The 115,343-nt window shown below is 68.3% G+C and carries 95 protein-coding genes and 2 tRNA genes (1 of these 97 running past the window's edge); 62 read left to right on the top strand and 35 right to left on the bottom strand.

Annotated elements, in window-relative coordinates:
• The 8 genes from VGJ96_04020 to VGJ96_03985 form a co-directional block, all read left to right on the top strand.
• Positions 1-293, top strand: the 3' portion of a protein-coding gene (locus tag VGJ96_04020) for a spore maturation protein (GenBank protein ID HEY3286270.1). The gene continues 241 nt to the left of window position 1, outside the view; 293 of the gene's 534 nt are visible here — the last part of the coding sequence; its start codon lies beyond the left edge, outside the window; the stop codon is at positions 291-293.
• Between the two features lie 6 nt (positions 294-299).
• Positions 300-1,244 (top strand): LD-carboxypeptidase, encoded by a 945-nt coding sequence (locus tag VGJ96_04015; protein HEY3286269.1) that lies wholly within the window; start codon positions 300-302, stop codon positions 1,242-1,244.
• A 170-nt stretch (positions 1,245-1,414) separates the two neighbouring features.
• Positions 1,415-2,095, top strand: a complete 681-nt coding sequence (folE, locus tag VGJ96_04010; GenBank protein HEY3286268.1) for a GTP cyclohydrolase I — start codon at positions 1,415-1,417, stop codon at positions 2,093-2,095.
• Positions 2,092-3,270, top strand: a complete 1,179-nt coding sequence (locus VGJ96_04005; GenBank protein ID HEY3286267.1) for an FAD/NAD(P)-binding oxidoreductase — start codon at positions 2,092-2,094, stop codon at positions 3,268-3,270. The genes folE and VGJ96_04005 overlap by 4 nt, the downstream gene beginning before the upstream one ends.
• Positions 3,271-3,350: 80 nt before the next feature.
• The gene (locus VGJ96_04000; GenBank protein ID HEY3286266.1) at positions 3,351-4,535 is read left to right on the top strand and encodes a hypothetical protein; all 1,185 of its coding nucleotides are present in this window, start codon (positions 3,351-3,353) and stop codon (positions 4,533-4,535) included.
• Positions 4,536-4,613: 78 nt separating this feature from the next.
• Positions 4,614-6,737 (top strand): M3 family metallopeptidase, encoded by a 2,124-nt coding sequence (locus VGJ96_03995; protein ID HEY3286265.1) that lies wholly within the window; start codon positions 4,614-4,616, stop codon positions 6,735-6,737.
• Positions 6,738-6,882: 145 nt separating this feature from the next.
• The gene (locus VGJ96_03990; protein ID HEY3286264.1) at positions 6,883-7,992 is read left to right on the top strand and encodes an NAD-dependent epimerase/dehydratase family protein; all 1,110 of its coding nucleotides are present in this window, start codon (positions 6,883-6,885) and stop codon (positions 7,990-7,992) included.
• A complete protein-coding gene (locus VGJ96_03985) occupies positions 7,992-8,474 on the top strand; it encodes a GNAT family N-acetyltransferase (protein ID HEY3286263.1) in 483 nt (160 codons plus the stop codon). The genes VGJ96_03990 and VGJ96_03985 overlap by 1 nt, the downstream gene beginning before the upstream one ends.
• A gap of 111 nt (positions 8,475-8,585) precedes the next feature.
• Here the strand turns inward: VGJ96_03985 and VGJ96_03980 are convergent, their stop codons facing one another.
• Together VGJ96_03980 and VGJ96_03975 are read right to left on the bottom strand one after the other, a co-directional pair.
• Positions 8,586-9,725, bottom strand: coding sequence for a type III PLP-dependent enzyme (locus VGJ96_03980; GenBank protein HEY3286262.1), 1,140 nt, complete (start codon positions 9,723-9,725; stop codon positions 8,586-8,588).
• Positions 9,722-11,179: a saccharopine dehydrogenase C-terminal domain-containing protein gene (locus VGJ96_03975; GenBank protein ID HEY3286261.1), complete on the bottom strand. Its 1,458-nt coding sequence runs from the start codon at positions 11,177-11,179 to the stop codon at positions 9,722-9,724. Before VGJ96_03975 ends, VGJ96_03980 begins: the two co-directional genes overlap by 4 nt.
• A gap of 215 nt (positions 11,180-11,394) precedes the next feature.
• Here VGJ96_03975 and VGJ96_03970 point away from each other — a divergent pair, with 215 nt between their 5' ends.
• A complete protein-coding gene (locus VGJ96_03970) occupies positions 11,395-11,844 on the top strand; it encodes an SET domain-containing protein (GenBank protein HEY3286260.1) in 450 nt (149 codons plus the stop codon).
• Between the two features lie 12 nt (positions 11,845-11,856).
• On the opposite strand, the gene VGJ96_03965 is transcribed toward VGJ96_03970, so the two are convergent.
• Positions 11,857-12,336 (bottom strand): PaaI family thioesterase, encoded by a 480-nt coding sequence (locus VGJ96_03965; protein ID HEY3286259.1) that lies wholly within the window; start codon positions 12,334-12,336, stop codon positions 11,857-11,859.
• A gap of 142 nt (positions 12,337-12,478) precedes the next feature.
• Between VGJ96_03965 and VGJ96_03960 the strand changes: the two genes are divergently transcribed.
• From VGJ96_03960 to VGJ96_03950, 3 genes are all read left to right on the top strand, one after another.
• A complete protein-coding gene (locus tag VGJ96_03960) occupies positions 12,479-12,907 on the top strand; it encodes an OsmC family protein (protein ID HEY3286258.1) in 429 nt (142 codons plus the stop codon).
• A gap of 203 nt (positions 12,908-13,110) precedes the next feature.
• Positions 13,111-13,323: a cold-shock protein gene (locus VGJ96_03955; GenBank protein ID HEY3286257.1), complete on the top strand. Its 213-nt coding sequence runs from the start codon at positions 13,111-13,113 to the stop codon at positions 13,321-13,323.
• 135 nt (positions 13,324-13,458) lie between these two features.
• Positions 13,459-14,169 carry a hypothetical protein gene (locus tag VGJ96_03950; protein HEY3286256.1) on the top strand — a complete coding sequence of 237 codons (711 nt, stop codon included), beginning with the start codon at positions 13,459-13,461 and terminating at the stop codon, positions 14,167-14,169.
• Here VGJ96_03950 and VGJ96_03945 read toward each other — a convergent pair.
• Complete coding sequence (locus VGJ96_03945) at positions 14,141-15,784, bottom strand: tetratricopeptide repeat protein (protein HEY3286255.1); 1,644 nt, start codon at positions 15,782-15,784, stop codon at positions 14,141-14,143. The two genes, VGJ96_03950 and VGJ96_03945, sit on opposite strands and share 29 nt — an antisense overlap.
• 141 nt (positions 15,785-15,925) lie before the next feature.
• Here VGJ96_03945 and VGJ96_03940 point away from each other — a divergent pair, with 141 nt between their 5' ends.
• The 7 genes from VGJ96_03940 (at position 15,926) to VGJ96_03910 (ending at position 21,544) form a co-directional block, all read left to right on the top strand.
• Positions 15,926-16,453 carry a DinB family protein gene (locus VGJ96_03940; protein ID HEY3286254.1) on the top strand — a complete coding sequence of 176 codons (528 nt, stop codon included), beginning with the start codon at positions 15,926-15,928 and terminating at the stop codon, positions 16,451-16,453.
• Entirely contained in the window at positions 16,453-17,445 is a 993-nt protein-coding gene (locus tag VGJ96_03935; protein ID HEY3286253.1) for a putative sulfate exporter family transporter, read from the top strand. The genes VGJ96_03940 and VGJ96_03935 overlap by 1 nt, the downstream gene beginning before the upstream one ends.
• Positions 17,446-17,537: 92 nt before the next feature.
• Positions 17,538-18,500 (top strand): c-type cytochrome, encoded by a 963-nt coding sequence (locus tag VGJ96_03930; GenBank protein HEY3286252.1) that lies wholly within the window; start codon positions 17,538-17,540, stop codon positions 18,498-18,500.
• Entirely contained in the window at positions 18,497-19,792 is a 1,296-nt protein-coding gene (gene soxC, locus VGJ96_03925; GenBank protein ID HEY3286251.1) for a sulfite dehydrogenase, read from the top strand. Before VGJ96_03930 ends, soxC begins: the two co-directional genes overlap by 4 nt.
• Entirely contained in the window at positions 19,792-20,409 is a 618-nt protein-coding gene (locus VGJ96_03920; GenBank protein ID HEY3286250.1) for a c-type cytochrome, read from the top strand. The genes soxC and VGJ96_03920 overlap by 1 nt, the downstream gene beginning before the upstream one ends.
• A gap of 56 nt (positions 20,410-20,465) precedes the next feature.
• Positions 20,466-21,005, top strand: a complete 540-nt coding sequence (locus tag VGJ96_03915) for a YeeE/YedE thiosulfate transporter family protein (GenBank protein HEY3286249.1) — start codon at positions 20,466-20,468, stop codon at positions 21,003-21,005.
• A complete protein-coding gene (locus VGJ96_03910) occupies positions 21,002-21,544 on the top strand; it encodes a YeeE/YedE thiosulfate transporter family protein (GenBank protein HEY3286248.1) in 543 nt (180 codons plus the stop codon). The genes VGJ96_03915 and VGJ96_03910 overlap by 4 nt, the downstream gene beginning before the upstream one ends.
• Positions 21,545-21,642: 98 nt before the next feature.
• Here the strand turns inward: VGJ96_03910 and VGJ96_03905 are convergent, their stop codons facing one another.
• Together VGJ96_03905 and VGJ96_03900 are read right to left on the bottom strand one after the other, a co-directional pair.
• The gene (locus tag VGJ96_03905; GenBank protein ID HEY3286247.1) at positions 21,643-22,965 is read right to left on the bottom strand and encodes an outer membrane protein transport protein; all 1,323 of its coding nucleotides are present in this window, start codon (positions 22,963-22,965) and stop codon (positions 21,643-21,645) included.
• Positions 22,966-23,032: 67 nt separating this feature from the next.
• Positions 23,033-23,971, bottom strand: coding sequence for a hypothetical protein (locus tag VGJ96_03900; protein ID HEY3286246.1), 939 nt, complete (start codon positions 23,969-23,971; stop codon positions 23,033-23,035).
• 109 nt (positions 23,972-24,080) lie between these two features.
• Between VGJ96_03900 and VGJ96_03895 the strand changes: the two genes are divergently transcribed.
• The 6 genes from VGJ96_03895 (at position 24,081) to VGJ96_03870 (ending at position 30,777) form a co-directional block, all read left to right on the top strand.
• Positions 24,081-24,428: a metalloregulator ArsR/SmtB family transcription factor gene (locus VGJ96_03895; protein ID HEY3286245.1), complete on the top strand. Its 348-nt coding sequence runs from the start codon at positions 24,081-24,083 to the stop codon at positions 24,426-24,428.
• 255 nt (positions 24,429-24,683) lie between these two features.
• Positions 24,684-26,036, top strand: coding sequence for a TolC family protein (locus tag VGJ96_03890; GenBank protein HEY3286244.1), 1,353 nt, complete (start codon positions 24,684-24,686; stop codon positions 26,034-26,036).
• A 10-nt stretch (positions 26,037-26,046) separates the two neighbouring features.
• Positions 26,047-27,075: an efflux RND transporter periplasmic adaptor subunit gene (locus tag VGJ96_03885; GenBank protein HEY3286243.1), complete on the top strand. Its 1,029-nt coding sequence runs from the start codon at positions 26,047-26,049 to the stop codon at positions 27,073-27,075.
• A 2-nt stretch (positions 27,076-27,077) separates the two neighbouring features.
• On the top strand, positions 27,078-30,251 hold the full coding sequence (locus tag VGJ96_03880; GenBank protein ID HEY3286242.1) for an efflux RND transporter permease subunit: 3,174 nt from the start codon (positions 27,078-27,080) through the stop codon (positions 30,249-30,251).
• On the top strand, positions 30,251-30,541 hold the full coding sequence (locus VGJ96_03875; GenBank protein HEY3286241.1) for a hypothetical protein: 291 nt from the start codon (positions 30,251-30,253) through the stop codon (positions 30,539-30,541). Before VGJ96_03880 ends, VGJ96_03875 begins: the two co-directional genes overlap by 1 nt.
• A 32-nt stretch (positions 30,542-30,573) precedes the next feature.
• Positions 30,574-30,777 (top strand): DUF2892 domain-containing protein, encoded by a 204-nt coding sequence (locus tag VGJ96_03870; protein HEY3286240.1) that lies wholly within the window; start codon positions 30,574-30,576, stop codon positions 30,775-30,777.
• Between the two features lie 180 nt (positions 30,778-30,957).
• Here VGJ96_03870 and VGJ96_03865 read toward each other — a convergent pair whose 3' ends face one another.
• The 3 genes from VGJ96_03865 to VGJ96_03855 are packed head-to-tail and all read right to left on the bottom strand — an operon-like array spanning position 30,958 to position 34,635.
• Positions 30,958-31,929: an SDR family oxidoreductase gene (locus VGJ96_03865; protein ID HEY3286239.1), complete on the bottom strand. Its 972-nt coding sequence runs from the start codon at positions 31,927-31,929 to the stop codon at positions 30,958-30,960.
• 40 nt (positions 31,930-31,969) lie between these two features.
• Positions 31,970-32,884: a bile acid:sodium symporter family protein gene (locus tag VGJ96_03860; protein ID HEY3286238.1), complete on the bottom strand. Its 915-nt coding sequence runs from the start codon at positions 32,882-32,884 to the stop codon at positions 31,970-31,972.
• Positions 32,881-34,635: a thiamine pyrophosphate-binding protein gene (locus tag VGJ96_03855; protein ID HEY3286237.1), complete on the bottom strand. Its 1,755-nt coding sequence runs from the start codon at positions 34,633-34,635 to the stop codon at positions 32,881-32,883. The genes VGJ96_03860 and VGJ96_03855 overlap by 4 nt, the downstream gene beginning before the upstream one ends.
• A gap of 199 nt (positions 34,636-34,834) precedes the next feature.
• Between VGJ96_03855 and yedA the strand changes: the two genes are divergently transcribed.
• The 6 genes from yedA to VGJ96_03825 all read left to right on the top strand — a co-directional run bounded on the left by yedA (position 34,835) and on the right by VGJ96_03825 (position 41,657).
• Positions 34,835-35,761 (top strand): drug/metabolite exporter YedA, encoded by a 927-nt coding sequence (yedA, locus tag VGJ96_03850; GenBank protein HEY3286236.1) that lies wholly within the window; start codon positions 34,835-34,837, stop codon positions 35,759-35,761.
• A 52-nt stretch (positions 35,762-35,813) separates the two neighbouring features.
• Complete coding sequence (locus VGJ96_03845; GenBank protein HEY3286235.1) at positions 35,814-36,989, top strand: sugar phosphate nucleotidyltransferase; 1,176 nt, start codon at positions 35,814-35,816, stop codon at positions 36,987-36,989.
• Positions 36,990-37,086: 97 nt separating this feature from the next.
• Entirely contained in the window at positions 37,087-39,225 is a 2,139-nt protein-coding gene (locus tag VGJ96_03840; GenBank protein ID HEY3286234.1) for a TonB-dependent receptor, read from the top strand.
• Positions 39,226-39,390: 165 nt separating this feature from the next.
• Positions 39,391-39,777, top strand: coding sequence for a Co2+/Mg2+ efflux protein ApaG (gene apaG, locus VGJ96_03835; protein ID HEY3286233.1), 387 nt, complete (start codon positions 39,391-39,393; stop codon positions 39,775-39,777).
• Between the two features lie 99 nt (positions 39,778-39,876).
• Positions 39,877-40,653 (top strand): ABC transporter permease, encoded by a 777-nt coding sequence (locus tag VGJ96_03830; GenBank protein ID HEY3286232.1) that lies wholly within the window; start codon positions 39,877-39,879, stop codon positions 40,651-40,653.
• Positions 40,650-41,657, top strand: a complete 1,008-nt coding sequence (locus VGJ96_03825; GenBank protein HEY3286231.1) for an MlaD family protein — start codon at positions 40,650-40,652, stop codon at positions 41,655-41,657. The genes VGJ96_03830 and VGJ96_03825 overlap by 4 nt, the downstream gene beginning before the upstream one ends.
• A gap of 163 nt (positions 41,658-41,820) precedes the next feature.
• Here the strand turns inward: VGJ96_03825 and VGJ96_03820 are convergent, their stop codons facing one another.
• A complete protein-coding gene (locus tag VGJ96_03820) occupies positions 41,821-43,776 on the bottom strand; it encodes a multiheme c-type cytochrome (GenBank protein ID HEY3286230.1) in 1,956 nt (651 codons plus the stop codon).
• A gap of 322 nt (positions 43,777-44,098) precedes the next feature.
• Here VGJ96_03820 and VGJ96_03815 point away from each other — a divergent pair, with 322 nt between their 5' ends.
• From VGJ96_03815 to VGJ96_03785, 7 genes are all read left to right on the top strand, one after another.
• Entirely contained in the window at positions 44,099-46,255 is a 2,157-nt protein-coding gene (locus VGJ96_03815; GenBank protein ID HEY3286229.1) for a molybdopterin-dependent oxidoreductase, read from the top strand.
• Positions 46,248-46,787, top strand: a complete 540-nt coding sequence (locus VGJ96_03810) for a 4Fe-4S dicluster domain-containing protein (protein ID HEY3286228.1) — start codon at positions 46,248-46,250, stop codon at positions 46,785-46,787. Before VGJ96_03815 ends, VGJ96_03810 begins: the two co-directional genes overlap by 8 nt.
• Positions 46,788-46,795: 8 nt before the next feature.
• Positions 46,796-47,728 (top strand): NrfD/PsrC family molybdoenzyme membrane anchor subunit, encoded by a 933-nt coding sequence (gene nrfD / locus VGJ96_03805; protein ID HEY3286227.1) that lies wholly within the window; start codon positions 46,796-46,798, stop codon positions 47,726-47,728.
• Positions 47,729-47,754: 26 nt separating this feature from the next.
• A complete protein-coding gene (locus VGJ96_03800; GenBank protein ID HEY3286226.1) occupies positions 47,755-48,276 on the top strand; it encodes a YeeE/YedE thiosulfate transporter family protein in 522 nt (173 codons plus the stop codon).
• Positions 48,273-48,872 (top strand): YeeE/YedE thiosulfate transporter family protein, encoded by a 600-nt coding sequence (locus tag VGJ96_03795; GenBank protein HEY3286225.1) that lies wholly within the window; start codon positions 48,273-48,275, stop codon positions 48,870-48,872. The genes VGJ96_03800 and VGJ96_03795 overlap by 4 nt, the downstream gene beginning before the upstream one ends.
• A 2-nt stretch (positions 48,873-48,874) precedes the next feature.
• Positions 48,875-49,531: a rhodanese-like domain-containing protein gene (locus tag VGJ96_03790; protein ID HEY3286224.1), complete on the top strand. Its 657-nt coding sequence runs from the start codon at positions 48,875-48,877 to the stop codon at positions 49,529-49,531.
• A gap of 459 nt (positions 49,532-49,990) precedes the next feature.
• Positions 49,991-52,543: an Ig-like domain-containing protein gene (locus VGJ96_03785; protein ID HEY3286223.1), complete on the top strand. Its 2,553-nt coding sequence runs from the start codon at positions 49,991-49,993 to the stop codon at positions 52,541-52,543.
• A gap of 154 nt (positions 52,544-52,697) precedes the next feature.
• Here the strand turns inward: VGJ96_03785 and VGJ96_03780 are convergent, their stop codons facing one another.
• Both VGJ96_03780 and VGJ96_03775 read right to left on the bottom strand, forming a co-directional pair.
• Entirely contained in the window at positions 52,698-55,241 is a 2,544-nt protein-coding gene (locus tag VGJ96_03780) for an FtsX-like permease family protein (protein HEY3286222.1), read from the bottom strand.
• A gap of 5 nt (positions 55,242-55,246) precedes the next feature.
• Positions 55,247-56,038, bottom strand: coding sequence for an ABC transporter ATP-binding protein (locus tag VGJ96_03775; protein HEY3286221.1), 792 nt, complete (start codon positions 56,036-56,038; stop codon positions 55,247-55,249).
• Between VGJ96_03775 and VGJ96_03770 the strand changes: the two genes are divergently transcribed.
• Positions 56,037-56,759, top strand: coding sequence for an arylesterase (locus tag VGJ96_03770; protein HEY3286220.1), 723 nt, complete (start codon positions 56,037-56,039; stop codon positions 56,757-56,759). The two genes, VGJ96_03775 and VGJ96_03770, sit on opposite strands and share 2 nt — an antisense overlap.
• A 148-nt stretch (positions 56,760-56,907) precedes the next feature.
• On the opposite strand, the gene VGJ96_03765 is transcribed toward VGJ96_03770, so the two are convergent.
• The gene (locus VGJ96_03765; GenBank protein HEY3286219.1) at positions 56,908-58,110 is read right to left on the bottom strand and encodes a metallophosphoesterase; all 1,203 of its coding nucleotides are present in this window, start codon (positions 58,108-58,110) and stop codon (positions 56,908-56,910) included.
• A gap of 190 nt (positions 58,111-58,300) precedes the next feature.
• On the opposite strand from VGJ96_03765, the gene VGJ96_03760 reads away from it, so the two are divergent.
• Together VGJ96_03760 and VGJ96_03755 are read left to right on the top strand one after the other, a co-directional pair.
• Positions 58,301-60,475, top strand: coding sequence for a prolyl oligopeptidase family serine peptidase (locus tag VGJ96_03760; GenBank protein ID HEY3286218.1), 2,175 nt, complete (start codon positions 58,301-58,303; stop codon positions 60,473-60,475).
• 175 nt (positions 60,476-60,650) lie between these two features.
• On the top strand, positions 60,651-61,052 hold the full coding sequence (locus VGJ96_03755) for a hemerythrin family protein (GenBank protein HEY3286217.1): 402 nt from the start codon (positions 60,651-60,653) through the stop codon (positions 61,050-61,052).
• A 70-nt stretch (positions 61,053-61,122) separates the two neighbouring features.
• Here the strand turns inward: VGJ96_03755 and VGJ96_03750 are convergent, their stop codons facing one another.
• Positions 61,123-61,704, bottom strand: coding sequence for a hypothetical protein (locus tag VGJ96_03750; protein ID HEY3286216.1), 582 nt, complete (start codon positions 61,702-61,704; stop codon positions 61,123-61,125).
• A 163-nt stretch (positions 61,705-61,867) separates the two neighbouring features.
• Here VGJ96_03750 and VGJ96_03745 point away from each other — a divergent pair, with 163 nt between their 5' ends.
• The 3 genes from VGJ96_03745 (at position 61,868) to VGJ96_03735 (ending at position 64,819) form a co-directional block, all read left to right on the top strand.
• Positions 61,868-62,083 carry a zinc ribbon domain-containing protein gene (locus VGJ96_03745; GenBank protein HEY3286215.1) on the top strand — a complete coding sequence of 72 codons (216 nt, stop codon included), beginning with the start codon at positions 61,868-61,870 and terminating at the stop codon, positions 62,081-62,083.
• A 102-nt stretch (positions 62,084-62,185) separates the two neighbouring features.
• Entirely contained in the window at positions 62,186-62,542 is a 357-nt protein-coding gene (locus VGJ96_03740) for a hypothetical protein (protein ID HEY3286214.1), read from the top strand.
• A 21-nt stretch (positions 62,543-62,563) separates the two neighbouring features.
• Positions 62,564-64,819, top strand: a complete 2,256-nt coding sequence (locus tag VGJ96_03735; GenBank protein HEY3286213.1) for a serine/threonine-protein kinase — start codon at positions 62,564-62,566, stop codon at positions 64,817-64,819.
• A 10-nt stretch (positions 64,820-64,829) separates the two neighbouring features.
• On the opposite strand, the gene VGJ96_03730 is transcribed toward VGJ96_03735, so the two are convergent.
• The 3 genes from VGJ96_03730 to VGJ96_03720 form a co-directional block, all read right to left on the bottom strand.
• The gene (locus tag VGJ96_03730; protein HEY3286212.1) at positions 64,830-67,583 is read right to left on the bottom strand and encodes a DUF5916 domain-containing protein; all 2,754 of its coding nucleotides are present in this window, start codon (positions 67,581-67,583) and stop codon (positions 64,830-64,832) included.
• 304 nt (positions 67,584-67,887) lie between these two features.
• Positions 67,888-68,079: a hypothetical protein gene (locus tag VGJ96_03725; protein HEY3286211.1), complete on the bottom strand. Its 192-nt coding sequence runs from the start codon at positions 68,077-68,079 to the stop codon at positions 67,888-67,890.
• 225 nt (positions 68,080-68,304) lie between these two features.
• Positions 68,305-68,377 (bottom strand) — tRNA-Gln (locus VGJ96_03720).
• Between the two features lie 232 nt (positions 68,378-68,609).
• Between VGJ96_03720 and VGJ96_03715 the strand changes: the two genes are divergently transcribed.
• Both VGJ96_03715 and VGJ96_03710 read left to right on the top strand, forming a co-directional pair.
• Entirely contained in the window at positions 68,610-70,082 is a 1,473-nt protein-coding gene (locus tag VGJ96_03715; protein HEY3286210.1) for an aminotransferase class V-fold PLP-dependent enzyme, read from the top strand.
• A gap of 67 nt (positions 70,083-70,149) precedes the next feature.
• Positions 70,150-70,677 carry a putative metal-dependent hydrolase gene (locus tag VGJ96_03710; protein ID HEY3286209.1) on the top strand — a complete coding sequence of 176 codons (528 nt, stop codon included), beginning with the start codon at positions 70,150-70,152 and terminating at the stop codon, positions 70,675-70,677.
• Between the two features lie 49 nt (positions 70,678-70,726).
• Here VGJ96_03710 and VGJ96_03705 read toward each other — a convergent pair whose 3' ends face one another.
• The 5 genes from VGJ96_03705 to VGJ96_03685 form a co-directional block, all read right to left on the bottom strand.
• Positions 70,727-71,839 (bottom strand): glycosyltransferase family 4 protein, encoded by a 1,113-nt coding sequence (locus VGJ96_03705; protein HEY3286208.1) that lies wholly within the window; start codon positions 71,837-71,839, stop codon positions 70,727-70,729.
• Positions 71,836-72,549 carry a polysaccharide deacetylase family protein gene (locus VGJ96_03700; GenBank protein HEY3286207.1) on the bottom strand — a complete coding sequence of 238 codons (714 nt, stop codon included), beginning with the start codon at positions 72,547-72,549 and terminating at the stop codon, positions 71,836-71,838. Before VGJ96_03700 ends, VGJ96_03705 begins: the two co-directional genes overlap by 4 nt.
• Positions 72,550-72,809: 260 nt before the next feature.
• Positions 72,810-72,882, bottom strand: a tRNA-Ala gene (locus VGJ96_03695).
• Between the two features lie 166 nt (positions 72,883-73,048).
• On the bottom strand, positions 73,049-73,381 hold the full coding sequence (locus tag VGJ96_03690; protein HEY3286206.1) for a hypothetical protein: 333 nt from the start codon (positions 73,379-73,381) through the stop codon (positions 73,049-73,051).
• Positions 73,382-73,396: 15 nt separating this feature from the next.
• Positions 73,397-74,383: an ISNCY family transposase gene (locus tag VGJ96_03685; GenBank protein HEY3286205.1), complete on the bottom strand. Its 987-nt coding sequence runs from the start codon at positions 74,381-74,383 to the stop codon at positions 73,397-73,399.
• A 268-nt stretch (positions 74,384-74,651) separates the two neighbouring features.
• Here VGJ96_03685 and VGJ96_03680 point away from each other — a divergent pair, with 268 nt between their 5' ends.
• The 3 genes from VGJ96_03680 to rnz all read left to right on the top strand — a co-directional run bounded on the left by VGJ96_03680 (position 74,652) and on the right by rnz (position 78,261).
• A complete protein-coding gene (locus VGJ96_03680) occupies positions 74,652-76,091 on the top strand; it encodes a deoxyribodipyrimidine photo-lyase (GenBank protein HEY3286204.1) in 1,440 nt (479 codons plus the stop codon).
• A gap of 173 nt (positions 76,092-76,264) precedes the next feature.
• Positions 76,265-77,230 (top strand): threonine/serine dehydratase, encoded by a 966-nt coding sequence (locus tag VGJ96_03675; GenBank protein HEY3286203.1) that lies wholly within the window; start codon positions 76,265-76,267, stop codon positions 77,228-77,230.
• Positions 77,231-77,325: 95 nt separating this feature from the next.
• Positions 77,326-78,261: a ribonuclease Z gene (gene rnz, locus VGJ96_03670; protein HEY3286202.1), complete on the top strand. Its 936-nt coding sequence runs from the start codon at positions 77,326-77,328 to the stop codon at positions 78,259-78,261.
• Between the two features lie 37 nt (positions 78,262-78,298).
• Here rnz and VGJ96_03665 read toward each other — a convergent pair whose 3' ends face one another.
• A complete protein-coding gene (locus VGJ96_03665) occupies positions 78,299-78,739 on the bottom strand; it encodes a DUF2203 domain-containing protein (GenBank protein ID HEY3286201.1) in 441 nt (146 codons plus the stop codon).
• A complete protein-coding gene (locus VGJ96_03660) occupies positions 78,736-79,944 on the bottom strand; it encodes a hypothetical protein (protein ID HEY3286200.1) in 1,209 nt (402 codons plus the stop codon). The genes VGJ96_03665 and VGJ96_03660 overlap by 4 nt, the downstream gene beginning before the upstream one ends.
• A 62-nt stretch (positions 79,945-80,006) precedes the next feature.
• On the opposite strand from VGJ96_03660, the gene VGJ96_03655 reads away from it, so the two are divergent.
• Positions 80,007-81,164: a putative glycoside hydrolase gene (locus tag VGJ96_03655; GenBank protein ID HEY3286199.1), complete on the top strand. Its 1,158-nt coding sequence runs from the start codon at positions 80,007-80,009 to the stop codon at positions 81,162-81,164.
• 68 nt (positions 81,165-81,232) lie between these two features.
• On the opposite strand, the gene VGJ96_03650 is transcribed toward VGJ96_03655, so the two are convergent.
• The 3 genes from VGJ96_03650 to VGJ96_03640 all read right to left on the bottom strand — a co-directional run bounded on the left by VGJ96_03650 (position 81,233) and on the right by VGJ96_03640 (position 86,353).
• Positions 81,233-82,504 (bottom strand): cysteine desulfurase-like protein, encoded by a 1,272-nt coding sequence (locus VGJ96_03650; GenBank protein ID HEY3286198.1) that lies wholly within the window; start codon positions 82,502-82,504, stop codon positions 81,233-81,235.
• Complete coding sequence (locus VGJ96_03645; GenBank protein HEY3286197.1) at positions 82,501-83,394, bottom strand: NAD(P)-dependent oxidoreductase; 894 nt, start codon at positions 83,392-83,394, stop codon at positions 82,501-82,503. Before VGJ96_03645 ends, VGJ96_03650 begins: the two co-directional genes overlap by 4 nt.
• 406 nt (positions 83,395-83,800) lie before the next feature.
• Positions 83,801-86,353, bottom strand: coding sequence for a DUF5916 domain-containing protein (locus VGJ96_03640; GenBank protein ID HEY3286196.1), 2,553 nt, complete (start codon positions 86,351-86,353; stop codon positions 83,801-83,803).
• A gap of 161 nt (positions 86,354-86,514) precedes the next feature.
• On the opposite strand from VGJ96_03640, the gene mgtE reads away from it, so the two are divergent.
• From mgtE to VGJ96_03625, 3 genes are read left to right on the top strand one after another with little or no spacing between them, the layout of a single operon-like run.
• A complete protein-coding gene (mgtE, locus tag VGJ96_03635; protein ID HEY3286195.1) occupies positions 86,515-87,963 on the top strand; it encodes a magnesium transporter in 1,449 nt (482 codons plus the stop codon).
• Between the two features lies 1 nt (position 87,964).
• Positions 87,965-88,852, top strand: coding sequence for a DMT family transporter (locus VGJ96_03630; GenBank protein HEY3286194.1), 888 nt, complete (start codon positions 87,965-87,967; stop codon positions 88,850-88,852).
• The gene (locus tag VGJ96_03625) at positions 88,849-89,754 is read left to right on the top strand and encodes a DMT family transporter (protein HEY3286193.1); all 906 of its coding nucleotides are present in this window, start codon (positions 88,849-88,851) and stop codon (positions 89,752-89,754) included. The genes VGJ96_03630 and VGJ96_03625 overlap by 4 nt, the downstream gene beginning before the upstream one ends.
• On the opposite strand, the gene VGJ96_03620 is transcribed toward VGJ96_03625, so the two are convergent.
• The gene (locus VGJ96_03620) at positions 89,732-90,451 is read right to left on the bottom strand and encodes an SURF1 family protein (protein ID HEY3286192.1); all 720 of its coding nucleotides are present in this window, start codon (positions 90,449-90,451) and stop codon (positions 89,732-89,734) included. The two genes, VGJ96_03625 and VGJ96_03620, sit on opposite strands and share 23 nt — an antisense overlap.
• Before the next feature lie 252 nt (positions 90,452-90,703).
• Between VGJ96_03620 and VGJ96_03615 the strand changes: the two genes are divergently transcribed.
• Complete coding sequence (locus VGJ96_03615; protein ID HEY3286191.1) at positions 90,704-93,487, top strand: hypothetical protein; 2,784 nt, start codon at positions 90,704-90,706, stop codon at positions 93,485-93,487.
• A gap of 169 nt (positions 93,488-93,656) precedes the next feature.
• The gene (locus VGJ96_03610) at positions 93,657-100,835 is read left to right on the top strand and encodes an Ig-like domain-containing protein (GenBank protein HEY3286190.1); all 7,179 of its coding nucleotides are present in this window, start codon (positions 93,657-93,659) and stop codon (positions 100,833-100,835) included.
• A gap of 600 nt (positions 100,836-101,435) precedes the next feature.
• Here the strand turns inward: VGJ96_03610 and VGJ96_03605 are convergent.
• Positions 101,436-102,245, bottom strand: a complete 810-nt coding sequence (locus tag VGJ96_03605; protein ID HEY3286189.1) for a DUF72 domain-containing protein — start codon at positions 102,243-102,245, stop codon at positions 101,436-101,438.
• A 37-nt stretch (positions 102,246-102,282) separates the two neighbouring features.
• Positions 102,283-103,068, bottom strand: a complete 786-nt coding sequence (locus tag VGJ96_03600) for a hypothetical protein (protein HEY3286188.1) — start codon at positions 103,066-103,068, stop codon at positions 102,283-102,285.
• Between the two features lie 232 nt (positions 103,069-103,300).
• On the opposite strand from VGJ96_03600, the gene VGJ96_03595 reads away from it, so the two are divergent.
• The 6 genes from VGJ96_03595 (at position 103,301) to VGJ96_03570 (ending at position 107,861) form a co-directional block, all read left to right on the top strand.
• On the top strand, positions 103,301-103,906 hold the full coding sequence (locus VGJ96_03595; protein ID HEY3286187.1) for a YdeI/OmpD-associated family protein: 606 nt from the start codon (positions 103,301-103,303) through the stop codon (positions 103,904-103,906).
• Between the two features lie 90 nt (positions 103,907-103,996).
• On the top strand, positions 103,997-104,869 hold the full coding sequence (locus VGJ96_03590; protein ID HEY3286186.1) for an SPFH domain-containing protein: 873 nt from the start codon (positions 103,997-103,999) through the stop codon (positions 104,867-104,869).
• 97 nt (positions 104,870-104,966) lie between these two features.
• Positions 104,967-105,167, top strand: coding sequence for a hypothetical protein (locus VGJ96_03585; protein ID HEY3286185.1), 201 nt, complete (start codon positions 104,967-104,969; stop codon positions 105,165-105,167).
• Between the two features lie 2 nt (positions 105,168-105,169).
• Positions 105,170-105,439, top strand: a complete 270-nt coding sequence (locus VGJ96_03580; protein HEY3286184.1) for a hypothetical protein — start codon at positions 105,170-105,172, stop codon at positions 105,437-105,439.
• Entirely contained in the window at positions 105,439-107,334 is a 1,896-nt protein-coding gene (locus VGJ96_03575) for an alpha/beta fold hydrolase (protein HEY3286183.1), read from the top strand. Before VGJ96_03580 ends, VGJ96_03575 begins: the two co-directional genes overlap by 1 nt.
• 32 nt (positions 107,335-107,366) lie before the next feature.
• Entirely contained in the window at positions 107,367-107,861 is a 495-nt protein-coding gene (locus VGJ96_03570) for a hypothetical protein (GenBank protein ID HEY3286182.1), read from the top strand.
• 66 nt (positions 107,862-107,927) lie between these two features.
• Here VGJ96_03570 and VGJ96_03565 read toward each other — a convergent pair whose 3' ends face one another.
• The 5 genes from VGJ96_03565 to VGJ96_03545 all read right to left on the bottom strand — a co-directional run bounded on the left by VGJ96_03565 (position 107,928) and on the right by VGJ96_03545 (position 112,162).
• Positions 107,928-108,752 carry a site-specific DNA-methyltransferase gene (locus VGJ96_03565; protein ID HEY3286181.1) on the bottom strand — a complete coding sequence of 275 codons (825 nt, stop codon included), beginning with the start codon at positions 108,750-108,752 and terminating at the stop codon, positions 107,928-107,930.
• Between the two features lie 166 nt (positions 108,753-108,918).
• The gene (locus tag VGJ96_03560; protein ID HEY3286180.1) at positions 108,919-109,473 is read right to left on the bottom strand and encodes a YceI family protein; all 555 of its coding nucleotides are present in this window, start codon (positions 109,471-109,473) and stop codon (positions 108,919-108,921) included.
• 162 nt (positions 109,474-109,635) lie between these two features.
• Positions 109,636-110,361 carry a metal-dependent transcriptional regulator gene (locus VGJ96_03555; GenBank protein HEY3286179.1) on the bottom strand — a complete coding sequence of 242 codons (726 nt, stop codon included), beginning with the start codon at positions 110,359-110,361 and terminating at the stop codon, positions 109,636-109,638.
• A complete protein-coding gene (locus VGJ96_03550; GenBank protein HEY3286178.1) occupies positions 110,358-110,837 on the bottom strand; it encodes a universal stress protein in 480 nt (159 codons plus the stop codon). Before VGJ96_03550 ends, VGJ96_03555 begins: the two co-directional genes overlap by 4 nt.
• On the bottom strand, positions 110,798-112,162 hold the full coding sequence (locus VGJ96_03545) for an Nramp family divalent metal transporter (protein HEY3286177.1): 1,365 nt from the start codon (positions 112,160-112,162) through the stop codon (positions 110,798-110,800). The genes VGJ96_03550 and VGJ96_03545 overlap by 40 nt, the downstream gene beginning before the upstream one ends.
• Before the next feature lie 134 nt (positions 112,163-112,296).
• On the opposite strand from VGJ96_03545, the gene VGJ96_03540 reads away from it, so the two are divergent.
• Complete coding sequence (locus VGJ96_03540; protein ID HEY3286176.1) at positions 112,297-115,287, top strand: prolyl oligopeptidase family serine peptidase; 2,991 nt, start codon at positions 112,297-112,299, stop codon at positions 115,285-115,287.
• The last annotated feature ends 56 nt before the right edge of the window (positions 115,288-115,343 follow it).

Below are 115,343 nucleotides of genomic sequence, written 5' to 3'. Positions count from 1 at the left end.
TCGGTTGGACGGGATTCCCGCCCGAAGCGCTCCCCTCGTCGCTGATGCGCTCGCTCTCGGGGTCGGCCGCGTTCGCGATGAGCTCGGAGATCTTCAAGGTCTACGGCCCGGACTCCTTCATCGGCCGGCTGGTCAGCGTGATCCAGGGAAGCACCGAAACGACGTTCTACATCATGGCGGTCTACTTTGGCGCCGTCGCCGTGCGCAAGACCCGGTACACGCTCGCGGCCAGCCTCATCACGGACTTCTCGGGCATCGCCGCGGCCTACGGCATCTGCCGCCTGCTGTTCTAGGCGATCATGACCACGCCGCTGAAGGTTTCTCGTCGCCTCACCGTCGGAGATCACGTGGCGCTGGTCTCTCCGGCGTCGCCGGTGAGGAGCGCGCGCGTTCTGGCACTCGGCCGCAAGCGGCTGGAGCAGTTTGGGCTCCGGGTGAAGACCGGGCGATACGCGCTGTCGGAACACGGGTATCTCGCCGGGACCGACCGTGAGCGCGTGCACGACCTCGAGGCCGCTTTTCGTGATCCAGAGATCAAGGCGATCATCTGTACACGTGGAGGCTACGGCGTCGCGCGGCTTCTGCCGTCGTTCGATCTCGACCTGGCGCGACGTCACCCCAAGCCGCTCGTCGGCTTTTCCGACATCACCGCGTTGCACCTCGCCTTGCAGAAGGCGGGCGTCGTCTCGTTCTGGGGCCCCATGCCTTGCTCGTCCCTCGGATGGAGTCCCTTCTCCGCGCGTTCACTTCAGCGCGCGCTGATGTCCGAGGTTCCGGCCGGACGCGTCCCGTTTGCACCGGGACGCCGGCCGATAACGTTGCGACGCGGAATCGCGCAGGGGCGCATCACCGGCGGCACGCTCAGCCTGCTGACGTCGAGTTTGGGGACTCCATATGAAGTCGAGACGCGAGGACGAGTCGTCTTCATAGAAGACGTTGACGAAGAGCCCTTCAAGGTGGACCGCATGCTGACCCAGCTGACCGCGGCGGGAAAGCTGACGGATGCGGCGGGCGTGGCGCTGGGGATCTTCACGGGGACCGACAAGCGCAATTGCCCCGGCCGGCTCAGCCTGACGATGCGCGAGGTCTTTGCCGATCACCTGCTCCCGCTCAAGGTGCCGGCTCTTCGCAATGTCGCGGTGGGACATGTTCCCGATCAGGTGACGTTGCCGTACGGCGTTGCGGCCCGGATGGATGCCGGCGCGGGAACCGTCACGTTGCTAGAGGCGGGCGTTCGGGCGTAGCGGCCGAAGCGGCTGTCATACTCATCGCCGGATCGCACGTGCGCGCCGGGCGCGCACCACCGCCGTGCGGGCCTTTCCGCGGAGAGGGGCATGAAACACTTGACAACACTTGGAGTATTAGGCAATATTGTCATTGACATATTGTACTAATAACCAGCTGGAGGCCCCCCGTGCCCGTCCCGCTCGTCGCGCTCGCCCCGTCGTTGCCGCCGCACGCTGAACTGCCGGCCCCTCGCACGGCGCTCCACCTGGCCGATGACGATCGGCTCGCCCGGACCGCGTCCGCCTTTCGCGCCTTTCTCGCGTCGCTCGACCTCGACCTCGACGACCCGAATCTCGTCGGGACCGACTTTCGCGTGGCGCGCGCCTACCGCGAACTCTTCGCCGGCCTGGCCCCCGGCGCGGAGCCGACGCTCAGCACGTTCCCGAACAGCGAGGGCTACGCGGATATCGTCTCCGTGGTCGGCATCCCGTTCTTCTCGCTGTGCGCGCACCACTTTCTCCCCTTCTTCGGCACGGCGCACGTGGGGTACATCCCGGGCCGCGAGCTGCTGGGGTTGTCGAAGTTCGCGCGGGTCGTCGACTACTACGCGCGGCGCCCGCAGCTGCAGGAGCGCCTGACACAGCAGATCACCGAGCTGCTCGACGCGCGTCTGGAGCCGGCCGGGGTGATCGTGGTGATCGAGGCTCGCCATCTCTGCATGGAGATGCGAGGGATCGGGGCCCCCGGCGTCACGACACGGACGGTGGCGACACGCGGCGCATTGCTCGACGCAACCCTGCGCAACCGGTTTCTCGCCGAGGTGCGCGACGCCGGTTTCACCGCTCAGGCACGGGGTGGTGCATCATGACGCACTACAGTCATCTCCTGGTCGGCGGCGGCATGACCGCGGATGCCGCGGCACGCGGCATTCGTGAAATCGACGCAAATGCCACCATTGGCCTGATCGGCGCCGAGTCGCATCCCCCGTACAGTCGGCCGCCGCTCTCGAAGGGGCTCTGGAAGGACACGGCGCTCGCATCCATATGGAGCGATACGGCCGCCGCCGGGGTCGCGCTGCATCTCGGCCGCCGCGTGACCGCGCTGGATCCCGAAGCCCGGCAGGTCACGGACGACGTGGGCGCGGTCTACACCTACGACAAGCTCTTGCTCGCGACCGGCGGCACGCCGCGCCGATTGTCGTCCGATCCGGACGACGTGATCTACTTCCGCACCTACGACGACTACGCGCGACTGCGCGCCATGTCTGCCGTGCGCCGCAAGGTCATCGTCATCGGCGGGGGCTTCATTGGCAGCGAGATCGCCGCCGCGCTGCGGATGCAGGAGCACGAGGTGACCATGCTCATGCCGGAAGAAGGCATCGGTAGTCGGGTCTTTCCCGCCGATCTCTCGCGTCATCTCGTCGACTACTTTGGTGAGCGGGGCATCGCCGTGCTCACCGGTCGCGGGGTGGCCAGCGTGCGGCGCAACGACGCGCAGACAATCGTGACGACCACGACCGGCGATGCGCTCGCGGCCGATGCGGTGGTTGCGGGCCTTGGCCTCACGCCAAACGTCGAGTTGGCGGAGCGGGCAGGGCTCGAAGTGGCGAACGGCATCGTGGTGGACGAGTTCCTGCGCACGCGACGCCCCGACATCTACGCCGCCGGCGACGTGGCCAACTTCTACAGCCCGGCGCTCGACACCCGCCGGCGTGTCGAGCACGAGGACAACGCCGTCTCGATGGGTCGGCAGGCCGGGCGGAACATGGCCGGCGACGCGGTCGCGTGTCACCACCTGCCGTTCTTCTACTCCGACCTCTTCGAGCTCGGCTACGAGGCGGTCGGCGACCTTGATGCGCGACTGCAGACCGTCGCCGACTGGAAGGTGCCGTTTCGCGAGGGGGTGATCTACTACCTCCGCGACGGCCGCGTACGCGGCGTGCTGCTCTGGAACGTCTGGGGCCAGCTCGACGCGGCACGGCGCCTCATCGCCGATTCCGGACCGATCACGGCCTCCGCGCTCATCGGACGCCTGCCCGAGTAAGTGCTTCGCGTCTGACTTCCTTCTTCCCCTTCTGGAGTAGCCCCCCCCCAATGCTGCCCTCCATCTCCCGTATTCCCCGGATGGCGTGGTTCACGCTCACCGGCACCGCCCTCGTGGCAATCCTCGCGACTTCCTGCTCGCGTGAAAGCACGCCGACCAGTCTCTCCGCCGCGTCAGTGGACGCGGGGAAACAGATCTTCCGCTTCGAGACCTTCGGCGATGAGACCTTCTGGACCGACACGCTGCGCATGCACGAAGTTGTCCAGACCGTCCCACCGACGACGGCGCTTGCCGTCGGGCTCAAGGTGGATGCCGACACGCTCCCACCGGCCGTGTTGCAGGCGCTGCAGGCCGGGCAGGTGGACCTGTCGAGCCCCGCGACCACGGTGACCCTGCTGAAGCTCGGGGCCGTGGTCGGCATTCGGGCCACGGTGGACGCGCAGAATCACATCACGCGACTCGGCATCACGTGCGCCCTCTGTCACTCCACGGTGGACGACCGCATTGCCAAGGGCGTTGGATCGCGACGCGACGGTTACCCGAATCTCGACTTGAACCCCGGGGCGATCATCGCGCTCTCGCCGGCGCTCACCGCGGCCCAGAAGGCCGTCTACAACTCGTGGGGGCCCGGCCGGTTTGATCCGCGCATCAACATGGATGGCCTGAACGGCCCGGTGGTCATTCCGCCGGCGTACGGACTGCGCGGCGTGCACAGCATCACCTTCACCGGTGACGGCCAGGACATCGCCTACTGGAACCGCTACGTGGGGGTGACGCAGATGCACGGCCACGGCTCGTTCGTCGAGGCGCGCACGCACGTGAACATCCAGAACGGGCCTGATATGATCTCGGCGCTGCTCCCCGCGCTGCAGGAGTATCAGCTCAGCCTGGCGGCGCCCAAGCCGTCGGCTGGCAGCTATGACGTGGCCGCCGCCGCGCGCGGCGCGGTGGTGTTCAGTGGCGCCGGGCAGTGCGCGAGCTGCCACGCCGGCACGCTCTTCACCGACGCCAACAGTCGTCTGCACTCACCGGCGGAGGTCGTCAGCGAACCGGAGCCGAATGGCGCGCCGAGCGCCGCCGCTCGCAGTGCGACGCGGATGTACCGCACCACGCCGCTGCGCGCGCTGCAATTGCACGCGCCGTACTTCCATAACGGCATTGCGCCAACGCTCGAGGCCGTGGTGGAGCTCTACAACAGTCGTCGCAACCTTGGGCTCACGGCATCGCAGAAGTCCGACCTCGTGCAGTACCTGCGGTCGCTGTGACGGCTGTCGCCAGGGGGCGCCGGATCGTATTCTCAGGGAGACGGCCCCCGGTCCCTTTCCGCTCACCGGGTCTCCCCAATGTTCTCCGTCCGCCGTTTCGCGATCCCCCTTGGGATTGCCGTTCTCGCCTGCAGCGAAGTCGTCACCGCGCAGCTGCCGGGCACCAATCCATTCGCCACGCCGAGTCCGCTGCTGTACCAGGCGCCGGACTTCACGCGCATTCGCAACACCGACTTCCAGCCGGCCATCGAAGAGGGGATGCGCCAGCAACTGGCCGAAGTGGCCGCCATCATTCACGCGCCGGGCACGCCGACCTTCGCGAACACCATCCTGCCGTTCGAGCGCTCCGGGCAGTTGCTGTCGCGCGTGCAGCGCGTCGTCGGCGCGCTCACGTCGTCCAACACCAACGACACGCTGCAGGCCATCCAGCGCGCGCTCGCGCCGAAGCTCGCGGCGCACCGCGATGCGATCAACCTCAACGACACGCTCTTCCTGCGCATCAAGAGCCTCTACGATCGCCGCGCGAGCCTCGGTCTCGACTCGCTGCAGCGCCTTGTCGTGGAGCGCTACTACCGCGACTTCGTGCGCGCCGGGGCCCTGCTGTCCGACGCCGACAAGACGCGGCTGCGCGCGCTCAATCGCGAGCAGGCGTCGCTCACCAACGAGTTCGGCCGTCGGTTGCTGGCCGCCACGCGCGCCGGCGGCGTCATCGTGGATGACGTGAGGCAGCTGGCCGGCCTGAGCGCCGGCGAGGTCGCGGCAGCAGCGGGCGCCGCCCAGGCCCGCGGCCTCTCGGGGCGCTGGCTCCTGCCGCTGCAGAACACCACGCAGCAGCCCGCGCAGTCCTCACTGCAGAACCGCGCGCTGCGACAGCGGCTCTTTGAAGCGTCCACCATGCGGGCCGCGCGCGGCGACAGCAACGACACGCGCCAGGTCATCCTGCGTCTCGCCCAGCTCCGTCCCGAGCGGGCGCAGCTGCTCGGGTATCCGTCCCTCGCTGCCTACGGCCTCGACGAGACCATGGCGAAGACGCCCGAGAACGCGCTCCGCCTGCTGACCCAGCTCGTGACGCCGGCGACCGCGAAGGCGCGGGGCGAGGCCACGGCCATGCAGCAGCTCGTGGACAGGCAGGGCGGTGGCTTCAAGCTTGAGCCGTGGGACTGGCAGTTCTACGCCGAGCAGGTGCGGGCCGAGCAGTACGCATTGGACGAGGAGCAGATCAAGCCGTACTTCGAAATGGACCGCGTGCTGCGCGACGGCGTCTTCTACGCGGCGCAGCAGCTGTACGGGCTGACGTTCAAGGAACGGAAGGACATTCCGGTCTACCATCCCGACGTGCGCGTCTTCGAGGTCTTCGACGCCGACTCGTCGCTCGGCCTGTTCTACGCCGACTACTACAAGCGCGACAACAAGAATGGCGGCGCCTGGTCGTCCGGCTTCGTCAGCCGCTCGGCGCTGCTCGGCACGCGGCCGGTGGTGATCAACAACTGCAACTTCACCAAGCCGGCCGCCGGCCAGCCGGCGCTGCTGACGTGGGACAACGTGACCACGATGTATCACGAGTTCGGTCACGCCCTGAGCAGCTTCATGAACGCCGCGCCGTATCCACGGCTCGCGGGGAACATGCCGCGGGACTTCACGGAAGTCCCGTCGCAATTCAATGAACATTGGGCGCTGCACCCCGAGGTGTTCGCGCACTACGCGCGGCACTACCAGACCGGCGCACCGATGCCGGCGGCGCTCGAGGCCAAGATCCGGCGCACGACAACGTTCGATCAGGGTTTCGCGACCACGGAATACCTGGGCGCGGCGCTGCTCGACATGGCGTGGCACACCTTGTCGGTGAACGACCACCCGACGGACGTCGACGCGTTCGAGGCGCAGGCGCTCAAGCGCTTCGGGGTTGACCTGCCGCTCGTGCCGCCGCGGTACAAGACCAACTACTTCTCGCATATCTGGGGCGGCGGCTACTCGGCGGGCTACTATGCCTACATCTGGAGCGAAGTGATCGACGCCGACGCGTACGCCTGGTTCCTCGAGCACGGCGGGATGACGAGGGCCAACGGCCAGCGCTTCCGCGACCTCATCCTGTCGCGCGGCGGGACGGGCGACATGGCGACGATCTATCGCGAGTTCCGCGGGCGTGATCCGGTGATTGGTCCGCTGCTGTCCAACCGGGGTCTCACGGGCGGCGAGCGCTAGCGCCACCTCGTCGCCGGGTCGGCGCGACCTCCGGCCCCGCCGCGGCTTCGTGCCGTGGCGGGACCAGGATTATTATGGGAGGTGCGTCCTGTCGCCGCCGCTCACGTCCGCATCGATTCGCTGCATCGTCTGTGAGGTCTTCATCGTGCAAAGTCGCCGAACATTCCTGGTCTCGTCCGCCGTTGCCGGCGGCGCGGTGTTGAGCGGCTTCCGGCCCTTCGCCGCGCCGGTCGAACAGATCCCGAGCGGCGCGGCCGAGCCGCTCGACCTGCTCATCCTCGGCGGGACCAACTTCATCGGACCGTTCCTCGTGCGTCACGCGGTGGCCCGCGGACATCGCGTCACCATCTTCACGCGGGGCCGTCGCCAGGCCGACCTGCCGGAATCCGTTGAGCGCCTCGTGGGCGATCGCAACGGGCAGTTGCAGGCGCTCGAGGGAAAACGCTGGGACGCCGTGATTGACGACTCCGGCACCGTCGCCGACTGGGTGCGGCAGTCCACCGAATTGCTCGCGTCATCGGCGGGGCGGTACCTTTTCGTCTCGTCCACGGGCGTCTACTATCCGTATCTCCGTCGCGGACTCGGGGAGTCGGACCCCGTGCATTACGACCTCGTGGACCCGAAGGATGGTGACGAGGCCTTCGGCGTGATGAAGGCGCAGGGCGAGCGCCATGTGGTGCAGGCCTTCGGTGATCGCGGACTGGTGGTCCGCCCGACGTACATCGTCGGCCCTGGTGACTCGAGCGACCGCTTTCCGTACTGGCCGGTGCGCCTTGCGCGCGGCGGCGAGGTGCTCGCGCCCGGCCGGGTCGATGATCCGGCGCAGTGCATCGACGTGCGCGATCTCGCCGAGTTCATGGTGCGACTCCTGGAGCAGCGGCGTTCGGGCGTGTACAACGCGGTGGGTCCGCGACAGCCGATGACCGCTCGGGAGTTCTACGCCGCGGCGGCGGCGGCATTGAAGGCCGACGTGACGTTCACGTATGTGGACGACTACGACTTCCTGCGGGCCCACAAGATTGAAGAGGCGATCCCGTGGGCGATGCTCAGCGGCAACAACGACGGCATGATGAGCATCCAGAACGCGCGCGCCGTGGCGGCCGGCCTCACCTTCCGGCCGCTCGCCGATACGGTGCGCGACACCCTGGCGTGGTGGCCGACGGTGCCGGAGGCGCGGCGCGCCAAGCCGCGCTTCACCATTGCGCCCGAGCTGGAGGCCGCGGCGCTGGCCGACTGGCACGCGCGCGGCCGGTGATGGCCCCTCGCCCGCCGGCCGTGTCCATCGGGGCAATGGGTGTCGATGACGTCGACGCCGTCGTCGCCCTGATGCGCTCCGTCATCGAGCCGCTCGCGTACTACAATGCGCGCGCCCGCAGCGCCGAGTTGTCGAGGTACACGGCAGCCGGCCTTCGTGCGCTCGTCACGGATGATGCGCAGGCCGTGCTGGTGGCGCGCGATGGCGCTGAGCTCGTCGGCTTCTGCGTGAGCCGGTATGACGACGGCACCATCTGGCTTTCGTGGTTCGGCACTGCCGCCGGTGCCCGTCACCGCGGCGTCGGTCGCGCACTGCTCGCCGCGCTCGCCAAAACACTCCCGTCGCGGAATGCGCACAAGATCTGGTGCGATTCGCGCGTGGACAACATCGAGTCCAGATCGGTCCTCGAGCGCGCGGGCTTCCGTCGCATCGCGACGCTCACGAACCATTGGTTCGGGCAGGATTACTATCTGTGGGAGTAGTACCCCGGCTGAGGAAGCGAAAGCGGTCCCGGCGCCGTTGCGCCGGGACCGCTTGTATGCTGTGTGATGCGATCCGCCATCCGCCATCAGCCATCAGCCATCACGGAGCCCCTACTCGTTTACATGCACCACCTTGGCCGGTGAAAACCCGTTGAACGTCGTCGCCGACGCCCACGTGTACGCGCCAATCATCTCGCTGTAGACCAGGTCGTCCCGGTCGAGCTCCGGCAGGGGATCGGCCATCGAGATCACGTCGAGCGCGTCGCAGGTGGGGCCGAAGACCGCGGACAGCTTCGTCCGCCCGCGCTTGAACGACTTCACCGGATACTTGCAGTGGTCGAAGATCTGTCCGGAGTACGTGTGGTACACACCGTCGTCCAGATAGTACGACGGCTTCCCCTCGCGCACCGACTTGCCGATGATCTTGGACACCGAGTAGCCGGCCGTGGCCACGAAGAACCGCCCCGGCTCGGCCAAAATCTCGATGTGCTTCGGAAAGAGCCGGTTGATCTCGGAGTTGATGATGCGCGCCAGTTCCTTGAACGGGCGCACCGTCGAATCGTAGGGTGCCGGGAAGCCGCCGCCGATGTCCACCAGGTTCATCTTGGTGTACCCGCGTGACTGCGCTTCCGCGTAGATGTCGGCCGTGAGGTTGAGCGCCTCGACGTAGTTCTCGAAGTTCGTCGTCTGGCTCCCGACGTGGAAGCTGACGCCCTCGACCACCAGCCCCTGACGGTCGGCCTCGAGAATCAGGTCCACCGCCTCGCTGGGCGGCGCGCCGAACTTCGAGGAGAGTTCCACCATCGCGCCGGTGTTGGACACCTTCAGGCGCAGCACGAGCCCGGCCCGCGGCGCGTGCAGCCTGACCTTCTCGATCTCGTCGACGTTGTCGAAGGTGACCAGCGGCTTGTACTGGTCGAGTTCGCGGAGCGTCTCGACGGGCTTGATGGGATTGGCGTAGATGATCTTGTCCCAGATCCACTGCTGGCGCTCGCGCGCCGGCATCCCCTTGATGTTGTCGTACACGAGGTCGAACTCGGGCATCGAGGCCACGTCGAAGCTCGATCCCTCGTCGAACAGCGTGCGCACGATCGCCGGGTCGGCGCCGGCCTTCACCGCAAAGTACGGCTGCACGCGCGGCATGTACCGCCGGAACGACCGGAAGTTCTTCCGCAGCTCGTCATGGTCGATGACGAGCAGCGGCGTGCCGTGCTCCTCGGCCAGCTTCTTCAGCCGGGCTTTCGAGATCATTCGCCGTCCTTGACGAGGAAGTTCTTGAACTGCCAGGGATCCTTCAGGTCGAACTGCGGCTTGGCGAAGCCCGGAAACGGATTCCGGTAGTTCTTGAGCGGCGTCCAGTCGGACGGCGTCGAGATGAACTTGCCGAGGTACGGCTTGGAGATGTCGAGGATGAACTCGTGCGGCAGGTCGTCCGGCACGACGACGCCCATCTCGGGGTTCTCGATCATCCACGCGGTGGCGGCGATGACGGAGATGGCGACCTGCATCGTGGTGGCGTTCTGGTGCGGCACCAGGCGGCGCGATTCCTCGATGCTCAGGTCGCTCCCCGTCCACCAGGAGTTGTACGGATGCCCCATCAGCAGCGCGCCGAGGATGTCGGCGCCGCTGGTGATCTCATCGTTCATGATGCGCTGGTTGTCGTTGAGCTTGTAGTCGTAGCCGCGCATCTCGTTGAGCGACGCAATGGCCGCGTCGCTCGGGCAGTAGGCGTAGTGCACCGTCGGCCGGTAGACCGCCTTGCCCTTCTCCCAGACCGTGAGGTGATCGGAGATGGTGAACGCCTCGCCGTGGCGGACGACCATGCCGCGAATGGTGTAGTTCGGCACCCACGTGCGCACCCACGTCTCCATGCCCATCCGCGCGAGGCAGATCTGGTTCCTCGGGCCTTCCTTGTGCTTGAAGGCGAACGGCGGCAGCCACTTCTCGTGCGTCCCCCAGCCCATCTCCGCGGTCGTCTGTCCCTCTTCGCGGAAGCCCTCGATGCTCCACGTGTTGACGAACTCGTCCACCTGCTTGGGCTTGTTGCTGATCTGCGTGTCGCGCTCGGAGCAATGGATCACCTTCACGCCCAGCTGGTGCGCGAGGTGATTGAAGGCTTGCGTCTGCGCGAGCTCGGCGATCAGTTCGGCCTTCCGCGGCTTGAACTTCTTGTCGGCGAGCGACGCGGCGGCGATGTCGAGGAGCCCCTGCTTGGTGAAGTGCGAGATGAGGCCCGGGTTCGCGCCATGCTCGAGCACCGCCGTGGGGCCCTTCGTCTTCCACTGCGCCATCAGGCGGCGGACGTTCATGTGCCGCCAGTAGAGCGTCCTGGTCGTCGGGTGCGCCTTCGGGCCGGAGGCGTACGGATCCCACAGCTCGGTGGACGTGTTGACGTACAGCACGCCGTGGCGATGGCACCAGTCGAGGATCTCGCAGGCGTCGATGTTCCAGGCGAGGTCGATCACCACATCGCCGACGCCGACATACTTCCCGAGGAGCGCGCCCATGTTCTGTTCGGTCACGCGGTCGCGGACCCAGTGGACCCCCTTCGCGATGAACTTCTTCAGCTTCTCCGACCGGTCCTCGAAATCCATCACGGTGACGTTCTCGGGCGCCACCTTGAGGGTCTTGAAGAGGATGGGCAGCGCGCATTCGGCAACAGCGCCATAGCCGACGAAGAGGATCTTGTTCTTGAATCGGGTCATTTCTGGTCTCTCGGAGGAAACGCCAACGGCCGGGCCGCGGGAGCAGAGAAAAATGCGCGCGTCGCGCGCAAATTCAATTGAATCGAGGCGAAGCATTTATGCCAGCGAACGCGCGTGGCGGGCGCCGCGGATTGCCGGATGCGCGCGGCGCGCTTCGCGTGCAATATCCCTCGATGCTCGCTGGCGCTTGACCCGCCTACCTCGGAGAAGAGCTCATGAAGCCGCGCGCACCGCATGACGGCGTCTATGCCCGCATCGGGCCCTCGCGCATCCACGGCGTGGGCGCACGGGCGATCCGCGACATTCCGGCGGGGACGCTGGTCTTCCGCGGCGAAGACGAACGCGTGGCCTGGCTGTCGCGCGCCGCGGTGCGGCGCATGCCGACGGCAATTCGCGCGCTTTACGAGGACTTCGGCATGGTCGCCGGCTCGAAGATCGGTGTGCCGCCCAATCTGAACCGGCTCTCGGTGGGGTGGTACGTGAACCACGCCGACCGGCCGAACGTCGAGGCGGGTGACGACGGCCGCTTTCGCGCGCTGCGCCGCATCCGGGCCGGCGAGGAGCTGACGGCCGACTACCGGACGTTCGTGGACGAGGCGCTGCCGTTCCGGCCCCGGCGCGAGCGCCCGGCCCGCAAGTCGGGCGGGCGAAAGCGCCCGGCCTGACCGTCGCGCGGCTCAGCCGCGCGCCATCGCATCCGGAATGCGGACGGCGATCACGCGGCCGGTGACGGTGGTGGCGCCCGCCACCGTGACGGCCACGTCCACCACCGACTTGCGCGCGCTGGTCTCCACCACGCGTGCCCGCAGTTCGAGCGGCGGACCGTGGGGCGTCGGCGCCACGTACTCCACGCGCAGCGAGGCCGTGACGAAACGCGGCGCCGGCGCCTCTCCCACCGCCCGGCCCGCGTCGCGCTCGGCCAGCGCCGCCGCCGTGCCGATGGCATGGCAGTCGATGAGCGACGCGAGCAGGCCCCCGTACACGAAGCCCGACACGCCCGTGTGCTCCGGGCGCGGCGTGAACACGACGACGCCCTCGTCGCCCTCGAGCAGCGTGCGCACGTGCAGGCCGTGCGCATTGAGGCGGCCGCAGCCGTAACAGACGGCGTAGGCGTCGGGATAGTGATCCTGGATGGCGGGGCGGGCGGCGTCGGTCATCGGGGAGTCCGTGGAGGAGGGCGCACGAGGCGAGCGCTGGGGTCAGCGGACACCGCTGTGCGGGATTGCCCTATTATATGCACATATAAGAATATTATACTTCTCTGCGGCGGTTCATCAGATCTCAACGCAGGGAGTCTACATGTCGGCCCCACGACAACGCGACCCGATCGTCGTCACCCACGAAGGCGGCGTGCAGTTTGCGGCCCAGGTGCGCGCCCATCGCCTGCTCGTCGACCAGCCCGAGCGGGGCGGCGGCGCGGATGCAGGCCCGTCACCCATCGAGTTACTCGGTGTCTCGCTCGGCACGTGCGTGGCGCTGTACGTCCAGCAGTTCTGTCATTCCCGCGGCCTCTCGCACGAGGGAATGCGCGTCGAGGTCCAGCAGCGGGGTGCGCAGAATCCCAACCGCATCGGCGAGTTCGCGGTGCGCGTGGTGCTTCCCGCCGGCCTTCCCGCCGAACACGTGGAGATGCTCGAACGGGTGGCGCGCAGCTGCCCGGCGCACAATACGCTCGTCCACGGGGCCGAGGTGGCCATTCAGATCGACATTGGGGTCCCGGCGGCCTAACCGGAAGATTCTTGGGAAATCCACCCTTTTGGCCGGGAACGTGTTATAATGAAGGGCGGGGTAGCGGCGCATAGGGCGCCGCCGCCTGCGCACTGATCAGGGGCCTCGCTCTTGCGACGGCCCCTTTTTCATTGATCAGGGTTGCGGACGAACGGCATGGCCCGGACTCCGACGACAAACATTACCAGTACCAGGAGTTCGAAATGCGTATGCAAGGCGCCGTGAAGTGGTTCAACGATGAGAAGGGCTTTGGCTTCATCACGCCGGACGGCGGGGCCAAGGACTGCTTCGTGCACCACTCGGCCATCCAGGCGTCAGGCTTCAAGTCGCTCCGCGACGGCGAGCGCGTCGAGTTCGACGTCGTGCAGGGCCAGAAGGGCCCGGCCGCCGAGAACGTCGTCAAGCTCGAAGCGTAACCAGCGAGCGGAAGGGAAGGGCCGGCGTCCCGCGAGGGAACGCCGGCCCTTCTTCCTTGTACAATCGGCCATCCGCCCTCTGCCGTCGGCGATCAGCCGGCCGTAGCTTGATCCATCCCCCCAAAGGAGCCCCCCATGATCCGCCCCCCGCGCATCTCGACCGTTGTTGCAGTCCTCGCATTCGCCAGCATCGCCGGATCCGCCCGTGCCCAGGGCGCCGAAGTCACCCGCACCGTTGAAGGTGGCGGCATCACCGTGAAGGGCTGGGCGGGTGCCGTGGACGCGAACGAAGCGAAGAACGGCATGACCATTGCCAACGCTCGGTTCGTCGCCGAGGGCAAGGGCTTCCATGTGACGACCGGTCCCTCGGCGACGTACTGGAACCCCGCCAACACCGCGAGCGGCAACTACACGGTGAAGGCGACTTTCACGGAACCCAAGTACCAGAACCTGAACGACCACCCGCATCCGTACGGCATCGCCATCGGCGGCAACGACCTGGGCACCGACAAGGCGACCCTGCTCTACTGCACCGCGTACGGCAACGGCACGTTCATCGTGCGTGGGTTCGGCCCGGCCCCGTTCCGGCTGGGCGGCCGCGGCGCCACGGCGCACGACGCCGTGCACAAGGCAACGGCCAAGGGTGAACCCGTGACGCAGGAGATCGCGGTCTCGGTGAAGGACGGCAAGGTGTCGTGCGCCATCAACGGCACCGTCGTGGCCAGCTTCGACAAGGCGGAGACGGTGGGCGAGGGCAAGCTCAAGTCGCTCGACGGCGTCGCCGGCCTGCGTTTCGGGCACAATACCGAGGTGGTCGTCAGCGGCTTCGAGGTGAAGAAGAACTAGCCGCCGCGCGGCGCCGGGCCTCGGCCAGCGCCGCTTCCGTTTCAGCCACGCCTGGTTTCAGGCGCAGCGCCGCTTCGAAGTGCGCCACGGCTTCCGTGGCGCCGTCGGGGCGGCGCAGTGCTTCAGTCCCCAGCAGGAACTCGGCGTTCGCCACGAGCGGCCTGTTGTTCGGCTCGAGTCGAATGGCCGCCTGTAGGTGCGGCACCGCCTCGCGGCCTCGACCTGCACGCTGCAGCGCAACGCCCAGGCTGTAGTGCGCCCGCGCATGATCTGGCTTGAGCGCGAGGGCCAGCTGAAAGTGCGCGATCGCTTCCTCCAGCCCGCCCGGAGTTCGGGACATCAGTCGGCCAAGGTTGTGGTGCGCCATCCAGCTCGATGGATTCCGCGCGAGCGTGGCGCGGTAGAGAGTCTCGGCGTCGCGATAGTCACCGGCCTGGCGCCACGTGAGCACGGCCAGCGACAGGATCAGCACTCCGGGAACAACCAGCGTCGCACCAGCGGCCGCCCAGCGCATTCCGGTCCGCGCGCCGGCGGCGACCCGATCGCCCGCCCACGCCAGCCCTGCGGCAGCCAGCAACGCCAGCGGGATGCTCGCGTGGTACTGGAAATGGTCGGCGACATACGCATAGCGGAACGGATAGACGCTCAGGAAACCCAGCACCGGAAAGAGCACGCCGGCGAAGATCAGGAATGCGGCAAGCGGCGCGCGGGTATGTCGACGCACGGTCCACAGCACCGCGGCGACCGCGGCGATTGCCGCGGGATAGGCGTACGCGACCGCGTCGCGCGCATCGATCGTCCAGCGCGGGTAGGTGAAGACCAGCGACGCGGGCCACACGAAGGTCGCGAGGTAGTGCCAGAGCGCGCGTCCGGCGAGCAGGGTGCGTTGCAGCGGCGAGAGCATAAACTCGGTCCCCTCGGCGCCGATCACGTGCCGCTCGATCCAGGCGGTGGTGAGCCCGGCCGCGATGCCGGCGACGAGCCACGGGAGCAGCGGGGCGACGTCGCGACGCCACGCGATGTGGCCGCGCTTCCACCAGACGATGACGAGCAACGCGCAGGGGAGCGTGGCCACCGTCGTCTTGCTCCCCAGGGCCAACAGGAAGAGCCCGGACCCCACCAGCCAGTCGCGCCGCGCCCGCGAGGCATCGAACCGCAGCCAGGCGAGGGCCGCCATCAGCGCGAGAACCAGCGACAGCGTGTTTTTCTGCTCGGAAATCCACGCCACCGACTCCACGTTCACCGGGTGCAGGGCGAAGACAAAGGCGCCGAGCCAGGCGCCCCGTACCTCGAGCCGCTGTCCGAGCACGGCGACGAGAATGGCCGCGATCGCGTGGAGCCCCGCGTTCATCAGGTGATAACCGGTCACGCTGTCGCCCCACAGGCGATGCTCGAGCCAGAAGGCGCTGTGCAACACGGGGTAGTACTGCTGCGTGACGCCCGGCTCCAGCCAGATGCGAAGCAGTCCGTCCCATCCCTGCAGCGCGCCCAGCGTGATATGTGCGCTGTCGTCCCACACGAGCCCGCCGCCGAGCGCCGGCGCATACGCGGCGAACACCGCTACCAACAGCAGCAGCGCGAAGGCGATCTCGCGGCGTTCGGCGGACTTGTCCATCAGGCGGTGAAGGAGGGCATCGCGGCAGGTGAATTCGTGGTCAGCGTGAAGATAAGGTGCATGGCGCTCCCTTGTTCTGCCCAGCGGCGCGGGCGATCTTCACCGCCTGTGATGGTTTGCCCCCCAAACCCGAGGTGCTCCATGCGTCGTACCTTCCTTACGCTCGCGCTCGCATTCGCTGCTCCCCTGCATGCCCAGGGGCTGATGGCCGATTTCCATGCCGACGTCCGCCAGGTGCAGCAGAAGCTGATCGCGCTGGCCAAGGCCATGCCCGAGAACACCTACAGCTGGCATCCCAACGGTGCCCGCTCGGTTGGCGAGCTGTTCATGCATGTCGCCGAGGACAACTACTTCATTCCGGTGGCGATGGGCAAGCCCGCGCCGGCTTCCACGGGGATCACCGAGGACTACAAGTCCACGGCCGCCTACACGGGCAAGCAGCGCACGAAGGAGCAGATCATCGCCGAACTCGAGGCGTCGTTCACGCACCTGCATGAGGCGATGGGGCTGACCACCGACGAGAACCGACTGGAGAAACTGAAGGTCTTTGGGCAGGAGTTCACGCGGCAGCGGCTGATGATCCTCACGGTGACGCACCTGCACGAGCACCTGGGCCAGGCCATCGCCTACGCGCGCTCCAACAACGTCGTGCCCCCCTGGAGCAAGTAGTGATCCGTCGGGTGGCGCCCGGGCTGCTACTGGCCCTGGTCGTGTCGGCCCTCGCATGGCTCGGCGAGCAGCTGCTCGTCGCGGCCGCCGGACGCGCGGTGCTCGAGGCGATCGTTCTCGCCATCCTGATCGGTGCCGCGGTGCGCGCGCTCTTTGTGCGCGCGCCCGCGAGGTACGAGCGGGGCGCGGCCGTCGCCAGCGGCCTGCTGCTGGAATGCTCCATCGTGCTGCTCGGCGCGGGCTCCGACCTGCGGGCGCTCGTCGCCGCGGGGCCCGCCATCCTGGCCGGCGTGGTGGTGATTGTTGGCGTCACGCTGGTGGCGGGGCTGTACATCGGGCAGTGGTTCGGCCTGCCGCGCACGCACGCCCTGCTGGTGGCCGTGGGCAATGCCATCTGCGGCAACTCGGCCATCAGCGCGGCGGCGCCGGTGGTGGGCGCGCGGCGCGACGAGGTGGCCTCCGCCATCGCGTTCACCGCGGTGCTGGGGGTGTGTGTCATCGTCGGACTTCCACTGATCATCCCCGTCCTGCACCTCAGCGACACACAGTACGGTGTGGTGGCGGGGCTCACGGTGTATGCGGTGCCACAGGTCATTGCCGCCGCCTTCCCCGTGAGCGTAGCCGCGGGGCAGGCGGCCACGCTGGTCAAGCTGACGCGCGTCCTGCTCCTCGGGCCCGTGGTGATGCTGCTCTCACTCACCGAACATCATGCCGCGCACATCCGATGGTGGCGGGCCGTTCCGTGGTACATCATCGGATTCGGCATCGCCTCCGCCCTGCGGACCACGGACGTGATCCCGGCGAGCACCGGCGACCTGGTCCGTGAAGCGGCGCGCGCCCTCACGGTGGTGGCCATGGCGGGGCTCGGACTCGCCGTGGACCTGCAGGCCGTACGCCGGGTCGGACCGCGCGTCGCGTCCACGGTGCTGGTCTCGCTGGTGCTGATGCTCACGATGAGCCTGGTGCTCGTGCGGCTATTGGCTGTCGCCTAGGCCGCACCGCATATTCCAAATAGTTGCACCGGCCCGTCGGGAATATTACTGTATTGGCGCACAGGAAACCCTTACCGTTGGAGTCTCCCTCGATGCTACGCATCAGCAGGCGAACGGGTCTTCTTCTCGTCGGAGTCGTGATGTTCGGCAGCGGGTGCGGCGGCAAGGACGCCAAGCCCGCCAAGGCCGTCAGCTTCAGTGAAGAGGCCTGGCACCCGAAGCTCGAGGCAGACATTCCCAACGACTCGCTCGGCGCGTCCATCAAGCGCGGGCTCTACCTGCTGCGCTTCACGCCCGAGTCGCTGCCAAGGTACGCGACGTCGTCGCTGCGCTGCACCAGCTGCCACCAGGTCGACGGCCTCAAGAAGACCTCCGCGCCGCTCACCGGGGCGCACGCGCGTTTTCCCAAGTACATGCCGCGCTCCGGCGCCGTCATCTCGCTCGCCGATCGCGTGAACTACTGCTTTACGCGTTCGCTCGCCGGCAACGCGATCCCGGTGGGGAGTCGCGAGATGGTGGACATTCTCGCGTACCTCGCCTTCATCTCCTACGACGTGCCGGTCGGGACGAAGATCGCCGGCACGGACGGCATCATCTCGATGAAGGACACGCTGGTGGGCGACGTGGCGCGGGGCGAGCAGCTCTTCACGGCGAAGACCTGCATCACCTGCCATGGACCAGAGGGGAAGGGGAACGGCCCCATCCCCGCGCTGTGGGGCGCGACGTCGTACTCGATTGGCGCCTCGATGGCGCGCGAGGAGCGCGCCGCCTCGTTCATCATGCACAACATGCCGCAGACGGCGCCGGGGACGCTGAACGCGCAGGAGGCGTTCGATCTCGCGGCCTTCATCAACTCGCATCCGCGCCCGGATTCGCCGGGCAAGGAAGGGGACTGGCCGATGGGCGGCGCCCCGGCGGACGTCCCCTACGACACCAAGGGCCACACGGCGCACCGGCCGCCGCCGTCGTTGGTCCCGCGCCTGAACGTCGTCGGCTCGCTCGTGCCGAACCCCCCGCGCCTTGGTGCGGCCGCGGAGCTGAAGGGAGCCAAATGAACGACCGTCCTGACCGCGTCACCCCTGACACCCCGAGGGCGGCCGAGGAAGTGCTCTCGCGCCGCGACCTCATCGCTGGCGCGGCCGGCGTGGTCGCCGTGGCCGCCGGACTGCCTTTGGCAGCCGGCGGCCAGGGCGCCGCAGGCGCGCCTGCGGCGCCCGCCGCGCCGGTGGTGCCCGCCGACCCCACCAAGCTGCAGGGCGCACCCACCTCGCCGGTCGGTTCGCGTTCGCCCTTCTACAAACCGTCCCGCACGCCCTTCGGCGAGACCGTCGGCAACTCGCTCTCGCCGCTGCAGGACCTCACCGGCACCATCACGCCGGCGGACCTGCACTTCGAGCGTCATCACGCGGGCATTCCGCTCATCGACCCGGCCCGGCACACGCTGCTCATTCACGGGCTCGTCGCGACCCCGCTGATGCTCACCGTGGACGAGGTGAAGCGTTTCCCGCAGGTGACGCGCACCTACTTCATCGAGTGCTCGGGCAACGGACGCGCGGCGTACCGCGAGCCGAAGCCCGACATGACGCCGCAGAAAGTGGGCGGCTTGGTGAGCACCACCGAGTGGACGGGCGTTCCCCTCAAGATCCTGCTCGACGAAGCGGGCGCGAAACCCGAAGCGAGCTGGTTCCTGGCCGAGGGGGGCGACGCCTGCCTGATGGCGCGCAGCATCCCCACGTCCAAGGCCATGGATGACGCGATGGTGGTCTGGGCGCAGAACGGAGAGCCGCTGCGGCCCGAGCAGGGATTCCCGCTGCGCCTGCTCCTCCCCGGCTGGGAGGGGAACACGAGCGTGAAGTGGCTGCGCCGGCTCGAACTCGGCACGCGGGCGTGGGCGACACGCTGGGAGACGAGCAAGTACACCGACCCGCTCCCCGACGGGAAAGCGCGCCAGTACAGCTTCGACATGGACGCCAAGTCCATCATCACGTCGCCCGCGCACCCGAAGGTGCTCACCAAGGGATGGTGGCCGGTGACCGGGCTCGCGTGGACGGGGCGCGGCCGGATCACGCGCGTCGAAGTGAGCACGGACAACGGCAAGACCTGGCACGATGCCGAACTCTCGGCGACGAGCGGCGTCAAGGCGCCCGTGCGCTTCACACACGTGTGGGAGTGGGACGGGAGGGAGGCCGTGCTGCTCAGCCGCGCCACCGATGAGACGGGGTATGTGCAGCCGACGCGCGCGGCGCTGATCAAGGTGCGCGGCATCGGCACCGATTTCCACTTCAACCCGATCGTCGGGTGGAAAGTGGCGGCGAACGGCGCAGTGACCTTCCACGGGGAGACATGATGCGTCGCCCCCTCATGCTCGGCCTCGTGCTGGCGACGGCAGGCTGCTACGGCACGTGCTCCAGTTCCGACAAGCCGGCGACCACGGCAACGGCCGGCGGCTTCTCGGGCATTCCGGCCAGGCACTACGGTCTCGGCCGTGCGGCGACTCCAGCCGAAGTGGCGGCGTTGAACGTGGACGTCGCTCCCGACGGTGCCGGACTGCCGACTGGCTCGGGCTCCGTCGCGCAGGGCGCCGACCTGTTCCAGAAGAAGTGCGCGATGTGCCATGGCCCCAAGGGGCAGGGGATGCCACCGGCGTTCCCGCTGCTCATCAGCCGCGACCCCAAGGCCGAAGGCTTCAAGTTCGCAAGCGATTTCAAGCTGCCGCATTCCATCGGCAACTACTGGCCGGAAGCGACGACGGTCTTTGATTATGTTCGCCGCGCCATGCCGCTGCTGCAGCCTGGATCGCTGACGAACAACGAGGTCTATTCGTTGACGGCCTTCCTGCTGGCGGCGAATGAAGTAATTCCAATGAGTGCCACGCTTGATTCGGCCTCGTTGGTGCAGGTGAAGATGCCGTATCGTGACCGGTTCGTTCCCGACGACCGGCGCGGCGGCAAGGAAGTGAAGTAGCAGGAGGCCGGCGGCGACGGCCGCCGGCCTGGTCACCCCCCAGAAGGAGAAACCCGATGGCACATCCCGCAACGCAGGCCCCCCCGGGCGGCGCCGGATCGTCCAAGCTTCCCGCATGGGCGAAGCTCGGCGCGATCTTTGGCGTCGTCAGTGCGCTGAGCATTCTCACCTGGGGACCGATCGGCGTCTCCGGCACCTATCCTCGCTTCATCGGCGCGATCTTCCGTCGCCTCACGCCCGACCTGGCGCACGCCAACCCGTATCTCGAGAAGATGGGCTCGCTCATCAAGCCCGAGACCTTCCTCGTCATCGGCCTCCTGATCGGCGGGTTCCTCGCCGCCAAGCTCGCGGGCGATCACGCCGCGCCGGCCGAGTATCCGCACCCCGGCGAGACCACCAAGGGGAAGCGCTATCGTGACGCCTTCATCGGCGGATTCCTGATCGTCTTCGGCGCCCGCATCGCGGGCGGCTGCACGAGCGGGCACATCATCTCCGGCATCACGCAACTCTCCGTCAGCGGGATGATTTTTGCCGCCGGCGTCTTCGCCGCCGGCATTCTCACCGCCAAGCTGATGCACCGGGGGGCCCAGTCATGACGCCAATCATTTATGCCCTGATCGTCGGCGTGGCGATGGGCGCGCTCATCCAGCGCGTGCGGGCGTCGAGCCCGGCCATGATTGCCGCGAACCTGCGTCTCGAGAATCTCTCGGTCATCAAGTTCATGGCGACGACCATCGCCATCGGCGCCATGCTGTCGTTCGTCCTCGCCGCCGTGCTCGGCCCGGGCGTGATGCACTTCGACGTGAAGCCGACGTATGTCATCGGCGTGCTGATCGGCGGCCTGGTCTTTGGCGTCGGCTTCGGCATCGGCGGCTACTGCCCCGGCACGTGCGTGGTGGGAGCCGGTGAGGGGCGGCGCGACGCGCTCTTCGCGCTGCTCGGCGGTGTCGTCGGCGCGTTCTTCTTTACGATCCTCTTCTCGTCGATCATCGCGCCGATGAACAAGCTGATGGACTACGGCAAGCTCACCCTCGACCAGCTCCTGGGGCTGCCGGCCGTCGGCGTCGCGCTCGGCCTCGGAGCGATCTTCCTCGGCATCGTGTACATGCTGCCGACGGAATTGAAGAAGCGCTGAGTCCCGGCGCGCGATGCACAGCGACCCCGGCGGATGATTCCGCCGGGGTCGCTGGCTTTGGACCGTCACCGGTGCGGTGACGGCGCCGCGTGAGGTGACTACTTCTTGGTCGGCGTGAAGGTGAAGCCGACGAGAATCGACTTCTCCGACATCGTGTTCTTCACGCTCGTCCCGGGAATGGCGGTGGGGCGCTGCATCGGCCCCTCGATCGAGTTCTCGAGCGCGGCGTACCCCGCCACGTTGACCTCGATGCCGGGGCGGACCTTGAAGCCCATGCCCGCCGAGATGTTGTGCTGCACCACGGCCGGCGCCGGCAGGTTGAACATCGAATTCTCGTCGGGAATCGGGTTGCCCGAATAGTTGTACCCGCCGCGCAGCGTCACCTTGTCGTTCGCCGCGAACTGCGCGCCCAGCGCCACGACCAGGATGTTGTCCCAGCCAAAGCCCTTGACGGAGAAGTCCTGGTTGTAGCCCACCTTGTCGAAGCCCTTGGTGTTCTTGTACGTGTAGTACTTCACGTCGGCGGCGGTCTGCAGCCGGGCGGTGGGCTGCCAGCCGAGCCCCGCGCCATAGATGGCGGGCGCGTCCATCCGGAACTTGAAGGTGCGCGCCGTGCCGAAGGACGGCAGGTTCGGATTGGCGACGACCGACTGGTATTCGAAATCCTGGAACATCTGCGCGGACGTGTACGCGAGTCCGACGGCCAGCTTCTCGCTCACCTGATACTGCAGGCCGGCCTGCACGCCAAATCCAAAGGCGCCGTCACCCGAGGCGGCGCTCGGATAGTAGGCGCGATCGTCGGCGGTGCGCGGCGTCCCGTCCGGACCGGGATCCGCGTCGGGCGCGGCGGTCGGCATCGGCGTGACGGCGAGACTGGCCCAGTCCACGTTCACCGCGAAGCCGAGGCGGAGCTTCGGCGACGGGTTCCACGCGACGGCGGGGACGATCTTCATCAGGCCGAAGTTCGAGTAGACGTGGCCGAAACCGTTCGGCGCAGGCATCAGGATGGGGTTCGTCATGTCGGCGGGATAGTTGACGCCGAAGCCGCCGATGCCGAGGCCGGCGAGTCCAACCACCACGCCGCTGTGCAACTTCGTCGAGAACCCGAAGGCCGGGATCGGGGTGAACTCGCTGGCACTGGTGGTCGTGCCATGCATCGGTCCGTAGGCCGAGGTGACGGTGCGCTCGGGTTTCATCAGCTCGAAACCCATCTCGAGGTTGGTGCCATCAAACGACGCCAATCCAGCCGGATTGACGAAGAACGCGCCGAGCAGGCTCGCGTTGGATGCAACCGCGGCGCCGCCGAGCGCCGAGTTGACGGCGCCGACGCCGTGCAGGAAATGTCCGTCGGTGGCGCGCGCCGTGGCGGGCACGGCGGCCACGGCGGCGAGGGTGAGTGAGACGAGGCTGCGGTATTTCATTCGTACGGATCCTCGAGGAGATGAAACCGCCGACTGCGTCGGCGGCGGTGGGTGGAGCAACAGGGTGTCAGGGTGCGGCGCCATAACGGGCGAGGGCCGCGCGAATGCCCGCCTGCAGGGCAGGGTCGGGGGGAAAAGCCGCGTCAAACGGGCCGTCCCGGCTGGCGAGCGAAAGCCAGTGGGTCCGATACGCGCCGGCTTCGGACGGCGCCACGCGATCGAGCAGCTCGGCGCCGCAGCGCACCGCGGCGACGCTGGTGCGGTGCGCCGCGTCGTCCCCCGAAGTCACGCGCCGCCGAAACGCCGCCGATGCCTCGGCGACGCGCGAGACGAGCGGGAAGCAGAGTTCGCGGACCGCGGCGTAGAGCGGTCCGTTCTCAGCGTCCCGGGCTGCGCCGACGGCGGCAAGATTGTCGGTGCGATCGGCGGCGACGCCGGCGAAGATCCGCCCTTCGGGGCCGAGCGGTGGCAGGATCCAGAGCATTCCCGCATCGAGGCGCTCGTCGTGCAGGAAGGGGGCGAGCGGTCCGGCGAGCCGCCGATCCCAATAGGCCTGCATCGCGGCGAGCGTGGCGGGGGCGATGGCGGGCGGCGACGTGCGCCGCAGCAGTGCGGCGAGTTCACGCAGCACGGCGCGATCGGCGGGATTGGGCAGCGTCTGGCGCAGGGCCCCGACGAGGAATTGCGCGCGGGGCGTGGAGGGCGGGGCGTCGCCGGCGGCGTCGGTCAGCGCATCGGCCAGCGCGCCTCGCGAGGCCGAGGGATAGTAGAGCGGAACGAAGTGCAGGATGTCATGGCGGTCGCCGTGCGCGAGGGAGCGCCCGAGCGCGGTCCGGCCGGGCTGCGCACTCTTCGTGAAGGCGAAGGCGCCGCGGCCGTCCGCACCGAGCGAGTCGAGGACGGCAAACCATGCGGCGGCGGCGGGCGGCGAGACGACGCGCCACTGCGCGCCGGCGACCGCGGGAAGCGCCAGGGCGAGGCCGGCGGCCCAGCGTCGGGGCTTCATCGTAAGGCGATATATTGCTATATTGGAAGTCACGCATATAAACTTGTGCCTCCCGTTGCCCGCCGCGAGAGCATTTCCCCGACCCGTATTCATACTTACCTTTATGGGCATGACACCTCGTGGACGGACCAAGCGCGAACCGACGCCCGAGCTGCTCTCGCTGATCGCGGAGCGCTTTCGGGCGCTGGCGGAGCCGACGCGGCTCGCCATCCTGCATGCGCTCGAAGGGAAGGAGCGCACGGTCACGGAGCTGGTGGAGATGACCGGGCTGGGGCAGGGCAACCTGAGCAAGCATCTGCAGCAGCTGTACGCCTGCGGGTACGTCAGCCGACGGCGGGACGGGCTCTTTGTCCATTACCAACTGGCGGACAAGGACGTGCTGACGCTGTGCGAGATCATGTGCAACCGGATCGAGCACGACCTGGAGACGTCCAAGAAGGTCGTCGCCTCCCGATAGCTCGGCGTGGGTCGATGGCGCCGGGTCCCCGCGGGGGACCCGGCGTTTTGCGCGTCCGTGCCCCATCCGTGCGATCCGCGGCAAGGCCGTTGTCGCGGGGCTCGCGCCTGAATCGCCGTCGCGGCGTTCGCCTCGCGCGCGGCCCCTTGTGGGCTTGCATTCTACTGTATAACTAATTAGTTATATAGCAGATTAGTTGCCGCGGCCGCGCGCCAGCGCCGGCCGCCCGTCCTGAACCCCTCGACATCCTCTCATATGCTCCGACGGTTGCTCCTCATGACCGCCTTCGCCGGCGTTGTGCCCGCCGTCGCGCAGGGTCCGGTGGCCGCCCCCCGGCTGCGGCTCGCCGACGCCCTCCGGCGCGCCGATGCCGCGGCGTACGCCAACCGCGGCGCCCGCGCCGCGGCCGACGCGCAGCGCGCGGCGGCCAATGGCGCACGACGCGGCGTGCTCCCCTCGGTGGGGGCGGACGCCTCGCTGCTCCGCACCACCGACCCGATCAACGCCTTCGGATTCTCGCTCAAGCAGCGCGGCGTCTCGATGGCGAGCTTCAGTCCCGCCACCCTCAACAACCCGTCCGCCATCTCGAACTACGCGGCGGGACTCACGCTGCAGCAGCCGCTCGTCAACAGCGATGCGTGGGCCGGCCTGCGGGCGGCTCGCGCCGCCGCCGCGGCCACCGACGCGCAGGCCGACTGGGCGCGTCTGACCACGCGGCAGAACGTCGTGCAGGCCTACTACGGCGCCGTGGTGGCGCGTGAGATGGAAGTCACGATGCTGGCGGCCGAACGCGCGGCGCGTGAACACGTGCGCGCGGCCGAATTGGCCGCCGCGAATGGCGTCGTCACGAAATCCGATGCGCTGCTGGCGCGGGTGCGTGCCGGCGAAATCGAGGCGCAACGGCTCGAGGCGCAGTCGCGCGCCCGCCTGGCGCGCGCGCAACTCGCGGTCCTGCTGGGCGCCCCCGGCGACACGGCGTTCGTGCTCCCCGACTCGCTGCCGCTGGCGGCTGAGCATGCGCCGGCAACGGCGGACGTCACGGCGCGCGCCGACGTGCACGCGGCCGGGCTGGCTCGCCAGGCCGCGAAGTTCGACCGCATGCGCGCCGGCGCCTCGATGCTCCCGCGCCTGAACGGATTTGCGCGTTACGAATGGAACTCGCCCGCACGGATAGCGGCGGGCAGGCCGATGTGGACGGTGGGCGCGATGCTCAGCTGGTCGCCCTTTGGCGGCGGCGGAGAGCTCGCCGACCTGCAAGGAGCCGCCGCGCGCCTGCGTGGCGCCGAGGTGCAGGCGGAGGGCGCCCGGGCCGCCGCCGCGCTGGAGCGGCAGGACGCCGACGAATCGTGGCAGGTGGCCGCGGCGCGCGCCGCCATCGCCGATACCGCCGTGCGCCAGTCCGATGAAGCGCTGCGCATCGTGCGACGCAAGTACGAGGGCGGTATTGCCGCCATCAGCGAACTGCTCGACGCCAGCGCCGCCAACACGCAGGCCAAGCTCATGCGCTCCGACGCCCGATTCCGACTCATCGCCGCGGCCGCCGCGCGGCTGAAGGCGTGGGGCGGCGATCCGGCCGACCTCGCCTCCCTTGATACCGACAACCGCTGAGATGACTCCCATGCACAATACACTGCTGATTCGGGCCGGCGTCATTCCGGCCATCCTCATCCTCGCCGCCGCCTGCGGTGGCAACGAGAAGGCCGCCGACGCGCCCACCGCCGCGGCGACGGGTCCGACGGTTGCCGTCGTCGACACCCTGCTTCCGTCAGTCTTCGAGGCCTCCGGCCCGGCGCTGCCCATTGCCGAAGCCACGCTGAGCACCAAGCTGATGGGAGCGGTGACCGCCGTCCTCGTCACGGAAGGGGCGCGCGTGTCGGCGGGCGCGCCGCTGGTGCGGCTCGATGCCACGGACCTTGACGCCAAGTCAAGGCAGGCTGCCGCGGGCATTTCCGCCGCGGAAGCGGCCCATCGCGAGGCGCTGGCCCAGGCTACGCGCATCCGCGCGCTGTACGCCGACAGCGCGGCGCCCCGGGCGCAGCTCGACGCCGTCGAGGCGGGGCTGGCCCGCGCCGCCGCCGGGCTCGACGCCGCGCGCGCCGGCGCGACCGAACTGAATGCGGTGCGCGCCTACGGCGTGCTGCGCGCGCCCTTCGCCGGCGTGGTCACGCATCGCTTCGTCGATGCCGGCGACTTCGCCGCGCCCGGGGCGCCGCTCGTGACGGTGCAGGACGCGTCGCGGCTTCGCATCACCGCGGCGGTGCCCGCCGCGATGGCCAGGCGGGTGAAGGCCGGAATGAAGATCGCCGCGACGATCGAGGGACAGGCGGTGCCGGCCGTCGTCGAGGGCGTCGTGCCGTCGGCGGCGACGATGTATACCATCAACGCGATCGTCCAGAACGCCAAGGGCGAGTTGCCGGCGGGCGGCGCCGCGACCATCGCCGTGCCGGCCAGCAGCACCGAGCGCGTGTTGCTCGTGCCGCAGTCAGCCATCGTGCGCGAGGGCGACCTCACTGGGGTGCGCGTGGTGCGCGATGGCCGCGCCGAACTGCGCTGGGTGCGCCTGGGCGACGTGCGCGGCGACCGTGTCGTCGTCCGCACCGGACTGCAGGCCGGTGAGCGCGTTGCGCTCGCCGGCGGGGAGCGCTGACCGTGGGTATCGCCGGACGCGTCGCCCGCGCCTTCCTCACGTCCAAGCTCACGCCGCTCGTCACCCTGGCCTCGCTGGCCGTGGGGGCGATCGGCCTGGTGGCGACGCCGCGTGAGGAAGAGCCCCAGATCTCGGTGCCGATGATCGACGTGATCGTCGCCATGCCCGGCGCCGGCCCGAAGGAAGTGGAGAATCACCTGGCGCGTCCGCTCGAGCGCCGCATGTGGGAGCTGCCGGGCGTCGACCACGTCTACGCGATGAGCGGCGACGGCTACGCCGTGGTGACCGTGCGGTTCAAGGTGGGCGAGGACCAGGAACGCTCGGTCGTGCGGGTGCACGCCAAGCTGCAGTCGGACATGGACCTCATGCCGGCGGGCGTCATGCCGCCGCTGGTGAAGCCGCACGCCATCGACGACGTGCCGATCGTCGCGCTCACGCTGCACGGCACGGGGACCGACATCAACGCCCTGCGGCAGATCGCGCTGCACCTCGAGGACGAGATCCGCACGGTCAGCGACGTGGCGGCCACGTCGGTGATCGGCGGCCAGCCGCGCGAGATCACCGTGACGATGGACGCGGCGCGCCTCGCGGCTGCGGGCATCACCCCCGGTGAGGTGGCCATCGCGCTGCAAGGCGCCAATGCCCGCCTGCAAGCCGGTGAATACGCCACCGGCGATGCGGTGGTGCGCGTCGGCGTGGGCGCGGGTCTGGCGTCCGCGGCCGACGTCGGGCGCGTGGTGGTCACCACGCGCAGCGGCGCCCCGGTGTACGTCGCGTCGGTCGCGACGGTCGCCGAAGGCTTCGGTGAGCCCACCAACTACGTCGCGCACCTCGCCGCCGGCAAGGAGGCCGAGTCGGCCGTCACCATCCAGGTGGCCAAGCGGCACGGCGCCAACGCGACGCGCGTGGCGGACGAGGCGCTGCACCGCGTGGAGGCGGCGCGCGCGCGCCTGCTCCCGGACGGCGTGTCGTACGAGGTCACCCGCAACTACGGCGAGACCGCGTCAGAGAAGGCCTCCGAGCTGATCCTGCACCTGCTCATCGCCACGCTGTCGGTGACGCTGCTGATCGGGATCTTCCTCGGCTGGCGCGAGGCGCTGGTGGTGCTCGTGGCGGTGCCGGTGACGCTCGCCCTCACGCTCTTCGCGTACTACGCGCTCGGTTACACGCTGAATCGCATCACGCTGTTCGCCCTGATCTTCTCCATCGGCATTCTCGTCGATGACGCGATCGTGGTGGTGGAGAACATCTATCGCCACCTGCAGATGGGGCGCGTGGGGGCGGAGGACGCAGCGGTGGAGGGCGTGGACGAGGTCGGCAACCCGACAATTCTCGCGACCTTCACGGTGATCGCGGCCATTCTCCCGATGGCGTTCGTCTCGGGACTGATGGGACCGTACATGCGCCCCATCCCGGTTGGCGCGTCGGTGGCGATGCTGGCGTCGCTGGGTGTCGCCTTCATCGTGACGCCGTGGCTCGCGCTCCGCCTCCTGCGCGGACACGTGAAGCCGCTGGCGGCGCCGGTGGAAGGGCGCGAGCACGAGCCGGAGGAGAAGACGAAGTTTGCGAGGTTCTACGCGGGGATCATGGAGCCGCTGATGAACGATCGCACGCGCCGGCTGCGCTTCTATGCAGGCATCGGCGTGCTGCTCCTTGGTTCGGTGGCGCTGCTCGGCGTGAAGCTGGTGCAGGTGAAGATGCTTCCCTTCGACAACAAGTCGGAGTTCCAGGTGGTGCTCGACTTCCCCGAGGGGACGGCGCTGGAGACGTCGCAGGCCGCCGCGCGGCAGATTGCCGAGTACCTGCGGCGGGTGCCCGAGGTGACGCACACGCAGGTCTACGCCGGCACCGCGGCGCCCTTCAATTTCAACGGGCTCGTTCGCCACTACTTCATGCGGCGTGGCGCGAACGTGGCCGACCTGCAGGTGAACCTCAAGCCCAAGGGCGACCGGTCGCGGCAGAGCCACGAGATCGCGGTGGCCGTGCGCCCCGCGGTGGACTCCATTGCCAGGATGTACGGCGCGCGCGCCAAGGTCGCGGAGATTCCGCCCGGACCGCCCGTGCTCTCCACGCTGGTCGCCGAGATCTACGCCCCCACCGATTCCCTCCGTGTTGCCGCCGCCGAGCAGGTGAAGGCGATCATGGAGACGACGCCGGGCGTGGTGGACGTGGACTGGAGCATCGACGCGCCGGGGCCGGAGCGCCGGTTCCGCGTGGACCGCGTGCGGGCCGCGCAGGACGGGGCGAGCGTCGAGCAGATTGCGCGAACCGTCGTGCTGGCGCTCAATGGCATGCCGGTGACGGGCGCGGAGGCGGAGCAGGCGCGGGAGGGCGTGGCGATCACGCCGCGGCTTGCCGCACGCGACCGTTCGTCGGAGGCGGCCCTGCTGGCGATGCCGGTCGCGACCGCCTTCGGCCCGCGTCCGCTGGCCCGCTATGTGTCCGTCGACTCGCTCACCATCGAGAGCACGCGGATGCGCCGCAACCTGCGGCCGGTGGTCTATGTGACCGGCGACGTCGCCGGCTCGGTGGAGGCGCCGGTCTACGCAATTCTCGCGATGAACGGGCGCATCGACTCGCTGTGGGTGCAGGGAGCAAGGATCCACCGCTACAACTCCACGCAGCCCGATCGCCTGGACGAGGTGGCGCTGAAGTGGGATGGCGAGTGGCAGGTGACCATCGAGGTCTTCCGCGACCTCGGCCTGGCCTTCGCCATCGTGCTCGTGCTCATCTATGTGCTGGTGGTCGGCTGGTTCCAGTCGTTCACCATTCCGCTGGTGATCATGGCGCCCATTCCGCTGACGCTCATCGGTATCCTGCCGGGTCACGCGCTCACGGGGGCGTTCTTCACCGCGACGTCGATGATCGGCATGATCGCGCTGGCCGGCATCATCGTGCGCAACTCGATCCTGCTCGTGGACTTCATCCAGCTGGCGCAGGACCGCGGACGCCCGCTGCGCGAGGCGGTGCTCGAGGCCGGCGCGGTGCGCTTCCGTCCCATCGCGCTCACGGCCGCCGCCGTGGTGGTCGGCGGGATCGTGATGGTGCTCGACCCGATCTTCCAGGGGCTCGCCGTGGCGCTGATCAGCGGCGCGATCGTCGCAACCCTGCTCACCATGGTGGTCGTGCCGCTCCTCTACTGGGAGTTGCAGCGCACGGCCGGAGGGAATGACTGATGAAGATGCTCTGGATCATCTACGCCGGGCCACGCGCTGCACGCGTCATGGATGCCTTGCTCGCGCACGGGGCGACGGGCTACACCGAATTCCCAAGGGCGCACGGCACCGGCACGCACGGCCGCATCGAGGGTACCCGCGCCTGGCCGGGTGAGGAAACGGTCATCACGTCCGTGATCGCCGCCGATCGCGCCAGCCGGGTGACCGACGGCCTCGTCGCCCTGCAATCCGAACTCGGAGTGGGGGAGCGGCTGCATTTCGCCGTCCTGCCCGTTGAATCCTTCCGCTGACCCCGCACCCTGCACCCTGAACCCTACTTTCCATGTGCCCTGACAAGATCATTCGTCGCTTCGCCGGCGTCTTCATTCTGGCGAGCATCGCGTTGGCGATGCTGGTCGACGCGCGTTTCTACTGGTTCACCGCCTTCGTCGGTGTGAACCTCCTGCAGTCGAGCTTCTCCAACTTCTGCCCGCTCGAGAGGATCCTCGGTTACGTTGGCGTAGCCGGGTGCAAGCGGGCGGGCTAGCGGGTGAGGGGGATGGGGACTGCCACTTCTTTCCACGGATGACACGGAGTTGCACGGATGAACACGGATTCCTGATTGGGGGGAACCCCAGGAATGATCCGTGTTCATTCGTGTCCAACCCGTGCAATCCGTGGCAAGGCAGTTGCAGTAAGTCGTGCGCTCGAACCAAAGTCGCGGCGATCAGCCCCGAGCGTGTCGGCTCTGGGCCCACGCCTCAAACGCCTCGCGCGAAGTGAGGCGCGGCGCGAAACCGAAGACCGCCTTCAATCGCGCGTTGTCGAGCACGGGGCGGTAGCGCAGGAAATCCACCTGCTCGGGACCGTATCGCGTGAGTCCGAGCGGGCGCAGCACGGCGAGCGCGCCTTGCAGCAGCCAGGCGGGCAGTCGCACGACCGGCTTGCCGAGCGCCTGGGCGATGTCATCCACGGTCATCACGCCGTCGCCCGCCACGTTGAAGGTCCCGGTGACCTGCGAATCGACGGCGCGCCCGAGCAGCGCCACGAGGTCGGCGTCGTGGATGAACACGAACGGCGACGCGGCGCCGCGAATCGCCAGCAGCCGCGGTTTCTCGAACAGCGCCGTGATCTGGTTGTTTACCGAGGCACCGAGGATCGTGCCGACGCGGAAGACGATCTGCTGCAGCGCCGGGTGTTCCGTGCGCGCCCGTGCGAGCATCTCCTCGACCAGACGCTTGTGCCAGCTGTACGCGAAGGTTTCGTTGCCCCGCAGGGGATGCTCCTCGGTGAGCCAGGCGGGGTTGTCGGCGTGATAGCCGTAGGCGGCGCCGCTCGACGTCACGATGAGCCGCGCGACGCCGGCGGCGATGGACGCCTCGAGCACGCGCTCCGTCCCCTCCACGTCCACGCTGTACTCGAAGGCCCGCGTGCTGGCGCGTTCCGGCGTGACGATGGACGCGAGGTGAACCACGCAAGTGATGCGGTGCGCGCGCAACTCGGCGGCCAGTCCCGTCTCGCGGACGTCGTGGTGCACGAAGAGCGCGCCGCTCGGGAGGGACAGCGGCTCGCGCACGTCGGTGCCGACCACCGCGCCAAGCCGTCCGTTGACGACACGGTCCGCGAGCGCGTCGAGGAGCAGTCGGCCGACGTATCCCGACGACCCGGTAATCAGCACGCGTGCTGACGCGGGCGTCATGCGCCCACCAGGCTCGTGCGAAGGACGATGGCGGCGTTGCTCACGCGACCGTAACCGCCGCCGGCGGCCGGCGGCTCCAATACGTGGCGAGACTGAGCCCCGCCACGACGTGCCAGATCCCCCACCACGCGGCGACGATGGCCGCGCCGCCAAGTCCCCCGAAAAAGGTGAAGACGAGAATTAGGCCCAGTCCGGAGTTCTGGATGCCGACCTCGAACGACACCGCCCGTCGGTCGCGCACCGGCAGGCCAAATGCCGCGGCCGTCCAGTACCCCGTCGTCAACGCCAACGCGTTGTGTACGAGCACCGCGAGGACCACGCGCCCGACGTACTTCACGAAGTACTGCCAGTTGGCTGCCAGGGCGAGCACCAGGAAGGTGACGAAGATGCCGATGGACAGCCGCTTCATCGGGCGCCGCACACGGTCCGCGAAGGCGGGCCATCGGCGCTGGACGTACATCCCCGCGGCGAGCGGCAAGCCGAGTAGCAGGAAGATCGTGACGAACATCTCCACCGGATCCACCGCCACCGCGCGCAGGATCACACGCGTCGGCGGGTACATCGAGCCCCAGAAGCGGAGCACCAGCGGCGTGAAGAACACCGCGAGCACCGTCGATGTGGAACTGATGCTCACCGAGAGTGCGGTGTTGCCGCGCGCGAGGTGCACCAGGAAGTTCGAGATGTTGCCCGCCGGGCAGCTCGCCACGAGCATCATGCCCAGCGCCACGCTCGGCGGCGGCTTGATGGCGAGCACGAGCAGGAACGTGAACGCCGGGAAGACGAGGTAGTGCCCCGCGAGCCCGATCAGCACCGGGCGCGGCCGGTCGAGCACGCGCCGGAAGTCCTCGGCCCGCAGGTCGAGCGCCACGCCGAACATCACGATCCCGAGGATCGCGTTGAGGACGTGCAGCGTGGTGGGGCTGAAGTTCAGCCGGACGGCGTCGATGCCGCTCATCTCCCCTTGGGTTCCTGGTGCATCGCCTTGAAGTGCACCAGCCCCGGCGCCCACATGTGGGCCACGGGGTCAACGTCCACGTGGATGACCGAGGGTCCGCTGACGGTCAGCGCACGGGTGATCGCGTGCGACAGGTTCTCCGGGTCGGCGACGCGCTCGGCGTGCGCGCCCATTGCCTGCGCGATGCGCGAGAAATCCATCTCGCCGAGGTCCGTCCAGAGGTTCTCGTCGGGCGCGAGCCGCTTGCGCAGCAGCATCTTGAGCGGGCGCAGCGCGAACGACTGGTTGATCTTCACCATCCCCCACTGGCGATCGCAGAGCACCAGCAAGATGATGCGCAGCTTGTGCCGCACCGCGGTCTCGATTTCCTGCGGATGCATGCCGGCCGCGCCATCGCCGATGACGCAGACCGTGGGCACGTCGGGCGCGGCGACCGCCGCGCCGATGGCCTGGCCCATGCCGGCGCCGAGCATTCCCATCTTGAACGTGGAAAGCAGCCGGCCTGGCGCGCGCACCGCGTGATAGAACATCGCCCAGACGGCCGTGTTGCCGCCGTCGGCGATGAACGGCGACTCGGCGGGGAAGTGCCGGCCGCACGCCGCGCCCACGTGCGCCGGATGCACCGGCGACGACGCGTTCGCCAGCGGTTGATCGAGCTTGGCCTGGTAGCGCGCCATTAGCGTGTGGTATTTCTTCAGGCGCTCACGGCGAGCGGCGGGGCGGATCTCGCTGCGGCGCGACGCGAGGCGCACCCGCAGCGCGTCGAGGAACAGGCCGACGTCGGCGTTGATGCCCACGGCCACCGGCTTGTTCGCGCCGATGGCACGGTCGTCGATGTCCACCTGCACCGTGGGCTGCTCGGCCGGGGCGCGCCAGTACGGCGGCTTCCCCCACCAGTCGGTCTCGCCGACGCGTGACCCGAGGATGAGCGCGGCGTCGGCATCGCATCGCACGATCGAGTTCAGCTTCACGTGCGTCATCGGGATGGCGAATGGCGAAGACTCGCGCATGACGCCGCGTGCCGACCAGCTCGTCGTCACGGGTGCCTCGAGCAGGTCGGCCACCGCCTGCAGGGCATCGAACGCGCGGGCGTGCAGCACACCGCTCCCCGCATGGATCACCGGCATCTCGGCCTTGAGCAGCACGTCGGCGGCGGCCTCCACCTGCGCCGGGTCCACGCCCTGCGGGGCCGTGCGACGGTACGCGGAGGGCGCGAGGATGGGCGGACTCGCCGCCACCTTGCCGTTCATCAGGTTCTCGGGGACGTCGAGGTGCACGACCCCCGGGCGGCCGTCCCAGCAGGCGCGGAGCGCGGCCCGCGTGAGCTCGGGAAGGCGATCGAACGACGGGACGGCGCGGCTCCACTTGGCAAACGCGCCGATGACTGCTTCCTGGTCAAACCCCTGATAGGTGCCGGTGCGCAGCGGATACATGGCGCCGGTGCGGCGCGCGCTCGTGATGCAGAGCACGCGATTGCCCTCCGCTTCTTCCACCACGAGTCCGGGCAGCACGTTGGCCACGCCCGGGCCGTTGCTGGCCATGCAGACGCCGAGCTTGCCGGTGAGTCGCGCGTACGCGGCAGCGGCGTGCGCTCCGCTCGCTTCGTGTCGCGGCGTGATCAGCCGGATACCCACGCATTTGAGCGCCGAGTAGAAGCCGAAATACGTGCCGTCGATGATTCCGAATACGACCTCGACACCCTCAGCCTTCAGGGTGCGGGCGAGGAACTCGCCGCCGGTGGTCTCGCTCATAGTGGCTGGGTGCTGGTGGGGTGCACGGGCACGGGCACGGTGTGGTGCAGGGAAACGGAACCGCACCTCCAGCGGCAGAATCTACGCCCGGTGCTCGCGGCGTCCACCTCATGCGCTCCGACACCCCGTCACGCCTTGCGGAGACGGGGCGAAATCCGCGAGGTTCACCCGTACACGTCCCATACGGGAGTCACGGTTGGTGGATCACCTGGCGGTGCCGTCGCGCGCGAAGCTGCTGGTCGCCTTTGCGGCGGTCTATTTCATCTGGGGGTCCACGTACCTCTTCATCCGCTTCGCCATCGAGACGGTGCCGCCGTTTCTCGTGGGAGGCACGCGCTTCATCCTGGCCGGGACGGTCATGTACGCCTGGCTGCGGATGCGCGGGGCGGCGCGTCCGACGCGCGCGGAGTGGCGCTCGGCGTTCATCATTGGCCCGCTGCTGATGACCGGCGGCAACGGAGGCATCGTCTGGTCGGAACAGTTCGTGGCGTCCGGCGTCGTCGCCTTGCTCGTCGCCCTGGTCCCGCTCTGGATGCTGCTGCTGGGCTGGCTGCGCGGCGGGTCGCGCCCGTCCGTGCGCGAGTGGCTGGGCGTCACGATCGGCTTGCTCGGCGTTGCCATGCTCGTGTCCACCGACGGCAATCCGACGAGCGGCGGCATCGGTCCGCTGGCTGCCCTTGTGCTCATCTGTTCGACGCTCAGCTGGTCGGTCGGCTCGCTGATCGCGCGCGACGCCCCATTGCCCGCCTCGCCGCTGCTCGCCAGCGCAATGGAAATGCTGGCCGGTGGCGTCGGCATGCTGCTCATCGCCCTCGTGCGCGGCGAGTTCCAGCAGCTGGCGGTCAGCGACGTGTCGTGGCGGTCGGGACTATCGATCGGCTATCTCGCGCTCTTCGGCTCCATCATCGCCTTCTCCGCCTACAAGTGGCTGTTGAATCGCGCCTCACCCGCGGCGGTGGGGACGTATGCCTTCGTGAATCCCGTCGTGGCGGTCGCCCTCGGCTGGATCTTCGCGTCGGAGCCGCTCGGGACGCGCACGGTGGCGGCAATGGTGGTCATCGTCGGGGCGGTGGTCATGATCTCCCTGCGGCCGCGGCACCAGTTGCTGGCGGACCCCGCCGAGTAGGGCCGGCGGGGTGAGGGGCGCGCGAGACGTGCGACGCGTATCTTAGCGGTCGATGATTGAGCACGGTTCTCATGGCGCGTCCGGTGGCGCGGGCACGGCGGCGACGGTTCACCCGTCGGTGTCGCCGTCGCATCTGGAGTTGCCCGAGACGGACGCCCCGCTGTGGGCCATCATATTCGCCGGCGGCATCGGTTCGCGATTCTGGCCGCTGAGCACGCCGTCGCGACCCAAGCCGCTGCTCTGTCTGGTGAGCGACCAGCCGCTGCTGGTGGACACGGTGCATCGTCTGGCACCGCTCATTCCCGCCGACCGCGTGCTGGTGCTCACCAGCCGTGACATCGCACCGACCATCCGCGCCGCCCTCGCGACGGTCCCCGAGATGAACATCCTGGTGGAGCCGCGCCCGCTGGGGACGGCGGCCGCCCTGGCGTGGGGGGCGCAGGAAGTGGCGCGCCGGGCCGGACCGCAGACGCTCTGCTGCGCCATTCACGCCGATCTCGCGGTGGGCTTTCCCGAGGAATTCCGGCGGGTGCTGCGGCGCGCCGGCGCCGTGGCCGAGCGCGAGGACGCGCTCGTCGCGGTGGGCGTGCGCCCAACGCGCGTCGAGCCGGCGTTCGGCTACATTCGCCCCGGTGACCCGGTGGATGCGCAGCACGCCCTGGCCGATGGCGGCGTGCAGGAGGTGGCCGCATTCGTCGAGAAGCCGAGCGAAATGGAAGCGGTGGCCCAGATCGCCGCGGGCGCGCTCTGGCATGCGGGAATTCTCGTGGGCACGGCGGCCGGTTTCCTGTCGCAGCTCGAGGCGAAGACGGTCGAACTGCGCGACGGATTCGACGCGTTGCGCGCCGGAAACCTGCCGGCCTTCGTGGGCAGCATTCGCTCGGTGGATATCGAGCGCGGGCTGCTGGAACGCGGACCGCGCCTGCTCGTGATCCCGGGGGACTTCGAGTGGGACGATGTCGGCACGTGGGCGTCGCTGCGTCGCGCGCGCTCGCTCGACGATAATGGCAACGGGGTCGTCGGGACGGCACACTTCGTGGACGCGGACTCCAACATCGTGCACAGCGAGTCCGGAACCGTGGTGCTCTACGGCGTGTCCAAGATGCTCGTCGTGACGCTCCCCGGGCTCACCTTCGTCACGCCGCTCGACCGCGCGACCGACCTGAAGCCGCTGCTCGACACCCTCCCGGGCTCGATGCGCATCAGTCCGACCGGAGAGGGCGGGTAGGGTCAACGTTTCGGTGGCACCGGCGGTAGAATTGTAGCGCCGGACCGCGCGCCGACGCGCTACCGCCTCTCCCCTCCAGCACGCAGGGTCGCACATCATGAGACTCACTCGCCTCTCGGCCTTCGCCCTGTCGGCCGTCACGGCGTTTCCCCTGGCAGCGCAGGATGCTCCGGCCAAGGACTCCTCGTCCAGCCTGCCCACGGTGACCGTCACCGCGAGCCGATACGCGCGGTCGCTGTTCGACACGCCGTTGACGGTCTCGCGGGTGATCGCCGACCAGTGGCGCGGCGGGAGCGGGCTCGGTCTCGACCAGGCGCTGGCGCTCGTGCCGGGCGTGCTTGCGCAGTCGCGTTCGGGGACCAGCGACATCCGGCTCGTGATTCGCGGCTTCGGTGCGCGCGGCGCCGGCGACCGCTCGAACGCAGGAACGTCGCGCGGCGTGCGCGTGCTGCTCGACGGCATTCCGGAGACGGAACCGGACGGCCGCACGTCGTTCGACGGCATCGACCTCGCCGCGACGACGTCCATCGATGTCATTCGCTCCAACGCATCCGCTGTCTACGGCAATGCGGCGGGCGGTGTGGTCAGCGTCTCGACGGTGCCGGAGTTCGACCATCCGTACCAGCGCGCCGAGGCCGCGGCCGGCGGCTTTGGACTCCGGCGCGCCGCCCTGGCCGGCGGCGTCCCCTTTGGGCCGGCGCGCATGCACTGGAGCGCGACGCAGTCCGACTTCGACGGCTGGAGGGCCAACTCCGGGAGCACGCGTTCATTGCTGAACGCCGGGCTCGTGACGCCCCTCGGCGACGCCACGCGGCTGGGCGTCGCCCTCTATGTGACGCACGATCAGTTCTTCATTCCCGGTCCGCTGACGCAGGCGCAGGCGGATGCCGACCCGTCGCAGGCCAACGCGACGTATCGGTCGCGGCACGAACGTCGCGACAATCGCGTCGGCCGCATCGGCTTTACGCTCGAGCACAAGTTGTCGGCGACGCGGGACATCAGCACGATGTTTTTCGTGCAGCCCAAGTTCCTGCATCGCAGCGAACGCGGGACGTTCCGCGATTTCAGCCGGCTGCACCTGGGCGGCAGCGCGCTGTACCATGCGCGCACAGCATTCACCGCGGCGGTGAAGGGGACTTTCTCGGCCGGCCTCGACCTGGCCGGCCAGGACGGCTCGATCCAGTTCTACGGCCTGACGGCCGCGGGGACGCGCGCCACGGACCTGCGCGACAACAAGCGCGAAGGCGCGACGAATCTCGGGCTCTTCCTGACGGAGGATCTCGCCATCGGCGAGAAGTTCGGCCTGTCGCTTGGCGCACGGTACGATGACATCACCTACGACTACAAGAGCAACATCACCCCCCGCCTGAACGACGCGAAGTCGTTCAGGCGCATCACGCCGAAGTTCGGGGTGAATTATCGGACCTCCGCGACGCAGAGCATCTACGCGAGCATCGGCGGCGGGATCGAGGCGCCGGCGGGCAACGAGACCGACCCAGCGAGCACCTTCGGGCAGGACACCGTCACCGCGCTCAATCTGCTGCTCGACGCCATCCATTCGACGACGTACGAGGTGGGGACGCGGCAGTTCGTCTTCCGGAGCAAGGGCGTGCTGCGTGAGCTGACGTATGATCTCGCGGGGTATTTCACGACCGTGCGCAACGAGATCGTGCCGTATCGCGGCGGGCGCTTCTACTTCACCGCCGGTCGCGTGCACCGCATGGGCGCGGAATTGGGGGTGAACGCGCACCTCGCGCATGGCTGGCAGTTGGCGGGCGCGCTGACGACCTCGAACAACACGTACGAGGCGTACGTGGTGGATTCGGTGCACTACGGCAAGCCCGGACGGTTTGCGGACTATTCGGACAACGAGGTCGTCGGCGTGCCGAAGCTCACCGTCAACGGCAGCGCGTCGTGGGCGCCCGAGCGCGCGCACGGGCTGCGCCTGCAGCTGGGCGTCCAGCAGACGGGCCGCTACTTCGCCGATGACGCGAACCGCATCACCGTCCCCGGATCGACGATCCTCAGCGCGGGACTCCATACCGATCGCGTGATCGAGCTGGCCCGCGGCCTTGGCGTGCGCGGGTCGGTGAGCGTCCAGAACCTGACCGACCAGCGCTACCTCGCGTCGGCGTTTCTGAATCCCGACGTGGTTGGCGGGGTCCCCGTGGCGTTCGAGCCGGGGTTGCCGCGACAGGTGATTGTGACGCTGTCGATCGTAAGGGCGAGGCCGTAGGCGATTGAGGATCGGGAATCCGGATTACGATTGAGGATCGCGACGGCGGACAATGATTCGCGACGGGAGCGTCCATTCACCGTGCGATCGCCAGTCGAAATCCTTCATCGGAATCCGGGTTCCCATTCCGGATTCCATATCCTCGATCAGCAGTAGATTAGGACCGTGCCGCCCTTCTTCTATAAGCTGACCAACGGCTTCCGCATCACGGTGCGGCCGGCCTTTCTCGCCGATCAGTCGGCGCCGGAGCAGCGGCAGTTTGTCTTTGCCTACTTCGTGCGCATCGAGAACGTGGGCACGCGCGCGGCGCAGCTGCTCTCCCGCCGGTGGCGCATTCACGACGACGCGGACGGCGACACCGAGGTCGTGGGCGATGGCGTCGTGGGCGAGCAGCCGCTCATGGTGCCCGGCGGCGTGCACGAGTACCAGAGCTTCTGCGTCCTCAAGGGGCGCAGCGGCTTCATGGAAGGCGAGTACTTCTTTGCGGCGGCGGACGGCGAGCGCTTCGCCTGCGAGATTCCGCGCTTCACGCTGGCCGCGGACAACCCGTAGCCCGACGGCGGCGGACCGGCCCCCGGTAATGCGCGCGCCGACGACGCGTGAAGGGAGATCCCTCTAACGAGCCCCGTCCGCGCGCCATAGACTGCACGTATGATCGAGTTCGTCGGCCGGTCCGTCCGCGAGGCGCTCGAGGGTCTCGGCAGTGCGGGGCGCATGGGCGTTGAGGCGGTCCGCGCGGCGCGCGACGTGCGCACCTGGGGACCGCTCACGACCGACCAGATGCGCAAGCTGGGCGTCGGGTCCATTCCCATCGGCATGCTGATTGCCGCCTTCACCGGGATCGTGCTGGCCTTGCTCGCGAGCTACAGCTTCACGAACTCCGTGCCGCGGTATCTCGTCGGCACGCTGGTGCAGAAGACGGTGATGATGGAACTGGCCCCGGTGCTCACGGGGCTGGCGCTTGCCGGACGCGTGGGCGCCAATATCGCCGCCGAGATCGGCACGATGCGGGTGACCGAGCAGATCGATGCGCTCGAGACGCTCGCGTATGATCCAATCGCGTACCTCGTGGTGCCGCGCCTGCTCGCCGGACTCCTGATGTTTCCGGTGGTCGTCGGCGTGGCGATGATGGTCGGGCTGTTCGCGGGATGGGTGGCGTCGATGGGGCTGCTCGACCTGTCGTCGGAGCAGTTCCTGAAGGGCGCGCGCCTCTTCTTCGACGACTTCGACGTGCGCTACGGCCTGGTGAAGGCCGCAAGCTTCGGCCTCGCCGTCACGGCGGTGGGCTGCGCCTGCGGCCTCGAGACACGCGGCGGCGCGGAGGGCGTGGGCGCGGCCGCCACGCGCGCCGTGGTCACGTCGGCCGTGCTCATTCTCGTGCTCGATGCGTTCTGGGCGGTCGTCTGGCTGCTGGGGAGGGCGGTATGAAGCAACGATCGAACGACTTTATGCTGGGCGCCGTGATCCTGGGCGCCATCGCGCTGGTGATCGGCGTCTCGCTCTTCCTGCGCGAGGCCGACATCGGCACCAGGCGCAACCGTGTCGTGGCGCGGTTCAGCGATGTCGGCCAGGTGCAGGTCGGCAATGCCGTGGTCATTCGCGGCGTGAAGAGCGGCAAGGTGGAGGCCATCGAGCTCGACGAATACGGCTGGGTGCAGGTGCGGCTCTCCCTCAACGGCGATGTCCAGCTGCCACGCGATCCGGTGGTCCTGCTCGGCGCATCCTCGCTGTTTGGAGAGTGGCAGGCCACGGTGCTGGAGCGCGGTGCGGTGCCGAACAACCGGGACGTTGCCGCGGCGATCACCGCGGCATCGGGGCAGAAGGGAACGCTCGCGGGCGCGGTGCTCCCCGACGTCGCCCAGCTGACCACCGTCGCGGGCGGCATTGCCGGCGACGTGGCCTCCGTGGCCCAGCGCTTCCAGGTGGCGTTCAACGACAGCGCGGCCCGCGAGCTGCGCGCGTCCATCCGGAGCGTCTCGCTGCTCTCGGCCGACCTGGCGCGCACCGTGCGCGTCCAGTCGAGGCACCTCGACACCGTATCGGTGGACGTGCGCGCCGGCGCGGCCGACCTGTCCCGGGCGGCGGAGTCGTTTCTGGCGGTGGTGTCACGCCTCGACACCGCGACTTCGGCGGGTCAGGTGCGCCACATCGTCAGCGAGAGCGAGAAGGCGGCGGCGCAGGTGCGCGAGGCCAGCGCGCGCCTGAATCAGATCACGCAGTCGCTCGAGCGCACCGAGAGCCACCTGCGCGGCGTGATGGCGCGGGCCGACTCGGTCCTGCTGAAGGTGGACCGCGGGCAGGGCACGCTCGGTCTCCTCGTCAACGACCCGCGCCTGTACCAGAACACCGACTCGCTGCTGCGGGAACTGCGCGCGCTGCTGGCCGATGTGCAGAAGCAGCCGAAGCGGTACTTCGGGGTGAAGATCTTCTGACCCACGACGATGGAGGATTTGGAATTCGGAACGCGATTCAGGAATTCGATTCAAGATTGTGACGGGCGATTGACCGCGGGATCACCGCCAATCGCCAATCGCAATCGGAATTCGCAATCCTGAATCCCATACCGAATTCCAGATCCTCAATCGTCTCTCTCTCTCAGAACGTCGGCCCCACGCACCGCTTCGTCTTCCGCGCGGCCGTCGCCGCGAAGTCGACGATCGCGCGTTGCATCACCGCCGACGATCCGGCGTGGCAGGTCAGGCACGCCCCCGCGGTCAGGATGCGGCGCTGCTCCTCGATGGTGAACGGGCGCACGTCGTCGCGCGTGGAGACCATGCCACGGCGTGCCTGCAGGAATCCGGTCCACGCATCGGCGGGAAGTCCGTCGTGCGGAGACGGCGCGAGCTCCGGCGTGAAGCTCCAGCGTCCCACCCCGCCGGCGATGGCGTAGCGCAGCGTGCCGCGCCCGAAGCCAAGCGCCACCGGATCGGTGTGGCAGGAGGTGCAGGACCGGGCGGCCCGGCTCGTCGTGTGCGCCGCCGTGCGTGCGTAGAGCCGCCGAAAGACACGCGCGGGCGATGCCGTCGTGAATTGACTGCGGTCGAGTTCGAGGATCATTCCCGGAATGAAGGTGTCGACCACGCCGTGCGGATGCGCGTCATCGGCGGCGTCGGCGCGGACGCCCAGCGTGGGCGGCGTCGCTTCGAATGGCCCCGAGGACTCGTTCCATCCGCCGCGCACGTCCCGCTGGTCGACGTGGTCGAATGCGTCCGCCGACTTGTCGTACGCCGTGTGACAGGTCGCGCAACGGGGCGCCCACGCTGAATGGCACGCGCTGCAGGTGAGCCGGGCGTGTCCGCCGCCCTGCGTGCACACCGCCAATGGCGGCCGCAGCGGCGCCCACGCGCCGTCGCGCTTGTGCCGCAAGCGCAGGCCGGCGTCAGGCGCCACGACGACATTGGAGAGAACTGCCCCGGAGGCGGTGACGGCCAGTCGCTGACCGGAGGGAAGCGTCCAACGGCGCAGCGCGAGCAGCGCACTGGTTTCAGCGTCGGCGTGTGTCGACGGAATTGAGGCAGGCCGCGCCGTGTGGCAGTCCTCGCAGCGGATCTGCGCCTGCTCGCGCGCATGCGTGACGACCTTGGCGGCTCCCATCACCTCGCCCGGCGTGTGGCAGTCGATGCAGTCCATGCCCCGCGCCTGGTGCGCGTCGGGCGTGACGCGCGTGAAATACCGTCCGTCCTCCAGCCGGCGATATCGCCGCTGCGGCGCGCGCGCGTCGGCGTCCAGCGCGGCGTCCGACGGCGCGTCGCGCAGTTCATTCCACCCCTCGTAGTTCGTCGAGATCCGTCCCGACCGGCTGTGGCAGCCGAAACAGTGGTCGTTGCCGACCGCAATGGAGAACGACGGATGGCGACGGGGAATCCCCGTCCGCGCGGCCGGCGCCGTCGCCCGATACGTCGCCAGTTCTCGGGTGGCGGCCGAGTCGTACATGAGGTGGCACGCGTTGCATCCGCCGCCCCGCGTGTCCTCGCCAATGGCGCCCCACTCCGTCTTCGGCTGGTCGAGGTGGCACGAGGCGCAAAGCTGGCGCAGATGCGTGTCGGCCGGACCCGCTCCCAGCGCGGCCGCGTGGGGCGGTACGGTCGACGCGGGAGCGGGGTCGCCGAAGACCCGGCGATCGATTTCAATGACCCCCGCCATCGTCGCCATGATCGACCGTTCGACGCGAGAGGCCAGGGCGGGGTGGCAGGCCGACTGCGCGCAGGTGCGGGGCGCGTCGGCGAGATTCCCCGGCACGCGGATCATCCCCGCGTGCGCCGCGCGCGCGTCCATCGCCCGCACGTCGCCGCCGTGGCAGGCGGCACAGCCGATGCGTTCGGGACGGTGCGCCTCGTCGAGTCCGGTGATCCCCGCATGGCAGACGAGACAGGCCTCGCGGCGCCCGAGGATGAGCGGTGGTTCCACGGCGGACGGCCCCGGTCCTCGGTCGACACCGGCGGCGTCCGGCATGCGCCCGTTGCGCCGCGCCACGAGCGCGAGCGCGAGCGCGGCAGCACCCACGACCGTGGCGAGCATCAGCCGGGTGGCGATCGTCGGCCGGACGGTCATCGGGCGGGCGGGCGAGGCGGCACGGACATGGAGGCAATATGGCGGTCGATCGTCGGCCGTCGTCAGGTATTCTGGCCGGAAAACAGATTCTGTAAAGCACCATATCCTCATTTACGCATATTTTCCGGTTTTTCCCGACAGGTTTGAAATACTTGCCTGACCGACCAACGAACCCGGATCGCTTAGGCTAGGGCTGTAAACGAGGCGACGCCCGGGCAGTTGGGCGTGAAAGCCAGGCCCGCGGGCCGGGCGTCGCCCTATGGTTGAGGCGAGCATGGGCGCGTTCTCACGACGAAAATTCCTGAAGATCTCTGCGGCGACCGTGACGGTGGCTACCGGCGCGGCCGCCTTCGCCAAGGGACCGACGGCACCGGCCAAGCCGGCGCCGCGGGCCACCAAGGGCGTGCGGCAAGTGCCGACCTTCTGCGACATCTGCTTCTGGAAATGCGGCGCGATCGCATCGGTGCGCGATGGCGTCCTCTGGAAGGTCGAGGGGAACCCGGAGGATCCGCTGAGCCGCGGCCGGCTCTGCCCGCGCGGCACCGGCGGCGTGGGCGCGCACTTCGATCCGGACCGGCTCAAGCGCCCCCTCATTCGTCGCCACGACCGCGGCCGGGAGGAGTGGGCCGAGGTCTCGTGGGACGAGGCCTTCGCGTACATCGCCACGAAGATGCACGCCATCAAGGCCACCCACGGCCCGGAGGCCGTGGCGATGTTCGCCCACGGCATCGGCGGCAACTTCCTCAAGCACACCCTCAAGGCGTACGGCACGCCGAACTTCGCCGCGCCGTCCTTTGCGCAGTGCCGCGGTCCGCGCGACGTCGGCTTCCGCCTCACCTACGGCGAGGATGTGGGATCGCCGGAACGCACGGATATCAAGAACGCCGAGTGCCTGGTGCTCATCGGCAGCCACCTCGGCGAGAACATGCACAACTCGCAGGTGCAGGAGTTCGCCGACGCCGTCGGCAACGGCGCCTCGGTGATCGTCGTCGACCCGCGGTTCTCCATCGCGGCGGGCAAGGCCAAGCACTACCTCCCGATCAAGCCCGGCACCGACCTCGCCCTGCTCCTCGCGTGGATGCACGTCATCGTCACGGAGGAGCTGTACGACAAGGCGTACGTCGCCGCGAATGGCTTCGGCTTCGACCAGTTCGCCGCGACGCTCGGCACGTACACGCCCGAGTGGGCGTACCCCGAGACCGGCATCACGCCCGAGGTGATCCGCGCGACTGCCCGCGAGATGGCGCGGTACAAGCGCACCCTGGTGCACCCCGGGCGACACGCCACCTGGTACGGCGACGATGCGCAGCGCAGCCGCGCCATCGCGCTGCTCAACGCCCTGCTGGGCAGCTGGGGCCGCGAGGGCGGGTTCTATACGCCCGTCAGCATGGATGTCCCCGGGTATCCCTATCCCCCGTATCCGAAGCCGGCCAGGCCGAAAGTCGACAACCCGGACAATCGGTATCCGTTTGCCCACGAGGCCATCACCACCGGCATTCGCGAGGCGACGATCACCGGCAAGCCGTACCCGATCAAGGGGTGGTTCGTCTACGCCACCAACCTGATCCAGGCCCTGCCGAACGAAGCCGAGACCATCAAGGCCATCCAGAACCTCGACCTGCTCGTGGTCGTGGACGTGATACCCAGCGAAATCGCCGGGTGGGCCGACGTCGTGCTCCCGGAGTCGGTCTACCTCGAGCGCTACGACGATCTCAATGTTGAGTGGTTCCGCGAGCCCTTCGTCGCCATCCGCCAGCCGGTGGTGGACGCTCCTGACGACCAGAAACCCAACTGGTGGATGGCGAAGAAGCTCGCTGAAACGCTGGGCCTCGCGCACTACTATCCGTGGAAGGACATCGAGGAGTATCTCGACCAGCGGCTGACCAACGCCGGCCTGAGCTTTGCCGAATTGAAGTCGCGCGGCATCATCCGCGGGGCGCCGCAGCCCATCTTCACCAGTGAAGGGGCGCCGCTGAAGTTCGAGACGCCGTCGGGGAAGATCGAGTTCTACTCGCTCCAGCTCGAAAAGGCCGGCTTCGATCCCGTGCCGGTCTATCACCGTCCCGCCGACGCGCCGCCGGGGGCCTTCCGCCTCCTCTTCGGCCGGGCGCCGGTGCACTCGTTCAGCCGCACGCAGTCCAACCGGATTCTCGCCGACATGATGGACGAGAACGAGGTCTGGCTGAACGCCGACGTGGCGCGGCGCCTCGAGCTTAAATCGGGCGACTACGTGCGCCTGAAGAACCAGGACGGCGTCATCAGCAACCGTGTGCGCGTGAAGGCCACCGAGCGCATTCGTCCCGACTGCGTCTACATGGTGCACGGCTTCGGCCACACCGCCCGCGGCCTCAAGCATGCCTACCAGAAGGGGGCAAGCGACTCGCAACTCGTCACCCGGTACGTCACCGACCCGTTGATGGGCGGGACGGGCATGCACGTCAACTTCGTCACCCTCGAGCCGGAGGCGATCCATGGCTAGGTTCGGCATGGTCATCGACACCGTCCGGTGCGTCGGCTGCATGGACTGCGTGGTCGCCTGCAAGACCGAGAACGACGTTCCCGAGGGATTCAACCGCGACTGGATTGCGTACGACGTCACGGGGACCTTCCCGACGTTGCACATGGAGATCCGCTCGGAGCGCTGCAATCACTGCGACAACCCGCCGTGCGTCTCCTGCTGTCCGACCGGGGCGAGCCACGTGCACGACGTGGGGGGCGTGGTGCTGGTCGACGCGGACAAGTGCATCGGGTGCAAGGGATGCGTTGCGTCGTGTCCGTACGGTGCGCGCTTCATCCACCCCGACGGCTACGCCGACAAGTGCACCTTCTGCATCCATCGCGTGGAGCAGGGACTGTCGCCCGCCTGCGTCGCGGTCTGCCCGACGCACTGCATGCACTTTGGCGACCTCGATGATCCCAACAGCGACGTCAGCCAGCTCCTCGCGTCGCGGAAGCACCACGTGCTCATGCCGGACGCGGGCACGAAGCCGCGCATCTACTACCTCACGTGAGCGCCCCGATGCAAGAACTCACCATCACGCGCCACAACGAGCTGATCGACCCGGTCCTCAGCATCTGGTCGTGGCAGATTCCGGTCTACCTGTTCCTCGGCGGCCTCGTCGCCGGGATCATGATCATCGCCGGGTACTTCGTGCTGCAGCGCCGGTACAGGCACACCGACTTCTCCACGTTCTACCTGCCGCACATCGCGCTCGTCCTGCTCAGCGGCGGCATGTTCGCTCTCTTCCTCGACCTCGAGCACAAGCTCTACTTCTGGCGCCTCTTCACGACGTTCCAGCCGAGCGCGCCGATGTCGTGGGGCTCGTGGCTCCTGATGATCGTCTTCCCCGCGCTCTGGGCGAACACGCTCATTCGCATTCCGCAGCCGTTCCAGGGCCGGGTGCCGCTCTTCGACCGCTGGTCGGCCGCGCTGAACCAGCGCCCGCAGCTCATCAAGGGCATCGGCATCGCCAACATGCTGCTCGGCACGCTCCTGGGCATGTACACGGGCGTGCTGCTGAGTTCGTTCGGCGCCCGTCCGCTCTGGAACAGCGCGATGCTCTGGATGTTGTTCCTCGTCTCCGGGCTCTCGGCGGCGGCCGCATTCGTGCACCTCATCACCACCGATGAATACGAGCGCGAGTTGCTGGCCAAGGCCGACGCCGCCTTCCTGACGCTCGAGTTGTTCGTCTTCGGCGGCTTCATCAGCGGCCTGCTGACGTCGTCTCGCGTGCACATCGAGGCCGTGCGCCTCCTGCTCGACGGCCCGTACGCCTCGGCCTTCTGGGTGCTGGTCATCGGCCTCGGGATCCTCGTGCCGCTCGGCATCCAGATGCTCGCGGTCAATCACCGGGTGAAGCACACCCCCGTGGCGCCGATCCTCGTTCTCCTCGGCGGCCTGACCCTTCGCTTCGTCATCGTGTACGCCGGCCAGTTCAGTCACTGGACCTGACCGGCGCGTTCTCAAGGAGCCATCGCATGGAAGCAAAGCCTGCCCAACCCTACTGGAACCCGTACGTCGCCGGTTTTGGCCTCGGCCTTGTTCTGCTCACCGCCTTCGTGGTGATGGGACGCGGACTCGGCGCCTCCGGCGCCTTCGCCTCGACCATCACCGCCGGGCTCAACGCGGTGGCGCCGGGGCATGTCGCGGCGAACCCCGCGTACGCGGAGTACCTCAAGGAGGGAACGACGCCGCTCAAGGACTGGCTCGTCTTCGAGGTGCTCGGCGTCTTCGTCGGCGGCTTCCTCTCCGGTCTCCTCGCGCACCGCGTGACGAGAACCGTGGAGAAGGGACCGCGTATCTCGACCCGGAATCGCCTGATCTTCGCGTTCATCGGCGGTGCGCTGATGGGCATCGGCGCCAAGCTCGCCCGCGGCTGCACCAGCGGCCAGGCGCTCACCGGCGGCGCGCTGCTCAACGCGGGCAGTTGGGGATTCATGATCATGGTGTTCGTCGGCGCATACGCGTTCGCGTATGTCATGCGGAGGCAGTGGACATGATGGCGCCCTTCTTCAAGTTCGGCTTCTTCGGGGACAACCTCGGCCTCGTGGTGGCGTTCCTCGTCGGCATCGGCTTCGGTTTCTTCCTCGAGCGCGCCGGCTTCGGCAGCGCGCGCAAGCTCGCGGCGCAGTTCTATCTCACCGACCTCCGGGTCTTCAAGGTGATGTTCACCGCCATTGTCACCGCGATGCTCGGGGTGTACTACCTCTCGGTGCTTGGCGTGATGGACCTCTCGCTCGTCTACCTCACCCCCACGTTCCTCGCGCCGCAGATGGTTGGCGGGCTCGTCCTCGGGGTTGGCTTCGTGGTGGGCGGTTATTGTCCCGGCACGGCCTGCGTGGGCGTGGCCACCGGGCGCATTGACGCGCTCGTGCTCTTCCTCGGGATCTTCGCCGGCATCGTGGGATTCAACGAGTTCTACCCGATGGTGAGCGGCTTCTACAACGCCACGGAGATGGGGCAGCTCACCCTGCCGCAGGTCACCGGGCTGCCGTACGGCCTGCTGGTCTTCGCCGTGGTGCTGATGGCGCTGGGCGGCTTCGTCGGCGCGGAGTGGGTGGAGAAGCGCATGGCGGCCCGCAAGGCGGAGGGCTGATCATGCCAGGCTTCTTCACGAATCTCTCGGTGAATCGCCGGCTCGCCCTGGTCGCCCTGGTGCTCGGCTTCCTGGCGCTCTTCCTCGGCAATCCGTACAAGGGAGCTGGCGCGACCGTGAATGCCAAGGAGCTGTCGCTCCGGATGGCAACGGGCGCCGACCAGGTCGGCGTGACGACGCTCGCCGACTGGATCATCCAGGGCAAGGCGGACTTTCGGGTCGTCGACCTGCGGCCGGCGGCCGCGTATGCCGAGTATCACCTGCCGAACGCGGAGAACATCCCGGTGGCCGGGCTCGGCACGTCGGGACTGCAGCGCAACGAGAAGATCGTACTGTATGCCGAGGATGGCGCCCGCGCGGCGCAGGCGTGGATACTGCTCAACGCCCGCGGCTTCCGGGGGGCCTACATCCTGCGCGGCGGCCTCGAGGCGTGGAGGGACAGCGTCCTCTTTCCGCGCGTCCCCGACAACGCGACGCCGGCGCAGTTGGTCGAGTTTGCCCGGGTGAAGGAGGTCAGCAAGTTCTTCGGCGGCACGCCGCAGTCACTGGCCGGCGACTCCGCCGCCACGGCCGTCGTAATGCCGAAGCTCGCGATGCCCGCGCCGCAAGGCGGAACGCCGGCGGGGGCGCCGAAGAAGAAAAAGAAGGAAGGCTGCTGAACGGCGATCGAGGATCTGGAATCCGGAACGGGATTCAGGATGTCGAATGCGGACCACGACTGGCGATTGACGGCGACCCGCAGTCAATCGCCCGTCGCATTCCTGAATCGATTTCCTGAATCCCGTTCCGAATTCCGTATCCTCAATCCGTCCTTCGCCGTCGGGCTGCTCGCTCCTGTCCCTTCGAACCAATCCCAATCGCGAGCGCGCCGGTGGGGCCACTGTTCCTTCTTGGCGCTGAAAGGTGACGCCGCGGGGTATGACAGGCCATAATTAGCCCGGCCGCGCCGCCGCGGCTGGCAGCGCGCCGGTGATGAACCGGCGGGCCTGCCTCGTGAGCTTTCCATTGTTCCCAGCGCGTCCCCGGCCGCGCGTGGAGGATATCCGGACTTGAAGCGGCGTGCGCTCGTATCTGGCCTGCTCGTGTTGATCGGCTGCGGCGGTGGCGAGGGGCCCCCGGTGTCCGTCAGGGAAGTCGCCGTCTCGGCGGCGTCCACGACCGTGCTCGTCGGTGCCAGCACGCAACTCACCGCGCGGGTCACCGGCGTCGACGGCCAGGTCGTCCACGGGGCGCAGGTGACGTGGTCGTCGGTGACGCCGTCGGTCATCGGCGTCTCGGTCACGGGACTGGCGACCGGGCTGGCGGCCGGCCAGGGCAAGGTGCGGGCCTCCTACGGCGGCCGCGCGGGTGACGTCGAAATCACCGTGGCGAATCCGCCCGTCGCCTCCGTCACGTTCGACAAGGACTCGACGGTGCTCTTGCTCCCCTCGGGCAGCGCGACGCTGGCGCCGATCGCCAAGGATGCGAGCGGACGCGTCATTCCAAATCCGACGTTCTTCTTTGCGTCGGACGCGCCCAAGGTGGCCACCGTGTCGCCGATTGGCGTCGTCACCGCCGTCGCGGCGGGCACCGCCATCGTTTCCGCCAGCACCGAGGGACTCACGGCGACGATGCGCGTGCGCGTCACCGCCAATGTCACGCCCAGTTCACCGCGCATCACGAGCGTGACGCCCCTGGTCGCTGGCGGATCGGCGGTGGTGAGCGGCGAGAACTTCGCCTCGTCGGTCGGCGGTAATGCGGTGCTCGTCGAGGGGGTGGCGGCGACCGTGACGGCGGCAAGCACCACGCAGCTCACCGTCACGCTCCCCGCTACCGGCTGGGCCTGCGACGTGGTGCGCCCCGTGGCGCTGCAGGTGAATGCCAACAACCAGACTGGCATCGCGACCGCGTCGCTGCGGACGGCGGCGCAGCGGACGCTCGCCGTCGGCCAGTCGCTCGTGCTGAGCACTGCGGCCGATGCCCGCTGCAACGAACTGTCCGTAAGCGGCGGCGCCTATCTCGTGACGGCCTACAACACGGCCCGCACGATTTCCGGCAATGAGGCATCCTTTGCGCTGCGCGGTGCGGCGGTCGCGGCGGCGCAGTCGGTCGCGTTGACGGCACGGGCGCCGCGGGCCGTGTCACCGGCCGGCACGCCGCCGTCGCTCACGTCCTATCCCCGCATCGGATCGCCCCAATTCGCGCGCTGGCAGGACGATGCACGCCGGCGGCACGCCGACGGGACGCATGCCGACATCCTGCAGCGCTCGCTGGACTTCGCGCGCCGCCAGGGCGCGCCGTCAGCCGCAGCGCGCCGACTGCGGTCGCTGACCGACGAAGGGGTCACGATGGTGCGGGCGCGCGCGAACCAGATTGCCACCGTCGGCGCCGTCACGCAGCTCAAGATTCCGAACCTCGACGCGTCGAGCTTCTGTTCGCAGTTCCTCTCCATTGGCGCGCGCACCGCGTGGGTCGGCAAGCACGCGGTCATTGTCGAGGACACGGTGAGCGTGATCAATGGGGTGCCGACGCTCCGGGGGCAGATGGACTCGCTGTACGCGCAGATTGGCCAGGAGTTCGATGACGTGGACTGGCCGATCCTGACGCAGTACTTCGGCAACCCGTCGGTGTTTGATGCGAGCCTGAGTCCGGCCTACGCCGGGATCGTGGTGATGGTCTTCTCGCCACGCATCAACACGATGGCGGGGGGCACCCTGTCCGGCTTCGTGGCGAGCTGCGACTTCTATCCGGCGTCGCAGGCGCCGAGCAGCAACAACGGAAAGTTCTTCTACGCCGTCATGCCGACGTCGCTCGCGGCGGGCGTCGGCGCCGGAAGCCGCGGGTCCTGGCTGCGTGAGATACGCGGCACGATCATCCACGAAGTCAAGCACATCACGTCGTTCGCCTGGCGACTCAGCCAGAACACGGCGTTCGAGGAACTCTGGCTCGAGGAAGGAACCGCGCGCCATGCCGAAGAGCAGTTGGCGCGCTCGCTCGAGGGCACGACGTGGAAGGGGAATGCGGATTACCGGTCGAGCCTGTACTGCGAAATCCGCCCGGAAGACGCGACGTGCGGTGGACGCCCGATCCTGATGCTCCGCCACTTCGACAACCTGTATCAGTACCTCCAGGCGCCCGACATCTACACGATGTTCGGACGCACCGGCATCGCGGACGCCACCTTCTACGGCACCTCCTGGTCCATCGTGCGCTGGATGATCGATCACTACGCCACGAGCGAGTCCTCCTTCCTCCTGCCGCTCGTCCAGTCCACCAAGTCGGGCGTGGCCAACCTCGAGGCGCGCGTCTCCGGGCATGTCTGGGAAGAGATGTACGGCGAGTGGGCACTCGCACTCTATGCCGACGATTATCCGGGGGTGACCTTCGCGAACGGACGCCTGAAGTTCCCCTCGTGGAATACGCGCGACGTGTTCGCCGGCCTCTGCGCCGACCTGGGTCCGTGCACGAACCCCGCGAGCACGAGAAACCTCTATCCCGTCGCCTATCCGTTCACGCCGCGCCGCGTCCCGTTCGGCGCCTTCAGCACCACGGTCAGCGCGCTCGCCGCCGGATCGTTCTCGTCGTGGCTCATCAGCGGATCGCAGGCCGCGCCGCAGCTGCTCGACCTTCGCGGCGCAGCCGGCGGAGACCCGCCGGGGCAGGTGAGACTGGCGATCGTGCGGATACAGTAACTACCAGGCAGGAACGGGGAGGGGGTAGGGGCGAAGGGACGAGGGATGAGTGCAGGAACGAGATGGGGACGAGAAGGGAAGAGTTGCGTCTCCTCCTCGTCCCCACTCCCGTCCCCCGTTCCTTCGCCTCCATCCCGTTCTCGTTCCGTCTCGGTTACGCCTCTCTCAGCGCCGCCATCGGCGTCTCGCGGAACACCTCGCGCGCCGTCAGCAGGCCAATCCCGATGGCCATCCCCAGCATCGCCGCGGCAATCGCCGACGCCGGGCCCCAGGCAAACTGGAACGGCGCCTCGAAGACGAACGTCACCAGCGCCCAGCCGCCGATCGTCGCGAGTCCCATGCCGCACAGGCTGCCGAGCGCGCCGAGCAGGGCGTACTCGGCGAAGAGGATGCGCAGCACCTGGCGGTGCGTCGCACCCAGCACCTTGAGCAGCACGCTCTCGCGCAGCCGGTCGCGGCGCGTGGCGGCGACGGCGCTGAAGAGCACCGGCACGCCCATCCCCAGCGAGAAGAGCGCCAGGAAGCGCACCGCCAACGAGACCTTGTGCACGATGTCGTTGATTGTGCGGCGCACCAGCGAGATGTCGAGGCTCGCCACGTTCGGATAGCGCTCCACCACGCGCCGCTGCAGCACGGGCATCGCCTTCTCGTCTGCCACGGCCGCCACCGCCGCCCACTGCTTGGGCGCGCCGCGAATGGCCGCGGGGTCGAACACCGCAAAGAAGTTCGGGTCGAACCGCCCCCAGTCCACCGTGCGCAGGCTCGTCACCTTCGTCGAGATCAGCACCCCCTGCACGTCCCACGTGATCACGTCGCCGAGCTTGACCTTCAGGTTCTCGGTCGCGAGGTCCTGCTCGAGCGACACCTCGTGCAGCGTGTCGCTGGCCGAGTGCGCGCCAAACCACTTGCCGGCGGCGAGCTTCTCGGTCACCACCATCGTGTCGCGATACGTCGAGCGATACTCGCGGCGGTACGCCCAGCTCCCACGCCCCTGGCCCGTCTGCCGCGCATGCTCGGTGGGCTCGGCGCCGTTGATCTTCGCGATGCGCATCGTCACGATGGGCGTCATCGAGATGATCCGGTGCCCGCCGTCGACGATCGAGCGCGCCACGCCCTCGCGCTGGTCATCCTGGATGTCGAACATCACCAGGTTGCCCTTCGAGGCGGCGGCCGTGATGTCGAACTGCTTCACCAGATTGGTCTGCACCAGGTAGATGGTCGTCACGAGGAACGACCCAAACCCGAGGGCGATCACGACCGAGCGCGTCTGGTTGGCCGGGCGGTACAGGTTCGCGACGCCCTGGCGCAGCACGTACGGCCAGGCGGGGCGGACCACGCGCCGCGCCCCTTCGCTCAGCAGCCACGCGGCGCCGTACAGGACGACGAGGCTGATGCCGATGCCCACCGCGAACATCAGGCCGCGGGGCACGGTGTCGGCCCGTCCGATGGCGAGCAGGATGACGCTCGTCACGAGCGTCAGGTTCACCAGCTGCGTGGCGGGGTCGCGCAGCGAAGCCCGCACCAGCGCCGCATCGTCGCGCCGCAGCGCCTGCAGCGGCGAGACGCGCCGCAGCGCGAGCAGCGGCCGCAGCGCAAAGATGAGCGCGACGCAGACGCCGACGGCGAGCCCGGTGGCCAGCGCCTTCGGGTCGAGCGTGACCTGGACGTCGAGCGGGAGGAAATCCTTGACCACCAGCGGCAGGCCAAACTGAATGGCAATCCCCAGGACGGCGCCGAAGGCCGCGCCCAGCAATCCCATCGCCGCCGCCTGGAGCACGTAGATGTAGAGCACCTGGCTGCTGGTGGCGCCGAGGCAGCGCAGCACCGCCACCGTGTCCACCTTGCGCGTGACGAACGCGTGCACGCCGCTCGCCACGCCCACGCCGCCGAGCAGGAGCGCGATCAGCCCCACGAGACCGAGGAAGCTCGCCATCTGCCCGATGGCTTCGGTGAAGTTGATCTCCTGCTGCACCACGGTGCGCATGCGCACGTTGGCCTTGAGCATCTGCGGGCGCAGCGGCGCCGCCCACTGGGGCGAGTTGACGCCCGGCGGCAGGCGCACGAAGGCCTCGTACTGCGCGCGACTGCCGAATCCCAGCAGCTGCGTCTCGCTCAGCCAGCGGTCGGCCACGAAGACGCGCGGCCCGATGGCGCTGGCGATGCCCGGGTCGCCCGGCACGCTGGTGATGGCGCCCGCAATCTCGAACTTCGCATACCCCACGGTGAGCGTGTCGCCAACCCGCGCGTCCAGCGCCACCAGCAGGGTGGGATCCACCACCGCCACCGGCGCGTCGCGCAGGCGACGCCACGCCCCTGCCGGCTCGGTGGCGACCTCGCCATACAACGGATAGTTCGCCGTGATGCCGCGCACCTGCGCCAGGCGCGTGCCGCCCGTGCGCTCCACGAATGCCATCGAGCCGAACGTGGTCACGCGCGCGGTTGCCAGGCCGCTCGTCGCCAGCGAGTCGAAGAGCGAGTCGATGGCGGCCGGGAACTTCTGGTTGCTCGAGAAGGCGACATCGCCGCCCAGCAGCGAGCGCGACTGCGCGCGCACCGAGTCCTGCGTGTTGCTCGCGAACGAGTCGATGGCCACCAGCGCCGCCACGCCCAGCGAAATGGACGACATGTAGAGCAGCAGCCTGCGCCGCGCCGTGCGGCTCTCCCGCCAGGCCAGGCGCGAGAGCATCCCGAGCTTCATGCCGCTCACGCCGAGGCTCCGGGTCCGGTGTCGCGCACGGAGGTGGCGCTGCTCGCGGCGCTCGCCGTTGCACCGACTTCCGTGCCGTGCGCCATGGCCGCGCCCTCCGTGCCCGTGCCTGTGCCCGCCGTTATCCGGTCTTCCACCACCACGCCGTCCGCGAGGCGAATCAGGCGCTGCGCGCGGCTCGCGAGATCCTGCTCGTGCGTGACGAGCACCACCGTCGCGCCCTCCTCGCGGTTGAGCGCGGTGAGCAGTTCGACGATCCGCGCGCCGGTCTGCCCGTCGAGGTTCCCGGTCGGTTCGTCGGCGAAGAGGATGCGCGGGCGCGTGCTGAAGGCGCGCGCGATGGCCACGCGCTGCTGCTCGCCGCCCGAGAGCTGCGTCGGAAAGTGATGGAGCCGGTCGCCGAGTCCCACGCGCTCGAGGAGTTCGCGGGCCCGGGCGGGCGCGCCGCCCTCGCCGCGCAGCTCGAGCGGCACCTGCACGTTCTCCAGCGCGGTCAGCGTGGGGATCAGTTGAAAGCTCTGAAACACGAACCCAACTTTCTGCCCGCGCAGCAGCGCTCTCGCGTCCTCCGACAGCTCGTGCAGGCCGACGCCGTCAATCTCCACCGTCCCTCGGCTGGGGATGTCAAGTCCCGCGAGCAGGCCGAGCAGCGTCGTCTTGCCGCTCCCGGAGGGGCCGACGATGGCCACGAAGGCCCCCTGCGGGATGGAGAACGAGACATCTTTCAGGACGGCAAGCGTCTGCGTGCCGCTCTGGTACTCCTTGGTCAGGTCACGGGCAACGAGCATGCGATTGATCGGCGGAAAAGGGAGGGGGGCGCTGGCGCCGGCGGTGCTGCTGGCGGCGCTGGCGTGCAGCGCCCCAAAGGACAACGGCAAGCCGAGCGCGTCCGTTAGCGTTGAATCAACCACGCGCGCGGGCGGGGCCGCAACACAAACAACGTTGCGGCCGCGCATCCTGTTTCTGGGGACGTCGCTCACCGCCGGACTGGGCCTCGATCCGGAGAGCTCCTACACGGCCGTCCTGCAGCGACTGAGCGTGAAGGACGGTTATGCCGTGGAGGTCGTCAACGCCGGGTTGTCGGGCGAGACATCGGCCGGCGCGCTGCGCCGTGCCGACTGGCTCCTGAGCCAGCCGCTCGCCGCGGTGGTCATCGAGACGGGCGCCAACGACGGGCTGCGCGGCGTGGAGCCCGACAGCACGGCGGCGAACCTCCGGGCGCTGATCGCCAAGGTGCGCGCGGCGCAGCCCGGTGCGGCCGTGGCGCTCGTGCAGATGGAGGCCCCGACCAACCTCGGTCCCGCCTACCAGCGTCGCTTCCGTGCCGTCTTTCCGACCGTCGCCAAGCAGACGGGCGTACGCCTGTTGCCGTTTCTGCTCGACGGCGTCGCCGGCCGTCCGGAACTGAACCAGGACGACGGCATCCATCCGACCGCCCGCGGGGCGCGGATCGTGGCGGCGAATGTGTACCGGGCGATGAGACCGGTGATGGATTCGCTGAAGCGATAACGGAAGGGGGAGGGGGTAGAGGCCAAGCGAGGGGGGTTGGGAGTCGGAACGGGGAGGGAGGTCGCTCGCGCGCCCGGAGATCTCCCTCCTCGTTCCACCTCCCGTCCCCCCTCGCTAAGCCTCTACCCCCTCCCCGTTCCGATGCACCTTAAGGCACACTATCCCTCAGCGCCGCCTTGTTGCTCCGATACGGCGCAAATCCCGTCCCCCAGTCGACGCTGAGCACCTCGAGCGTCATCCGCGCGCCATCCACGTTCACGACCACGAAGTGGTACGGGTTGTCGCCGGGCTCCATCCCGGGCTTCACCAGATGTTCGACGCGCGCCGAGTCGGCGCCGCTGGCCGTGAGGTAGGCGCGCAAGTCGGGCTCGCCGCGGTAGGGGTAGAGCGGCGCTCCGCCACCCCCGGTCACGAGCTGGTCCATGCGACGCCACGCCCCGTGCGCGTCGCGATAGCGTTCTACCCAGTGCTCGTAGAGATGCTCGTGCCCGGTGACGAGCAGCTGCACGCCGTGCTTCCGGAACAGCGGCATCCATTGGTCGCGCACGGCCGCCGTGGGCCGCTCGATGATGGCGCCACCGTGTGGCCCAGATGAGTAGGCGGGATGGTGGAAGAACGCGACGATGTTCGGATAGCGCGTCCGGTCCAGTCCCTCGAGCTGGGCGCGCGCCCACGCGAACTGCGTCGAGTCGGCCGCGATGTTCGAGTCGAACGCCAGCACGAAGGTGTTGCCGAACCCGAGCGCATAGGTCGGATAGCCGTTCAGCCGCCGGGTCGCGCCGTCCGGCGGGATCAGCTGCGCCACGGCACGCAGGTAGTTGGCCAGCCCTTCCTTGCGTCCGGGATTCTCCAGTTCCGCCGCGCTCGTCACATCGTGGTTCCCGGGGGCGAGGAAGTACGGCACGCCGCCTTCTGTCGTCAGGCGATTGATGAGCCCCGTGAAGCTCATGTTCCACTGCCGCGGGTCGCGTCCGTTCACCACCGCGTCACCGCTCTGCAGGATGAACCGGACCGGCGACGGGCCATTCGCCCGCAGCGCGATCTGCCGCAGCATCGCATCGACGATGAGGGAGTGCTCGTACTGCACCTCCGTGCCGTCGCGTCGCCCGCGCGTATCACCATAGACGATGAACGAGAAGCGCGTCACACCAGCGCTCGCCGCTTCGGGCGGCAGCGGCTGCCGCGGGGGCATGATGGCGCGCACCGTGTCGACCGGCGTGGGCGGGAGTTCCGGCTGCACTGGCACCGATCGGACGGGGCGGGCGGGGCGCACTTGCGCGCCGACCGGGAGCGCGAGCACGGCGGCCGCGGCGACCAGGAAGAGACGGGAGCGGGCGAGACGCGAGGACATGGCTGATTCTCCGACAATCGTGGTGCGGGGCGCCGTTCGCAGCAGCCGTACGCCGCCGTGGGGGCACTGAGCGAAAGGTCGCGGGTGCGCGATGGGCGCGCCAGCAGGACTGGCTGAGAGAGCGTACAGCGGAGAGAATCAATTGGTTCAATCTCCGCACCGCACTCGCGTGTCACCCTTGGAGCATCCCATGACGGCACAACGCCCTCTGCCCTTCGCACGCTGCCTCGCCGTGATCGCCGCGCTCGCGCTCGTCACCGCCTCCGGCGCGGCCCAGCAACCCACCCCGCTCAAGTATCCGGCGACCGCCACCGTGCCGCACGTGGACGACTACCACGGCACCAAGGTCGCCGATCCGTTCCGCTGGCTCGAGGACGACACGGCGAGTGCCGTGAAGGCGTGGGTCGGCGAGCAGAACGCGGTCACCTTTGGTTACCTGGGCAAGATTCCCTATCGCGGCGCCCTGCTCGAACGCCTCAAGGAGCTCTCCAACTATCCGCGCATCTCGTCCCCGGTCCGTCGCAAGGGATGGGTCTGGTTCACGAGGAACAGCGGCCTCCAGAACCAGTCGGTGTACTACCTCCAACGCGGGCTCGACGGCAAGGAAGAGGTGCTGATCGATCCGAACACGCTCACCGCCGACGGCACGACGCGCGTGGGCGGCTTCACGTTCGACGGCGCGGGCAAGCATCTGGCCTACACGCTCTCCCTGGCCGGCTCCGACTGGCAGGAGATCCGCGTGATGGACCCAGTCAGCAAGAAGAACCTCCCCGACCAGGTGCGCTGGGTGAAGGTCTCGGGCATCGCGTGGTACAAGAACGGCTTCTTCTACTCGCGCTACCCGACCCCCGCCGACACCACCAAGGCGCTGAGCGGTGTCAACGAGAACCACCTGGTCTACTACCACGTCCTCGGCACGCCGCAGTCTCAGGACCAACTGGTCTTCGAGGACGCCGCCCATCCGCAGCGGTTCCACACTGTGGATGTCACTGACGACGAACGATTCCTGATCCTCAGCATCTCCGACCGCGGCAAGGGCGCGGACGGCAACGCCCTCTGGGTGCGCGACCTCGCCGCCGGCGATCCCGGCTGGCGCAAGGTCGTCACCGGCTTCGAGAAGCAGTTCGGCGTGATCGACAACGACGGCGGCGCGCTGTTCGTGCAGACCAACGCCGGCGCCCCCAACAATCGCGTCGTGCGCATCGACCCCAGCGCCCCGGCGGAGTCGAACTGGAGGACGGTCATCCCGGAGCAGAAGGAGGTGCTGGACGGCGTCGCCAACGCTGGCGGCCACCTGTTCGCGTCGTACCTGAAGGACGTGACGAGTCAGATCGTCGAGTACGCGTACGATGGCACGAAGGTGCGGGATGTCGCGCTTCCGGGCGTCGGCACGGCGGGCTTCAGTGGCGGCGAGCGCGGCGACACCGATGCGTTCTTCTCCTTCAGCAGCTTCACCGCCCCGCCCACCACGTACCGCTATGATCTCGCCACCGGAACAAGCACGGTCTATCGCGAGACCAAGCTCCCCTTCGACCCGTCGCTGTACGAGACCCGGCAGGTCTTCGCGACGTCGAAGGACGGGACGAAGGTGCCGATGTTCATCGTCGCCAAGAAGGGGCTCAAGCTGGACGGCCGCAACCCGACGCTCGTCTACGGCTACGGCGGCTTCAACATCTCGACGCTGCCGGGCTTCAGCGCGTCGCGCATCGCCTGGCTTGAGCAGGGCGGCGTCTATGCCTCGGTCAACATGCGCGGCGGCGGTGAGTACGGCGAGGCGTGGCACCAGGCCGGCATGAAGGGGAACAAGCAGAACGTCTTCGACGACTTCATCGCGGCCGGCGAGTGGCTGATCGCCAACAAGTACACCAATAAAGACCGCCTCGTGATGCAGGGCGGCTCCAACGGCGGCCTGCTCGTGGGCGCCATCATGACGCAGCGCCCGGACCTCTTCAGGGTCGCGCTCCCCGCCGTCGGCGTGATGGACATGCTGCGCTTCCAGAAATTCACGATCGGCTGGAACTGGGTCGCTGACTACGGTTCCAGCGACAACGCCGAGGACTTCAAGTACCTCATCAAGTACTCGCCGCTGCAGAACCTCAAGGATGGGGTGTCGTATCCGGCCACGCTCGTGACGACGGCCGATCACGACGACCGCGTCGTGCCGGCGCATTCGTTCAAGTTCGCCGCCCGGCTGCAGCAGGCGCACCGCGGTCCGAATCCCGTCCTGATCCGCGTCGAAACGTCGAGTGGCCATGGCAGTTCATCGCTCACGAAGGCGCTCGAGGTGACGGCCGACCAGTACGCCTTCTCGATGGCGAACCTCGGCATGACACCGAAGTTCCCGCGACCCAAGGCCATACCGTAGCCATCCTCCTCCGGACGACGACGCGGGCCGCGCGCGAGCGCGGCCCGCGTCACGTCTGTGCCTGACCAGTCACTCGGTGTCACGCCACGCTTCTCACGTAGGAGATACCTGTCGGGGAAACGTGTACGCACAAACCGGGATACCGCCGTTTTGCGTTGCCGCTAGCATTCGTCGAATGCAGTGGAATGACTCCTTCGCGACTGGCGTCCCGCAGATCGATGACCAGCACAAATCGCTCTTCAGGGCGGTGGCGGCGCTGTCCGCCGCCATCGAGCAGCACGAGGGGTCGACGGAGTACCTGCGCCTGCTTGGATATCTCGACCGGTATTGCCGCGATCACTTCGTGTTCGAGGAAGGGTGCATGGAGCGGCATCGGTGCCCGGCAGCCCAGGTCAACAAGCAGCAACATGCGGGGCTTCTGCAACTCCTGGGCGAACACCGACGGTTTCACGCCCAGCACGGCTACGACCAGCACGACGCGCAGCTGCTGCTGACCTCCCTGCAGCACTGGCTCCTCAATCACATCGTACGCGTGGACCGCACGCTGCGGCTGTGCGTCAAGTCGTCGTCCAGCTGATCTTCGCCCCGGGCAGCACGCCGGCGGCGGGCCGCGCGCGCCGGTCCGGACACGATGGTGCGAGCGGCCGTTAGGCCGCGGCCGGACGCGCCACCCCGAACCACAGCCCCGCAACGACGGCCAGCAGACTGCCGAACAGGATGTCGACCGGCCGGTGCTGCCACGTGGCGGCGATGCCGAAGGCGCCGACGAGTTGCGCGGGGACCAGCCACCAGAGCCAGTCACGCCGCTCGTACCAGCACGCCCAGATGAGCAGCACGGGCATCAGGATATGCCCCGCCGGCCAGACGTGTACGGGAAGGTCGGTGCGCGCCATGACGGCATAGGGCCAGTTCCACCACTCCGGCGGCGCGGGCGGACGTCGCATGCGCGTGGGGTGGATCAACCAGACCGCGAAGACCATGGCCAGCGACAGGAAGTACGCCTTGAACACGGCGTGCCGCCGCGCGCGGTGCACCAGGTACATCGCCAGCACGTAGCTCACGACCACCTGCAGGAGGTACGGAATGGTGAGTATGGGAAGGAACGGCACCCACGCTGGCATCGCGACATCCGCCGGCGACGAGATCAGGCGGCACGTCACGAAATACGCGGCGCCGGCGAGCAGGCCGAGCAGGGCGAGGACCAGGAATTCTCGTCGGGAGACGGGCATGCGGACGTGGGTAGTCGGCGGAGCGTGGAAGCGTGAGCCGCGGACGGTGCTGGAAGGCGTGAGGCCTGCCCACTCCCGCGGCGAGTTGGCGAAACATACTAATTCATGTGCCCGTCCATCGTAAATCGTCTGTGCCGGCGGCACAGCGCATCTTCACCCACCGATGCCCACCTACGAGTACATCTGCCTCCAGTGCAGCGCCCCGTATGAGGTGCGCCTGTCCATGTCCGCCTACTCGGCGGGTGAGGGTCGGCGCTGTCCGGCGTGCGGTTCAACCGACGTCGAGCGTCGCATCACGGGGTGCGGGGTGCTGACGGGGAGCCGGTCCGGAGCCGGAAGCGGCGCCACCTCGTGCGGTGGCAACAGCGGCTTTACCTGAGCCTCCTGAAACCCCGCCCCGGGTGGGCGGTTATTGCTCAAGTCGCCGGCGCGTCGTATGGTGGGAGGCCCCTCGGCATCCCCCCTCCTGCCGGAGCGACTCATGGCTGAGCGAAAGGTCTACGTGCACCTGAAGCAGACTGGCGAGTCAGGAGAGAACCGGATCGAGATCACGGTCCATCCCTGGACCATCCGCAGTCACACCGGTGACACGATTACGTGGGTGAAGATGAACGCGCAGATCGAGCACGCCGCGCCGCGCCGGAGTCGGAAGAAGGTCAGGTGGCCGTTCGCCAAACGCCGCGTCGTTGCCGGCATCAAGAATGCGCTCTACAGCCTGCGCCGGCTGCCCGTGAAGCGGAAGGGCGAGAAACAGTACATCCTCGACATCACGTTCCGCGATCACGCCGGTCGCCGCCGCACGGCGTCCATCGACCCCGACATGGTGATCGAGACCTAGCGCCGTCCCGGGGACCTCGACATGGACGCGCCGCTGGAGAAGCTGCCGGAGCGCATCGGCCCGTATCGCGTGCTCCAGTTGCTGGGGCAGGGCGGCATGGGACTCGTGTATGAGGCCGAGGAAACCGGCCCCGTCCGCCGCCGCGTGGCGATCAAGGTGGTGCGGGCGGGGCTGAACTCGCGGCAGGTCATCGCGCGGTTCGACACCGAGCGCCAGGCGCTCGCCGTGATGAACCATCCGGGCATCGCGAAGGTGCTGCAGGCCGGCGAGACGGAGACCGGCGAGCCGTATTTCACGATGGAGCTCGTCCGCGGGCTCCCGATCACCGCCTACGCCGACACGCACCGCCTGTCGGTCGCGGATCGCATCCAGCTCTTCATCGAGGTGTGCCGCGCCGTGCAGCACGCCCACCAGAAGGGCGTCATCCACCGCGACCTGAAACCGTCCAATGTGCTCGTGACCGAGCAGGACGGACGGCCGCAGCCGAAAATCATCGACTTCGGCATCGCCAAGGCCACCGGCCGCGAGCTCACCGACGAGGCGGCGGTGACGATGGCCGGCGTGGCCGTCGGCACGGCGGCATACATGAGCCCCGAGCAGGCCAGCGCGCCGGCCACCGACATCGACACGCGCGCCGATGTCTACTCGCTCGGGGTGATGCTCTACGAGCTGCTCATCGGAGGCCTGCCGGTCGATCCCGCGGTGATGGGACCGCATGCCTTTCTCGTCAGCCTGACATCAGGACTCATCAATCCGCCGGCGCCCAGCGCCCGCCTCGGCTCGACGCCGGCCGATGGCACCGTCACGCACTGCCGACAAACCGACCTGCCACGCCTCAAGCGCGAGCTGCGGGGCGACCTCGACTGGATCGTGCTGAAAGCCATCAGCCTGGATCGCACCCGGCGCTATGACTCCGCCAACAGCCTGGCCGACGACCTGCAGCGTCATCTCGCCAACCAGCCGGTGATCGCGCGCCCGCCCAGTGCGCGCTATCGGCTCTCCAAGTTCGTGCGCCGGCACCGCGTGGGCGTCGCCGCCGGCGCCGTCGTCGCACTGGCAGTCGTGGGCGGCGCCGTCCTTTCGACGGTGGGCTTCGTGACCGCGCGCCGCGCCGAACGGCTCGCCGCGCAGGAGGCCGAAGCGGCCCAGCAGGTCACCACCTTTCTCACGGAGCTCTTCCGCGTCAACGACCCCGGCCTTTCGCGCGGCGACACCCTGACGGCCCGCGAGCTGCTCGCGCGCGGCGCCGACAGCGTCGAACGCAAGCTGGCGGGGCAGCCTGCCCTGCAATCCCGCCTGATGCAAACGCTTGGCACGGTGCACCAGCAGATGGGGATGTCCGATCAGGCACGGGTGCTCTTCCGGCAGGCCGTGCAGATTCGCGAGAAGGCCTACGGGCCCAACGACACCCTCGTCGCCGAATCGCTGAACGGACTCGGCGATGCGGCACGCTCCAAGGGCGACCTCGCGCTGGCGGACAGCGCGTACCTCCGCGCGCTCGCCATCCGCGAGGCGGCGTTCGGCCCCGCGAGCAAGGAAGTGGCGTCGACCCTCGCGTCCCTCGCCGTGCTGCGCACGCGTCAGGGCAAGCTCGCGCAGGCCGAATCGCTCTATCATCGCGTCCTCCCCATCGACGAGCGGCTGCGGCCTCCGTCCGACCAGTCCCTGCTCCGGCGCCGCAGCGGCCTGGCCAACGTCTACTTCGCGCAGGGCCGGCTGGCGGAGGCGGAGTCGATCTTTCTCCAGGTGCTGGCCGTCCAGAGGCGGGCGCTGGGCGAAGATCACTACGACGTCGGCAGCACGCTCAACAACCTGGGTGGAACGTACTACCAGCTGAAACGATACGACGACGCGTTGCGCAGTTATGAGGCGGCGCGGCCGATCTTCGAACGATCGCTCGGGCCGGCGCACCCCAACGTCTTCGGCCTCTACAACAACATGGGCGAGGTCTACTGGAAGCTGAAGCAGTATGACCAGGCGGAGCGGCTGCTGCGGCAGTCGCTCGCCGCGAAGGAGAAGTACCTGGCGCCGGGACACGCCAGCATTGCCACGACGCTGCACGCCTTGGCCGGCACGCTCCGCGATGAGGGCCGCCTCGGCGAGGCGGAGCCGCTCTACCGTCGCGCCCTGGAGATCCGCGAGAAGACTGCCGGCACGAATCCCCGTTGGATCATCGAGACCCTGCACGACTACGCCGAACTGCGGCGGCGCGCCGGCCGACTGGCTGAGGCGGCCAAGCTCGACGCACGCGCGGCACAGCTGCAGCGCGCCAACTAGGGCGCATCCGCTACCGGCCGAGCCAGTAGTTCACCTTGACCAGGAAGACGTTCTCCGCCGGATCGCGCCAGAGCGCCGACTGGTCCCGCCCGAAGTCGAGCGTTCCGTCGTTGCTGAAACCCGCGCGCTGCTGCGTCCACGCAAAGTAGATCGTCGATCCCGGGCGATATTCCCAGCGCAGCACCGCGGTGCCGCGCAACGAGCGCGCCGTGAAGTTCGGGTCGCCAAAGCTGAACGCGGCCGCCGGCCCCGCACCGTCGGGATCGACCGTGTAGGCGCCCGTCGTCGCGTTGCGCGTCAGCGTCCCGATGTCATGTCCGTAGTCGAGCATGTGCAGCGTCCTCGGCGCCGCAAACTCACGGAACCGTTGATAGTCGCCGCTCGCGATGAACGGCTGCACGTACAGCTGCAGCGTCAGGTCGGGGGTGAACGTCCAGTTGACGCGCGTCTCCAGTGACACGGTCTGCGTGCGAATGAAGGCGAAGACGTAGCGCTTGCCGCCGAATGCGGTGGCGGCGGGGTCGTTCACCGTCGTCACGTACTGCGTCGCGCCCTCGGACATCTCGTAGGATGGCGCCAGCTGCACGTACAGGCTTGGCATCGGCTTGAGTGCGATGCCCGGCTGCAGTTGCCGCATGTGGGTGCCGTCGTGCAACCCCTGGGCATAGCGCGTCGTCAGGTCGAACACCGCCAGGCGCCGCGGGTCCGTGGACAGCTGCAGGTGCACGAAGTCGTAGCCCTCGTGCATCGTCACCGGACCGCCACGCGTCTGCCGGTCGTCGTCCACGGTCGCGTTGTGAATGACGAAGGAGCGGATGCGCCAATAGTTCGGCAGTTCCATCCCGTAGTAGGCGGTCAGGTCCTGGAAGGTGCGAAGGCCGTCCCAGTTGAACTCCTGGTTCATGCCGGTGGAGATCCAGATGTTCCGGTACCACGATGTCGGCTTCACCCACTGCCGCACGAGGTTGCCGTTCATCCACCGGTATCCCGTGCGGCTGACGAACGATGCGTCATTGGTCTCGAAGCCCGGACTGCGCCAGCTCTGCGCCAGCTCCCACAGCCAGTTGCCGTTCTCCTTGGCCACGCGCGTGTACAGTCCCCAGCCGCGCATGGCGGTGGCCGTGGTGTCGTAGCGCGCGCCGAAGAAGCCGCCGTCGATCACGCGGCGGTCCGGCCGCTGGTAGTAGTGCACACTCGAACGCTGCGTGGCTGCCATCGCCGCGGCACTGCCCGCGACGTCAGACGCCACCACCGTTCCCATCCAACGGTAGGTGCGGTTGCTCCACGTGTGCCGCCAATCCAGGCCGGCCACCGTCGCGCGGGTGCGCAGGCTCGCCGCGGCCACCGGATCGTCATCGACGCGCCGCAGCGTCGACGTGAGGATGCCGCCGACCGAGCTGGCGCCATCGTGCAGGTCCTTCTTCACGCGACCGACGAAGTAGTTCGCCATCGGCTCCACCAGCTGGTGCGTGGTCGCAGTCGCATTCGGCCGTACGTACCGGGCCGTCTCGCGGTCGGTGAACGCGTCGAGCAACCCGATGGAGTAGCCGTTGCTCGTGCGACCCGTCACCTTGGCCGCGCCGAGGATTGACGTGTTGCTGGGGACATCGGCGAAGGCTGCCCTGCCCTTCACGTACCCGGCGAGCTGCGGCGGACGTCCGACGCGACGCGAGTAGAAGGCCCCAAGCCCGGAGACGTTGTCACAGAAGTAGCAGCTCATCCCGCCAAAGCTGAACGCGCTGCTCCCCGACACGAAGAACGGACGCCTCTCGTCGTAGTACGTCTCCGACGCCGACAGGTTGAGCACCGACGGATCCACTTCCACCTGGCCGAAGTCGGGATTGATCGTCGCGTCGAGAGTCAGGTTGGTGGTCAGCAGGTACTTGATGTCGCCGCCAACGCTCGCCTGCTTGTCGGATCCCGACTGGTAGGGATCGCCGGCAACGGATGGCTTGAACACGCCACGCGCCACCGTATACGGCATCAGCTCCAGCTTTCGCGGCTGCGGGCCGACGGTAATGCCCTCGAGATGCCCGTAGAACGTCGGGCCGCTGGCCTCGTTCAGCCGCCGGAACGACCACATGTCACGCTCGTTCAGCCGGTCGATGTACCGAAAGATCTGCATCCCCCACCGCTGCGCCGAGTCGCGCGAGAAGCGCAGCTGCGAATACGGAATGCGCAGCTCGGCCGTCCACCCCCCGTCGTCGATGCGCGTGGCGGCCTCCCACACCGGATCCCACGAATTGTCGCCGTTGTAGGCCTCGCCGCGAACGCCGGCGGGGTTGATCTCAAACAGCACCTGATCGAGATGATTGTGAAACGGATCGAGGACGATGAGGAGCTTGTCCGAGGTCAGCGAATTGAAAGCGCCATTGTTGCCGTTGCCGTCGAGCAGTTGATCGCGGCGGGCGCGTGGCGCCCGGACCCCGGCGCGCCCCTGCGGGTCGGCCAGCCGCGCCCCGATGTACAACGCGCGGTCGTCGAACAGGAACCGGATTTCCGTGTGCAGGGACGCCGTCGCGCCCTCGTTCGGCTGCCGTTGCCGCAGTTCGGTGATCGGTGTGGCCGCGGCCCACGCCGCTTCGTCGAGTCGGCCGTCGATGACCACCGGCGAGGAGCGGCGCACCGCGGCCGCGCGCGGCGGTTCGCCCGTGGGCATCCCGGCAGCGGGCGCCTGCGCGCCGAGTGTCCCCGCCAGCGAACAGGCGAGGAACGCGGCCAGCGTCGTGCGAGCAACGGCCGGATGGACGGCAGAGTGAGTCATCGAGCTTCGCCTGTCGGGAGTGGGAGCGGCACCTGGTGCGAACGACCTCTTCATCGTTCGACACCACCCACCCTACGAAAGGTTTGGAGCTTTGGTGACGAGCCGGCGGTCGACCGCCAACACCGCCACCACCGCTGCCGCCGACTCACGCGAGAGTATGGTGGCGGCGCAGCGTGGCGGGATGACTGCTCTCAACGCTCCCGCCGGGACTACCTCGCGCAGGCGGCGCGCCGCGGCACCGGCGAGCGCAAGGTACAGCACCGCGTGCGGGCGCGGTTTCGATCGTCAGTATCAGCGCAACGCGTCAGTCGACGTCCACGCCCGGTTCGAGCTCGGCGCCACCACTGCCGGCGCTGCCGAACTTCGGACTCGTAATCCACCCCGTCGTGGTGCGGGGCGGATTCGGACGTCGCTTGTCCGGCGCGTCTGGTTCGGGACTGTCGCGCTTTGGCTCCGTCGAGGAGGTCGCGGTAGCCTTTGGTTTGCGCAGCTTCATACGCCCTCCGATTGCGGGATTCGGAGCCGCGTTGCGCGCGTAGCTGGGGAGGTCGCAGAACTCGGCCGTGCGCGCCGTGCCCCATTTCAGCATACGCCTTTCTGGGCGGCCAAGCCAACGTCGCCTTGCCCCGGAATTGCGCCCGGTATCCGAAGTAGAACGGCAACGAGAAAGGCACCTTCCGAAGAAGGTGCCTTTCTCGTTGTGGGATAACGACTTCTGGAGTTGCCCCTCCAGGGCTCGAACCTGGACTCTTCTGATCCAGAGTCAGACGTGTTGCCAGTTACACCAAGGGGCAGAACAGTTCCCGTTTTCCGGGAGACACGAATTATACCCGGCTGGGGGGGGCAATCAACCCCTTGAGGAGGAACGGGGAGGAGGGTGGAGGCGCAGCGAGGGGGGACGAGTGCAGGAGCGGGAGGCCTCCCGTCCCCCCTCGCCCACCCCATCACTCGTCCCCTAGCCTCTACCTCCTCCCCGTTCCGCCTCTCGTCCCCCCTTATAGTTCATTTCTCCTCCACACGTCTCGCATGTCCAATCTCGAATCCCACTTCGAGCCCTTCCGCCGCCATACCATCGGCCACGACCAGCGGTTCACTTCACCGTACGGTGAGCACCGCATCGTCTACGCCGACTGGACCGCCAGCGGGCGCCTGTATCGCCCCATCGAGGAGCGCCTGCGCGATCGTTTCGGCCCGTTCGTGGGCAACACCCACAGCGAGTCGTCGGTGACGGGTTCGGCGATGACGCTCGCCTATCACGAGGCGCACGACATCCTCAAGCGCCACGTCAATGCCTCGCCCGACGACCTGATCCTCACCGTCGGCGCCGGGATGACCGCCGCGGTCAATAAGCTGCAGCGCATCCTCGGCCTCAAGGCACCCGAAGGACTGCGCAAGTATGTCACGCTGCACGAGCACGAACGCCCGGTGGTCTTCGTCACGCACCTGGAGCACCACTCCAATCACACGTCGTGGTACGAGACGATCGCCGACGTCGTGGTGGTGCCGCCCGATGACGCGGGCGTGGTCTCGCTCGCGGCGCTCGAGGCGCAGCTGCACCAGTACCGCGACCGCCCCGTGAAGATCGGCGCCTTCAGCGCCTGCTCGAATGTGACCGGCATCTTCACGCCGTATCACGCGATGGCGCGCCTGATGCACCGCGCCGGCGGCGTTGCCCTCATCGACTTCGCGGCCTCGGCGCCGTATGTGGACGTCGACATGCATCCGGCCGATGACCCGGAGGGCTTCCTCGACGCGGTGCTCTTCTCACCGCACAAGTTCCTCGGCGGGCCGGGCGCGGCAGGCGTGATCATCTTCAATCGCGCGCTCTACCGGAACACGGTGCCGGATGAGGCGGGTGGCGGAACCGTCGCCTGGACCAACCCGTGGGGCGAGTACGCCTTCCTCGACGACATCCAGGCGCGCGAAGACGCCGGCACGCCGGGCTTCCTGCAGGCCATCAAGAGCGCCCTGGCGGTGCAGCTCAAGGACGAGATGACCGTCGCGGCGATGCAGGCCCGCGAGCACGTGATCGCACCGTATGCGATGGATCGGCTCGCGGCGATCCCGCGCGTGCACGTGCTCGCCCAGGGCGTGCGGCAGCGCCTGGCCATGCTCTCGTTCTGGGTGGAAGGCGTGCACTACAACCTGATGGTCCGCCTGCTCAACGACCGGTTCGGCGTGCAGGCGCGCGGCGGCTGCTCCTGCGCCGGGACCTACGGGCACTATCTGCTGCACGTCGACCCGTCACGTTCCAAGTCGATCACGGATCGCATCGACCAGGGCGACCTGTCCGACAAGCCCGGCTGGGTGCGCCTGAGCTTTCACCCCAGCACCACGATGCATGACATCGACCACGCCATCGACGCGGTCGCCGAGTGCGTGCGGAATGTGGAACGATGGTCTGGTGACTATATCTATTCACGCACCACCAACGAATACGCGCACAAGGACGGCGACGCAGCCCTGAAGGCGCGCGTGCACGAATGGTTCACGCTGTAGCGACTGTCTCCCTCCTCGTTCCTGCCCTCGTCCCCCGTCCCTTCGCCTCTACCTCCTCCTCGTTCCGATGTCCGATCTCCGTTATCCTATCGGCAAGTTCGACTCCGCCGCTCCCGTCACGCCGCAGTCGCGCAACGACGCCATCTGGCACCTCGCCCAGCTTCCCGAGAAGCTGCGCGACGCGCTGGAGGCGCTGTCGGATGCCCAGCTCGACACGCCCTATCGCCCCGACGGATGGACTGTCCGCCAGCTCGTGCATCATCTGGCCGACTCGCACCTCAACGCGGTGACGCGCGTCCGGCTGGCGCTCACCGAGGACAACCCGACCATCAAGCCCTACCTCGAGAAGGCGTGGGCTGAGTTGCCTGATTCGCAGACGCTGGCCATCGAGCCTTCGCTGCAGATTCTCGACGGCGTGCACGCGCGCTGGGTCGCGTTGCTGCGGTCGCTCGCCCCGGCCGATTTCGCGCGGACGGTGGTGCATCCTGAGCACGGCCGCACCATGTCCATCGATTTTCTCACGGCGCTGTACGCGTGGCATTGCCTGCATCACGTCGCGCACATCACCGCGCTGCGTGATCGCGAGGGGTGGTAGCAGCGAAAAAGGCCGCACCGTACGGTGCGGCCTTCGTTGCGCCTTGCCGTCAGGTCGAAGTGGTCAGCAGGAAGGCGGCAACGGTGGCAAGATCGTAGGCGTCCGCCATCTTCTCCAGCGAAAAGTCCGCCATGGCGCGCGCCCGCGCGCCCGCCCGCAGGATGGCCGCCAGCGCCGGATCGGCCAGGACGCTGTGGATGGCCCTCGCCATCGCCCCGGCATCCTCCGCGTCCACGAGCAGGCCGGCGTCGCCCGACTCGCCGACCACCTCACGCACTCCGCCCGATCGCACACCGACCACGGGTGCGCCGCACGCCATGGCCTCCAGCACGCTCAACCCGAACGTCTCGACGGCGCAGGCGTGCGCCACCACCGAGGCGGCGTTGTACGCGCCGAGCAGTTCCGCGCGCGGGAGGAGTCCCAGAAACCGCACCGGCACATCGAGCAGCTCCGCCTGGCGTTCGAGCGAGGGTCGTAGCGGCCCTTCGCCGCACAGAACGAGCAGGGGCCGTTCGGGAACCTGACGCACCGCATCGACGATCATCGCGGTGCGCTTCTCGCTCGTCAGCGCCCCGACGGCGAGCACGAAGGGCCGGTTGCCAAGCGCATGGCGTTCGCGGAAGTCGCGTCCCGCCGCGCTGTCTGGACGGAATCCCCGCAGGCAGACCCCCTCGGGAATCACGCGGTGATTCGGACGGGCCATCCACGGCGCCGCCTGATAGACCCGATGCGCCATCTCGTGCGTCAGGAAGATCGTCTGTCGCACGAAGAACCGGTACGCGATGCGGGTCAGCAGGTCGCTCGCCGGACGCGCCCCATGCGCGTTGTAGCGGTCAACCAACGCCACCTTCGTTCCGGCCGTCGCGAGCAGGCCGAGCCGCAGGTCGCGCGGACGGTCGACCACCAGCACTTCGGCGCGGAACAGGCGCAGCGCGCGGCGCAGTTGCAGCGCGGTCTTCGGGTTCGTCGAGCGCAGGTTGAGCTCCACCACATCAATCCCGGCCGCCCGCAATGGACCGGTCACCGCGGGATGGCCCGTGAAGACCTGCACCTTGGCGCTGCGGTCGCGCAGCCCCTCGGCGAGATGCTGGTAGGACACGGCGGATCCGCGAAAGGAATCCGCCGAGGTGATGAAGGCCACGCGAAGGCCGTGGTACGTCATTCGGACCGGAACCGCAGTCGCAGGAGATCCCAGCGCACGCGCCACGTCGAGTCGAGGTACGTCACTGGAATCCGGTGTAGCGCCATGATGTCGGTGCTCGGTCGGTTGAGTCGACGCCGGATACCGACGCCACAGGTGTAGCCGGCTTCCAGCGCGAGACGACGCACCGCCTCGTTGTGCTGCGCCCAGGGATAGCAGATCGTGCGCACCGGCTCCTGCAGCAATGCCTCGAGCGCCTCGCGGGAGGCGCGCAACTCCTCGAGCGCCAGCGCGGCGGGCGCCGCCGTCAGGCGCGAGTGATGCATCGTATGCGAGCCAAACGCGAAGCCGTCGGCATGCAGTTCGCGGATCTCCTCGGCCGACAGCAGTGGCTCCTGCTTCTCCTCGGCGTCCCAGCGATTGGTCTGCCCGAGATGGCCAGGCACGACGAAGATCGTGGCGCGGAATCCGTGCTTCTTCATGATCGGCAGCGCAATCTCCGCGTTGGAACGGTAGCCGTCGTCAAAGGTCAGAATGATCGGCTTGGGCGGCAGCGTCGCCTCGCCGTGCCGGTGCGCGACATACTGTTCGAAGCGAATGCTCACGTACCCGGCGCTCCGCAGCCAACCCAGGAGCGCGTCGAACTGCTCCGGACGCACGTAGTTGCGCGGGAACTGCGAGTCTGGAGGGACCGGCGCGATCTTGTGAAAAACCAAGATGGGAAGCTTCAACCGCAAGACTCTCAGTGAGTTAGACGAGGAGCACGTACTGCCATTCGCTCGTTGGTGCTTGGCCCTTAACGACGGTCAAGACTGAGCGTCAAACTCAAATTCACCCATTCGGCCGGGTAGTCAAGTGTTTACGACGATAAAGAACCTAAGAAAGGCCGCACCCTTGGGTGCGGCCTTCGTATGAAGTGGCCACGCTCGCCGTCATTGGAACTCTACGTCCTACCGAACGGCGGCGGGCACATCGGTTGTCTTCGTGCGAATGGAGCTGAGGGGGATCGAACCCCTGACCTCTGCAGTGCGATTGCAGCGCTCTCCCAGCTGAGCTACAGCCCCAATACGATCCAGGGCGACGCTCGTCACTGCTTCCGGTCGCACCCGGGTCTGAAACGAACGGCCCCACCAGAGGCGGGGCCCCACAGACAGATTGAATTGTAGTCCGTTTCGGGGCAAAGTCAACCGCTTGTCAACGACCAGTAGAAGTGTCCCCAGTGTTACGCCATTAGAACTGTCCCCTCGTGGCGGCGTGCTTGTCCGCCACGGATTGCAGGTACCATTTGTGCAGGGTTTTCCGCCACGGATGGTCGGCCCGTGGCCGCCGCGCCTCGGCGGCTTCCGCCGGTGAGCGGCGAGGCCGCAGGGCGGCCGGGCGCGGCGGCGCCTCGTGCCACGCGCACGTCCGGTCACCCGCCCCCGTGCGATGGATGATGCGCACGACGCCGTTCGCGGCCTCCTGCACGAGGATGCGCGTGCCGTCCGGCACCCGACGGCGCACACTGCGCTCCAGTTGCAGCTCGCGGCCGAGGTACCGGATCACGCCATCGCGGCCCACCACGCGCTGGGTCTCCGCCTAGCCGAGCGCGTCGAAGGCCGTCGCCGTGAGCGGCGGGCGATGAACGTCGGTGGGCGCGGCCGGCGGGACGGCGAAGCGCGCGTTATGCTGCGGCGTGTAGCGGGCGAGAAACGCATTGCCGTCCGCGAGCGTCGCAATGCCCACGCGACGCATCTTCTTGATCAGCCGATCCTGGTGCGTGCCATGCGCCCGCTCCACGCGCCCTTTGGCCTGCGGTGAGCCCGCCGTGATCAGCTGGATCCCGAGCGCCGCACAGAGGTGCCCGAACCGCGACCCGAGGTCGCGCCCATGGCTCAGGGTCCGTTCGGCGTCGGGAATGCCGCGATACACGCCCGCGCCGTCGAGGTAGATCGCCCGCGGCACCCCGTGCGTCAGCACCCACTGCCGCAGGATCGCCACGGCCGCATCGGCGGTCTCGCCCGGCGCGAAGCGCTGCATCGTGCGTCCCGTCGCATCATCGACCATCTCCAGCAGACAGCACACGGGGCCGCGGTCCTCGAACCACGCGTGCGGGCTGCCATCGAGCTGCACCAGCTCGCCGAAATGCGCCGCGCGCGGCCGGCGCACCCTGGGCACGCCGAGCGCGCGCCGCCGCGTCCACAGCCCCGCCGCCTGCATCCAGCGCCGCAGCGTCGTCACGGCCACCGGACACCCCAACTCGCCGGCCACCTGCTCCGCGGCCAACGTCGGGCCAAACCGCTGCCCGGGCCCGGGGGCGGCCGGGCCACTCAACTCCGCCGCGACAAACGCCAGCATCGCCGATCGCGCGGCCGGGTCCCACGCGCGATTCGACGCGCGCCCGACGAGCCGGTGCTGCAACGCGCCGGCGCCGCCCGCGCGAAACCGCTGTCGCAGGCGCTTCGCCTGCCGGTAACTCACGCCCATCAGCGTCGCCGCCTCCGTGAGACGCAGGGCCCCGGCCACCACCTGCGCCACGATCCGTGCCCGCTCCAACTCTCGTGTCGACATCCCCGTGCGCCCCATCCCGGCCTCCTCGCGAGGCCTCGAATCTGGGGGACACTTCTACTGGTCGCACCACGGGGACATTATCCGTGGCGTGCAACACCGCTGCGCCCGTTGTTCACCCGTAAGTGCCTTCGCCACAACATCCTGTAACAGGCGCGTCACGGAACGCCAGCGCGGCCTGAGGCGTTCATCTTCACGTAGGCCGCGCCGCGGCAGGGATGCGTCCTGCGCCATCCTCGTTGCGCCCGGCGCCACCGGTAGCGCGCCTTCTCCTCCCCGAGCACTCGTGTCGTCCGCCCTTAGCTCCGCCTTCGTCCGTGAGCAGCTCGCGCTTCGTACGCGCGGCATGAACACGCGTCCCGAACGCCGAAGCGGTGAATACGTGCTGTACTGGATGCAGTCCACGCACCGGTTCGAGGACAACTGGGCGTTGCGATGCGCCGTGCGCGAGGCGGACCGGCTTGGGTTGCCAGTGATCATCCACCAGGGGCTCGACCCGACGTACGAGCACGCCAACGACCGCATTCACTCGTTCATCCTGCACAACGCGCGCGAACTCGCGCAGCGGGCCACGAAACTCGGGCTGCGCTACCAGTTCGTCCTGCGCCGCCGTCGCGGCGGCGACCGGCGCGTGGTGGACCGTCTGGCGGCGCGCGCCGCGCTCGTGGTGACCGACGACTTCCCCACGGCCGGCATCGCCGAGCGGACCCAGCGCTTCGCCGCGCGCGTTGATTGCCGTGTCGTCGCGGTCGAATCGCACGCCATCGTCCCGGCGGCGCTCTTCGTGAAGGAGGAGTACGCGGCGCGCACGCTGCGCCCCAAGGTGATGGCGCACCTCTCTCACGCCCTCGCGCCGGTCAGCAACGCGCCCCCTCGCGTCGAGGCGTCCGACACGTTGTGGGCCTCGCTCGAGGTGGACCGCCTGGACGTTGCCGGCGACCTCGCGGCGGAGATCGCCCGCTGCGACATCGACCACACGGTGCCACCGGCCCCGCTGCCGAGCGGGCGTCGCGCCGCACTCGCCCGATTGAAGGCATTCTGCAGCACCGCGCTCCCCGACTACGACACGCGCCGCCGTGAACCGGCGGATCCCGACGGCTCGTCGCGGCTTTCGCCGTACCTGCATTTCGGCCAGATCAGCGCCGCCGAGGTGGCGCGCGCCGCGCTGGCCGCGGTGGGACAGGCGAAAGCCGACTCCTTCCTCGACGAACTCGTCACCTGGCGCGAACTCGCGCTCAACTTCACCCTCCGCAACCCGAACTTCCGCACATTGTCAGCGCTGCCGGAGTGGGTGCATCGCACGATGGCGTCGCACGCGGGCGACCAACGCGAGGCCGTGTACTCGCTACAGCAGCTCGAGAACGCCGCCACACATCACCCGCTCTGGAACGCCGCGCAGCGTGAACTGCGGGAGACGGGCGTCATCCACAACGTGATGCGGATGTATTGGGGCAAGTCGGTGCTCGCCTGGTCGGCGACGTACGCGGATGCGATGCAGCACCTGATCCACCTGAACGACAAGTGGGCACTGGATGGGCGCGATCCGTCGAGCTACGGCGGCATCCAGTGGTGCTTCGGCAAGTTCGATCGGCCGTGGGGCGAGCGCCCGGTCTGGGGGACGATTCGCTCAATGTCGCTCGAGCGGGCCTATAAGAAGTTCGACGCGAGTGCGTATGAGCGAAGGTGGAATGGAGGAGATCTGGAACTGTTCGCGGCCGACGAGTGATGGCGGAGGGCAGAAGGCGGATGGCGGATGGCGGAGGGCGGAGGGCGGAAAGGACACCAGACAACCGTGGACGCGACTCGGCCGATCGCCCATCTTCCACGATCCGCCATCCACCATCGGCCATCGGCCATCTGCCATCGGCCATCTGCCATCGGCCCTCTGCCATCGCTAAAGTGCCACGCCTCCTTCCCTCCGCTTCCGAGATCGACGAAGCCGCTGCCCGCCTGCGCGGCGTCGCCGTGCGCACGCCCCTGCGCCGGTCGGAGGCGCTCTCGTCGCTCGCCGAGGGCGACGTCTACCTGAAGCTCGAGTCGGAACAGATCACCGGCTCCTTCAAGGTGCGCGGCGCATACAACGCCCTCTCCCTCCTCACGCTCGACGAACGCGCGCGCGGCATCGTGGCGTCGAGCGCCGGCAATCACGGCCTCGGGGTCGCGGAAGCGGCGCAGCGGCTCGGCATCGAGGCCACCATCTTCGTGCCGTCCAACGCGCCCGCGGTGAAGAAGGAAGGGATCGCAAAGCGCGGCGCCCGCGTGCTCGACGAGGCCTTCGATTACGACGACGCCATGGTGCGGGCGCGCGCGCACGCCGCGGAAACAGGGAAGACCTTCGTGCACCCCTGTCTTGGCGTCCCGCTGCTCGCCGGCCAGGGCACGGTGGCCACCGAGGTGCTCGAGCAACTCCCCGCCGTGCAGACGATGCTGGTCTGCGTCGGCGGCGGCGGCCTGCTGGGCGGCATGGGCGCCTACGTGCTGAGCATGGCGCCGCACGTGCACGTCGTGGGCGTGCAGAGCGAGCGCACCAACGCGATGTCGCTCGCCATCGAGGCGGGGCACGTGGTGGAAATCGAGAACCTGCCGACGCTCGCCGACGGACTCGCCGGCCAGATCGACGACGATGCGCTGGCCATCGGGCAGGCCACGCTCGAGTCCATCATGACGGTGACGGAAGACGAGATCGCGAGCGCGATCGCCTGGCTCTGGCTCGCCGAGGGAATCCGGGCGGAGGGGTCGGGCGCCGTCTGCGTCGCCGCGCTCCGCAGCGGCCGCCTGCGGCACCTGGCCACGCCTATCGTCGCCATCGTGAGCGGCGGCAACATCGACGAGACGCGCCTGCAAGGCATCCTCGCGAAGGCGTAGCCGCTTCGCTCGCGACGAACGAATCGCGCCGGAGTCGATTACCTTAGGCGGTAGCCATCCGCCATCTGCCATCCGCCCTCTGCCATCCCCGTCCGTTGAGCCTCAGCGTCACTTTCCTCGGCACCTCTGCCTCGCGCCCCACCGTGGAGCGCGGGGTTTCGTCGCTGGCGATCGTCCGCGAAGGTGAGACGATCCTGGTCGACTGTGGCGAGGGGACGCAGCGGCAGATGATGCGATACGCGGTCGGCTTCACGTTCGGCGACCTCTTCTTCACGCACTTCCACACCGATCACGTCATCGGCGCCGTGGGACTGATGCGCACCCTTTCGCTGCAGGGCCGCACGGAGCCGCTGCGCGTCTGGGGACCACGCGGTCTCGCCGGACTGATGAAGCGGGCCGATGCGTTCGGCGGCGAGCGGCTCACCTATCCGGTGGAGATCACCGAGGTGACGCCGGGCGAGCCGGTGAAGCGCAAGGACTACGCCATGGTGCCGTACGCCGTGGACCATCGCGGCGTCACCGCGGTGGGATATGCGCTGGTGGAGGAAATCCGGAGGGGGCGCTTCAACCCGGACCTCGCGCGCTCGCTCGGCATTCCCGAGGGGCCGTTGTGGGGACGGATTCACAAGGGCGAGGCGATCACGCTCGACGATGGACGCGTCATCGAGCCGTCGGTGCTCGTGGGTCCGACGCGTGCCGGACGCCGCGTCGTGATCACCGGCGACACGCGTCCCTGTGGCGCCACCATCGACATCGCGCAGGGGGCCGATCTCCTGATCCACGAGAGCACCTTCGGCGATGAAGAAGCGGAGCGCGCGGTGGAGACGGGGCACAGCACGGCGCGCGAGGCGGCGCAGGTGGCGTTCGCGGCCGGCGTGAAACAGCTCGCCCTGACGCACTTCTCGGCGCGGTACTCGCGCGATCCGTCCGATCTCGAGCGCGAGGCCCGTGAAGTCTTCCCGCGCGTGGCCATCGCGCGTGACGGCATGGAGATCAACGTGCCGTTCGTCGACGAGGACGCCGGCGCGTAGCGCGGGCGCCGGGGTGGCACGCCGGGCGACCGCCGGTTCAGCCGAGTGTGGCGATGGCGTCGAGGGGAATGGGCTGGCGGCTGCTGAAGCCGGCGTCACGCTCGTGCCAGTGGGTCACCGCGCGCTCGCCCAGCATCCAGCAGAAGTAGACTTCTCGGCCGTCGAGCGTGCCCGGAAAATCCACCAGGCCGACGTCGAGCGCCTTGACCGCGATCCCCAGTTCCCCGAGTTCGCGCACACATCCCTCGATCTCCGCGGCCAGCCGCTGCGTCTCGCGCTGCCAGCGTTCGGACTCCGCGTTGTCGAGCACGTTGTCGTGGCTGGTCAGCTCGACGTGCCGCACCGCCTCTTCCCAGTGCCGCACCTGATTCACGAGGTCGGTCACGATGCGCCGCACGAGCGGCAGGGCCCGATTGGCGTTTGCCGCAGTGTACGGCAGCGCCACCTTGAGCGCCGGCGCGGAACGCGGCGTCTTCACAGCGCCTCGGCGCGACCGCTGCTGGTGGTGCGTTTCACGCGTCGCGGCTCGGACCGGCGGTTGGACGCCGGAAGCACGAGCGGCCGGCCGCGCAGCCGCGGCGCCTGGACGATGCGCGTCTGCTCCGAGTAGAGCGCGGCCTCGTCGAAGGCGCGCGTGAGCGCCCGGCGCCCCTCGCGCGAGAGCGCCGGCGCGTCGAGCCAGAAGACGCGGCGCACCGGCCCTCGCACCACGCCAATCGGCCACTCACGCTCGCCATCGCGAATGGCCAGCGTCGCGCGTTCACCGCTCGCGGTGTCGTTGCGGGCCACCAGCTCGAAATGCTCGCGGGGCCAGCGCAGGAGCGGCGCCGCGCCCAGCGGCAGTTCGTCGCGCACGGCGCGCCACCAGGGCGGCTCCACGACACTCTGCGGCGGGAGGGGAATGGTGACACCGCCGGCTCCGCCTCCGGAGCCGGGGACCGTGAACTGCACCTGGGGCACCCGATTCTGCGCGGCGATCGCGAAGCTCCCGGCATTGAACTCGAAATGCTGGATCGCCGACCGGGCCGCTGTGCCGCGTGAGCCCGCGGCCAGGAGCAGCGAGTCCCGGGCGTTGCGCCACGCCGATTCGGCGATCGGCACGATGCGCGCTTCCTCGGCGTCGCCGAACAAGTCACGCACCGATTTCTCCTCGCCCGTGCGCAGGTCGATGACCCCGCCGTGCGCCGCGTGACGGCTGGAGCCGCCGCGAATGTCGATGTCGGTCAGGTGCTCGAATGAGGCGTATGGACCGTGCAGGTCGAGCAGGTGCAGCTCGGCCATGGCGGAGGTGCGCGGATTCTGCGCGCCTTCCTCGTCGGCGGCGAGCGGGCGCTCGTTCGGATGCTCGACGGCGAATCGCTCGGCCATGTCGGCCACCTCGCCGTCGGAGAGAAGCTGCGTCGAATCGCCGCTGATCAGGTCACGACGGTACAGGCGCTGGCCGACGAAGATCGCATCGTAGAAGGAGCGGTCGTCGTCGGCGACGTACAGTTCGTGGAAGCGGCCGGCGTCACGCGCGAGCACGATGGGGGCGCCGCGCATGCGGATGCCGCGCGCGTCCGACGTGACCCAGAAGGTCGAGTCGACGTTCGCCACCAGGAACTCGGTGTGCGGAGGCGGCCCCTGCGGCGCGCGGGAGCAGGCGGCGATCAGGATCAGCGGGAGGAGGCGGCGCGAAGGCACGACGCAATATAGCAGGCCCAGGGGGTCGCTCGGTGCGCCGGCGGCCGTTTAGCTTGCACGTCATGCGCCATCGCCTCCCCGCTCTGCTGTTCCTCGTGATCACCGCCACGGCGTCCATCGCGGCGCAGCCAAGCGTCGCCGCCCCCACGCGCGCCCCGAGTGCCACGCCGGCGCTCGCGGCCCCCGCGCGGCTGCTCGAGGCGCCGATCGTCCGCGGGCTGTACGTCAACCGGTTCGCTGCCCAGAGCCCGAAGCGCATGCGCCAGCTCATCGCGCTGGCCGATGCGACAGAGATCAACGCCTTCGTCATCGACATCAAGGACGAGTTCGGACTCAACTACGCCTCAGCGGACCCCGTCATTCAGCGCAACGCGGGAAATGCCGGCACGATTCGCGACCTGCGGCCTCTGCTCGACACGCTAAAGGCGCACAAGATCCTCGCCATCGCACGTATCGTGGTCTTCAAGGATTCCGTCACGGCACGCGTCAATCCACAATGGACCATTCGCACGGCCGCGGGCGGCGCGTGGCGCGATAAGCAGGGGCTCACGTGGGTGAACCCCTATCACCGCGAACTCTGGGACTACAACGTCCGCATCGCGGAAGAGGTGGTGAAGCTAGGTTTTGGCGAAATCCAATTCGACTACATACGTTTTCCAGAACCATATAAGTCGTTACCAAGACAGGTCTTTCCAAGCGCAAACGGATCTGACAAAGCCACCGCGCTCGCGGAGTTCCTGGGGTTTGCGAAAGGGCGCATCAGCAAGCTCGGTGTCCGCACGACGGCGGACGTCTTCGGCCTTGTCACGTCGCTCGCCCGGCCGTTGGAGATCGGCCAACACTGGGAGACGCTGTCGCCGCGCGCAGATGTGATGCTGCCGATGGTCTATCCGTCGCACTATCCTCGCGGCGCCTTCGGCGTGGCCCGCCCCAACGCCGATCCGTACCGGATCGTGTTTGCCGCCATCAGTCGGGCGCGAGAGCGCGATGAGAAGCTCGGCATTCGAAACGGCGAGCACGTGCGCGCCTGGCTGCAGGCATTCTCGCTTGGGCAGCCGCCGTACGGCGCCGCGGAACTGCGCGCGCAGAAGCAGGCGGTCTACGATGCCGGATACGATGGATGGGTACTCTGGCATCCCGGCTCGAAATACGAGCTCTTCGCGGGGGCGCTCGACCGTGAACTCGTGAGCCGCAAGAAGGCGCCGCCCCCAGCGAAATAGAACCGTGATCGGACGTGCGAAGGGCGCGAGGTCACTCTCCTCGCGCCCTTCATCACGTGCGGTAGCGGTTACGCTCGTGCGAGCGCGGCGACGCCGGCCAGCAGCCGATCGACTTCGGCCTCATTCGTGTAGCACGAGCAGCCCGCACGAATCATTCCGTCCGGCTGCAGGCCAAGCCGTTCCACCACCGTGGAGGCGTAGTAGTCGCCGTGCGACACGAAGACGCCCCGCGTGGCCAGGCGGCGCGCCGCATCGTCCGGCGTGACGCCCGCGATGGTGAACGAGACGGTCGGCGTGCGCGGACGCCCCGGCGGCGGCCCATGGCGCGTGACGCCCGTGATGGCGCCCAATCCGTCCCACAGTCGAGCGAACAACTGCTCGCCACGCGCATGCAGCGCGGTCATGGCACTGACCACCTGCTCGCGTGGTGTCGCTCCGCTCCCGATCGACGCGAGGAACTGCACGGCCGCGCCGGCGCCGACGATGCCTTCGTGGTTCTGCGTCCCCGTCTCGAGGCGTTCCGGCACGGTATCGGGGGCGGGCTGCAGCTTCGGCACGTCGAGCGCCGCGAGGCGGGTGGCCTTGCCGTACATCACGCCGATGTGCGGACCGTAGAACTTGTAGGCCGAGCAGGCCAGGAAGTCGCAGTCGAACGCGCGCACGTCGACCACGCCGTGCGGCGTGTAGTGCACCGCGTCCACGAAGCAGAGCGCCCCGGCCGCGTGCGCGAGCCGCGCCGCCGCGGTCACGTTGGGCATCGTGCCAAGCGCGTTCGACCCGGCACCGATCGCGAGCAGTTTCGTGCGCGGCGTGATGAGCCGCTCGAGCGCCGGCCAGTCGAGTTCGTACGTCTCGAGGTTGATCGGCGCCACCTTGATGGTGATGCCCCGTTCCCGCTCGATCGCGCGCCACGGCGCCTGATTGGCGTGGTGGTCGAGCTCGGTGATGATCACCTCGTCGCCGGGCCCCCATCCGCGGCCGAGGGCGCGCGCCAGATGGAAGGTCAGGGTCGTCATGTTGGCGCCAAACGCGATCTCGTTCGCGGACGCGTTCAGCAGCGCCGCCAGCGACGCGCGCGCATCGGCGATGGCGGCGTCGGTCTCCTCGCTGGTCGGATACGTCCAGTGCGTGTTGGCGTTGTGGTGGTACAGGTAGTCGCTGATCGCCTCCACCACGCGTCGCGGCACCTGCGTGCCGCCGGGTCCGTCGAAGTACGCAATGGCCTGCCCGCCATGCAGACGTTCCAGCGCGGGGAACTGCGCGCGGATTGCCTCGACGGAGGCAATCCCCTTCCCTTGCACCCCACTGTGCCCGTGCCCTTGCACCACTGGCGCCGTCATGAGATTTCCCCCCCAGCCATCTGTTCGAGGTACTTCACCGCTTCCACGTGGTCCGCCTCTTCACCGAGCGCCTTGTGCGCCGCGCGGAACAGTTCGGCGGTCATCTGGATGAGCGGCGACGGCACTTTCTCGTCGCGCGCCACCTGGGCGGCGATCATCACGTCCTTGTCGAGCAGCGCCAGCCGGAAGGTGCGCGGGAAGGCGCGGGTGAGAACCCGTTCGGGAAAAAGGTTCATCGACGAGTTCGACCGCCCGCTCGAGGCGTTGATCACGTCGAGCGCCACGTCGGGCTTCACGCCGGCGCGCGAGAGCGCCAGCAGCCCTTCCGCCGCCGACCAGATGTGCACGGCCAGCATCGCGTTGTTCACCGCCTTGAGCGCATCCCCGGCACCGACCTTCCCGCAGTGCACGATCTTCTCGCCCATCGCCTTGAGCACGGGCATCGCGCGTTCGAGATCCGCCGCCGCGCCGCCCACCATGATGGTCAGCTTGCCCTTCTCCGCCCCGATCACGCCGCCCGAGACGGGCGCGTCGATGAACGCGATGCCATGCTCCGCGAGCCGGGCGGCGATGCGCTGCGACGTCGCCGGGTCCCCCGACGTGCAGTCGATGAGCAGCGTGCCCTTCGCCATGCCCGCCAGCAGGCCGTCGGGTCCGTCGAGCAACCCCTCCACATCGCGCGAGACGGGCAGACAGGTGACGACGAACGACGCGCCGCGCACCGCGTCGGTCGGCGTCGCAGCCACGCGCGCCGGATGCGCCTCGGCGAACGCCTGCGCCTTGGCGGGTGTGCGGTTCCAGACCGCGAGGCTGAACCCGGGAATCGCCAGATGGCGCGCCATCGGCGTGCCAATGGCGCCGAGGCCGAGGAAGGCAATGTTGATTGACATGGGAGGGGAGGAGCGAGAGCGGGGTGCGGAGGCTTCGTGCGGAGGGACGGGTGGCGTGCGGCGAGCGGGGCCGTCCACGCGTCGTGCCTCAATATCGCGCACGCGACGGAAAAACGAAAACGCCGCCTCGAGAGGCGACGTTTTCGTCCTTAGGAGAATCCGAGCGACCGACAGGGGGCGAGCCGGCCCCCCACCAGCGCCGACTGACCACACCCATCGGCCGCCCGTCAAATAGTTAGTACGCGGTGCGCACGAAAAGGTTTCCCCATCACGAGAGACAACTGAGAGACAACAGAAAGACAACAGAGAAACAACAGATGTTTGGGGGAGTCCGAGATCCATCCATACTTCTGTTGTCTTTCTGTTGTCTTTCTGTTGTCTCTCTGTTGTTTGTCTGTTGTCTCTCTTATAGCGCAAACCAGTATGCGGCTTTGACTAGCAGCGTATTGTCCGGCCGTGCCCGGAACAGATCACGCAGGTCGCGGCCCGCCTCGAACGATCCGGAATTCCGGCCATCCTGCTGGCGTCCCTGTGACCAGACGAAGAAGAGCGTCGACCCCGGCCGGTATTCCCAGCGCACGACGGTGTTCGACCGGAATTCCTTGAAATTGAATCCCTCCAGTGCGGCGCCCGTGCCGTACGCCCGGTAGCGGCCGGCGTAACGTGGCGCCGCGGGATCGTCGAGCTCGCGCAGGTTCGAATACGATCCCGTCGCCACGAAGGGCGATGCATAGAGTTGAAGGCTCAGTGTGCGCGTGGCCGTGATGTCGAGTCGGGTCGTCAGCGACGCCACGTGCTGGTCGAGCCGGGCGAACGTGTAGTGCGTCTTGCCCGTCGCGTCCGACTCCTTGCCGTACCACTGCGCGTCGTTGACGCTGTGCGTGAACGACAAACCCATCCGCGCCTGCAGCCGGCTGGCGACGCGGATCGCCACCTCCGGATCGAACCCGGCCATCCAGCTTCCCGACGCGTCCTTCATCTGGCCGCGCGTGAAGAACATCGGCTGCACCTTCCACCGGCGGTCGCCCTCCATGCCGAACCACCCGGAGCGGTTGTAGACCTGGCGCACCGACGGGCCGCCGCGGGAGACGCGATCATCGAACGAATTCCCGACGGAGTTCAGGTTTCCACCGATGTGTCCCCACCACTGATTCGCGAACTCGACGTGCGCATTGATGTTCCCGCCGAGTTCGAGCATCTGGCCACCGGTATTCCACAGCGTCCACTGGTTGAAGTTCACCCGCGCGCTCCGATACCACGACGTTGGCTTGAGGTACGCCACCTGGAACCACGTGGAGTACGACTGCTGGTCGGCGCGCGCGAGGAAGCCGACGTCATTGACCTCGAAACCAGGCGTCGTCCGCTGGTATCCCGTGAAGAAACGCGTCTTCCCGCCCCCCTGCTTCTCAAGCGCGAGCTGCATGGTGGCGCCACTCATGGACGTCGCCGACGGATCGTAGCCGAGATCCGCGCCCGGACGCTGGAAATTGTGGACGCCGTTGCGCTGCACGAGGTCGATCGCGGCCGCGCTGCCATCGACGCGGCTCCCCGCAAGGTAGCCGGTGACCTGATAGTGGTTATGCGCGAACCGATGGCGGAAATCCACGCCCACGGCGCGCGCACCTTGCCGCAGGTAGTCGGTCGACCACTCATCGAGCTGACGGTCGGTGGACGTGATCATCAGCCCGAGGCCCGAGTTCCCCTGCCTCAGGTCCCTCTGCAGGCGGACGACGCCGTAGTTCGCCGCGGGCTCGATGGTGCGGCCGCCGGTCCCCACCTCGCGCTGCGTCATCGCGTCCAGCACGCCGATGGACAGCCCGTTCGCCAGTCGCCCGGTGAGCTTGGCGGCGCCGAGGATGGTCGTGTTCAGCGGATTGCTGGCGTCGTAGTAGGTGCCGCCGAGCTGCGGCGAACGACCGATGCGGCGCGAGTAGAAGAGGCCGCTGCACTGGCCGTCATTGCAGTTGAGGTCATAGCGGAAGATCCCCTGTCCCTCGAGGAAGAAGGGGCGCCGCTCCTGGTAGAACTGCTCGAACGCGGTGAGGTTGAGGACCGACGGATCGGCTTCGACCTGGCCGAAGTCGGGATTGATGGTCGCATCGAGCGTCAGGTTGGACGTCAGGCCGTACTTCACGTCGGCGCCCATCGACCCCGCCTGCTGCCGGCCGAAGCGGCCGGCGCCTTCCGGATGTGACAGGTCCTTGGCGAGCGTGTACGGCGTCGCCTCAAGCCGGCGCGGCGCGGCGATGCGATCGAGGCCGCGCAGTTCGCCGAACTGCGACACCATCCCCGGCTGGTTGCGGCGATACAGCGGCCACGACAACCGCTCGTTGGTGCGTCCGACATCGCGCCAGATGGCGAGCCCGAACGTGTGGCGGTCGGCGCGCGCAAAGCGGAGCTGGCTGAACGGAATGCGGTACTCGGCGGTCCACGCATCCTTCTCGATGCGGGTCGCCACCGACCAGACGGCGTCCCACGACACGTCCTCGTTGCCGTCGTTGCTCATGTACACGTCGCGCTGCACGCCGGCGGGATTGACCGTGAACCGGTATCCCGTGCGCCGGTCGTGATACGAGTCGATCATCAGGTGCAGCCAGTCCGATTGCGTGCGCACGTCGCGCCGCGCGAGCAGCGCGACCAGCGAATCGGGGCGCGGATCGAAGGCGCGGACGAAGACGTACAGGTAGCGGTCGTCGTACGTGACCTTCGCTTCGGTGCGGAAGGCGCGCGGGTCGCCGTTCTCGATGGGGTCGAACTGGCGGAACGAATCGATGATTTGCGCGTCACGCCAGGCGGCGTCATCGTCGCGGCCGTCAATCACGACGGCGCGCTCGGCACGCGTTGCCTCGGCGACGGTGGGCGACGCCCGGCGCGCCGGCGCATCGGCCGGCCTCGCGGCAGCCGGCGCCGTGTTGCTGGCGACCGCGACCTGCATTGCCAGCAGGAGTGTGGAGAGCATGGTGAATGGCCTCTGCAGCAGGGGGGCACGGCAGACGTACGACGAGCGGCTGTCGAAGTTTCGACAGCAGAACCGCGCAAAGGGTTGCAGGGGGTGCGTCTCGGCCGGTACTTTGCCGCCACGTCGCCGAACTCTCGCGATCCCGAGCCCGGACGGGTCCCATGACGCCACAACCGAAGCCCGACCAAAAGGATCTCGCGGCGCTGCTCGCCCCCGACATCCTTGAGCTGCTCCATTCCTCCCCCGATGTGATCGGCGCGGAGACAGCGGAGCTGCACCCGGCGGACCTCGCCGACGTGGCCGAGCACCTGCCGCGCCACGCGTTGCCGGCTTTCCTGGCCGCGCTCCCATCCGATCGCGCGGCCGACCTGCTCGAGTACCTCGACGACGACCTGCGCGCTGAGCTCCTCGAGGAGATGAGCACGGAGCAGGCGGCGCCGCTCGTCGCGCAGATGGACCCCGACGAGCGGGCCGACGTTCTCGAAGACGTCGACGAGGAAACGGCCGACGACATTCTCGAGGCGATCCCCGAGGCCACGCGCCTCGAGACCGAGCGCCTGCTCGAGTACCCGCCGGATAGCGCCGGCGGCCTGATGACGACCGAGGTCGTCTCCGTGCTCGACTCGGACACCGTGGAGACGGCGCTCGGCCAGGTGCGCGCCATCGCCCGTGGCGGGCGGCGCGAGGCGATGAATACCATCTACGCCGTCAATGCCGACGGCGCGCTCACCGGCGTGATGTCGCTGCGCGAACTGCTGGCGGCGGCCGAGGGCGCGCGCATTCACGAGGTCGCGTGGACCGAGGTGCAGCGCGTCATCGGCACCGCCGACCGCGAGGAGGTGGCGCGGGTCACGTCGGAGTACGACCTCGTGGCCGTGCCGGTGGTGGACGAGCGGGGCCGCCTGCTCGGCGCCGTCACCGTGGACGACGTCATTGATGCGATCGAGGAAGAGCAGACGGAGGACGTGCAGAAGCTGGGCGGCATGGAAGCCCTCGATGACCCGTACATGCAGACCGGCTTCATCGCGCTGCTGAAGAAGCGGGCCGGCTGGCTGGCGGTGCTCTTCATCGGCGAGATGTTCACGGCAAGCGCCATGGGCTACTTCGAGAGCGAACTGCAGCGGGCGTCGGTGCTGATGCTCTTCGTGCCGCTCATCATCAGTTCCGGCGGCAACTCCGGGTCGCAGGCCACGTCCCTCATCATCCGCTCGCTCGCCCTGGGCGAGGCGACGCTCTCCGACTGGTGGCGCGTCGCGATCCGCGAACTCTCCTCGGGGCTGTCGCTCGGCGGCATCCTGGGCGCCATCGGCGCCCTGCGCGTGCTGCTCTGGCAGTTCCTCAGCGAGAGGGGCTTCCACATCGGCAGCCTGATGATCGGCTACGATTACGGGCCCAGCTACATCCTCATTGCCATCACCGTGGCGATGACGCTCGTCGGCGTGGTGACCTTTGGAACGCTCGCCGGCTCGATGCTGCCGTTCCTGCTGCGACGCATCGGCTTCGATCCCGCCAGCGCGTCGGCGCCGTTCGTCGCGACGCTCGTCGACGTGACCGGCCTCATCATCTACTTCACCGTCGCGCTGCTCATTCTTCGCGGCACGCTGCTCTGACGTGAGCACCGCCGCCCCTCCCGCGACGCTCTGGCGCGCGACGTCGCTGGTGGCGCTCGCGGCGTGCGGCTTCGGCTCGATCTCGGTGCTGATGGTGATCGCGCACCGGAACGGCCTCACGCTCGCCGGCGCGATGGCGTGGCGGTACCTGATCGCCACGCCCTTCCTGCTCGTCATCGCCGGCAGCGGCCTCCGGGAAATTTCACCCCGCCGCGCGGTGACGCTGCTCGTCGCCGGCGGGCTCGGCCAGGTCGCGATCAGCGGCATCTCGCTCTATTCGCTGCGCTGGCTCGACGTCGCGACGCTCGGGTTCCTGTTCTACACCTTTCCGGCCTGGGTCGTGCTCTTCTCGATCTGGCGCGGACTGGAGCGCGTCGACTGGCGCCGGTCAACGGCGCTCGTGCTCGCTCTGGGCGGGTTGGCGGTCATCCTCGGGGCGCCGCGCGCGTCGGCGCTCCCGCTCGCGGGCGTCGCCTGCGCGCTGGGGGCGGCCGTCATCTATGCCGCCTATATCCCGTTCCTCCACTGGATGCGCGGTCCGCTCAGCGCAGCCGCCGCGTCGTCGCTCGTCATCGCCGGCGCCGGCCTCGCCTACCTGATGGGCGCGCTCTGGCGTGGGGAGTTCCACACGGCGCTCTCACCCGCGGCCTGGGCGGTCATTGGCGCGCTGGCGCTGGCCTCCACCGTCATGACCTTTGTCGCGTTTCTCAACGGACTCGCCGTGCTCGGCCCGGTCCGCACCGCGATCATCTCGACCATCGAGCCGTTCTACACGGCCCTGCTCGGCACGATCGTCCTCGATCAACCGGTGGGCGCCGGCACGGCCGTTGGTGGGGTACTGATTGCATCCGCCGTGCTGCTCCTCCAACGCCAGCCCACATCGCCATGAACGCACCGGCCCCACTCCCTCTCGACCGTTCCGCGCGCGCCGGCGTTGGCCTGACGCTGCTGGCCGCCAGCGGGTTCGCGGCGGTGTCGATCCTCACCAGCATTGCGATGCGCGAGCGTGTGTCGCTGACGACGGTGCTGACGTGGCGCTACGTGCTCTCGGCGTTGGTGCTGGTCATCTGGGTCGGCATTCGGGGTGAGCCGCGGCGCCTTCCGCCGCGCGACGCCATGCTCTGGATGGGACTTGGCGGCGGTGGCCAGGCGCTGATGATCTACCTCGCGCTGTCGTCACTGGCGTACATCAGCGCCGGCACGCTCGCGTTCCTGTTCTACACCTATCCCGTTTGGGTGACGCTCGTGCAGGCCGTGCGCGGCGCGGAGCGACTCGACGCGCGGCGGGCGGCGGCGCTGGGCCTGTCGTTCGCCGGCACGGCCGTGATGGTCGGATCGCCGAATATGAGTGGACCAGCGCGGCACGGGGTGGCACTCGCGCTGGGCGCGGCCGTGCTGTACAGCCTGCTGATTCCCACGATGCAGTACATGCAGAAGGACTGGCCCGTGCTGGTGACGTCCGCCTGGTCGAAGATCGGGGCCGCCATCTGCTTCCTCGTCGCCTCGTCGGCGAACCAGACGTTTCAGTACTCGCTGTCCGGCACCGCCTGGGGGGCCATCATTGCCCTGACGGTCTGGAGCACGGTGCTGCCGTCGCTGTTCTTCCTGATGGCCCTGATGCGGCTGGGGCCCGTGCGCACCGCGATCGTCTCCACCGTGGAGCCGTTTCTCACGGCCCTGCTCGGCGTGGTCGTCCTGAGCCAGCCGCTGACCCTGCGCACACTCGCCGGCGGCATGGCGATTGTCGCCGCCGTCATTGTGCTGCAGTTCAAGCGGACGCGCGTCGCCTGACCAGTTCCTCGCGCACCAACAGTGCGCCCCCGATCACGGCGATGAGGGCAAACGAGAACCACTGGATCGCGTAGCTGCGGTGCGAGCCGACATCGAGCACCGGCTCGCCCAGTCGCACGGGTCGATCCGGCGCGCGTGCGCTGTCTGAGGTCTGGGCGACGTAGTACGGGAGAGTGGGAGCGCCGACCACGCGCGCCACCGCGGCGGAATCCAGTGCACGGACAATTCTGGGCCGGTCCGGTGCGCTACCCGCCTGTCGCTCGCCCCAGGTATCGGCGTAGCCAACGATCGTCACGAGTCCAGTGTCGCGTTCGAACCAGAGGGTGTCCGTAATTGTCATCGCGTCGGGGGCATAGACCCAGCCACGATTGACGACGACCACGCGGCCATCCTCGAGGCGCAGCGGCGTCAGCAGGTGCACGCCCGGCGAGCCGAGGTGGCTGCGGGCGGCAAGTCTCGCCTCACCAGCGTACTCGAAGCGGCCACGCGCCGTCACACGGCGGTAATGGCCCTGCCCGGTGTCCGCCGGCAAAGACGCAACGGCCACGGGCGCCGACGCCAGCCGCGCCTCCAATTGGACGTTGAAGGCCCGGCGCTGGGACAGGCGATCCAATTGCCAGACCCCCAGCCGGGCGCAGAGGCCCGCGAAGATGGCCGTCGCAAGAATAGGAAGAAGGAGTGGACGGCGGGTGGACATAGGGCCTGTGGAGGGGTGTCTGCAACCTAATTTGCGGCGCGACCGGTGCGGATGCCGCCGGCCCTGTGATGCACATCACACGCTGTAAGGCGGGAAGCCCTACCTTATAGTGGGATGTCGCAACATGGTGGTCTGGCGAACACAGCCCGGATGCACCAGAATCGAGTGGGTGCGCGTGGCGCCCCTCGAGCGACCGATGATTTGTGGGTCCCCCCATCCCATGGGTTTGACTATTCCAACCGGTCCCGTCTTATGATCAGTTCACGCCCGCTCCGGCGCGCGGCTGGCGCGCTGCTTGGCGTCGCGGTGGTCTCGATGCTCGTCAGTTGTGGCCGAGAGGCATCGGCCCCGGTGGCGAACGGCGTCACCCTCTTGCGCCACGGCCAGTTCAGCGTCGAGCCCGTCTTCCCGCGCCTCGTGACCGGGAAGTCTGTGGAAGGCGTCGTCGCCTTCGAGAAGGTGCGCATTGTCCTGCACCGCGCCGATGGCACGGTGGCGCTCGACACCACCGTGCTCTTCCCCGTGGGCGCCGACTCCGTGGTACTCGCCGCCAGCGTGCCGCTGTCGCCGAGCGCAGGCGCCGGCGGCGAGACTTTCAAGCTCGACCTCGGCTATATGAATACGGCGGGCGAGGTCGTCTTCAAGGGCGGCCCCGTCGACCTCACCGTGGCCCCGAAGGGGAGCAGCAACCAGCCGGCTCCGGTGCAGATTCCGGTGAAGTATTCTGGTCCGGGGGCCTCGGCCACGCGGGTATTCATCTCGCCGCGCTCGCTGGCGGTCACGGAGAACCGGCCGTTCGAGTTCACCGCGGTGGCCACTGATGCCGCCGGCACGGTCATCCCGAACACACCGATTGTCTGGGCGACGCTTGATCCCACGCGGGTCTCGTTGAACTCGTCGTCCTCGGGCGCTGGCGCGTCCCTCGGGGTCCGTGGCTCGGTACGCATCTTGGCGCAACTCCTGACGGGACCCGCCGACACGGCGATAGTGAACGTCACGCTGTCTCCCCGCACGATCGCGGCGTACGCTGGGGATGCGCAGCGAGGAGCGGTGAGCACCGCGCTCGCCCAGCCGATTGCCGTGAAGGTGACGGCAAGCGACGGCCTCGGGGTAGGCGGAGTGGTCGTCGCATTCGCCGTGACGACGGGTGGTGGATCCGTGGCGAACGCCACGGCGAGTACGGACGTGAACGGTATTGCATCAACGACATGGACGCTTGGTCCCGCTACCGGCGAGCAGAGCGTCACTGCAACGGCGACCGGGTTGTCGGGCTCGCCGATCACCTTCAGAGCGACCGCACGGTCCGTTGCGCCGGTCAAGCTCGTGATCGCCAGCGGACCAGCAGCCACGAACGCGGCCGGCACGCCGTTGCCGGTGACGGTGAATGCCGTGGATGCTCAAGGTGACATTGCAAGGACCTTCACGGGAACGGTGACGCTCGCGCTCAGCGACGGACCGCCGTCCGCGCAGCTGCTCGGCGCGTCGTCGAGGGCTGCCGTGGGTGGGGTGGCATCCTTCACCGACTTGAAGGTCAACCTCGTTGGCACGGGCTATGCATTGCGCGCGAGCGCGGATGGGTTGCAGAGCGCCACGTCAGCCAGCTTCGCCATCGTGCCGGGGCCGGCCCAGCGACTGGAGTTCGGGTCGTATCCGGTGTTCGGCATGCAGGCCGGTGCAATGGATGTCCTGAGCGTCATCGCGCGGGACGCCGCCGGAAATGTGGCGACCGGGTTCACCGGCCAGGTTACCGTCTCGATGTTCAAGAGCCCGACCGGCACGACGCTCGACGGGACGAAGACAGCGAGCGCAATAGCAGGCACCGCCACCTTCGATAAGCTGAGCCTGACGACCGTCGGAGAGTACCAACTCCTCGGCACATCACCGGACATCGTCGCGGCCAAGGGACCTGCCTTCCAGGTGACACCGGGCCCCGCCGCGCGCCTCGTCATCCGCGGGGGCGGAGGCCAGACTGGAGCTCCGGGCGCCGCGCTCCCGCAGCCGATGCTCGCGGGACTTGAGGATCGCTTCGGCAACCAAGCGTTCACGTCGGGCGTCAGCATCAGCTTCACGGCGTCGGACGGTGGCAGCGCGTCACCCAGCCGGGGTGTGACGAACAGCGCCGGGCAATTGTCCACGTCGTGGACCCTGGGCGCCGTCTCAGGCTGGCAGACGCTCACGGCGTCCAGTGCGAATCTCGGCTCAGCGTCCGCGACGGCGGTTGCCACGGGCGGAGCCGTCGCTTCGGGCGGCAGTATTGTCGTGATCGACGACGTGAACGCGTTCGACGATAGCAACGGTCTGGCGAAGTCCGGCAGCACGTTCGTGTACGGCAACGCGCAGTTCCTGAGGAACTTCCTGAGCTTCTCGACCTCTGGCACGCGCGCGGGCGCCAACCGAGTGCTACTGCTCGCCGACCGCGGGAACTACGACTACACCTTGGCGGGATCCAACTGGTACAACTTCGGCGCGCTGCTCACCGGTCTTGGCCTCACATGGCAGCAGACGTCGCTGCACAGTGTGCTTACGACGGTGGCCCCCGACGTGAAGTTCATCATCATCCACACGCCGGCAACGTACTTCTCGGTCACCGAGATCAACGGCCTCAAGGCGTTCGCGGCGCAGGGTGGGCGGATTCTGATGGTCGGCGAGAATCCGGCCTACTACTACTATCAGGCGGTCGAGACGGCACTGCTCCAGGGGCTCGGCTCATCGATTACCATAGTCGGCGAGTGTGCGGCCTGGGGTGAGGTCGTGCGCAGCGTGACGCATCCGTTGACTGCCGGGTACCCGGCCACCGGCACCGGTGGCTTCTACCAGATTTGTTCGTCGTCCCAGACCGGACACGGCGCCAACGACACCCCGTTGATGTACGATTCCGCAAATCGCATCGTGGGCACGCTGATCAAGGTCAACACCACGCCGCTCCCCCTCGCCCTGCAGGCTCCGTTGCGCGCGCAACGAGCAATGCAGGCGGCGCCGAGTGCGCCAAGGGCAGGGTCGCCGGACATGACGATGGGTCCGCCGCGCAAACCCTAGGCAGCCGTCGCTAGAAGCGACGACGACGGGCGGCCTGTGACCCACGTCACAGGCCGCCCGCGCTTTGTGCCCTCGCGGGGCTGACCGTATGTCCATACGTTAGAGTCCCGTGTTGTGCCATTTCCGGACACCGATGTGGATGCCCGTGTTTCTTACAGTGGGTGCGACCATGCGTAGCGCTTCGCCGATTCGCCGCCTCACCGTCGCCGCTGGACTGCTCATCGCCGTGCTGGTTGCGTGCGGTCGCGAGGTCACCGGCCCGGTTTCCACCCCCGCCTCCGTCTTCAAGCGGATCGCGGCCTTCGCGATCGAGCCGAAGTACGAAACGGCGGTGCCAGCCAGTGCCCTGCGCTCCGCCCTGGAGCAGGTCGCCTTTGAACGTGTGCGCATCACGCTGCGGCGCGAGGATGGGTCGATCGCGCTCGACACGGTCGTGAGCTTCCCCGCCGGCGCCGATTCGCTCCTGCTGTCGCTCAACGTCCCGCTTCCCGCCAACGCGCCGACGAGCGGCGTGCCGCTCAACCTGAATCTCGGGTACGTCAACGCGGCAGGCGACACCGTCTTCAAGGGCGGCCCCATCCCGGTCACGGTCACCCCGGGTACGGGTGGAACACCACCGGCCCCGGTGCAGGTGCCGGTGCAGTACACCGGCCCGGGATCGACGGCGGCGTCCGTCGTGATGTCGCCGCGGACGGTTTCGGGGATCCGCGGTCAGTCCATCACGTTTAACGCCCAGGCGCGTTCGGCGAGCGGCCAGATATTGCCTGGAACGCCCATTGTGTTCACGTCCTCGGACGCCGGCGTGGTCACCGTCAACGCCACCACGGGCACGGCAGAATTGGTGGGGCGCGGCACCGCGAAAGTGTATGCGCTGCTGCTGACTGGCCCGCGCGACAGCGCCAGCGTGACCGTGACGCTGCCCGCTGCGCGCCTCAGTTTGACAAACGGCGACGGCCAGACCGCCGCGACGGGCACCATGCTGCCACAGGCCATCGTCGCGCGCGTCCTCGCGTCGGATGGGATCGGCGTCGGTGGTGTCACGGTGACCTTCGCCGCCAGCGGCGGCGGCAGTGCCTCACCGGCCACGGCGGTGTCGGACGCGTCGGGCAATGTGAGCACACAGTGGACCCTGGGACCCACCGCCGGAACGCAGACGCTAAGCGTCACGAGCGCGGGACTCTCGGGATCGCCGCTGACGGTCAGCGCCACGGCGCGCTCGGTCGCGCCGGTGAGGCTCGCCGTGCAGACCGGACCGGTGTCGGGCAAGGCGGGCCTTGCCATGCCGGCCATCAGGGTGGTCGCGCAGGATGCCGCCGGGAACCTCGTCCCGACCTTCACGGGTGACGTGACTGTCGCCTTGGGTGCGAACACGGGTGGTGCGACGCTGAGCGGCACGACCACGGTGCCCGCCGTCGCGGGCGTCGCGACGTTTACCGGACTGACGCTCAACCGCGCCGGCACCGGCTTCACCTTCGTCTTCTCGAGCCCGTCGCTGACGTCCGTCACGAGCGCCACCTTCGACATGACCGCGGGCGACGCAGCGAGGCTCGTCTTTGGTGCCATGCCCGCCACCGTCGATGCGGGGATGGCGATCGCTCCGCCAATCACCGTGACGGCGCAGGACGCATCGGGCAATCCGGTGACGTCGTTCACGGGCGCCATCACGTTGGCGTTGGGCGTGAACCCCAGCGGCGCGACGCTGAACGGCACGCTTGCACGCAATGCCGTGGCCGGCGTGGCCACGTTCGACAGCCTGACGATCACGCGCAGCGGCGCGGGATATACGCTGACGGCGTCGGCGACCGGGATGACCGGCGGCACGAGTGCGCCGTTCAACGTCGCGCCGGGCGCAGCGACCGCGATCGCCGTCATTGCCGGCGGCGGACAGATCGCCGCGGCAGGCGCCGCGCTCTCGGCCATCACGCTCCAGGTGCGCGATGCGCTGGGCAACGGCATCGCGAACGTGCCGCTCACGCTGGCCGTTACCAGCGGCGGTGGTTCGATCACGCCGACGAGTGCCACGACCGATGCATCGGGCGTCGTCAACGTCTCGTGGACACTCGGCCTCATCAACGGCACGCAGACCTTCACCGCCTCGGCCACCGGATTGCCCTCGCTGACGGTCTCGGCGACGGCGACGGGGGGAAGCAGCAACCAGATCGCCATCAGTACGCCGCCGACGCCGACGCAGGTGGCGGGGGTCACGTTCTCGCCGGCCGTCGTCGTGCAGGCGAAGGACGCGTTGGGCGTGGTGCAAACCGGATTCACGGGTGCGGTAACCGCCTCCGTCGCGACCGGCCCGGCCGGCGCGGTCGTGGGCGGCACGACCACCGTGAACGCGGTGGCGGGCGTCGCCTCGTTCAGCGCCCTTCGCCTGACCAAGGCCGGCACCTACACGCTGCAGTTCGCCGCCACCGGATATGCCGCGGCAGTGACCACCAGCATCACGGTCAACCCGGCGCCCGCCAGGATGATCGTGGCCGACAGCGGCAATGCACAGACCGGCGGAGCCGGGGCGGCGCTGCCGCAGAAGCTCGTGGTGCTCGTCACCGACTCGCTCGGCAATCCGGTGAGCGCCGCGACGGTCGGTTGGGTGATTGCGACGGGCGGCGGCTCGCTCTCGGGCCAGACGACCGCCACCGATCCGAACGGCCGCGCCCGCGCGACGTGGACCCTTGGCATCACGCCGGGGGCGCAGAGCGTGACGGTCACCAGCACCGGACTCACGGGTTCGCCCGTGACGTTCGCGGCCACGGCGCAGGGGACCATTGCGACCACCGTCGTCTCGCCGCGCCTCGACACGATCGTGTCGTTCAACGCGACGCGCACGCTCACGGCGCAGGCCAAGGACGGCGCCGGTTCGAACATGACCGGCACGTTCACGTGGGTCAGCCGCACGCCGACGGTCGCCTCGGTCAGCACCGCGGGTCTCGTCACCGCCCTCGCGAACGGCTCGACGTACATCGTCGCGACCGAGGCCGGCGGCACGAAGGACTCGGCGCTGATCGTCGTGCAGCAGCGGGTGGCGACGATCAGCATCACGCCCGGAAATCGCAACATCTACAAGACGCGCAACTATGCCTTCACGGCGAGCGCCGTGGACGGCATGGGCAATGCGATGCCGAGCGTCAAATCGTTTGCGTGGAGCACGGTCACCCCCACCGTCGCGTCGGTGGACACCGGCGGCACGGTGACGGCGAACGCCCTCGGCTCGACGCAGGTGCGAGCGGCCTCCGGGGCGGTGGTGGGAACGGCGATCGTCAATGTGCTCACCCCGATCACGCGGATCATCGTCGGCCGCGATTCCTCAGGCGTGCCGGTCAGTGATACGACCGCGCTCGCGTCGCTGGGCATCGGCCGTTACTTCCGCGCCGAGGCGCGTGACACGCTCGACGCGCCGATGACGGGGGTGACGTTCACCTGGTTCAGCACCAATGGCTCCGTCGCCCTGTTGGACAGCATCAGCGCCACGCGGGCGCGCGCGCTGTCGAACGCCAACGGCGTGACCACCATCCAGGCCTCGGCGGATGGCAAGACCGGGTCTGCGGCGCTCAAGGTCCAGCAAGTGCTTGCGACGATCGAGCTCGGACCGACTCCGGACACGATCGGCATCACCGGCACCGTGCAGTTGACGGCGCGCGGCAAGGATGCGAACAACCGATACATCTCCGGCGGGACGTTCACGTACGCCAGCGGCACGCCGGCGGTCGCGACCGTCAACGCCTCCACCGGTGTGGTGACCGGCGTGACGCTGGGTTCGAGCAACATCACGGCGACGAGCGGCACCGTCACATCCAACAATGCGGTGGTCGTGGTGAGCACGACGGTACCGGCGATCATCTCGTTCGGGCGCGACACGCTCACGGTGGGACGCGGCTCGAGTACATCGATCCCGATCCTGCTGAGCCGGCCAAACGCCTCGCCGGTGACGGTCAACCTCGCCGCCCGCGACACCAACGCCTTCTTCTCGGTGGCGAGCATCACGATCGCGGCGGGAAGCACGTCGGCCAATGCGACGCTCAACGGCCGCAATGCCGGCACCACGCTCATTTACGCCACCGATGCCGCCAGCGTCTACAAGGGCGACACCGCCGCCGTCGCCGTGCAAGCCAACATCCGAATGGCGCAGTCAAGTTGGTCGTTGAATGCGACCGACCAGGTCGCGTCGCAAGTGCTGTTGAGCGATCCATCACCCGCCGGCGGAACGTACGTGACGTTCACGTACGGCACGGCCGGGCGCGCGCAGGTCTCGCCGGACCCGGCCTTCATTCCGGCCGGGCAGCTCGCGAGCAATGTCGTCATCACCGCGCTGGGCAGCACAACGGGCAACACTACCATCACGCCGGTGGCCACGGGAGTGAACGGCACGGCCTCCACGCTGTACGTGTCGGCCCCGGTGCTGAGCATCAGCGCCGGTGCGACGGCCCGTCTTGGCGCCGGGCAGTTTGAGAGCGGCTGGTATGTCTGGACGCCGCAAAGCTCATCGTTGGCCGTTCCGTTGACGTTCACCAGCACCGACACGACGGTCGTGACCGTTGGCGGCAACGGAGGCTCGGACATTCCCGCGGGCTCGTACTACCGCTACTTCACCGTCTCGGCCAGGGGCGTGGGCACCGCGAAAGTCATCATCAGCGCAATAGGCTGGACGCCGGACACGCTCACGATGATCGTCACGACGCCGCGCACCACGATCTGCTGCACGACGACGATCAATACCACCTCCCCGATCCAGTCGACAACCGTCTATGCGCGGGACTCCGTCGGCACCGCGCACTACCGGACGAGCGCGCTGGCCCTGACGATCAGCTCGAGCAACCCAAGCGTCATCCAGATCCTGGACCAGACGCCAGTGATTGCCGCCGGCTCCTATTACAGCAGCGGCATTCGGTACCAGCCCGGCGGCGCGGGCGGCACGGCGTGGATCAAGGTCGTGGCGGGCGGGCACACCCCCGACTCCGTGCTGGTTACCGTGGTCGGGCCAAAGCTCGAGTTCAACTGGAGCGGCACGCGCAACATCGGCAACGGCCAGACGGACGTGAATGCCGGCTACGTCTACGCCCCGAACAACGTGGTCGCGGCGCTGACCGTCAGCATCGCCAGGTCGGACACGACGAAGCTGGGTGCACCCGCGACCGTCACGATTCCAGCCGGGTCGTACTACGCCTACTTCAACCTCGCCGGCCTGGATACGTCCACGTCGGTGTCACTCATCGCGTCGGCGCCGGGGTATCAGGGCGACACGTCCTACGTGCGCGTGACCACACCGCGGGTCACCACATCGGGCGGCGGCACCTACCGGGTGTTCGGTGCGAGCAACAACGTCTACGTCTATTCGCGCGATTCGCTCAACGCCGCGCACAGTCGCACGACGCCGCTCGTCGTCTCGATCACGGTGCGCGATACGAGCGTCATTCAGGTGGATTCGTCGTCGCTGACGATCCCGGCCGGCACCTACTACAACTACAACGCGAGGATGACACCGCGCGGCCTCGGAACGACGTGGGTGGTCGTGTCAGCCCCAGGGCATCTGCCCGACTCCGCGCAGTACACGGTCGTCACGCCAAAGCTCAACTTCAGCTTCACCACCGCCGTGCTCGGCCGCCGGCAGTATTACGGGCCGAGTTCCTTCTACGTCTACACGCCGGACAACCGCACCACGCCGCTGGCCGTGACGATCTCCCAGACGAACGCAGCAGCGGACTCGCTCTCATCGGCTTCGGTGACGGTCCCGGCCGCGAGCTACTACGCGTACTTCGGCTTTGCCGGAATGGCGACGGGAATTGACACGCTGATCGCGTCAGCACCGGGCTACCTCCCGGATACGGCCTTCGTGCGGGTCAGTTCGCCGCGTATCACCGCGTCCGGCCTGCCCGCGACGGCCCTCACCACCAGTCCGCAGGGATCCATCACGATCTACGCCGCGGATTCGACGAACAGCAGTCACTACGTGCTTGACACGATCGTCGTTCGCGTGACTTCAAGCGATACGACGGTCATCAAGCCAACGCAAACGTACGTCCGGATCGCGCGTGGCGTGTATTACACCTACGCCTACTACAGTTTCTTTGGCCCGGGGACCGCGAGCCTGACCATTGCCGACTCGGCGGGCGTGCTGCCGAGCGTCACCACGAACGTCGTAACCGTGACCGGTCCGTCACTGGCGTTCAGTGCCGGATCCACGATGCTCGGGATGCGCCAGACGTCCGGCACCACCGGCTTCTACGTCTACACGCAGAACAACGTGACGTCGCCCGTCACGGTGAACCTCGTCAGCACCGATACGCGCGTGGCGACGGTGCCGGCGTCGGTGACGATTCCGACGGGTTCGTACTACGCCTACTTCGGCGTGGTCGCCCAGGACACGCTCGGGACGATCCAGATCCAGGCCACCGCCACCGGATTTGGACCGGCGTCACCAATGCAGGTGCAGGTGACGCAGCCGAAGTTCTACATCACCACGAACACGGCGCCCCGGACGACCTCCGGCGCACAGGGCATCACCGTCTACGCGCAGGATGCCAACGGCAGCAATCACTACACCACGGAGAACGTGACGGTCACGCTGTCCTCGTCGAGCGGGGCAGTAGCCTCCATCGACTCCGCGACCGTCACCATTCCGGCGGGCTCGTACTACAACAACAGCGCCAAGTGGACACCGGCCGCCGTCGGCACGTCGCAGTTGTCGGCCACCGATGCGCGGGCGGCGCTGTACAAGTACAACACCGGGACCAGCAACGTATCCGTCTCCACCCCGATCGCGTACTTGAACTGGACCACGACGAAACTCGGACTTGGGCAATACACGGACAACCTGTACGGCGCGACGCCCGACTACATGGTGGCGGCGACCACCGTGAACCTCGGGCATGTCGGCACGGTGAAGGCGACGGTGCCGTCGGCGATATCCATCCCGGCCGGCAGCTATTACGCCTACTTCCGCACCATCGGCAGCGTGATCGGGACCGACACGATCACGATGTCCATCCCGTCACCGTACCACATCCCCGATAGCGCGACCGTGGTGGTCGATTCCGGACGCGTCGACAACCTCGTCAGTTGGCCGGCCGTATCCATGAAGGTGGGCGACTCCGTGCTGGTGACGTTGTACACCAGGGATCCCGACGGAAATACACGCAACGTGCTGGCCGCTACCACGTTCTCCATCAGCGCGGCGTCCGGCATCGAGATTCGCAAGAATAACGCAGTCGTGACTGCTGTCACGGTCCCCGCCAACCTCAACTACGTGGACTTCTATCTCAAAGCCACGGCGACAGGGACGCCGAGCGCCACGTTCACGAACGCGAACTACCGAACATACACGGCACCTAACGTGACGGTGATACCATGAGCACGATGAGTCGTTCCGCCCTTGTCGCCCTTGTCGCCATCGCACTGAGCTCACCGATGGCGACGCTCGGCGCGCAAGCCGCGCCGCCGCCCCCGAAGAAGGACGGCGCTCCCGCCTTGCTGCCGCCGCCGGCCTCCGCCCCGCGTCCAGAAACGGTCGCGCCGAGGACCCGGGCTGCGACGCTTGTTGCGCCGCGCAACCAGGATGCAGTGCGAAGCACACCGGTTGCGCCCAAGTCGGTGAGCGCACCCGTTGACTCCGTCCGTCCCGCGGCTAGAGCGGCGGCGCAAGCGCCGGCGGCGGCGGACGCTCCGGCGGTTACCCCTCCGCCGCCCGCGCCCGCAGTCCAGCGGGCCGCGCAACGGGCCATAGAGCCTGTGCCGGCGCCCGACGGCCCGCCGCCCCCGGCGGCTACGGCCCGGTGCAAGGACGGCACCTACCTCTACTCTCCCGTCTCCGAGGAGAGTTGCCGGGATCGCGGCGGACTGGTCGTCAGCTTTCAGCAGCACAGCACTCCCAAGCCGCCACGACGTCCGTGACCCGCGATGATCCAGCGGCCCCTCGAGCGACCGCGTTCGCATCGAGATACCGCTTGGGCGCTCAGAACAACCGGAGCTGATCGCCCAACTGGGCCGGGTCCACCGCGACCTGGCCCAGTTGCCGTTGGAGCCAGCGCACATTCTCCGGCGCGTGCCCGCTGAAGTGGTTGTTCACGTAGCCATAGACCGTCTTCACCCGGCTCGCGATCACCGGAATCGCCTTCCGCCACGCGTCGAGCTCCTTGCTCCGGTCGTGCTGCACGCGCGAGTAGTCCGCGATGTCGCGGTCGGGTCCCATCCAGCGCAAGTAGGCGAAGTCCGACGTGGGGCGGTCGGCCAACTTGAGCATCACGGAGCGTGGGATGAAGCGCGCATCGGCGAGCGCCAGCGCCACGTGGTGTTCCGCGAGGAGCGCGACGATGCCGTCGGTGATCCATCCGCGATGGCGAAACTCCACGGCGACGCGCAGGTCGCGCGGCAGCAGCGGCAGGAAGCCGGCCAGCGCCGGCAGTTCCGCGGGGACGAAGTCGGGACCGAGCTGCACGAGCACCGGGCCAAGCTTGGGTCCCAATTCGCGCGCCACCTCGAAGAAACGCTGCACCGGCGATTCGCAGTGGCGCAGGCGGTGCTCGTGCGTGATCTCCTGCGGCAGCTTGAGCGCGAAGGTGAATCCGTCGGGAACGCGCGACGCCCAGCCGCGCACCGTCTGCACCGCGGGCGTCGCGTAGAAGGTGCTGTCCACTTCCACCGTGTTGAAGGCGCGGGCGTACACGGTGAGGAAGTCCGCGGCGCGGGTGCGCGGCGCGTAGAACGGACCGACCCAGGCGGCGTAGTTCCACCCCTGGCAGCCCAGCCGCAGCTCCGCGGTCACGCCCGCCCCTCCTGCCCGTTCACGCCGCGGGAAGTCATCACGCCTCGCCGGCCTTCGCGACGTCGGCAATCTGCGCCGCGACGCGATCGATGAAATCGGTGTCATCCCAGTACGCCGTGTGCGAGGCCGGGTTCCAGCTGGAGAGCAGCCCGCCCACCTGCACCACGACATCCTCGCTGACGGTGTCGGCGTACGCCGGGCTGATCTCGCGCAACGGATACCCCAGCACGTCGTCGCGGTCGAAGTAGTTCATCCACCGCGCCGCGGCCCGTAGCGGCGCGCTCAGCCCATTGCCGGGCGGCGGAAAGGTGATCGGCTTGACCTGGTCGAGGCCCAGCGTGAAGAGCGGAATGTTCGAGCCGAAGGTGATGAGGCCGGCGAGCGTTTCGCAGCGTGTGAGCGGATCGCGTCCGGGGCCGCGCGCGTGCTGCTCGTCCCAGACATGATCGGAGAAGATCACGCTCCCCAGCGAATGCGCCGCCACCACCAGCGGCGTTGTTGCGCCGGTGCGCGACGACAAATCGGCGAGGCGCTCGTGCACGCGCTGGTGGATGGCCTGATAGTGGTCGTACTGGCCGGGGTTCGGACGACGGTACGCCACGGCGTCGGCGAGCACGCCCATCACGAACTTGCGCAGCCACCCCCAGTCGAGGCGATGCGCCTGCGTCATCCGGCGCCACAGGTCGTCCTCGTCCACCTGAAACAGATCACCCCACCATATGGACTCCACGTCCAGCGTGGCGTCGGGAATGCCGCGGGCGACGACGCGCGCGCGCACCGCGCGCAGGAAGGCGTCGGCGAAGGTGGAGTCCTGGGCGCCCATGCCGTGGATCACCGCAAATGAGACCCTGGCGGATATCACAGGAGGGTGTGGTACAAGGGCACGGGCACGGTGGGGTGCAAGGACACGGTGTGGTGCGGGGATACTGAATTGGTGCATTGTTGAGTCCAACGCCAGCCCGTCGTACCATGTACCATTTACCCAGTGTGCCCGTGCGCGTGCACCCCACCGTGCCCGTGCCCTTGCACTCCACCGTGCCCGTGCCGGTGCACCGATGAAGCCCACCTTCTTCAAAACCACCAAGGCTCTCCGCGCCTGGTTCGCCAAGCACGGCGCGTCGAAGACCGAACTCTGGATCGGCTACTACAAGAAAGCGTCCGGCAAGGGCGGGGTCGTCTACAAGGAAGCGCTCGACGAGGCGCTGTGCGTCGGGTGGATCGATGGCGTCGTGAAGTCCATCGACGAGATCTGCTACATGCAGCGCTGGACGCCGCGCAAGCCGAACTCCATCTGGAGCAAGGTCAACATCGGCAAGGTCGAGGCGCTCATTGCCGCCGGTCGCATGACGCCCGCGGGACTCGCGGCATTCGCCCGCCGCACGCCGGAGCGCTCCGGCGTCTATCCCTTCGAAAATGATCCCTTGAAGTTTTCCGCGGCGATCGCGAAGCGCTTCAGGGCGAACCGGCGCGCGTGGGCGTTCTTCACGGTGCAGCCGCCGGGATACCGGAAGCTGATGACGTCATGGGTGATGAGCGCCAAGCTCCCCGCCACGCGCGAGCGGCGCCTGGCACTCGTCATCGAGTACTCGGCGCGCGAGGAGCGAATTCCGCCATTCGGACCGACGCCGAAGTGGAAACCCGCGGCCGGTAAGAAGAAGTAACCTCTTGCCATAAAACACCTTAGCGGCGAATTTGACTTCCTGCTTTCAAAGTGATATCATTTTGCCATCACCCTTCCTGAGTGATCAACCATGTACCGCGAAAAACCGTATGCCGCGCTGAATGGCTTCGTGATGCTGCTCACCCTTATCACGGTGGCCGTTCTCTCGTTCCTCGTCATTCTTCGCGCCGCCGCGCCGCCGGGCCAGATGGGCGTGCTCGTCACCGCGCTGGTGGTGCTCCTTGTGGCGCTCTTCTGCCTCGGCGGGCTCTTCATCGTGAACCCCAATGAAGCCAAGGCGCTGGTCCTCTTCGGCAGCTACAAGGGCACGCTCAAGCGCGACGGCTTCTTCTGGGCCAATCCGTTCCTCGTGAAGCGCCGCGTCTCGCTGCGTGTGCGCAACTTCGAGACGGCCAAGCTCAAGGTGAACGACATCCACGCCAACCCGATCGAGATCGGCGCCATCGTGGTGTGGAAGGTCGTCGAGACCGCCGAGGCGCTGTTCGAGGTGGACAGCTACGAGAAGTACGTGACGGTGCAGACCGAGTCGGCGCTGCGCGCCACGGCCTCGCAGTTCGCGTACGATGCGCATCAGGCCGGCGAGGAGTCGCTGTCGACACACGCCGCCGAGGTGAGCAAGCACCTGCAGGCCGCCGTGCAGGAACGCCTGGCCCGCGCCGGCGTCGAGGTGCTCGAAGCGCGCATCTCGCACCTCGCCTACGCGCAGGAGATCGCCGCGGCGATGCTGCAGCGCCAGCAGGCCAGCGCCATCATCGCCGCGCGCTACAAGATCGTCGAGGGCGCCGTGGGCATGGTGGAGAACGCGCTCGAACTGCTGGCGAAGAAGAACATCGTCCAGCTGGACGATGAGCGGAAAGCCACGATGGTCAGCAACCTGCTCGTCGTGCTCTGCAGCGAGCGCTCGACGCAGCCGGTGGTGAATACTGGAAGCCTCTACACGTGAGCTGGCTGATGGCAGATGGCTGATGGCAGACGGCGGATGCCCTCGCATCCGCCATCCGCCGTCCGCCATCCGCCACCTGCCATCTGCCATCTGCCCAATGCCGCGCAAACCCTTTCTGCTCCGCATCGACGACCAAGTGCTGGCTTCCATCCAGCGCTGGGCCACCGATGACATGCGCAGCCTAAACGGGCAGATCGAGTTTCTGCTGCGTGACGCGCTCCGCCGCAACGGGCGGCTGAAGCGGCAGCTGGCGGCCGATGAAACAGCGGTGCGTGAATCCGAGCCGGAACAGGAGTAGCCGTGGTCTTCATTCCTCCGCCGCACACCCTGAAGCGCGGGCCCGCGAAGCCGCCGACCCAGCACGATGCAACCGTTGGCATGCTGGTGGTCTTCGTGATCCTGCTCGCCATCGCGCTGCTCATCTTCATCGTCGGCCCCCGCAGCCAGAACCCGCCGCCGCCACTCCTCGGCTACGTCATCTCCGCCCTCGCCCTTCTCTTCGGCTTCATCGCCTTCCTTTCGTGGACCAGGGAACAGAGCGACGATGACCGTCCGCACCCGGAGCCGTGATGTTCATCCCGCATTGCAGCCGTCACGCCCGTTCGCCCCGCGAACGCGGCGCCGCTTTCGTGGTCGCGGCGGTCGCCGCGCTCCTCGCGGCCGGCCTGCGTACGAACCATCACCTGCCGTTCAGCAAGCCGTGGGTCGCGATGACCATACTCGGCATCGCGATCGCGGCTGTGCTCGTGCGCCTTTTCCACCGGTTGAATGCGCCGGACTCCGGCGAGGACTCATCGATGTCCCAGACGTCCGCGGATGCCACCGCCAATGAGCGGCAGCAGTGGCTCATCATCCTTCTCGTGATCATCGCGGCGCTGCTCGCCGTCGGGATCTTCCTGGCGCTGACGCCGAAGGCCGCCGCCAGCCAGGAGCAGGTCGCGGCGCCGGTGGCGGTGCCGCAATCCGCCTACGTGCTGACGCGCGGCGGCGATACCATCGTGGTCGAGCGTGTCACGCGCAGCCGTTCGTCTATCAGCGGCGACCTCCTGATGAAGGGTCAGGGGCGCATGACCTTCACCGCCGATCTCGCTGCCGGCCCGTTCGTCCCGTCGTTTGCCTTCAAGGCGTGGGGCACCGGCGCCCGTCCGGACACGCCGCCGCTGCAGAGCGGCGTGCAGACGATGACCGCCGATTCCGCCTTCATCACGGTGCAGCTTGGCGGCGCGGAGCGCCGGCTGGCGCGCGCGATCAAGAACAAGCCGCTGCCGCTGCTGAACAACGACTTCGCGATGTTCGAACTGGCGGTGCAACGGGCCCGCGCGCAGGGCGCGAGGGCCATGGTGCCGATGTTCGCGCTCTCGGCGGGAACCCAGCTCGAGGTGATGATCGAGTTCCTCGGCAAGGATTCCGTGGTCGTGCGCGTCGCCGGACAGGAAACGCGCTTTGGGATTGACGCGAACGACCAGATCACCGGCGGCGTGCTCCCGTCGCAGAACATCGTCATCACGCGCGTGGACGGCGCGGCGGCGGACAAGATCTCCATCGGGCGCCCCGACTACGGCGCGCCGGCCGGTGCGCCGTACACCGCCGAGGAAGTCACGGTGAAGTCGCCCGCCGGCCACGTGCTCACGGGCACGCTCACCCTGCCGAAGGGTGCGACCCGGAAGCTCCCGGCCGTCATCACGATCACCGGCAGCGGCCAGCAGGATCGCGATGAATACATCCCGCTCGTGCCGAACTACCGGCTCTTCCGGCAGGTGGCCGACACGCTGGGCCGCCGCGGCATCGCGGTGCTGCGGCTGGACGACCGCGCCATCAACGGCTCGGGCGGTGACGTGCAGAAGGCCACCAGCGCCGACTTCGCCGACGACATTCGCGCCGGCATCGCCTTCCTGCGCGCGCGGCCCGAGATCGACGGCGCGCGCATCGCGCTGGCCGGGCACAGCGAGGGCGGGATGATCGCGCCGCTCGTCGCGAGCACCGACCCCAGGCTCGCCGGCATCGTGCTGCTCGCCGGCCCCGCGTACACGGGGCAGCGCATCATCGACTTCCAATTGAAGAACGGCATCATGGGCGCCGAGCAGGTCCCCGCCGCCAGCAAGGACAGCGCGCTCAAGGCCGCGACGGCCGCGTTCGACTCCACCACGGCGAAGGTGCCGTGGATGCAGTACTTCCTCGCGTACGACCCGGTGCCGACGGCCAGGAAGGTGAAGGTGCCGGTGCTCATCCTGCAGGGTGGCACCGACCAGCAGGTGACGCCGGACCAGGCGCCGGTGCTCGAGCAGGCGTTCAAGGCCGGCGGCAACAAGGACGTGACGATGAAGGTCTTCAAGGACCGCAATCATCTCTTCCTGATCGACCCGAGCGGATTTCCCGGTGGCTACGTAAAGCTCACGAGCGGCCGCATTGACGGTGAAGTGATGGGGACGCTGGCGGACTGGCTGGTGGCGAGACTGAAACCGTAGCGGCGTTCCCCGAACACCGGGGCGCCCCGGACATGGAGGCTGGACTGGCCAAGTCGCTGTCATCGCGATCGACCTTCACCTACAAGGTCCTGCTTCCCGTGCTCGTCATGGGAAGCATGATCGTTGGCGGGGCGTCGCCCTATATCCTTGGACTCGACAGTCCGCATATGCACCTGAACGGCCTGTCGCCGACGGCGTTCCTGCTCATGATGCTCGTCGGCGCGATCCCCGTGCTCGCCATTCTCTGGGTGACGGTGGTGCCGCTGAAGCACGTCGTCCTCGACGACGACGAACTGATCATCTCGAACTTCCGCTACGAGATCCGCGTCCCGCTGTCGGCGGTGCGGGCCATCGACGGGCCGAGCTTCACGAACCCCAAGACGTACACCATCAAGTTCGAGTCGCCCACCGAGTTTGGCGACGCCGTGATGTTCCTGCCGCCGACCACATGGTCGCTGCTGCCGACGGAAGCGGATGAGGTGGCCGAATTGCGGAGCGCGTGGGAGGCGGCGCGGCGGACAAGGTAGCGGCGACGGAATACCACGGATTACACGGAGCAGCACGGACATACACGGCGGTTGTCGTCTCCCGCCTCACACGAATTTCACGTCGCGCCCCCGGAACCGCTTCTTCATCACGGTCATCGCCGCGCGGCTCGCGTCAACCAGCACGCAGTCGCGGTCGTTGCGGTCGGCCGCATCGCCAAAGGAGCCGCTCCCTGCGAAGAAGTCGAGCAGGCGGTCGCCGGGCTTGGAGTGCACGCGCACGATCCGCTCGAGAATTCCCAGCGGCTTCTGCGCCGGATAACCGGTCTTCTCCTTGCCGGTCGGGCTCACGATGGTATGCCACCATGTGTCGGTGGGCACCTTCCCGCGCGCCGCCTTCTCCGCTCCCACCAGGCCCGGCGCCATGTAGGGGACGCGGTCGGCTGCGTCCTGGTTGAAGGTGTAGCGCTTCGGGTCGCGCGCGTACCAGAGGAGGTTGTCGTGCTTGGGGCTCCAACGCTTGTTGGTGCGCGCGCCGTAGTCGTACGCCCAGATGATCTCGTTGATGAACGAGGCGCGCCCGAAGATCCGGTCGAGCATCACCTTGGCGTAATGCACCTCGCGGTAGTCGAGGTGCACGAACAGCGATCCGGTGGGCGTCAGCAGGCGCCGTGCCTCGACCAGCCGCGGCTCGAGAAAGGCCAGGTAGTCGTCGAAGGCGTCGTCGAAGGAGCGGCTTCCCGTGCGCACTTGCGCATACCGCTTGCCGTTGAACGCCACGCGCCCGCCCCGCGCGACCCGTTGCGCCTTCCAGCTCGTTCGCACCTGCGAGCGGCCGGTGTTGAAAGGCGGATCGATGTAGATCAGGGCGAAGCTCGCGTCGGGATAGGCGGCGAGGGCCTTGAGGTTGTCGGCGTGGTGGATGGTAAGCACGACAACAATATGGCGGAACGAGGAGGGGGTAGAGGCCTGGCGAGGGGCGAGGAGGGGTGGAACGAGGAGGGAGGTCCCTGGCGCACCAGCGACCTCCCTCCTCGTTCCGCACCTCGTTCCGCCTCGCCGAGCCTCTACCCCGTCCTCGTTCCGCTCGCCGTCTCCGTTACTTCTGCGCCGCCTTGAACGAAATGTCAAACGTCACCGGCACTTCGTCGGCGATGGGGTTCATCGACGAGTTGAAGCTCACGCCGTACTCGGAGCGCACGATGGTGAACTGCCCCTTCATCCGCCCCATCTTCGCCTTCTCGTCATAGAAAACGAGCGTTCCCGGGATGGTCACCGGCTTGGTGACGCCGCGGATGGTCAGGTCGCCCGTGATGTTGACCTTCGCGTCGCCCACCTTGTTCACGATCTTCGAGACGAAGGTGATCTGCGGGAAGGAGTCGGTGGCGAAGAAATCCTTGCTGCGCAGGTGAGTGTCGCGCGCCGACACGCGGGTGTTGATACTCTTGGCATCGATCACCAGGCGCACCGACGCTTTCTGCCAGTCGGTCGGATCGAAGCTGATGTCGGCGTCCCACTTCTCCCAGTAGCCGTGCGCGTCTAGCAGGCGCGACTCGGCCACGAAGTTGATCTCGCTGTGTGCCGCATCCTTCACGAACTTCGCATCCTGCGCACCCGCCGCCGTGGCGACGAGCAGAGCGAACAAGCCAGCCACTGAGCGCATCCGTCAATACTCCGTAGTCCTTCAGGGTCCAGGGTGCCCCGCCGGGGGGCCGGGGGTGACGGAGGGAATATTAGCTTAGTAGTGAGATTCACGCAAGTGGGGTATTCCCCTTCCCGTGCACCCCACCGTGCCCGTGCCCGCGCACCACGCGACCTAGCGCACGTAGACCTTTCGCGCCACCGCCGACCCGATGACATGCCGCGCCCGGCCCACCGCCACCGTGAGCGGCCCGTCGAACGGCCCGCGGTCCACCAGCCGCAGCGACGCGCCGGGGCGGATCCCGAGCTCGCCGAGGTAGCGCAGCAGCGCCGGATCGCGATCGCTCATGCGCGCCACGCGCGCCGCCGCGCCGACCGGCAGGTCATCCACCGTCCGCAGGCGCGCGTCGTCCACCGTCCCGTCGGGGCGCGGGATTGGCGCGCCGTGCGGATCGACCTTCGGATCGCCGAGCGCGGCCGCCATCGACGCGATCAAACGCGGACTGGCCGCATGCTCCAGGCGCTCCGCTTCGTCGTGCACGCCGTCCCAGCCGAAGCCGAGCCGGGTGACGAGATAGCTCTCGAGAATGCGGTGCCGCCGGATCAACTGCAGCGCCACGCGCCGGCCACGCGCCGTGAGCCGCGCGCCGTGGTACCGCTCCACCGCCACGAGACTCTGCCGCGCGAGCCGCCGCACCATGCCGCTGGCGGAGGCCGACGCAATGCCGAGCCGCGCCGCAATGGCCGTGGTGCCGGCCGGTTCGCCATCGCGCTCTATCTCATAGATGGCCTTGAGATAATCCTCCGCCTGACCCGTCAGCGCCGGGGCGGATGCGGGTGCCGAGCGGACCTGGTGAGCCGGGCGTTGCGCCGCACGCTGCGTCGTGCGCGCCGCCGTCACGCGGGCCCCTTCAGCTGCGCCTCCCGCACCATCAGCACCGGGACGTGCGTGCGATGCCGGACCTCGCTGGCGACGCTGCCGCGAATCAGGTCGTTGAGCCCGCGGTGTCCGTGCGTCGCCATCGCGATGAGATCGGCCTGCTCACGCTCGGCGGCCGACGAGATCTCATCGGCCGGATTGCCGCAGGCCAGCACCGCCTCGCAGGTCAGCCCATCGGCGACGAGTTCCTCGCAGACGGCGTCGAGATAGGCGCGGTCGCGGCGCATCTCCTCGCTCTCGCGCAGGTCGAGCTGCGCCAGGTTGCGCGCGGCGAAGCCGTCGGCGACATGGATGAGGATGATGGCCGCGCCGCAGTGGTGCGCCAGCGTGCGCACGTGGGCGACGATCACGCGATCGGTGCGCGTGTTCTCGAGCGGGACGAGGATGCGGTGATACATCAGGAAGTCCATCCCGCGATGGTCTGCACGAGCAGCCATCCGTTGAGGGTCGCAATGAAGCCGGCCACCACGTAGGCCAGCCCCTTGAGCCAGGGCGGGTTCGCGAACTCACCCATCTTGGCCTTGTCCGACGTGAAGATGACGAGCGGGAAGACCGCGAACGACAGCTGCAGCGAGAGGATCACCTGGCTGAAGATGAGGAGCCTCGCCGTGCCGCTCTCGCCGTACATCACACTGACGATGACCGCCGGCACGATGGCCACCGCGCGCGTGATGGACCGGCGCACCCACGGGCGGAGACGCAGGTCCAGGAAGCCCTCCATCACGATCTGGCCGGCGAGCGTGCCGGTGAGCGTCGAGTTCTGCCCGCTCGCCAGCAGCGCCAGCGCGAAGACCGTCGACGCGCCGGCCACGCCCAGCAGCGGCGTGAGGAGCTTGTGCGCGTCCTGGATCTCGGCCACCTGCGTGTTGCCGGTCGTGTGGAAGGTGGCGGCCGCGACGATGAGGATGGCGGCATTGATGAACAGCGCCGACGTGAGGGCGATGGTGGAATCGATGAACGCGAACCGCACCGCCTCGCGCTTCCCCTGCGCCGTTTCCGCGTAGCGCCGCGTCTGCACCACCGACGAGTGGAGGTACAGGTTGTGCGGCATCACCGTGGCGCCGAGGATGCCGATGGCGATGTAGAGCATCTCCGGATTGCGCACGATCTCCGGCGTCGGGATGAAGCCGCGCGCCACCGCGCCGAGGTCGGGGCGCGAGATGACCATCTCGAAGAGGAAGCAGGCGCCGATGGTGGCGATCAGCACGATGACCAGCGCCTCGAGCACGCGGAAGCCGCGCCGCTGCAGCGCGAGCAGGATGAGCACATCCACCGCGGTGATGATGATGCCCCAGGTCAGCGGGATGCCGAAGAGCAGGTGGAGCGCGATCGCCGAGCCGATGACCTCGGCCAGGTCGCAGGCGGCGATGGCGATTTCGCAGAGGAACCAGAGGAAGATCGCGGTTGGGCGCGAGTAGTGGTCGCGGCAGGCCTGTGCGAGGTCGCGTCCGGTGACGATGCCCAGCTTGCTGGAGAGTCCCTGCAGCAGGACCGCCATCAGGTTGGAGAGGAGGATGACGCTGAGCAGGGTGTAGCCAAAGCGCGAGCCGCCGGCGATGTCGGTGGCCCAGTTGCCCGGGTCCATGTAGCCGACGGCCACCAGGTACCCCGGACCGGCGAAGGCGAGCAGCTTGCGGAACCAGGTGGTGCCGTCCACCGAGATGGTGCGGTACGACTCGGAAAGCGACGGCGCGGTGCGGGCGCGCCGGAAGCCGCCGACGGGCGATTCGGGACGCGGAGGGGCGGAGGTAGGAATGGCCACGAATCAAAGTTAGTATCTACTAACTTTTGCCGCAAGGCGCCGCCCCGGGCCCGCCCGTCCCGCTCAGCGCCCTCGCGCATCCGTGCGTAGCTTTCCTGTCCCCCCACGGCATCTGCATTCCTCCCCGAGGCCCCATGCGCCGTCTCTTCGTGCTCCTCGCCGTTCTCGCGGCACCGATCCTGGGCGCGGCCCAGGACTCCACGGCGGCGAAGCCCGCCGCGGCCAAGCCGGCCACGCCGCAGCCGTTGTCGCTCACCGACCTGCTGACCTGGAAGTCCATTCGGTCGTCGCAGGTTTCGAATGACGGCAAGTGGTTCGCCTATGTCCTCGCCCCCAACGAGGGGGATGGCGACGTGGTGATACGCGCCACCGCATCCGGTGCCAAGGAGATGAAGTTCCCGGTCGGCGAGGCGCCGGCAGCGGGCGGTTTCGGCGGCTTCGGCGGCTTCGGCGGCGCGTTGCCGCTGGCACCCGTCTCGCTCTCGGGCAACGGCAAGTGGGCGGCGTTCGTGGTCTATCCCAAGTCGGCCGACGCCAAGCGCGCGCGGCGCACCCGCGCCTCGCTCAGCAACAGGCTGTCGGTGGTGGAACTCGCCACGGGGACCAAGCGCGACTTCGAGCGTGTGCGCGCCTATCGCTTTGGCGGTGACAAGTCGGATTGGATCGCCATCCATCACACGGCGCCCGATGCGGCGCCGGCGGGGGGCGCGGGCGGCGGCGCGCCCGCGGGCGGCGGCACGGTGCTCGAAGTCGTGAACCTCGCCGGCGGCACGCCGATCACCATTGCGGGGGTGAGCGAGTTCGCGTTCGATGAATCGGGACGCTGGCTCGCCTACACGCTTGACGCGCGCGACCTCATCGGCAACTCGCTGCAGCTGCGCGAGGTCGCCACCGGCGTCACGCGCTCGCTCGACGCGGCGAAGGCAAGCTACCGCCGCCTGGCCTGGATCGACTCGGGCGACGCGCTGGCCATCCTGCGTTCCACCGTGGACACGGCCACCAGCGACACGTCGTTCAGCGTGCTCGGCTTCAAGGGACTCAACGGCGCGGCGCCGACGTCGTTCGAGGTCAACGCCAAGTCGGCCGGCATCGACGGTGGCCTGGTGGTGAGCGGCGACCGCTCGCCGCGCTGGGGCGAGACACAGGCCGTGCTCTACTTTGGTTTGCGCGAGCCGCGTCCGCCGCGTCCGCGTGAAGCGGCCGGCAACTTCACGCCGCCCAGCCCGGGTGGCACCGCGCCAGGCGCCGGCAACACCGGCCAGGTGGCGGCCGCGCCGCAGACCGACGAGGACATGCCGTCGCTCATCCTGTGGCACTGGAAGGATCCACGCCTGCAGGCACAGCAGCAGGTGCAGGAGGCGCAGGACAAGACGTTCAGCTACCTCGCCGCGTACCACGTCGGCACGGCCAAGGTGGTGCGGCTCGCCGACGCCAAGGTGCGCGACGTGCAGACGGCCTCGCGCGACCGCTGGGCGGTGGGGACCGACATCACGCCGTACGAGCGGCAGGCAAGCGTGGACGGCAAGGCGTTCCGCGACGTCTACGCCATCGACATCACCACCGGCGCGCGGAAGCCGCTCGCGACCAAGCTGCGCGGCGGTGGCGGTTTCGGCGGCGGCGTCACCTTCTCGCCCGATGGCGAGCGCGCGGCGTTCTACGACGACGGCGACTACAAGGTCTACGACTTCGCCACCGCCACCACCCGCACGCTGACCACGGGCGTGGACGCGAAGTTCTGGGACGACGAGGACGACCACAACACCATCAAGCCGCAGGCCGCGCCGCCGCTTGGCTGGAGCAAGGACGGGAGCGCGCTGCTGGTGCGCGACAACTGGGACGTGTGGAAGCTCCCGCTCAAGGGTGCGGCGCAGAACCTCACGGCCAACGGACGCAAGGACCGCATCCGGTATCAGGCCCGCGTGGGTGCGCCGTATCGCGAGCGCGGCATCGACGTCGCCAAGCCGCTCCTCTTCGAGACGTACGGGGAGTGGACCAAGAAGGAAGGGCTGTCGCGCGTGGACGCCATCAAGGGCGGCGCGACGGTGATCACCTGGGAAGAGAACAAGGTGGACTACCGCAAGGCGCGCGACGCCGACACCTGGTTCTTCACGCGGCAGACGGTCGTGAAGTACCCCGACGTGTACGCCGCCGATGCGGGGCTCGTCAACGAGCGCCGGTTGACCGACGCGAACCCGCAGCAGAAGGACGTGCTCTGGTCGAGCGGCGCGCGGCTCGTCAACTACGTCTGCGACCACGGCGACACGCTGCAGGGCGCGCTCTTCCTGCCGGCCAACTACGAGAACGGCAAGAAGTACCCGACGCTGACGTACATCTACGAGAAGCTGTCGCAGGGCTACAACGTCTATCCGCAGCCCAACGCGACGCGCTACGCGAACCCCGCGGTCTACACGTCCCGCGGCTACGCGTTCTTCCAGCCCGACATCACCTACAAGCTCGACGATCCGGGGCGTTCCGCGGTGGCGTGCGTCGTGCCGGCGGTGAAGGCCGCCATTGCCACCGGCATCGTGGATCCCTCGCGCGTCGGCCTGCAGGGGCACAGCTGGGGCGGCTACCAGACGACGTTCATCACGACGCAGACCGACATCTTCAAGACGGCCATCGCCGGCGCGCCGCTCACCGACATGGTCTCGATGTTCAGTTCGGTCTACTGGAACTCGGGCTCGGCCAACCAGCCGATCTTCATCTCGAGCCAGGGACGGTTCAGCGACAGCTACGCGCGCAATCCCGACCCATACATCCGCAACTCGCCGAACCGGTTCGCCAACAACCTGAAGATGCCGTTCATGATCCTCCACAACGACCGCGACGGCGCGGTGGACTTCAACCAGGGGATCACGTACTACAACACGCTGCGCGAGCTGGGCAAGGATGTGGTGCTGCTCGAGTACGTCGGCGAGAACCACGGCCTGTCCCGTCCCGCCAACCAGAAGGACTACGCCGTGCGCATGCAGGAGTGGTTCGACACGTTCCTGCGCGACATGCCGGCGCCGGACTGGCTGAAGGACGGGGTGCCGCGGCTGCAGATGGAACAGCACCTGAAGGATCGGAGATCACTCGTGGATCCGACGGCGAAGAAGGCCGAGGAGCGAAAGGCAACTCCGTAGCGGAACGAGGAGGAGGTAGAGGCCTAGGAACGAGGGAGGAGATGTGGAACGAGGAG

The organism is Gemmatimonadaceae bacterium (assembly GCA_036504815.1).
Classification (GTDB): domain Bacteria; phylum Gemmatimonadota; class Gemmatimonadetes; order Gemmatimonadales; family Gemmatimonadaceae; genus PNKL01.
This window is presented reverse-complemented; position numbering and strand designations above follow the sequence as displayed.

Bases quoted from the DNA above. Each gene is read 5' to 3' on its own strand.
- VGJ96_04015 (HEY3286269.1), top strand. From the start codon at position 300: ATGACCACGCCGCTGAAGGTTTCTCGTCGCCTCACCGTCGGAGATCAC.
- VGJ96_04005 (HEY3286267.1), top strand. From the start codon at position 2,092: ATGACGCACTACAGTCATCTCCTGGTCGGCGGCGGCATGACCGCGGAT.
- VGJ96_04000 (HEY3286266.1), top strand. From the start codon at position 3,351: ATGGCGTGGTTCACGCTCACCGGCACCGCCCTCGTGGCAATCCTCGCG.
- VGJ96_03995 (HEY3286265.1), top strand. From the start codon at position 4,614: ATGTTCTCCGTCCGCCGTTTCGCGATCCCCCTTGGGATTGCCGTTCTC.
- VGJ96_03985 (HEY3286263.1), top strand. From the start codon at position 7,992: ATGGCCCCTCGCCCGCCGGCCGTGTCCATCGGGGCAATGGGTGTCGAT.
- VGJ96_03980 (HEY3286262.1), bottom strand. From the start codon at position 9,725: ATGATCTCGAAAGCCCGGCTGAAGAAGCTGGCCGAGGAGCACGGCACG.
- VGJ96_03975 (HEY3286261.1), bottom strand. From the start codon at position 11,179: ATGACCCGATTCAAGAACAAGATCCTCTTCGTCGGCTATGGCGCTGTT.
- VGJ96_03970 (HEY3286260.1), top strand. From the start codon at position 11,395: ATGAAGCCGCGCGCACCGCATGACGGCGTCTATGCCCGCATCGGGCCC.
- VGJ96_03965 (HEY3286259.1), bottom strand. From the start codon at position 12,336: ATGACCGACGCCGCCCGCCCCGCCATCCAGGATCACTATCCCGACGCC.
- VGJ96_03960 (HEY3286258.1), top strand. From the start codon at position 12,479: ATGTCGGCCCCACGACAACGCGACCCGATCGTCGTCACCCACGAAGGC.
- VGJ96_03955 (HEY3286257.1), top strand. From the start codon at position 13,111: ATGCGTATGCAAGGCGCCGTGAAGTGGTTCAACGATGAGAAGGGCTTT.
- VGJ96_03950 (HEY3286256.1), top strand. From the start codon at position 13,459: ATGATCCGCCCCCCGCGCATCTCGACCGTTGTTGCAGTCCTCGCATTC.
- VGJ96_03945 (HEY3286255.1), bottom strand. From the start codon at position 15,784: ATGGACAAGTCCGCCGAACGCCGCGAGATCGCCTTCGCGCTGCTGCTG.
- VGJ96_03940 (HEY3286254.1), top strand. From the start codon at position 15,926: ATGCGTCGTACCTTCCTTACGCTCGCGCTCGCATTCGCTGCTCCCCTG.
- VGJ96_03930 (HEY3286252.1), top strand. From the start codon at position 17,538: ATGCTACGCATCAGCAGGCGAACGGGTCTTCTTCTCGTCGGAGTCGTG.
- soxC (HEY3286251.1), top strand. From the start codon at position 18,497: ATGAACGACCGTCCTGACCGCGTCACCCCTGACACCCCGAGGGCGGCC.
- VGJ96_03920 (HEY3286250.1), top strand. From the start codon at position 19,792: ATGCGTCGCCCCCTCATGCTCGGCCTCGTGCTGGCGACGGCAGGCTGC.
- VGJ96_03915 (HEY3286249.1), top strand. From the start codon at position 20,466: ATGGCACATCCCGCAACGCAGGCCCCCCCGGGCGGCGCCGGATCGTCC.
- VGJ96_03910 (HEY3286248.1), top strand. From the start codon at position 21,002: ATGACGCCAATCATTTATGCCCTGATCGTCGGCGTGGCGATGGGCGCG.
- VGJ96_03905 (HEY3286247.1), bottom strand. From the start codon at position 22,965: ATGAAATACCGCAGCCTCGTCTCACTCACCCTCGCCGCCGTGGCCGCC.
- VGJ96_03900 (HEY3286246.1), bottom strand. From the start codon at position 23,971: ATGAAGCCCCGACGCTGGGCCGCCGGCCTCGCCCTGGCGCTTCCCGCG.
- VGJ96_03895 (HEY3286245.1), top strand. From the start codon at position 24,081: ATGACACCTCGTGGACGGACCAAGCGCGAACCGACGCCCGAGCTGCTC.
- VGJ96_03890 (HEY3286244.1), top strand. From the start codon at position 24,684: ATGCTCCGACGGTTGCTCCTCATGACCGCCTTCGCCGGCGTTGTGCCC.
- VGJ96_03885 (HEY3286243.1), top strand. From the start codon at position 26,047: ATGCACAATACACTGCTGATTCGGGCCGGCGTCATTCCGGCCATCCTC.
- VGJ96_03875 (HEY3286241.1), top strand. From the start codon at position 30,251: ATGAAGATGCTCTGGATCATCTACGCCGGGCCACGCGCTGCACGCGTC.
- VGJ96_03870 (HEY3286240.1), top strand. From the start codon at position 30,574: ATGTGCCCTGACAAGATCATTCGTCGCTTCGCCGGCGTCTTCATTCTG.
- VGJ96_03865 (HEY3286239.1), bottom strand. From the start codon at position 31,929: ATGACGCCCGCGTCAGCACGCGTGCTGATTACCGGGTCGTCGGGATAC.
- VGJ96_03860 (HEY3286238.1), bottom strand. From the start codon at position 32,884: ATGAGCGGCATCGACGCCGTCCGGCTGAACTTCAGCCCCACCACGCTG.
- VGJ96_03855 (HEY3286237.1), bottom strand. From the start codon at position 34,635: ATGAGCGAGACCACCGGCGGCGAGTTCCTCGCCCGCACCCTGAAGGCT.
- VGJ96_03845 (HEY3286235.1), top strand. From the start codon at position 35,814: ATGATTGAGCACGGTTCTCATGGCGCGTCCGGTGGCGCGGGCACGGCG.
- VGJ96_03840 (HEY3286234.1), top strand. From the start codon at position 37,087: ATGAGACTCACTCGCCTCTCGGCCTTCGCCCTGTCGGCCGTCACGGCG.
- VGJ96_03830 (HEY3286232.1), top strand. From the start codon at position 39,877: ATGATCGAGTTCGTCGGCCGGTCCGTCCGCGAGGCGCTCGAGGGTCTC.
- VGJ96_03825 (HEY3286231.1), top strand. From the start codon at position 40,650: ATGAAGCAACGATCGAACGACTTTATGCTGGGCGCCGTGATCCTGGGC.
- VGJ96_03820 (HEY3286230.1), bottom strand. From the start codon at position 43,776: ATGACCGTCCGGCCGACGATCGCCACCCGGCTGATGCTCGCCACGGTC.
- VGJ96_03810 (HEY3286228.1), top strand. From the start codon at position 46,248: ATGGCTAGGTTCGGCATGGTCATCGACACCGTCCGGTGCGTCGGCTGC.
- nrfD (HEY3286227.1), top strand. From the start codon at position 46,796: ATGCAAGAACTCACCATCACGCGCCACAACGAGCTGATCGACCCGGTC.
- VGJ96_03800 (HEY3286226.1), top strand. From the start codon at position 47,755: ATGGAAGCAAAGCCTGCCCAACCCTACTGGAACCCGTACGTCGCCGGT.
- VGJ96_03795 (HEY3286225.1), top strand. From the start codon at position 48,273: ATGATGGCGCCCTTCTTCAAGTTCGGCTTCTTCGGGGACAACCTCGGC.
- VGJ96_03790 (HEY3286224.1), top strand. From the start codon at position 48,875: ATGCCAGGCTTCTTCACGAATCTCTCGGTGAATCGCCGGCTCGCCCTG.
- VGJ96_03780 (HEY3286222.1), bottom strand. From the start codon at position 55,241: ATGAAGCTCGGGATGCTCTCGCGCCTGGCCTGGCGGGAGAGCCGCACG.
- VGJ96_03770 (HEY3286220.1), top strand. From the start codon at position 56,037: ATGCGATTGATCGGCGGAAAAGGGAGGGGGGCGCTGGCGCCGGCGGTG.
- VGJ96_03775 (HEY3286221.1), bottom strand. From the start codon at position 56,038: ATGCTCGTTGCCCGTGACCTGACCAAGGAGTACCAGAGCGGCACGCAG.
- VGJ96_03765 (HEY3286219.1), bottom strand. From the start codon at position 58,110: ATGTCCTCGCGTCTCGCCCGCTCCCGTCTCTTCCTGGTCGCCGCGGCC.
- VGJ96_03760 (HEY3286218.1), top strand. From the start codon at position 58,301: ATGACGGCACAACGCCCTCTGCCCTTCGCACGCTGCCTCGCCGTGATC.
- VGJ96_03755 (HEY3286217.1), top strand. From the start codon at position 60,651: ATGCAGTGGAATGACTCCTTCGCGACTGGCGTCCCGCAGATCGATGAC.
- VGJ96_03750 (HEY3286216.1), bottom strand. From the start codon at position 61,704: ATGCCCGTCTCCCGACGAGAATTCCTGGTCCTCGCCCTGCTCGGCCTG.
- VGJ96_03745 (HEY3286215.1), top strand. From the start codon at position 61,868: ATGCCCACCTACGAGTACATCTGCCTCCAGTGCAGCGCCCCGTATGAG.
- VGJ96_03740 (HEY3286214.1), top strand. From the start codon at position 62,186: ATGGCTGAGCGAAAGGTCTACGTGCACCTGAAGCAGACTGGCGAGTCA.
- VGJ96_03735 (HEY3286213.1), top strand. From the start codon at position 62,564: ATGGACGCGCCGCTGGAGAAGCTGCCGGAGCGCATCGGCCCGTATCGC.
- VGJ96_03730 (HEY3286212.1), bottom strand. From the start codon at position 67,583: ATGACTCACTCTGCCGTCCATCCGGCCGTTGCTCGCACGACGCTGGCC.
- VGJ96_03725 (HEY3286211.1), bottom strand. From the start codon at position 68,079: ATGAAGCTGCGCAAACCAAAGGCTACCGCGACCTCCTCGACGGAGCCA.
- VGJ96_03715 (HEY3286210.1), top strand. From the start codon at position 68,610: ATGTCCAATCTCGAATCCCACTTCGAGCCCTTCCGCCGCCATACCATC.
- VGJ96_03710 (HEY3286209.1), top strand. From the start codon at position 70,150: ATGTCCGATCTCCGTTATCCTATCGGCAAGTTCGACTCCGCCGCTCCC.
- VGJ96_03705 (HEY3286208.1), bottom strand. From the start codon at position 71,839: ATGACGTACCACGGCCTTCGCGTGGCCTTCATCACCTCGGCGGATTCC.
- VGJ96_03685 (HEY3286205.1), bottom strand. From the start codon at position 74,383: ATGGGGCGCACGGGGATGTCGACACGAGAGTTGGAGCGGGCACGGATC.
- VGJ96_03655 (HEY3286199.1), top strand. From the start codon at position 80,007: ATGCGCCATCGCCTCCCCGCTCTGCTGTTCCTCGTGATCACCGCCACG.
- VGJ96_03650 (HEY3286198.1), bottom strand. From the start codon at position 82,504: ATGACGGCGCCAGTGGTGCAAGGGCACGGGCACAGTGGGGTGCAAGGG.
- VGJ96_03645 (HEY3286197.1), bottom strand. From the start codon at position 83,394: ATGTCAATCAACATTGCCTTCCTCGGCCTCGGCGCCATTGGCACGCCG.
- VGJ96_03640 (HEY3286196.1), bottom strand. From the start codon at position 86,353: ATGCTCTCCACACTCCTGCTGGCAATGCAGGTCGCGGTCGCCAGCAAC.
- mgtE (HEY3286195.1), top strand. From the start codon at position 86,515: ATGACGCCACAACCGAAGCCCGACCAAAAGGATCTCGCGGCGCTGCTC.
- VGJ96_03625 (HEY3286193.1), top strand. From the start codon at position 88,849: ATGAACGCACCGGCCCCACTCCCTCTCGACCGTTCCGCGCGCGCCGGC.
- VGJ96_03620 (HEY3286192.1), bottom strand. From the start codon at position 90,451: ATGTCCACCCGCCGTCCACTCCTTCTTCCTATTCTTGCGACGGCCATC.
- VGJ96_03615 (HEY3286191.1), top strand. From the start codon at position 90,704: ATGATCAGTTCACGCCCGCTCCGGCGCGCGGCTGGCGCGCTGCTTGGC.
- VGJ96_03610 (HEY3286190.1), top strand. From the start codon at position 93,657: ATGCGTAGCGCTTCGCCGATTCGCCGCCTCACCGTCGCCGCTGGACTG.
- VGJ96_03600 (HEY3286188.1), bottom strand. From the start codon at position 103,068: ATGGGCGCCCAGGACTCCACCTTCGCCGACGCCTTCCTGCGCGCGGTG.
- VGJ96_03595 (HEY3286187.1), top strand. From the start codon at position 103,301: ATGAAGCCCACCTTCTTCAAAACCACCAAGGCTCTCCGCGCCTGGTTC.
- VGJ96_03590 (HEY3286186.1), top strand. From the start codon at position 103,997: ATGTACCGCGAAAAACCGTATGCCGCGCTGAATGGCTTCGTGATGCTG.
- VGJ96_03585 (HEY3286185.1), top strand. From the start codon at position 104,967: ATGCCGCGCAAACCCTTTCTGCTCCGCATCGACGACCAAGTGCTGGCT.
- VGJ96_03575 (HEY3286183.1), top strand. From the start codon at position 105,439: ATGTTCATCCCGCATTGCAGCCGTCACGCCCGTTCGCCCCGCGAACGC.
- VGJ96_03570 (HEY3286182.1), top strand. From the start codon at position 107,367: ATGGAGGCTGGACTGGCCAAGTCGCTGTCATCGCGATCGACCTTCACC.
- VGJ96_03550 (HEY3286178.1), bottom strand. From the start codon at position 110,837: ATGGCTGCTCGTGCAGACCATCGCGGGATGGACTTCCTGATGTATCAC.
- VGJ96_03540 (HEY3286176.1), top strand. From the start codon at position 112,297: ATGCGCCGTCTCTTCGTGCTCCTCGCCGTTCTCGCGGCACCGATCCTG.